General features: G+C 67.2%; 84 protein-coding genes and 1 pseudogene (1 of these 85 running past the window's edge). 56 read left to right on the top strand and 29 right to left on the bottom strand.

Annotated elements, in window-relative coordinates:
• Positions 1-275: 275 nt before the first annotated feature.
• From ABIC25_RS18150 to ABIC25_RS18180, 7 genes are all read right to left on the bottom strand, one after another.
• Positions 276-782, bottom strand: a complete 507-nt coding sequence (locus ABIC25_RS18150; RefSeq protein WP_239399669.1) for a hypothetical protein — start codon at positions 780-782, stop codon at positions 276-278.
• A 49-nt stretch (positions 783-831) separates the two neighbouring features.
• Complete coding sequence (locus ABIC25_RS18155) at positions 832-1,473, bottom strand: hypothetical protein (protein ID WP_239399667.1); 642 nt, start codon at positions 1,471-1,473, stop codon at positions 832-834.
• Entirely contained in the window at positions 1,473-2,108 is a 636-nt protein-coding gene (locus tag ABIC25_RS18160; protein WP_239399665.1) for a hypothetical protein, read from the bottom strand. The genes ABIC25_RS18155 and ABIC25_RS18160 overlap by 1 nt, the downstream gene beginning before the upstream one ends.
• 47 nt (positions 2,109-2,155) lie before the next feature.
• Positions 2,156-2,626, bottom strand: coding sequence for a hypothetical protein (locus ABIC25_RS18165; RefSeq protein ID WP_502916473.1), 471 nt, complete (start codon positions 2,624-2,626; stop codon positions 2,156-2,158).
• Positions 2,627-2,685: 59 nt separating this feature from the next.
• Positions 2,686-3,195, bottom strand: a complete 510-nt coding sequence (locus tag ABIC25_RS18170; protein WP_354562576.1) for a hypothetical protein — start codon at positions 3,193-3,195, stop codon at positions 2,686-2,688.
• A 56-nt stretch (positions 3,196-3,251) separates the two neighbouring features.
• Positions 3,252-3,755 carry a hypothetical protein gene (locus ABIC25_RS18175; protein WP_239399659.1) on the bottom strand — a complete coding sequence of 168 codons (504 nt, stop codon included), beginning with the start codon at positions 3,753-3,755 and terminating at the stop codon, positions 3,252-3,254.
• A gap of 495 nt (positions 3,756-4,250) precedes the next feature.
• The gene (locus ABIC25_RS18180; RefSeq protein ID WP_239399657.1) at positions 4,251-5,156 is read right to left on the bottom strand and encodes an MBL fold metallo-hydrolase; all 906 of its coding nucleotides are present in this window, start codon (positions 5,154-5,156) and stop codon (positions 4,251-4,253) included.
• Between the two features lie 1,219 nt (positions 5,157-6,375).
• On the opposite strand from ABIC25_RS18180, the gene ABIC25_RS18185 reads away from it, so the two are divergent.
• The 5 genes from ABIC25_RS18185 (at position 6,376) to ABIC25_RS18205 (ending at position 12,004) form a co-directional block, all read left to right on the top strand.
• Entirely contained in the window at positions 6,376-7,335 is a 960-nt protein-coding gene (locus ABIC25_RS18185) for an AraC family transcriptional regulator (protein ID WP_239399655.1), read from the top strand.
• Between the two features lie 107 nt (positions 7,336-7,442).
• Entirely contained in the window at positions 7,443-8,360 is a 918-nt protein-coding gene (locus tag ABIC25_RS18190) for an alpha/beta hydrolase (protein ID WP_239399653.1), read from the top strand.
• Positions 8,357-10,369 carry an acetoacetate--CoA ligase gene (locus ABIC25_RS18195; protein WP_354562578.1) on the top strand — a complete coding sequence of 671 codons (2,013 nt, stop codon included), beginning with the start codon at positions 8,357-8,359 and terminating at the stop codon, positions 10,367-10,369. The genes ABIC25_RS18190 and ABIC25_RS18195 overlap by 4 nt, the downstream gene beginning before the upstream one ends.
• Positions 10,370-10,437: 68 nt before the next feature.
• Positions 10,438-10,884: a tautomerase family protein gene (locus ABIC25_RS18200; RefSeq protein WP_239399649.1), complete on the top strand. Its 447-nt coding sequence runs from the start codon at positions 10,438-10,440 to the stop codon at positions 10,882-10,884.
• 352 nt (positions 10,885-11,236) lie between these two features.
• Complete coding sequence (locus ABIC25_RS18205) at positions 11,237-12,004, top strand: SDR family NAD(P)-dependent oxidoreductase (RefSeq protein WP_239399648.1); 768 nt, start codon at positions 11,237-11,239, stop codon at positions 12,002-12,004.
• 228 nt (positions 12,005-12,232) lie between these two features.
• Here ABIC25_RS18205 and ABIC25_RS24960 read toward each other — a convergent pair.
• From ABIC25_RS24960 to ABIC25_RS18230, 5 genes and pseudogenes are all read right to left on the bottom strand, one after another.
• Positions 12,233-13,140: pseudogene (locus ABIC25_RS24960) on the bottom strand (IS30 family transposase); the annotation flags it as partial.
• A 59-nt stretch (positions 13,141-13,199) separates the two neighbouring features.
• Positions 13,200-13,577 carry a hydroxyphenylacetyl-CoA thioesterase PaaI gene (gene paaI, locus ABIC25_RS18215; protein WP_239399645.1) on the bottom strand — a complete coding sequence of 126 codons (378 nt, stop codon included), beginning with the start codon at positions 13,575-13,577 and terminating at the stop codon, positions 13,200-13,202.
• A 47-nt stretch (positions 13,578-13,624) separates the two neighbouring features.
• Positions 13,625-13,939: an EthD family reductase gene (locus ABIC25_RS18220; RefSeq protein ID WP_239399643.1), complete on the bottom strand. Its 315-nt coding sequence runs from the start codon at positions 13,937-13,939 to the stop codon at positions 13,625-13,627.
• Positions 13,936-15,972: a phenylacetic acid degradation bifunctional protein PaaZ gene (paaZ, locus tag ABIC25_RS18225; protein ID WP_239399641.1), complete on the bottom strand. Its 2,037-nt coding sequence runs from the start codon at positions 15,970-15,972 to the stop codon at positions 13,936-13,938. The genes ABIC25_RS18220 and paaZ overlap by 4 nt, the downstream gene beginning before the upstream one ends.
• 93 nt (positions 15,973-16,065) lie before the next feature.
• Positions 16,066-16,677, bottom strand: a complete 612-nt coding sequence (locus tag ABIC25_RS18230) for a TetR/AcrR family transcriptional regulator (RefSeq protein ID WP_239399782.1) — start codon at positions 16,675-16,677, stop codon at positions 16,066-16,068.
• 114 nt (positions 16,678-16,791) lie between these two features.
• Between ABIC25_RS18230 and ABIC25_RS18235 the strand changes: the two genes are divergently transcribed.
• The 10 genes from ABIC25_RS18235 to paaK all read left to right on the top strand — a co-directional run bounded on the left by ABIC25_RS18235 (position 16,792) and on the right by paaK (position 25,729).
• Complete coding sequence (locus ABIC25_RS18235; RefSeq protein ID WP_239399639.1) at positions 16,792-18,027, top strand: thiolase family protein; 1,236 nt, start codon at positions 16,792-16,794, stop codon at positions 18,025-18,027.
• Positions 18,024-18,749, top strand: a complete 726-nt coding sequence (locus ABIC25_RS18240) for an enoyl-CoA hydratase/isomerase family protein (RefSeq protein ID WP_239399637.1) — start codon at positions 18,024-18,026, stop codon at positions 18,747-18,749. Before ABIC25_RS18235 ends, ABIC25_RS18240 begins: the two co-directional genes overlap by 4 nt.
• Positions 18,746-19,609 (top strand): 3-hydroxyacyl-CoA dehydrogenase family protein, encoded by an 864-nt coding sequence (locus ABIC25_RS18245; protein ID WP_239399635.1) that lies wholly within the window; start codon positions 18,746-18,748, stop codon positions 19,607-19,609. The genes ABIC25_RS18240 and ABIC25_RS18245 overlap by 4 nt, the downstream gene beginning before the upstream one ends.
• Positions 19,606-20,382: an enoyl-CoA hydratase/isomerase family protein gene (locus tag ABIC25_RS18250; protein WP_239399633.1), complete on the top strand. Its 777-nt coding sequence runs from the start codon at positions 19,606-19,608 to the stop codon at positions 20,380-20,382. Before ABIC25_RS18245 ends, ABIC25_RS18250 begins: the two co-directional genes overlap by 4 nt.
• Positions 20,383-20,458: 76 nt before the next feature.
• A complete protein-coding gene (gene paaA / locus ABIC25_RS18255; RefSeq protein ID WP_354562583.1) occupies positions 20,459-21,439 on the top strand; it encodes a 1,2-phenylacetyl-CoA epoxidase subunit PaaA in 981 nt (326 codons plus the stop codon).
• Entirely contained in the window at positions 21,436-21,798 is a 363-nt protein-coding gene (gene paaB, locus ABIC25_RS18260) for a 1,2-phenylacetyl-CoA epoxidase subunit PaaB (protein ID WP_239399629.1), read from the top strand. The genes paaA and paaB overlap by 4 nt, the downstream gene beginning before the upstream one ends.
• 7 nt (positions 21,799-21,805) lie before the next feature.
• Positions 21,806-22,723 carry a 1,2-phenylacetyl-CoA epoxidase subunit PaaC gene (paaC, locus tag ABIC25_RS18265; RefSeq protein ID WP_239399627.1) on the top strand — a complete coding sequence of 306 codons (918 nt, stop codon included), beginning with the start codon at positions 21,806-21,808 and terminating at the stop codon, positions 22,721-22,723.
• Between the two features lie 26 nt (positions 22,724-22,749).
• Entirely contained in the window at positions 22,750-23,262 is a 513-nt protein-coding gene (paaD, locus tag ABIC25_RS18270; protein ID WP_239399780.1) for a 1,2-phenylacetyl-CoA epoxidase subunit PaaD, read from the top strand.
• Positions 23,263-23,266: 4 nt separating this feature from the next.
• Entirely contained in the window at positions 23,267-24,370 is a 1,104-nt protein-coding gene (paaE, locus tag ABIC25_RS18275; RefSeq protein ID WP_239399625.1) for a 1,2-phenylacetyl-CoA epoxidase subunit PaaE, read from the top strand.
• Positions 24,371-24,388: 18 nt separating this feature from the next.
• A complete protein-coding gene (gene paaK / locus ABIC25_RS18280; protein WP_354562586.1) occupies positions 24,389-25,729 on the top strand; it encodes a phenylacetate--CoA ligase PaaK in 1,341 nt (446 codons plus the stop codon).
• Positions 25,730-25,909: 180 nt separating this feature from the next.
• Here the strand turns inward: paaK and ABIC25_RS18285 are convergent, their stop codons facing one another.
• The gene (locus tag ABIC25_RS18285; protein ID WP_354562587.1) at positions 25,910-26,359 is read right to left on the bottom strand and encodes a winged helix-turn-helix transcriptional regulator; all 450 of its coding nucleotides are present in this window, start codon (positions 26,357-26,359) and stop codon (positions 25,910-25,912) included.
• 187 nt (positions 26,360-26,546) lie between these two features.
• Between ABIC25_RS18285 and ABIC25_RS18290 the strand changes: the two genes are divergently transcribed.
• Together ABIC25_RS18290 and ABIC25_RS18295 are read left to right on the top strand one after the other, a co-directional pair.
• Complete coding sequence (locus ABIC25_RS18290; RefSeq protein ID WP_239399621.1) at positions 26,547-27,494, top strand: ABC transporter permease; 948 nt, start codon at positions 26,547-26,549, stop codon at positions 27,492-27,494.
• The gene (locus ABIC25_RS18295; RefSeq protein ID WP_239399619.1) at positions 27,491-28,288 is read left to right on the top strand and encodes an SDR family NAD(P)-dependent oxidoreductase; all 798 of its coding nucleotides are present in this window, start codon (positions 27,491-27,493) and stop codon (positions 28,286-28,288) included. Before ABIC25_RS18290 ends, ABIC25_RS18295 begins: the two co-directional genes overlap by 4 nt.
• Before the next feature lie 130 nt (positions 28,289-28,418).
• Here ABIC25_RS18295 and ABIC25_RS18300 read toward each other — a convergent pair whose 3' ends face one another.
• A complete protein-coding gene (locus tag ABIC25_RS18300; protein ID WP_239399617.1) occupies positions 28,419-29,357 on the bottom strand; it encodes an oxygenase MpaB family protein in 939 nt (312 codons plus the stop codon).
• Between the two features lie 83 nt (positions 29,358-29,440).
• Here ABIC25_RS18300 and ABIC25_RS18305 point away from each other — a divergent pair, with 83 nt between their 5' ends.
• From ABIC25_RS18305 to ABIC25_RS18350, 10 genes are all read left to right on the top strand, one after another.
• Complete coding sequence (locus ABIC25_RS18305; RefSeq protein WP_239399615.1) at positions 29,441-30,424, top strand: o-succinylbenzoate synthase; 984 nt, start codon at positions 29,441-29,443, stop codon at positions 30,422-30,424.
• Between the two features lie 123 nt (positions 30,425-30,547).
• Positions 30,548-30,784, top strand: coding sequence for a hypothetical protein (locus tag ABIC25_RS18310; RefSeq protein WP_239399613.1), 237 nt, complete (start codon positions 30,548-30,550; stop codon positions 30,782-30,784).
• A complete protein-coding gene (locus ABIC25_RS18315; RefSeq protein ID WP_004020585.1) occupies positions 30,781-31,413 on the top strand; it encodes a TetR/AcrR family transcriptional regulator in 633 nt (210 codons plus the stop codon). The genes ABIC25_RS18310 and ABIC25_RS18315 overlap by 4 nt, the downstream gene beginning before the upstream one ends.
• 79 nt (positions 31,414-31,492) lie before the next feature.
• Entirely contained in the window at positions 31,493-32,422 is a 930-nt protein-coding gene (locus ABIC25_RS18320) for an SDR family oxidoreductase (RefSeq protein ID WP_239399611.1), read from the top strand.
• On the top strand, positions 32,419-33,042 hold the full coding sequence (locus ABIC25_RS18325) for an Rv1363c family protein (protein WP_239399609.1): 624 nt from the start codon (positions 32,419-32,421) through the stop codon (positions 33,040-33,042). The genes ABIC25_RS18320 and ABIC25_RS18325 overlap by 4 nt, the downstream gene beginning before the upstream one ends.
• Positions 33,039-33,575, top strand: a complete 537-nt coding sequence (locus ABIC25_RS18330; protein ID WP_239399607.1) for a hypothetical protein — start codon at positions 33,039-33,041, stop codon at positions 33,573-33,575. The genes ABIC25_RS18325 and ABIC25_RS18330 overlap by 4 nt, the downstream gene beginning before the upstream one ends.
• A gap of 31 nt (positions 33,576-33,606) precedes the next feature.
• Positions 33,607-34,245: a hypothetical protein gene (locus tag ABIC25_RS18335; protein WP_354562591.1), complete on the top strand. Its 639-nt coding sequence runs from the start codon at positions 33,607-33,609 to the stop codon at positions 34,243-34,245.
• Entirely contained in the window at positions 34,242-34,820 is a 579-nt protein-coding gene (locus ABIC25_RS18340; RefSeq protein WP_354562592.1) for a hypothetical protein, read from the top strand. The genes ABIC25_RS18335 and ABIC25_RS18340 overlap by 4 nt, the downstream gene beginning before the upstream one ends.
• 82 nt (positions 34,821-34,902) lie before the next feature.
• A complete protein-coding gene (locus ABIC25_RS18345) occupies positions 34,903-36,096 on the top strand; it encodes an NAD(P)/FAD-dependent oxidoreductase (protein WP_354562594.1) in 1,194 nt (397 codons plus the stop codon).
• A 6-nt stretch (positions 36,097-36,102) separates the two neighbouring features.
• A complete protein-coding gene (locus tag ABIC25_RS18350) occupies positions 36,103-36,837 on the top strand; it encodes a DNA alkylation repair protein (protein ID WP_354562595.1) in 735 nt (244 codons plus the stop codon).
• Here ABIC25_RS18350 and ABIC25_RS18355 read toward each other — a convergent pair.
• The 3 genes from ABIC25_RS18355 to mftR all read right to left on the bottom strand — a co-directional run bounded on the left by ABIC25_RS18355 (position 36,834) and on the right by mftR (position 39,082).
• Positions 36,834-37,223, bottom strand: a complete 390-nt coding sequence (locus ABIC25_RS18355; protein WP_354562597.1) for a DoxX family protein — start codon at positions 37,221-37,223, stop codon at positions 36,834-36,836. The two genes, ABIC25_RS18350 and ABIC25_RS18355, sit on opposite strands and share 4 nt — an antisense overlap.
• Before the next feature lie 52 nt (positions 37,224-37,275).
• The gene (locus ABIC25_RS18360) at positions 37,276-38,334 is read right to left on the bottom strand and encodes a 2Fe-2S iron-sulfur cluster-binding protein (protein ID WP_354562598.1); all 1,059 of its coding nucleotides are present in this window, start codon (positions 38,332-38,334) and stop codon (positions 37,276-37,278) included.
• A gap of 130 nt (positions 38,335-38,464) precedes the next feature.
• The gene (mftR, locus tag ABIC25_RS18365) at positions 38,465-39,082 is read right to left on the bottom strand and encodes a mycofactocin system transcriptional regulator MftR (protein ID WP_004020575.1); all 618 of its coding nucleotides are present in this window, start codon (positions 39,080-39,082) and stop codon (positions 38,465-38,467) included.
• A 160-nt stretch (positions 39,083-39,242) separates the two neighbouring features.
• Here mftR and mftA point away from each other — a divergent pair, with 160 nt between their 5' ends.
• The 5 genes from mftA to ABIC25_RS18390 all read left to right on the top strand — a co-directional run bounded on the left by mftA (position 39,243) and on the right by ABIC25_RS18390 (position 43,334).
• Entirely contained in the window at positions 39,243-39,350 is a 108-nt protein-coding gene (gene mftA, locus ABIC25_RS18370; protein WP_033204074.1) for a mycofactocin precursor MftA, read from the top strand.
• Complete coding sequence (mftB, locus tag ABIC25_RS18375) at positions 39,350-39,703, top strand: mycofactocin biosynthesis chaperone MftB (RefSeq protein WP_064569451.1); 354 nt, start codon at positions 39,350-39,352, stop codon at positions 39,701-39,703. Before mftA ends, mftB begins: the two co-directional genes overlap by 1 nt.
• Positions 39,704-39,842: 139 nt before the next feature.
• Complete coding sequence (gene mftC / locus ABIC25_RS18380) at positions 39,843-41,138, top strand: mycofactocin radical SAM maturase (protein ID WP_064569450.1); 1,296 nt, start codon at positions 39,843-39,845, stop codon at positions 41,136-41,138.
• 108 nt (positions 41,139-41,246) lie between these two features.
• A complete protein-coding gene (gene mftD, locus ABIC25_RS18385; protein ID WP_064569449.1) occupies positions 41,247-42,446 on the top strand; it encodes a pre-mycofactocin synthase MftD in 1,200 nt (399 codons plus the stop codon).
• A 75-nt stretch (positions 42,447-42,521) separates the two neighbouring features.
• Positions 42,522-43,334, top strand: a complete 813-nt coding sequence (locus ABIC25_RS18390) for a mycofactocin-coupled SDR family oxidoreductase (protein WP_004020571.1) — start codon at positions 42,522-42,524, stop codon at positions 43,332-43,334.
• Between the two features lie 254 nt (positions 43,335-43,588).
• Here ABIC25_RS18390 and ABIC25_RS18395 read toward each other — a convergent pair whose 3' ends face one another.
• Entirely contained in the window at positions 43,589-44,701 is a 1,113-nt protein-coding gene (locus ABIC25_RS18395) for a CaiB/BaiF CoA transferase family protein (RefSeq protein WP_354562600.1), read from the bottom strand.
• Positions 44,702-44,897: 196 nt separating this feature from the next.
• On the opposite strand from ABIC25_RS18395, the gene mftE reads away from it, so the two are divergent.
• The 5 genes from mftE to ABIC25_RS18420 are packed head-to-tail and all read left to right on the top strand — an operon-like array spanning position 44,898 to position 49,595.
• Complete coding sequence (gene mftE / locus ABIC25_RS18400; RefSeq protein ID WP_354562725.1) at positions 44,898-45,593, top strand: mycofactocin biosynthesis peptidyl-dipeptidase MftE; 696 nt, start codon at positions 44,898-44,900, stop codon at positions 45,591-45,593.
• Positions 45,590-47,134, top strand: coding sequence for a mycofactocin biosynthesis glycosyltransferase MftF (gene mftF / locus ABIC25_RS18405; protein ID WP_064569446.1), 1,545 nt, complete (start codon positions 45,590-45,592; stop codon positions 47,132-47,134). Before mftE ends, mftF begins: the two co-directional genes overlap by 4 nt.
• Positions 47,131-48,465, top strand: a complete 1,335-nt coding sequence (mftG, locus tag ABIC25_RS18410; RefSeq protein ID WP_354562602.1) for a mycofactocin system GMC family oxidoreductase MftG — start codon at positions 47,131-47,133, stop codon at positions 48,463-48,465. Before mftF ends, mftG begins: the two co-directional genes overlap by 4 nt.
• 55 nt (positions 48,466-48,520) lie before the next feature.
• A complete protein-coding gene (locus ABIC25_RS18415) occupies positions 48,521-48,952 on the top strand; it encodes a PPOX class F420-dependent oxidoreductase (protein WP_239399595.1) in 432 nt (143 codons plus the stop codon).
• Positions 48,939-49,595 carry a hypothetical protein gene (locus ABIC25_RS18420; protein ID WP_354562604.1) on the top strand — a complete coding sequence of 219 codons (657 nt, stop codon included), beginning with the start codon at positions 48,939-48,941 and terminating at the stop codon, positions 49,593-49,595. Before ABIC25_RS18415 ends, ABIC25_RS18420 begins: the two co-directional genes overlap by 14 nt.
• A 16-nt stretch (positions 49,596-49,611) precedes the next feature.
• Here ABIC25_RS18420 and ABIC25_RS18425 read toward each other — a convergent pair whose 3' ends face one another.
• The 9 genes from ABIC25_RS18425 to ABIC25_RS18465 form a co-directional block, all read right to left on the bottom strand.
• A complete protein-coding gene (locus tag ABIC25_RS18425; RefSeq protein ID WP_248643389.1) occupies positions 49,612-50,370 on the bottom strand; it encodes a MerR family transcriptional regulator in 759 nt (252 codons plus the stop codon).
• Positions 50,371-50,374: 4 nt separating this feature from the next.
• Positions 50,375-51,868, bottom strand: a complete 1,494-nt coding sequence (locus ABIC25_RS18430; protein ID WP_239399591.1) for a flavin-containing monooxygenase — start codon at positions 51,866-51,868, stop codon at positions 50,375-50,377.
• A gap of 10 nt (positions 51,869-51,878) precedes the next feature.
• The gene (locus ABIC25_RS18435; RefSeq protein ID WP_101822396.1) at positions 51,879-52,802 is read right to left on the bottom strand and encodes a reductase; all 924 of its coding nucleotides are present in this window, start codon (positions 52,800-52,802) and stop codon (positions 51,879-51,881) included.
• A gap of 40 nt (positions 52,803-52,842) precedes the next feature.
• Entirely contained in the window at positions 52,843-53,703 is an 861-nt protein-coding gene (locus ABIC25_RS18440; RefSeq protein ID WP_354562606.1) for an SDR family NAD(P)-dependent oxidoreductase, read from the bottom strand.
• On the bottom strand, positions 53,700-54,683 hold the full coding sequence (locus ABIC25_RS18445) for an alpha/beta hydrolase (protein WP_354562608.1): 984 nt from the start codon (positions 54,681-54,683) through the stop codon (positions 53,700-53,702). Before ABIC25_RS18445 ends, ABIC25_RS18440 begins: the two co-directional genes overlap by 4 nt.
• Before the next feature lie 109 nt (positions 54,684-54,792).
• Complete coding sequence (locus ABIC25_RS18450; protein ID WP_064569443.1) at positions 54,793-56,397, bottom strand: NCS1 family nucleobase:cation symporter-1; 1,605 nt, start codon at positions 56,395-56,397, stop codon at positions 54,793-54,795.
• Positions 56,398-56,512: 115 nt separating this feature from the next.
• Positions 56,513-58,408 carry an alpha/beta hydrolase family protein gene (locus tag ABIC25_RS18455; RefSeq protein ID WP_354562727.1) on the bottom strand — a complete coding sequence of 632 codons (1,896 nt, stop codon included), beginning with the start codon at positions 58,406-58,408 and terminating at the stop codon, positions 56,513-56,515.
• Entirely contained in the window at positions 58,405-60,204 is a 1,800-nt protein-coding gene (locus ABIC25_RS18460; protein ID WP_354562610.1) for an N-acetylglutaminylglutamine amidotransferase, read from the bottom strand. The genes ABIC25_RS18455 and ABIC25_RS18460 overlap by 4 nt, the downstream gene beginning before the upstream one ends.
• 121 nt (positions 60,205-60,325) lie before the next feature.
• Positions 60,326-60,802, bottom strand: coding sequence for a hotdog fold domain-containing protein (locus tag ABIC25_RS18465; RefSeq protein WP_004020556.1), 477 nt, complete (start codon positions 60,800-60,802; stop codon positions 60,326-60,328).
• Between the two features lie 405 nt (positions 60,803-61,207).
• Between ABIC25_RS18465 and rpsJ the strand changes: the two genes are divergently transcribed.
• The 13 genes from rpsJ to ABIC25_RS18530 all read left to right on the top strand — a co-directional run bounded on the left by rpsJ (position 61,208) and on the right by ABIC25_RS18530 (position 69,080).
• Positions 61,208-61,513 carry a 30S ribosomal protein S10 gene (gene rpsJ / locus ABIC25_RS18470; protein ID WP_003938093.1) on the top strand — a complete coding sequence of 102 codons (306 nt, stop codon included), beginning with the start codon at positions 61,208-61,210 and terminating at the stop codon, positions 61,511-61,513.
• Between the two features lie 19 nt (positions 61,514-61,532).
• Positions 61,533-62,189: a 50S ribosomal protein L3 gene (rplC, locus tag ABIC25_RS18475; RefSeq protein WP_004020555.1), complete on the top strand. Its 657-nt coding sequence runs from the start codon at positions 61,533-61,535 to the stop codon at positions 62,187-62,189.
• Positions 62,189-62,890, top strand: coding sequence for a 50S ribosomal protein L4 (gene rplD, locus ABIC25_RS18480; RefSeq protein ID WP_101822404.1), 702 nt, complete (start codon positions 62,189-62,191; stop codon positions 62,888-62,890). The genes rplC and rplD overlap by 1 nt, the downstream gene beginning before the upstream one ends.
• Before the next feature lies 1 nt (position 62,891).
• Positions 62,892-63,197, top strand: a complete 306-nt coding sequence (gene rplW, locus ABIC25_RS18485) for a 50S ribosomal protein L23 (RefSeq protein WP_004020553.1) — start codon at positions 62,892-62,894, stop codon at positions 63,195-63,197.
• A gap of 30 nt (positions 63,198-63,227) precedes the next feature.
• Complete coding sequence (rplB, locus tag ABIC25_RS18490) at positions 63,228-64,064, top strand: 50S ribosomal protein L2 (RefSeq protein WP_004020552.1); 837 nt, start codon at positions 63,228-63,230, stop codon at positions 64,062-64,064.
• A 17-nt stretch (positions 64,065-64,081) separates the two neighbouring features.
• Positions 64,082-64,363, top strand: a complete 282-nt coding sequence (rpsS, locus tag ABIC25_RS18495) for a 30S ribosomal protein S19 (protein ID WP_004020551.1) — start codon at positions 64,082-64,084, stop codon at positions 64,361-64,363.
• On the top strand, positions 64,363-64,773 hold the full coding sequence (gene rplV / locus ABIC25_RS18500) for a 50S ribosomal protein L22 (RefSeq protein WP_004020550.1): 411 nt from the start codon (positions 64,363-64,365) through the stop codon (positions 64,771-64,773). The genes rpsS and rplV overlap by 1 nt, the downstream gene beginning before the upstream one ends.
• Before the next feature lie 2 nt (positions 64,774-64,775).
• Positions 64,776-65,582 carry a 30S ribosomal protein S3 gene (gene rpsC / locus ABIC25_RS18505; protein ID WP_004020549.1) on the top strand — a complete coding sequence of 269 codons (807 nt, stop codon included), beginning with the start codon at positions 64,776-64,778 and terminating at the stop codon, positions 65,580-65,582.
• Between the two features lie 3 nt (positions 65,583-65,585).
• On the top strand, positions 65,586-66,002 hold the full coding sequence (gene rplP / locus ABIC25_RS18510) for a 50S ribosomal protein L16 (RefSeq protein ID WP_004020548.1): 417 nt from the start codon (positions 65,586-65,588) through the stop codon (positions 66,000-66,002).
• A complete protein-coding gene (rpmC, locus tag ABIC25_RS18515) occupies positions 66,002-66,235 on the top strand; it encodes a 50S ribosomal protein L29 (protein ID WP_004020547.1) in 234 nt (77 codons plus the stop codon). Before rplP ends, rpmC begins: the two co-directional genes overlap by 1 nt.
• Positions 66,232-66,522: a 30S ribosomal protein S17 gene (rpsQ, locus tag ABIC25_RS18520; protein WP_004020546.1), complete on the top strand. Its 291-nt coding sequence runs from the start codon at positions 66,232-66,234 to the stop codon at positions 66,520-66,522. The genes rpmC and rpsQ overlap by 4 nt, the downstream gene beginning before the upstream one ends.
• A 168-nt stretch (positions 66,523-66,690) precedes the next feature.
• The gene (locus ABIC25_RS18525; RefSeq protein ID WP_354562612.1) at positions 66,691-67,980 is read left to right on the top strand and encodes a sensor histidine kinase; all 1,290 of its coding nucleotides are present in this window, start codon (positions 66,691-66,693) and stop codon (positions 67,978-67,980) included.
• On the top strand, positions 67,977-69,080 hold the full coding sequence (locus tag ABIC25_RS18530; RefSeq protein ID WP_354562614.1) for a DUF8320 family protein: 1,104 nt from the start codon (positions 67,977-67,979) through the stop codon (positions 69,078-69,080). The genes ABIC25_RS18525 and ABIC25_RS18530 overlap by 4 nt, the downstream gene beginning before the upstream one ends.
• A 2-nt stretch (positions 69,081-69,082) precedes the next feature.
• Here the strand turns inward: ABIC25_RS18530 and ABIC25_RS18535 are convergent, their stop codons facing one another.
• Both ABIC25_RS18535 and ABIC25_RS18540 read right to left on the bottom strand, forming a co-directional pair.
• Complete coding sequence (locus ABIC25_RS18535) at positions 69,083-69,460, bottom strand: GNAT family N-acetyltransferase (RefSeq protein ID WP_354562616.1); 378 nt, start codon at positions 69,458-69,460, stop codon at positions 69,083-69,085.
• Positions 69,457-69,954 carry a phosphoribosyltransferase gene (locus ABIC25_RS18540; RefSeq protein WP_354562618.1) on the bottom strand — a complete coding sequence of 166 codons (498 nt, stop codon included), beginning with the start codon at positions 69,952-69,954 and terminating at the stop codon, positions 69,457-69,459. The genes ABIC25_RS18535 and ABIC25_RS18540 overlap by 4 nt, the downstream gene beginning before the upstream one ends.
• 427 nt (positions 69,955-70,381) lie before the next feature.
• Here ABIC25_RS18540 and ABIC25_RS18545 point away from each other — a divergent pair, with 427 nt between their 5' ends.
• The 6 genes from ABIC25_RS18545 to ABIC25_RS18570 form a co-directional block, all read left to right on the top strand.
• Positions 70,382-71,260: a glycosyltransferase family 2 protein gene (locus tag ABIC25_RS18545; RefSeq protein ID WP_354562619.1), complete on the top strand. Its 879-nt coding sequence runs from the start codon at positions 70,382-70,384 to the stop codon at positions 71,258-71,260.
• 227 nt (positions 71,261-71,487) lie between these two features.
• Positions 71,488-72,936 carry an ATP-binding cassette domain-containing protein gene (locus ABIC25_RS18550; RefSeq protein WP_354562621.1) on the top strand — a complete coding sequence of 483 codons (1,449 nt, stop codon included), beginning with the start codon at positions 71,488-71,490 and terminating at the stop codon, positions 72,934-72,936.
• Position 72,937: 1 nt separating this feature from the next.
• Positions 72,938-73,768, top strand: coding sequence for an ABC transporter permease (locus tag ABIC25_RS18555; protein WP_269553747.1), 831 nt, complete (start codon positions 72,938-72,940; stop codon positions 73,766-73,768).
• On the top strand, positions 73,768-74,637 hold the full coding sequence (locus tag ABIC25_RS18560) for an ABC transporter permease (protein ID WP_354562623.1): 870 nt from the start codon (positions 73,768-73,770) through the stop codon (positions 74,635-74,637). Before ABIC25_RS18555 ends, ABIC25_RS18560 begins: the two co-directional genes overlap by 1 nt.
• A gap of 372 nt (positions 74,638-75,009) precedes the next feature.
• Positions 75,010-83,145, top strand: a complete 8,136-nt coding sequence (locus ABIC25_RS18565; RefSeq protein WP_354562625.1) for a non-ribosomal peptide synthetase — start codon at positions 75,010-75,012, stop codon at positions 83,143-83,145.
• A gap of 58 nt (positions 83,146-83,203) precedes the next feature.
• On the top strand, positions 83,204-115,343 hold the 5' portion of the coding sequence (locus ABIC25_RS18570; RefSeq protein WP_354562626.1) for a non-ribosomal peptide synthase/polyketide synthase. The gene runs 8,027 nt beyond the window's last position; 32,140 of the gene's 40,167 nt are visible here — the first part of the coding sequence; its start codon is at positions 83,204-83,206; its stop codon lies beyond the right edge, outside the window.

Here is a 115,343-nt window from a genome sequence, read left to right on the forward strand (position 1 = left end):
CCCGGTCCTTGAGTTCCTCACTGTACTTGCGTGGTGCTGCCATGCTCTCCATCCTTCACAGGTTCGAGAGCCTCCGACAGACCCGGGGCGGTTCACACTGTGGCAATCACATGACGGTCAGCTTTCCGTTTCGGACCGGCGGGTGTAGTCGACGTACCACCTGCAGACGGTCGGACGGTTGAACTTCGAGCCGTGGCAGGACGTCGTGTTGATCGGTCAGGCGGCATGTGGGAGAGATCCGCATGGCAGCCGGTGAGCGCCTACCGACGACGGTCCTAGCGCGGTCCGGGGATTCTGGGCGTAACCGGAGGTCCTATTGTTGGGAGCAGAAGTGCAATCCGCAGTTTGGTGTCAATGGTGTGAGACAGCGCGCGGGTGTTGTCCAGCTCGGCTGCGATCTCGGTTGCTCGTGTATTGATGCCTTCGAGCCGGTCGGAGATGGACGCTACGGAGGTGCTGGCGCGGAAAGCGTTGTCGACAGCTGAGTTTCCACTGGAGATCACGCCTTCCAAGGACGTGTTGGCACCGGTGAGGGCGTCGCCTAATTGCTGCAGTTTGGTACCCAGTTCAGACAGCGATGTGTTGGCCTGGGAGAGTGAAGCCACGATGCCGGTGATCTCTGGCATGCCCGCTCGGGTCGCGGTGTTTGCCGGATCGAGTTGGTCGGCCCCGGCTAGTGCCTCATCGGTGGTCCCGTTGACTGTCTCCGCTTGGGCAACACCGTCTTTGAATGTTTCGCTGGTGATGGAGAGGTCTCTGCTGAGGATGAGCAGTCCGACCATCGCGGCGACAGTTATCGCCGCTGTGATGGCCCATGAAACTCTGTACATGTCAGTATGCTCCGCTGGGGTTGTGCGCGGGTCGTTTGGGGCCGTTGACCGCCGGCCCAAGCACAGCAAGTAGTGGTCCGAGTGCAGCGACCCGAGCGGCTTCTTCTTCAATCGACTTCAGTGTTGCCGAGATGGTGGAGGCGCGTGGTCCTAACGTCTTCAAAGTCGTTTGTACGCGTGCCATTCCGGTATCGACGTTGTCGAGTTGGGTTCCGACTCGTTCAAGTGCTGTGGTCATGTTCCCCACCGTGGTGGAGGCTTGTGTGGAGTTTCCGACGACGGAGGTGATTATGTCGGGTAGTGGTCGGGCGGTGCCTGCTACATCGGTGGTGTAAATGTTGACCGATTTCGCGCTGTCGGGCAGTTTGGCGGCGAGATCGGTGAGTTCAGTGAGGCTGTCGGCCAGCGGCCCGATGTCTTGGATTGTGATGGCGAGAGTGCCGTGCTTGGGTGCCATTTCGGCCGTGAGCTGATCGAGCTCGTCGGCAGAGACGATCAGCTCATTGCTCAGTGATGAAGGGCGTCCGAGGGGATCGCTGAGATCAGGCCATCGCGGGATGAATCCGTTGATCAGACACAGCACGAGTGCTGGTATCAGTCCGAGGATGGCGACGATGCCGATCCAGTTCCGGGTGCTCGTCATCACTTTTCTCCTGGCGCGGGGATTAAGTCGTCTTGGGCTGGGATGGGTGCCAGTTTGACGGTGGTGCGTGTGAGTTCGGCGTTGAGCTGGCGGACCAGGCGTAGAGCTTCGTTGAGCTTCGTTGAAATTTGGTCGACGGTGGTGTCCGCGGTCACCGCGATCTGGTTGATCGCACCGGCTGCGGTTTGCAAGGAGCCGGTAACTGCACGTAGCTGCTGGGCGATCTGGGAATCTGTCTGTCCGGCGGCGAGCAGGGCCTGCGCGTCGGGTAGGAGGTCAGTGAGTTGCTGCACGTCGCGGGCGGCGGCCGCGTTCAGGTCATCGAGAACGGCACGAAGATCCTCAAGCCGCTGCCGGGCGCCGGCGGTGGCAGAGAAGTCTGCACGGTCCTCGAAATGCTGATTGGTGGTGCGAAAGTCAGTGACGATGGACTTGGCGGTGTATTGGACCAATAACCCTTTGTGGATCGCCATGAGCACGAGTAGCAACAACAGTGCAGCCAAGACAGCCGCCACTTTGCCCGCCCACTCGGTCGCGACGGCGAAGCGAGTTGAAGTCGGAAACTCGTCGTCTGGGAGGTCGGTGCGGACTTGCTCGCCCCACGGGCGGCCGTGACCGACTCTGATTGTGGACAACGGAGACCTTTCGAAGTGCGATGAGGTGGGACGGATGGGATGCGAGATCATCCAGGGAGCGGCAGCATCTGGTTGATGGTCTGAGCTGAGGACACCGAACTCTCAAGATCTGTGACCAGACCTGACACGAGATCAAGCAGCTGGGTGCTCTGATTGCCGAACGCCTTGGCTGAAATCTTGAGCGCCTCGACTTTGGTCTGCACCTCGATGAGGATGATCCTGATTGCGTTGAGCTGATCGTTGGTCAGTTGGGCGCCGGCCGTGTTCGACGTCAGGAGGCGGGCCACGGGTTTGATGGCTTCGCCCAGGCGCGCCAGCACCGGGCCCAGCCCTGCGGTGGCGTCGAGCGCACTCTGGGCGTCAGCGGTGAGAGACGTGAGGCTCTGCAACTGCTGGGTGAGTTCGTCATTCACTGTGACTATCTGTTCGGAGCGGTGAATGCTCTCCAGGTTGGCCTGGTGCTGCTTGTCCAGACGCGTATTGAGATTGACGATGACGAAGCACAGTACTGCCAGCATGATTACTGCTATAAATGCCAGGACCATCCGCATGGGTCCGCCCCGCCTACCGAAGAACGTCATGGGGCTCCTCCTCGACCGGACAAGTCGTCGGCTGCAGCATCGGCCGACATACGGGTGTCGTGGATCTTCGCTGCTGTTTCTCGGGTGTCATCGAGGATCGCAGCGAGTCGAGACCGGTTGTGGCCCAGGCTGTCTGAGGTGCCGTCGAGGGTCACCGATAGTGAGTCGATACGTCCGGTAAGACTGTCGAGTTCACCGATGAGCATGCTCAAGCTGACGTTAGCGCGTGAGAGGGTGACTCTGATGTCGTCGCTAATCTGATCCGAGAGCAAGGTCAGCTCGTCGTGTACGCGAGCGTCTGTGTCTATGACGTTCGCGATGGCTCGTTTCATCTGGGAGAGGGAGTCGAATGCCCGGATCGTGACCCTCTCGTGGGCGATGATCGTGTCGAGGGCTGGGTTGTAGTTGTCGGCGGACACGATGGTTTGATCCAGTCGGTATGGTGTGGCCACCAGGTCGTAGATCCGAGGGGCCAGGTACACAGCCGCGAAGATCGCCACTGTCACGATCAGGACGACTTGAAGAATCTTTTGTCGCGAAGCTGACGATGTGGGAACGCTCATCATGCGCTGACCGCGGAATTCGGCCTGGTGACGTGCGGTACGGCCTCGTCTGCCGGAGGTGACAGGATCGTGAGGAACCGGACGACGACCAGGGGATGAAGCGCCGCGTCGCGAAGACGCACACGTCGACCGGCCAAGGATCGCAGCATGGCCGTTCCGGCGCGTCCGAGTAGCAGTGTCGCGGGCACGCTGAATCGCCGGACTTTGATTGGGGCCAGCTCGCCGAGTGCACATTCCAGCACTACGACCGGGCGCCCGGCAATTCCGTTGTACACGGTGGCGCCGGCGTCGCGAAAAGCGATCGTAGCGCTGTCGTTGTGCTTTGGATCGAACAGCGCAACAGGTCGGGTGAAACCGTGGCCTAGGCGGCCACGGCCAGCGTCTGAGCAGTTGTGTGCAAGGAGGGCAGCGACCTTGTTCGCGGTGATGCGGGTGTCGTTCCCGTCGTATAGCTCAATGGGGTACCCGACGTCTTTGGTACAACCAGTTTCGTGGAGATCCACAATACTCCTCTTCGAACGCGATCAATGATCTGGACTGTGCTTCGGCGACTTGAAACGTTTTAGAGGGTGTGGTTCCGCTCACCGAGCCGGAGCTGTGTGCAGGGTCGGCGTTGTCGGTTCGGAGCCCGCCGCTCACATCGGTGACGCCAGCAACGTGAGGTCGAAGTCCACATCGACCCTTGACTTGGCGGAACATACTCGGCAGTACCCTCACCAGTCAGAACAGCGGATACCTCCTCGCCGAGGATCGAGACCCGTCTCGTAGGGCGGTCGACCACCGGCAACCGGAACTGCCCCGAATCGAACGTGTCACCGTTGCGTCTCGAGGCCGGGTCGATCGCTTACGGAGGTGAGGCCCTCTGCCCACCGCCCTGAGCTCGTCTGACGGCGGGCAGAGGTCTCTCGAGACCGACAGTCGGCCCTCGCCATAGACCAGAACACGCTCTGAATGCGTCGTCCCTCAGGTCCTTGGTGGTCTCGGCAGCGATGAGTTGGCTATGACTGCGGCGCCGTGCGGATCGTCGAGTTACCGTCCCGGTGCGCTATGGCGTTCATGGCAGAGAACTGCAGAGTCCACATGTTCCCGTAGTTCGGGTACTTCGCCGACATGATCGACACAAGGTCATCTACATCCTTGGCCGACTCGTAGGCGGATGTGAAGTCCCGGATGTAAGCGCGGGTCTGAGCGATCATGGTGTCTACCGCGTAGTCGTCACCGTCGGGCCGCCTGTGCCCGGCGACAATCATGCGCGGGCGGAGGTTCTCGACGACATCGACGGTCTTCAGCCAGTCTTGCCATTCCTCAGGCGTCGACAGGCCGAGCATCTGGTGGATCTCGTTGTAGATAGAATCGCCGGCAACGACCAGATCGATGTCGGGTACGTGAACGATGCTCGTAGGGTGGATGTCAGCCTGCTTCACCTCGATGATGTGTACGGGCGAGCCGTCCACATAGATAGTGTCGCCTTCCAGTACATCCGGAATCGGGCCCGAGGCTACGCAGGTGTCGCCGAAGAGCATGCGCCACTGGTCGGTTTGAAACTCCATGGTCCGCTTCATGGACTCCACCACGTGCGGCAAAGCCACGCATTTCGCGCCTGGGAACCGTTCCAGGAGCGGCCCGAAACCCAGATAGTGATCAGCATGGTCATGAGTGATGTAGATCGTCGTTAGCTTCTTACCCGTCCGCTCGATCAGGTCGCCGAGGTCCCGAACATCCTCCTTGAGGTACAGCGCGTCGATCAGAACCACTTCGGTGGCTCCACTGATCAGCGTCGCTGTGGTCGGCGAAAACTTGCCGGAGGGGACGCCTGGATAGTCCTCGACCGGGATATCCGGCCACCGTCCGGTGAAGACAGTGGCCCGGATCGGAACGGTGGTCGAGCGAGCGTCGGTTGTCATGTGAACCTCCAGGTGCTGTGAGTGGTCAGTCACGGCTTGCTGTAACGGCCGTCACTACACACGACTCTGGACCTCGTAAAACTCCAGCTCTAGAACCAGCGTGCCTGGCGATGGAACGAGCAGGTCACTGAGGAACCCTGTGCCCCCGCGCGAGACGCACGGAGCCGTGTCGTGGGTTGCGAGGGTTTGCGGTGCGCGGGGAGGCGTCTCAACGACGTTGCCGCACGTCCTCGTAGGTATCCCTTGCAAGGTCGAACGAGATCGGGTGCAACTGATCCTTCGGGGATCGGGAGCGGCTGTCCTAGGTGGATGGATGTTGTTGCAAGTCGTTCATCTCGGCCTCGTGATGTCCATCTGATAACCGACCAATCGGACTGTTTCAAATCTTTGGCTACTCGTGCGTCGAGCACATACCGGGGCGCAAGGTAGATCAATAGGGTTCTCGATGAAACAAGAGGGCTGTGCCCCAGAAGGCCTATCGGTGCAGTTCTGGCGGTTCGTAAGGGGGATAACAACGCTCGTCGGAGTTGATGCTGCCGAAAAAACCGTGGTCAGGCAGACACCATCACGCGCCGTTAATTACCGACCAAATGTACGGCGCGTTGGGGTACCATGATCCTATGGTGGGGATCTACGTCCTAGGCCGACGATGCGGAGCCGAAGGCCGGGGGCGTCTTCTGGTCGGCGTGGTGGCCGGTGGTGCAACTGCGGTACCCGGCCGGAACCACTACCGACGCATCGCGACGAGTTCATGGGCCTTGCGGGGATCAATGAGCGGGCAAGTGATCGTCCGATGAGCCCGCGCCCAGGGTGCGTCTGGTGTCCTCGCGTCTCCACGGACGTTGGGCGTCACGACAGTGTCCGCCTTGAGGGCGTGGCGCCCTCAGCGTCGAAGCACTCCTGGCGAACATTCGCATATCGGATGGTTCAAACCCCGGTCCTGGGACCGACGTACTGGAGACATCGTCGGCCAGCAGAGGACGCGTCTTCCGGGGAGGAGGTTCTGACACCGCGATGCGGTGCGACTAGGCCCACTGCTGGCGTTCCGGCTGTACCCCCGACCCGTCTGCCGTTCTCGACTCGGTGGACACCGAGCGACAGATCGCCGCCCCAGGCACTGCGTTCGGAAGCGCCGAACTCGACCGTACCTATTTCTATGGCGGTGTCGTCCGACGACACCACTATGTAGTCTCAAACAAGACAGCAGCGGAGCGGCCTCGTGACACACACCCAAACGATCTCCAACTCACTTCCCGGGTTCTCGCCGGAAGAGGGTGATTTTCTGTGGCGACGCGCATTGCAGGAACGACTGGCCGATCTAGATCTGAGTGGCTGTCACGACCATCGCGGCCACGGATCGTTCGTGGGCCGCGACGTCGGCGACGTACTGATCACGGACTGGACGTCGGGCACCTCGCTGGAGGGCACCCGCCGAAGCGCGGTTGTCGGTAGGGAGGCGGAGTCCCTCCTTGTCCTTACTGCGACCGCCGGCACGCAGTTCGTCGAGACACCTGATGACACTGCGCTGTTGCGACCAGGCTCGCTACTTCTGATGAGTTCTCGAACCCCCGTCAGGATCGTTGTTCCCGAGAAGACCCGCAAGCGCACCGTCCGTGTGCCGTCGGCTGCGTTTGCGGGGTATGACACAGGACGCGGGATTCCGAACTTCCTGTCTATTGACATCGCCGCCAACCCTCTGGCGCAGCTGACAGCCGAGTTTCTCGATGGGATCGGTTCTCGACTGCGCCAGATGACCCCCGCCGACGTCGAGAGTTCCCGCAACGCTCTCCTGGTGTTGCTGGCAGGAATGATCCGCTCCGGACATGCACCAGATGCCGGCGAGACGGACTTCCTCCCGTTCTTACGCGGGTCGCTCGAAGACTGGATAGTGGCCCATCTCGGTGACGGCCCCATCCGGGTGGGCGACGTTGCGCTCGCGCACAGTGTTGCGCCTCGAACGGTCCACCGGGCCTTCGCCACAACGGGTGACACTATGGGTTCGGTCGTCCGTGCTCACCGCCTGGCAGCGGCGCGCAATGATCTGGTGCACACCGACTCCTCGATCGCCACCATCGCGCACCGCTGGGGCTTCTGTGATGCCAGCCATCTTGGCCGGGAGTTCCGACGTGAATTCTCCATGTCGCCGGGCGACTATCGAGCGGCGCACGGCATCGTCTGAGACCGTGGCGCGCCGGTTCCACCGCCAGGCGTTCCAGTTCTACGAGAGCTGCCTCACAACTTCTAGGTTTGTGTAAGTCGCACAACACAACAGGAAGTGAAGTGGAGATGACTCGCGAAGACATCGAATTCCAGGGCGAGGGTGACGTTACCCTCCGGGGCTGGTTCTACCACGCAGAGGGAACAGAGTCGCCCGCACCCGCGGTCGTCCTGACCCACGGTGTCACAGCCGTCAAGGAAATGCACCTCGACGATTACGCCCAACTTTTCTCTGACGCCGGTTTGAATGTCCTGGCGTACGACCACCGTAATTTCGGCGACAGTGATGGCCAGCCGCGACAAGAAGCTGACCCAGTGTTGCAATATCGCGACATCCGCAATGCCATAACGTATCTCGCGAACAGGGCTGAGGTCGACGAAACACGGATTGGGCTGTGGGGGAGTAGCTTCGCCGGTGGCCACGCACTGATGGTCGCCGCGATCGACAAAAGGGTGAAGGCGGTCGTCGCGCAGGTCCCCTTCATCTCGGGATCGGGTACGTTGAACCGGTTTATCCGACCGGACTTCGTCCCGCCGACACGAGAGATGTTCGCCGGCGACCGGCTGCACCGGTTCAACGGCGGAGAACCCAATATGCTCGCGGTCGTAACTCCGGACCCCACGGCCCAGGCCCTCATGGCCTCGTCTGATGCTTACGAGTGGTTCACCACCACCGCAGCCGATCGCGCCCCGAATTGGAAGAACGAAGTCACGGCGCGGAGCCTGGAACTCGCAACCGAATACGAGCCCGGCCACTACATCAGCCAGATCTCGCCTACTCCGCTGTTGATGATCGTTGCTACCGAGGACGGCGTCGCTCCCCACCAGTTCGCACTTGAGGCCTACGAACGCGCACGAGAGCCAAAAGAGCTGGTCTTCAGCCCAGGCGGCCATTTCGACGCGTACACCGGACCGGAGTTCGATAAATGCGCTGGAGCAGCCCGAGATCACTTTCTGAAATTCCTCGGCCCAACTGATCAGCGATGAACGAGTTCGCTGACCGTCCGGAACCGGCCATCAGCACACGCGTCCGCGGCCCCGTGATGCGGGCCGCGCTCGGTGGAGCCGAGTTTGCGGCGACCGGACTCGGCAAATACGTCAGCTGGCTGGCCGACAGAGGTCAACACTTCGAGTCCTATGACGATCTCTGGAAGTGGTCGGTCGATGACCTCGAGGGTTTCTGGGCGTCGCTGTGGGACTACTTCGAGGTGCCCGGCGCCTCGGGAAACCTTGTGCTTTCCAGCCGGAAGATGCCGGGTGCCAACTGGTTTCCCACCGCTCGGTTGAACTACGCCGAGTGTGTACTCGGAACCATCGAGGACCCGGACCGCATAGCGATAATTGGGCGTTCACAAACTCGCGAGCCGGTGCAGCTGACCTTCGGTGAGCTCCGTGAACAGGTGCGGCGAGCTCGATCGGCCTTCAAGGCTCGTGGGGTGGGCCGCGGCGACTTCGTGGTCGGGTATCTCCCGAATATCCCAGAAGCCGTGATTTCCATGCTTGCCGCCGCATCGCTGGGCGCTGCCTGGGCCTGCTGTCCTCCGGAGTTTGGATCGCGCAGCGTCATCGATCGTCTTGCGCAACTGCAGCCCAAGCTTCTCATCGCGGTCGCTGGATACACCTATGGCGCGAAGGAAGTCGACAGGACGGCCGAACTGCGGACGATCCGAGAGTCTCTGCCAACCCTTCGGAATGTGATCGGGGTGACCTACGGCATTCACGAGGTGGCTGCGAGCGAGGATTGGACTGACCTCTTATCCACGCAGCCTCCGGAGGAACTACTGTCGTTCGAGCACGTCCCCTTCGAGCATCCGTTGTGGACTTTGTTTTCCTCGGGTACTACCGGGTTGCCGAAGGCAGTGGTGCACAGTCACGGCGGAATCACCCTTGAGCACCTGAAACTGCACGCTTTTCATTTCGACACCCGCGCAGGCGACCGGGCCATGTCGATGACCACGACCGGTTGGACTGTCTGGAACGCACTGGTCAGTGCACTGATGATGGGCGCCGGGATCGTACTGACAGACGGCAACCCGCTCTATCCCGGGGTCGACGAACCGTGGCGAACCGTGGCCGAGGACGGCGTCACCCTCTTCGGTACGAGCCCGGGCTTCCTTGGGGCGTGTCGTGAGAAGGGCATGCGCCCAGGGGACGAGTTCGATCTCGCTGCGCTTCGGACACTCTCTGTGACCGGCGCTGTCTTGCCTGCAGAGCTTTACGACTGGCTCTATGAAGTGCTGCCTGCGCAGATCTACGTGAATTCTCAAAGCGGGGGTACAGATATCTGCTCGAACTTCGTCGCAGGGAATCCATGGCTCCCCGTGTACCGAGGTGAGATATCAGGTCCGACGCTGGGCGCCGATGTCGCCGCTTTCGATGACGACGGAAAAGAAATCTTCGACCAGGTCGGTGAGCTGGTGATCCGTTCACCTATGCCATCGATGCCAGTGGCGTTCTGGAACGACAAGGGTATGACCCGCTACCGCGCGGCATACTTCGACATCTATCCCGGAATCTGGCGGCACGGAGACTGGATCACCATGAGTGATCGACGCAGCGTTGTCATCCAAGGGCGATCTGACGCCACGTTGAACCGGGGCGGCGTCCGGCTCGGAACGGCGGAATTCTACAACCTCATCGAGAACCTGCCCGACATTGAGGACAGCCTCGTCGTGCACCTCGAGGACAATACGGGCGGTCCGGGGAAGCTGATGCTCTTCGTGAAGCTCGTATCCGGTGACGAGATGGGCGTCGAGACCGCAGATGCGCTCAAGAAGCTGATCCGCAAAGAATTGTCGCCCAGGCATGTGCCGGACCTCGTCGCAGCGGTCCCCGCTGTACCTCGAACATTGACCGGCAAGAAGCTCGAGACACCGATCAAGAGAATCCTCGCCGGCGCCGAGCCGGCCGATGTTGTTTCTCCGGGAGCGGTCACAGACTACGAAGCCATCGCGGCTTTCAGCCGGGCAGCTTCGAGACCTGGCCAGATCCAGTAGAGATTTATTCGCACGTATCAGCATTACCAGAACAATAAATACCCGCACAGAACAACAGGAGGATAGTCATGCCGTACTGGGAGATCTTCACCCCCAAGGGTGCCTACACGGACCAAGACAAAGAGCAGTTCTCATCCGCGATCACCGACGTCTACGTGCAATTCGTGAGCTTGCCAAGGTTTTATGTCGTCATCCGGTTCCAGGAACTGGCCGACAACGAGATGTACGTAGGCGGAAAGGCCACAACCAATTTCGTGCGGTTCGTGGTCGATCACATCGCTCGCAACATGGACGATGATGTTCGTCCCGCGGCCATGCAGGCCTTCGAGGATGCACTAGCGCCATTCGTGAAAGACAGAGGCTTCGACTGGGAAATTCACTTCGACGACACCCCGGTGACTCAGTGGCATACCCAGGGTCTGATCCCTCCGCCCGCGGACTCCGACATCGAAAGGCTGTGGGCCAAGGAAAACCGGCCCATCCCATACGATCTCGAGACCCTAGCTCCCCTCTGATCACCACATCGTCATCCGGCTCGATCGACCTACCACGACGTTCCGCACAACCTTCCCCAGTCTCGCCCAGACCTGGGAAAGGTTGTGCGGAACCTCGCGGAGGCACCCGCGTCCGCCGTTCGTCCCCGGACGACCGAAAGGTGAGCCAGTAACGCCTGCGGACACCGGACTGCGGTTCCCGAATCGCGAAATTGGCTACGACAGAACGCTCTTGCGACAGAACGCAGTCGGGCGTCACTCCAGCAGCGAATTTGAGGCGATCTCCTCAGCCTCGGTGGGCGCCACCCAACGTGCCAGTCGGGAACAGCAGCTTCAGCAATGCCGCTACTCACCATCTGAAAAAGGAAGTTTCATGAGTCATCTCGCAGGCAAGACCGCGATCGTCACTGGAGGCGCGAAAGGGATCGGCTTCGCGATCGCCCGCAAGCTCAGCGAGGCCGGCGCCAACGTCGTCCTGTCCGACATTGATGAGGCAGCCGCCAAGGCCGCTGCCGAACAACTGAACAACGCCACCGCCGTGGCCTGTGACGTTCGCGACGAAGACCAGGTCAAGTCGCTCATCGAAACAGCGGTGGCGACCTATGGCGGTCTACATATCATGATTCCCAATGCGGGAATCATGACCGTTGCCCCGTTGACCGGGCAAGATCTGGCGACCTGGCGCGCAGCGATGTCGATCAATCTTGATGGGGTCTTTCTCTCGATCCGTTATGCGGCACCGGCCATCACTGCCAGTGGTGGCGGCAGTATCGTCAACATCGGATCGGTGACGGCTCTTGCCAGCCCACCCCTAGGAGGGGCTTACTCGGCGGCCAAAGCCGCCGTGGTGAGCCTCACGAAGACCGCGGCGATGGAACTCCGCGACCAGAACGTTCGGGTCAATGTCGTTCTCCCCGGGTTCGTCGAGACCGCTCTGGTCAGCACCAACGCCGAACGCTTCGAGAGTGCCCTAGGGCTCCCTGAGGGGAGCTTCGACGGGGCTGTAAGTCAAAAGCAGGGCCGCTACGGTACGGCCGACGAGGTCGCCGAGGCAGTGATGTTCTTCGTCTCGGACAAGGCATCGTTCTGCAACGGTTCCGGCCTTGTCCTCGACGGTGGCCTCCACGCCAGCCTCTTCTAGAAGCCGCATCCCGCGCAGAACACTGAGGTGTTGGCACTACGTCAGCGCGGTGGTCACCGTTGAGCGGTGATCACCGCGCTGACTGCTATTCAGATGGAAATTTCGGCGTCATCGGCATTATCGCACCTGGCTGCGCCCGGCTGCTGATGAAATGCAAACGAGCCGCGGTCCGAAACCAAGGCAGCTCGTTGAGGTCCGATCAGCACCGACCAATCTGCAATCCAGGTGTAGTTCGTCGAGTTTGTAGGCGGGGCTGCGCCCGCCGTGTCGTTTACGGGGCCGGGCGTTGAGTTCAGCGGCGACGTCGGCCAGAATGCCCGGCCCGTGGAACGACAGGTCGGGCCTTTGGGGAGTATTGGGGCAGCAGTCCGTTGGTGTTCTGGTTGCCTCGCTGCCAGGGGATTGTGCGGATCGGCGAAATAGATGGGCAACTCGGTCGCTGCGGTGCGTTACCGGTCCCCATGATCAGGTCACCTTCCCAATGGCCGGGCACCGCCCGATCATCAGCCTCGGCCCGCCGCTCACTGATAGACACCATGTTCTTGAAACGCTCGCGGTCAGAGGTACTGCGTCCCTGCGGTTTACGACGGACACGTCCGGTACGCAAAGCGGTCTGGACTTCCTTCTTCAGTCCGCGGCGGGCCTGGACGTGGAGCGCCTGATGGATCGTTTCGTGGGACACCTGCATCTCCGCGTCGTCGGGAAATCCACCGACAACGATCCCGAGATCTGTGCCGGACTATGAGTCGATCGGCGACTTCAGTGTGAAGACGGGTCCCGGGCACCAATTTGCGTTACTTAGGACGGCGACGAGCTGCCTCGGCCCGGTTCTGCGCCACCAACGCCCGGTACCGGCTGGCCCGATCGATCGGTACTCCCCGGGCCAACTCCCGGCTGATCGTCGAGCGTGCCCGGCCCATCAACCGAGCGATCTGCGCCGGATGGTAGTGGGCGGTGACGAGATCCTCGATGCGGCACCGACCCTTCCAGGACAATCGGTCTACACCGTGGTCGACGACTGCCTCTAACTGCGGGTTGCTCGTGACAGGACGCACCCCACCAGCCTGCTTGAACCACTCCTGACCAGCCCACCTCGACACGCCCGCCGCCCTGGCCGCGGCACACAGTCTCAACAGTCAAGCTGCTGCGGTGACCGCGAACCTGCCCTATGCCTGTCGCGAACGTCGGCTGATGTTCACAGGCTTGGAATACGTACGGTCCGACTGTCTCCACGGAACTCCGCGATCACATGATCGCCGACGCTGACCGCCACATCGTAGAGGCCGTTGCGGCCGTAGCGCGATCGTTCCGTCGCGGTAGCAACCAGTACGTCGCCGAGCCGGGTAGGACGCAAGTACCGGATGTCAGCGCGGGCCGCGACCGCGGAGTCCTCGTAGCTGTTGCACGCCAAGGCGAAGGTTGTGTCGGCGATCAGGAAGACGTAACCGCCGTGGGTGATCCCATGACCGTTGACCATCAGTTCGGTGACGGTCATCGTGGTGCGTGCGAAACCGTCTCCGAGTTCGACCATCTCGATACGGAGGGCCTTCGACGCGGCGTCGGAATCGAACATTCTCCTCGCGACCATATGACTGCGCTGTGTGACCGACTGCTCAGGATTCATGGGCCGACGACCTCTTCATCGGTGATGAACATCGTTGCGCCACCGGAGGCGAAGTTCTTCACATCGCGGCCGGTGGCTCTCATCTCGGGTGAGACCAATGCCGTCCTCAGCGCGTCTCGGTCAGGGAAGTACAACCCGGCGACCGAGTAGTACGGCGGCTCTGAGTCATCGAGCGAGCTGACTTTGCCGTAGACGTAGGCCTGCAGCCCAGGCACTTTTCTAGCCATCGGGATGTGCGCGTTGGTGTAGTGGTCATCAAAAGCCGCTGGGTCAGAGGGTGTTCCGTAACAGACCGAGACTCTGATGGTCATTCCTGCTCTCCTTTGGCAACGAGCGTGAGCACGTCATAGGTGGCCACCGGGTCGCGATTCTGGTTGGTGACGACGGCGTCCCATCGGACCTCGCCGTAGTCGGTGCTGTGGCGGGGTGTGATCTGTTTAGCTGTCAAAGTCACGGTCAGACTGTCCTCGGGCTTGACCGGCGTGAGGAAGCGCAGATTGTCGACGCCGAAGTTCGCCAGCACGGGGCCGGGGGGTGGGTCGACGAATAGGCCGGCGGCTAGTGAGACCACAAGGTAGCCGTGGGCGACGATGCCTCCGAAGATCGGATTGGCTGATGCAGCCTGCACGTCGGTGTGGGCGTAGAAGGTGTCGCCGGTGAAGTCGGCGAAGTGATCGATGTCGGCGCGGGTCACCGTCCGAGGCCCTGCGATGACGGTGTCGCCCAGACGCAATTCGTTCAAATTCTTCCGGAATGGATGTGTCCCTTCGTTTCGGGACGTTCCGGTGACCCATTTGTTCCCGACTGCGGTCAGGATCTCGGGCGTGCCTTGTACGGCGGTACGCTGCATGTGATGGAGGACACCGCGTATTCCGCCCAGTTCTTCGCCGCCACCTGCTCGTCCCGGACCCCCGTGGACCAGCACCGGGAGCGGAGAACCGTGGCCGGTGGATTCCTTGGCGTCGTCACTGTTCAGTATCAGAACGCGACCGTGGTAGGGGGCCAGTCCGAGGACGATCTCGCGGGCGGTCGCTGTGTCTTTGGTGATGACGGAAGCGACTAGGCTGCCCTGGCCGCGTGCAGCGAGGTCGATGGCGTCAGCGGTGTCGTCGTAGCCGATGACCGTGCAGACGGGGCCAAAGGCTTCGATCTCGTGCGGCTCGATGGCGTTCCTGTCGTCTGCTCGCAGCAGGATCGGGGAGAGGAATGCGCCCTTGGCTGGGTCGGCGTCGACAAGGTCGACGTGATGAGGGTCCCCGAAGACTACGTTCGTCGACTTCATCAGTGCGCGCACCGATTTGAGTACTTCGTTGCGTTGCTCGACGCTCGCGAGTGCCCCCATCTGTACGTTTTCGGACGTCGGGTTTCCGATGGTGATCTTAGTCAGTCGTGCGCTCGTGGCTTCGATGACCGCGTCGATGCGGCTGTTGGGCACGATGGCCCGGCGAATCGCGGTGCATTTTTGTCCCGCTTTCACAGTCATCTCGGTGACCAGCTGTTTGATGAACAGATCGAACTCGAGATCGTGAGGTGCGACATCGGGGCCAAGGATGGAGGCGTTGAGCGAATCGGCCTCTGCCGTGAAATGCACGCCGCTTTTGACCACGCGTGGGTGTGCGCGTAGCAGAGCGGCGGTGTCTGCGGACCCGGTGAAGGCCACCGAATCCTGACCACCGAGGTGGTCGAGTAGGTCTAGCGCGCTGCCGGAGATCAGTTGGACTGACCCCTGAGGTAGCAGCCCGGTCTCGATGATGCGGCGGAACACCAACTCCGTGAGGTAGGCGGTTTGACTGGCGGGTTTGATGATCGACGGGACACCTGCGATAAACGCGGGTGCAAGCTTCTCTAGGAAGCCCCATACCGGAAAATTGAAAGCGTTGATCTGCACCGCGACACCGTGCCGAGGCGTATAGATGTGCTGGCCGAGGAAGGTGCCCGCCTTGCCCAGCTTTTCCGAAGCCCCATCGAGATACACGGTGTCGTTGGGGAGTTCACGCCGCGCCTTGCTTGCGTAGCTCAAGACGGTCCCGATACCGCCGTCGATGTCTACTGCGGAATCCCTGGCTGTCGCGCCGGTAGACGCCGACAATTCGTAGAATTCGCGCTTACCTTCCATCAACGTTAGGCCCAGCTGCTTGAGCAGCGCTGCGCGCTCATGGAACGTTAGCTCGCGTAGTGCCGGACCGCCGACTCGGCGAGCGTGGTCGACCATGCCGGCAACGTTGAGGCCCGCCGACGAAATACGGGCCACCTCGCTTCCGTCAACGGCACTCAGCAAAGGGGTGCCCGCGTCGTGCGCGGCGAACCACGCGCCCTGCGCATAGCTCTCGAGTAGTCTGCTCACTTCAACTCCATCTCACCGTACGTTCGGTCGGTAATTACCATCGCTGCGCACAGTGGATGTTGTCAAGGCGGGGCCCTCTCCCAGAGGTACGCGTCAGGTGCGGCGTAGCCCGTCGAAGGTTAGCGCCACAACGGCGTCGGCAATGTCGGTCGAGGACCCACTGCTTCGGGGTCGGTACCACTCGATCAGGGAGTTCACCGTCCCGAATAACAATCGCGCCAGTACGTGTGGGTCTATCCCGATGCGAAGGTCCCCCTCGTCGGCGGCGGCGACAGCGAGTCCGGAGACGAAATCGTCGAATTCACGCCGGCGGGCAAGCGCACGCCGTTCGACGGCGCTGTTGCCTCGAAGGCGGAGCAGAAGCGTGACATAAGGCAGTTCGGCGACGAGGATTTCGACACTGCGGCGGACCAGGTACTCCAGACGCTCGATCGAAGCCCCTTCGGTTGCTCCGGACTCGGTGGTCACTGCGAAGAGCGCGTTGAGTGCGCGGTTGAGGGCGAGTTCGAGCAGCTCCTCTTTTCCCGCGACGTGGTGATAGATCGAGGATTTGCTGATTCCGAGGCGTTCGGCGAGTGCATCCATGCTGGTTCCGTCGTAACCCTTGTCGTTGAACACTTTGACGGCTACGGCAAGGAGCGAATCGAGGTCGTACCCGGGCCGGCCGGGGCGGCCGGACCGTCGAGGGGAGCGTGCGCTGGTCATGCCAATCATCTTGACATCTATCCGACCCCATGCCACTAGGTGCAGGTCTCCATCGGTTCTTGATTACCGACCGAAGAGTTGGTTACTGTTGGCGTATCGAGACAAGGAGTGAAGGTGACTGACGTCTTTTTGGTGGACGGGGCGCGAACCGCCCAGGCCCGCTACGGTGGTGCACTTTCCGGGGTGCGACCGGATGACCTGGCTGCACTTGTGGTGCGGGAGGCAATCCGGCGAGCTGACGTTCCCGATGACCAGGTGGACGAGGTGATCCTCGGCGCGGCCAACCAGGCGGGCGAGGATAATCGCAATGTTGCCCGGATGGCAGTGCTGCTTGCGGGGCTGCCCGATTCCGTCCCTGGTTATACCGTGAATCGCCTGTGTGCCAGTGGACTTACTGCGTTGGCGACGGCTGCGAGCACCATCCGTGCGGGTGAGGCCGACATCATCGTCGCCGGCGGTGTCGAGTCGATGACTCGGGCGCCCTGGGTCACCGCCAAGCCGACGAAGGCATGGGCCAAACCGGGCGAATCATACGACACGGCGCTCGGCTGGCGTTTCACCAACGCTGCGTTCGTCGATCGTGACGAGCGCTCACCCGAAGGGCCGACACCAGGTCATGGTCGGATCACACTCGCGATGGGGGAAACGGCCGAAGAGGTCGCGGCTGTCGAGGGGATCTCCCGTGCGGAAAGTGATGCCTTCTCGCTTCGGAGTCAACAGCGCGCTGCAGCAGCCATCGACGCAGGACGGTTCGCCCGGGAAATCGTGCCGGTACAGATACCCACAGGACGTGGACGTACGCAGAAGTTCGACATCGATGAGACCCCGCGGCGGGACACGACACTCGAGAAGTTGGGCACGCTACCGACGATCTTCCGCGCCGGAGGCATCGTCACGGCCGGATCATCGTCGCCGCTGACCGACGGCGCCGCGGCGCTGGTGGTCGCGAGCGAAGCGGCCGTCCGTGAGCACGGCCTCCGAGTTCGGGCGCGGATCGTCGGATCTGCGAGCGCGGGCGTGGCCCCGAACGTAATGGGTCTCGGTCCTGTGCCCGCGACTCTAAAGGTGCTCGCCCGTGCCGGGTGGTCGGTCGAAGACCTTGGTGCGATCGAACTCAACGAGGCCTTTGCCGCGCAATCGCTCGGTGTCATTCGGCGGCTGGAGCTCGACGAGAACATCGTCAACGTCGATGGCGGTGCGATCGCCTTGGGGCACCCGCTGGGGGCATCCGGCGCGCGGATTGTGCTTACGTTGCTGGGTCGGATGGAACGCGAAGGCGCCCGGCGAGGCCTGGCGACTCTGTGCGTCGGTGTAGGACAGGGTGTCTCGATGTTGATCGAGGCGCCGTGACCACCATCGACGTTGACGAGCGTGATGACCGTTTAGTCATAACGCTGAACCGCCCCGCGCAGCGAAACGCCATCAACGCTGCGATGATCGCCGATCTGCACGACGTCTGCGGGCTCGCCGAGCGGAGTCCGAAGCCGGTCATCCTGGTCGGCAAGGGGGACCACTTCGCCGGCGGAGCCGACATCGCGGAGCTCCGAGACCGGAGGCGCGCCGAGGCGCTGGCCGGGATCAACCGGAATCTTTTCGATCGATTCGCGCGACTGCCCCAGCCGACCGTGGCCGCGGTCAGCGGTTACGCGCTCGGCGGTGGAGCGGAACTCACCTACGCGTGTGACATCCGGATCGCCACCCCGACAGCGGTTTTCGGCAACCCCGAGCCGGGTCTGGGAATCCTCGCCGCCGCCGGCGCGAGCTACCGGTTGCCGGAGCTGATAGGTGTTTCGATCGCCAAGCAGGTATTGCTCGGAGGCCGTACACTCGACGCTTCTGCTGCCTTGCAGGCAGGGCTCCTGATGGAGATCGTCGACGATCACCTCGATGCGGCGCATCGGCTTGTTGATCGAATCGTGCGGCAGTCCCCGCTGGCCCTGCGTCTGACCAAGACCATCGTCGATGCGCCGGGCGCGCACCCGTGGGCCGACGACATCGCCCAGGCGGTGCTGTTCGAGACCGAGGACAAACAGGACCGGATGACCGCGTTCCTGGAAAGGGCGAAGCGATGACCGGAGTACCAGCTCGCGTTGGAGTGATCGGTGGCGGGCGAATGGGCGCTGGCATCGCCCAGGTGTTCGCGACACTCGGATCAGAGGTGGCCATCGCCGAGGCCTCCGACCAGATCGCCGCCCTCGATCGGGTCACCACGGGTCTGCGGCGTGCGCACGAGCGCGGCAAGCTCGACGGCCAGGAAGTGGGCGCGGTGGCCGAGAAGGTGACCACCGTCGGCGACCCTCTCGAATTACCGTCGGCGCTGGATCTCGTGGTGGAGGCCGTCCCGGAGATCCCGTCGCTGAAGGTCGACGTGCTGGCGGCGGTCGAGAAGGCCGTCGGTCCGTCAACGGTTATTGCCAGCAATACGAGTTCGATCTCCATCGCTGAACTCGGTGCTGCTCTGCATGATTCGAGCCGCTTCATCGGCATGCACTTTTTCAACCCGGTGCCGGCATCGGTCCTGGTCGAGATCATCCGCACCTCCACGACATCGACGACGGTCGTAGAAACCGTCCGCGCCTGGGTGAAACTCCTCGGCAAGTCCGAGGTCCTGGTCAACGACTCGCCGGGTTTCGCAACCAGCCGCCTCGGCGTGTGCCTCGGGCTGGAAGCGATCCGAATGCTGGAGGAAGGGGTCGCCGACGCCGAATCGATCGACCGCGCCATGGAACTCGGCTACCGCCATCCGATGGGACCGCTACGTTCTACCGATCTTGTTGGACTCGACGTGCGCCTGGCGATCGCCGAACACCTCGCCCGGACCCTGGGGCCGCGTTTCGATCCGCCACCGTTGCTGCGAGACAAAGTTGCCCGTGGCCACCTGGGTCGTAAGACCGGCCGCGGGTTCCACGAATGGGAAGGATCTACGTCATGACCGTCACTCTCGACATCTCCGAAGGCCTGGCCACGATCACGTTGGCGAGGCCGTCTGCGCACAACGCCCTCGACGAGGCGACGAAGGTCGCCTTCGTCGACGCGGTCCGCGGCGCCACCGTGCCCGAGGTCCGCGCGGTGCTGCTCACGGCTGAGGGAAAGAACTTCTGCGTAGGGCAGGATCTCGGCGACCACGTTGAGGCTCTGAACGCCGACGCCGCAACGGCGATGAACACCGTCGGGGAGCACTACAACCCACTGATCCGCGCTCTGGCCGCGATCGAGGTGCCTATCGTCGCTGCGATTTCCGGCGCGTGCGTGGGCGCGGGCTGGGGGATCGCACTCACCGCCGACATCCGGATCGCGGGAGAGAGGACCTCGTTCGCGACTGCTTTCAGTGGCATCGGCCTGGCCGCCGACTCTGGACTCAGTCAGTCCCTTGTCGCCAATCTCGGCCCGGGGCGGGCCGGCGCTCTGCTTCTGCTCGGCGACAAGGTCTCCGCTGCCCAGGCCCTTGACTGGGGTCTGGTGCATCGCGTGGTGGCCGACGACGAGGTTCGCGACGTCGCCTCGGGTATTGCCTGGAAGCTCGCTGCGGGCCCGACGCTCGCGTACCGGCAGATCAAAGACCTCGTCTCGGCCTCGGCGGCGGGTCTCGACGCCGCCCTCGACCGCGAATTCCACGCGCAGGTCGCGTTGGGCGAAACTGCCGATCACAAAGCTGCCGTGGACGCATTCCTCGCCAAGCAGAAGCCGGTGTTCACCGGCCTGTGAGCCGCCGCCCTTGTGTCCATGAGCATTATCACGCATACTATTACCAACCGATCATTCGGTAATGAGAGTAGGATGAATGACCACGTCACAGCCCATTGACGTCGACGCGGCGCAGCTCGAGGACTACTTCGAGAAGACGATCGCGGACGACACGAGGATTGAGCCCCGCGACTGGATGCCGGACGGCTACCGCAAGACGCTGATCCGTCAGGTCGCTCAACATGCCCATTCTGAGATCATCGGGATGCAGCCGGAAGGAAACTGGTTGACCCGGGCCCCGTCCCTTCGGCGCAAGGCCATTCTCATGGCCAAGGTCCAGGACGAGGCGGGCCACGGCCTGTACCTGTACTCGGCGGCGGAGACCCTGGGTGCCGATCGCGCCGATCTCACGACCAAACTGATCGAGGGAAAACAGAAGTACTCGTCGATCTTCAACTACCCGACGCTCACGTACGCAGACGTCGGCACGATCGGCTGGCTCGTCGACGGGGCGGCTATCTGCAACCAGGTGCCGTTGTGCCGCAGCTCGTTCGGTCCCTACGCCCGGGCGATGATCCGGGTCTGCAAGGAGGAGTCGTTCCATCAGCGGCAGGGCTACGAGCTGCTGACGACGATGATGCGGGGCACCGACGAGCAGCGCGACATGGTGCAGGAGTCGGTGAACCGTTGGTGGTGGCCGGCGTTGATGATGTTCGGGCCACCGGATGACCAATCACCCAACACCGCCCAGTCGATGGACTGGAAGATCAAGCGGCACACCAACGACGAACTCCGTCAGCGTTTCGTGGACATGAGCATGCCGCAGGCGGAAGCGCTGGGCGTGACCTTCCCGGATCCCGACCTGGCATGGAATGACGAGCGCGGCTCGTACGACTTCGGCGAGCCGGACTGGAGCGAGTTCATGGAGGTGGTCAAGGGCAACGGCGCCTCGAATGCGGAGCGGATCGCCAACCGGCGCGCCGCACATGAGAACGGCGCGTGGGTACGCGAGGCGGCGATGGCTTTCGCGGCACGCGGAGCCGAGCGCGAAGCGCAAGGCCAGAAGGGGTCACGATGAGCGAGTTCACTGCCGAGGGCGGTCATGGTGCGGTGCCAACCGAGAACGTGCCCGTGGAGCCGAAAGCGGAGCAGGTGAAAGCTGACTGGCCGTTGTACGAGGTGTTCCTGCGCGGGAAGCGCGGGCTCAACCACGTCCATGTCGGATCGCTACACGCCGCCGATGACGAGATGGCGCTGCGGCATGCCCGCGACGTGTACACGCGACGCAATGAGGGCGTCAGCATCTGGGTGGTGGCTTCCATCGACATCATCGCATCGAGCCCGGCCGAGAGGGACCCGTACTTCGCGCCGAGTGGCGACAAGGTCTACCGCCACCCGACGTTCTACGAGATCCCCGACAACGTTCCCCATATGTGAGGCACCGATGACCGATCACGATAACGCCTACGAAGGGCTGGTCGACGAGGATTCTCACGGGCAGTGGGCCTTCGGCACCAGCTTCGACGATCCGCTGGCCGGCGTCGACACCACCGTTCCCGATGACGTCGACCTTCGTGTACTCGCGGGCTACTGTCTGATGCTGGGTGACGATGCATTGCTCAGCGGACAACGACTGGCCGAGTGGAGTACTCGTGCCCCAGAGCTGGAAGAGGAAGTCGCTCTCGCGAATGTGGGCCTCGACCTCCTCGGTCAGGCTCGACTGTTGCTGGCTCGCGCCGCGGCGGCTGACGCCGAGGTGGTCCCCCGGATCTCGGACACCTCACCGGTACCGGCTGAGGATGCCCTGGCCTTCTTCCGCGACGAACAGCAGTTCCGCAACATCCGGCTCGTCGAACTCGACAACGGCGACTTCGCCGTGTCGATCGTGCGACTCCTGGTTTTCGCCACCTTCCGACTTGCGGTCTTCGATCGCCTGCGGACCTCGCGCGACCCGGTCCTGGCGGCAGTGGCCGGAAAGGGTGTCAAAGAACTGACCTACCACCGCGACTACGCGGCGCGCTGGGTCGTTACGTTCGGATGCGGCACCGACGAGTCCCGTCGCCGGCTGCACGATGCCCTGACGCGGGTCTGGCCCTACGTCGACGAGCTTTTCGTGCCGACCGACGAGGAGATAGCGCTCGCCGCGGTCTCGGTTGCGGTCGACCCTCGGTCCGTGCGCGACGAGTTCGACGACGTTGTCGCCCAGGTTCTGCACGCTGCCGAGGTGGAGCTCCCGGAGGTCGGTTCGGTGGGCACTGTCGGCGGGCGCGGTGGGCGCCGCGGGATACACACCGAGACCATGGGGCTGCTGCTCGCGGAAATGCAGAGCGTTGCTCGTGCCCATCCCGAGGGGGTGTGGTGATGTCGACGGAGACCCTGATCCACGACATGGCCGTATCGGGCACGCCGGACGAGGTTCGGGCGCTCGTTGCCGGGGTCACCGACCCGGAGATGCCGATGCTCACGCTCGACGACCTCGGTGTACTGCGCGACGTCGAGGTGACCGCTTCCGGTGCGGTGACGGTGACCATCACCCCCACCTACTCCGGGTGCCCCGCCATCGCGACGATGCGCAATGACATCGAATATGTGCTGGCGCGCCGCGGGTTTCGTTCGGTGACCGTGCGGACTAGCCTGGACCCGGCATGGTCGACCGACTGGATCTCCGCGGTGGGACTGCGCAAGCTCGCCGAGAGCGGGTACTCGACACCGCGGCGTGTACCGACGGCGACGAGCGGGCCGATCCCGCTCACCCTGACCCCCAGGCCACGTGTGATCGCCTGCCCGCAGTGCGGTTCCGAGGAGACACAGCTGGTCTCGGAGTTCGGCGCCACTCTCTGCAAGGCTCACTACCGGTGCCTGAGCTGTGTGGAACCCTTCGATCACGTGAAGGAGATCTGACCCCGTGACCACAGCAGTCGACCCCCCGGCCGACGTCGCGCGCGCCGCGCGCAACCGGCCGTTCCACACCCTCACCGTCGCCGATGTCGAGCGTTTGTGCGACGACGCCGTCGCCGTCCGTTTCGATGTACCCGCAGATTTGCTGTCCGAGTACGACTTCCGTCCCGGCCAGTCGTTGACGCTGAGTCGCGTCGTGGACGGCGTCGAGCATCGTCGGTCATACTCGATCTGCGCACCGGTCGGTTCGGCTCCACGCGTCGGGGTGCGCGAGGTGACCGACGGACTGTTCTCCTCGTGGCTGGTCCACGACGTCCGGGCCGGTGATCGCATCGACGTGCAGGGCCCCACGGGCACCTTCGTCGCCGATCCGGCGATGGGGGGCCGGCACGTGTTGATCGCCGCCGGCTCAGGCATCACGCCGATGCTCTCGATCGCGGCCTCGGTGCTGCAGAACCCGGACGCCGACGTCGTTCTGCTCTACGGTAATCGACGGTCTCGTTCGGTGATGTTCGCCGACGAGATCGCCGATCTGAAGGATGAGTACGGTGCCCGTTTCGAAGTGATCCATGTCCTGTCCCGGGAACCGCGCGACGTCGAACTGTTCACCGGTCGTCTCGACAGCGAGCGGCTGCACGCCCTCTTCGCAGATGTGGTGTCCACTGCCGACGTCGACCACTTCTGGCTTTGCGGCCCATTCGGCATGGTCACCGACGCGCAGAAGGTGCTCGCCGATAGAGGGGTTTCTGCGGAGCGCATCCACCACGAACTGTTCTACGTCGAAGAGGTCCCGCCGCCGCAGGAGCGTCACCGTGAGCCTGGTGTGACGGGCCCGAGCAGTGACGTGACCATCGTCCTTGACGGCCGCACCGTGTCTGGTCGACTGTCCCGTGACCAGTCGATTCTCGATGCGGGCGAACAATTGCGATCTGACCTGCCGTTTGCCTGCAAGGGCGGCGTGTGCGGTACTTGTCGCGCCAAAGTGACCCGCGGCGAAGTCGATATGCGTCGTAATTACGCTCTCGAGAGTTCGGAGGTCGAGGATGGTTTTGTCCTGACCTGTCAGACCTTCCCTGTCGACGACAGTGTGACTGTCGACTTCGACGCGTAACAGAAGGCCGGAGTCACGATGACTAGCTTCGCATCTCACCCTGCGGCGGACGGCCGAGACGAGGGTACCGAGTACGCGTCTCGCGACGAGCTCGAAGCCCTGCAGCTTCAACGACTCAGATGGTCCTTGAACCATGCCTATGACAATGTGCCCCACTACCGGCGGGCATTCGACGACCGGGGCGTGCATCCCGGGGATTTGCATTCTATCGGGGACCTCGGGCTCTTCCCGTTCACCGTGAAAGCTGATCTGCGCGAGAACTATCCGTTCGGGATGCTGGCTGTACCGCCGGACGAGGTGTCCCGTATCCACGCCTCGTCAGGGACGACCGGTCGACCGACTGTCGTCGGGTACACGACGAGCGACTTGAACAACTGGGCTGAGTTGGTTGCCCGAAGCCTTCGGGCGGCAGGTGTCGGCCCGTCGGACAAAGTACATGTGGCGTATGGGTATGGCTTGTTCACCGGCGGGTTGGGAGCACACTACGGCGCTGAACGCCTTGGTTGCACCGTGATCCCGATGTCGGGTGGGATGACTGATCGGCAGATCCAACTCATCGAGGACTTCCAGCCAGATGCGATCATGGTCACCCCGTCCTACATGCTGACGATTGTCGACGCCATGCTGGCCAAAGGTATCGACCCCTCATCGACTTCGCTGAGGGCTGGTATTTTCGGTGCCGAACCGTGGACCGAGCAGATGCGCGGCGAACTCGAGGCGCAGCTCGACATTGATGCGGTTGACATCTACGGGCTGTCGGAAGTGATGGGACCCGGCGTCGCGATGGAGTGCGTAGAGACCAAAGACGGCCTGCACATTTGGGAGGACCACTTCTACCCGGAGATCATCGATCCGGTAACCGGCGAGGTGCTACCCGATGGAGAGGAGGGCGAGCTGGTCTTCACGTCCCTGTCTAAAGCGGCGATGCCCATCATTCGCTATCGGACACACGATCTCAGTCGGTTGTTGCCGGGGACGGCACGACCCTCGATGCGTCGCATGCAGAAGGTCACGGGGCGAACCGACGACATGTTTATTCTGCGCGGAGTCAATCTATTTCCGACACAGATCGAGGAGCTCATCTTGACAGTGCCGGCTCTGGCGCCGCAATTCCAGTGTGTACTTGAACGACCCGCGCGCCTGGATCAACTCATAGTTCGTGTCGAGCCCCGTCACGACGTGCCGTCTGAGCAGCGGGGAGTGGCGGCCGTCGAATTGCAGACACTGATCAAGAACCGCGTTGGGGTCACCGCCACCGTCGACGTGGTCGAGCCGGGCGTGCTGTCCCGCTCAACGGGCAAAGCCAAGAGGCTGCTGGACAATCGGCCGAGTGAACGCGCTGCTGAATACGGGAGTTGAGAATCGGCCGGTTCAGTTGCTGCTGACCACCGGGTTCGACGTCTGCGAGCTCCTCGAGCGCCACGACATCTGGATGGGTCATCAGCCCGGGCCGATCAAGCTATGCGAAGTCGCCACCATGGGCGCCAGAATGTCTTGTCCTCGACATCGACCATGAAGAGCGCAGCTGGTCCAGGGGGTCTAACCGTCCTCGCCCACATGGGACGCGACAGAAAGCTCGACGAGTTCATCGGATCCGACTGGTTCGCGACAGTGTTCGCACACTATGAGGGCCTCGAAACTGGCCCCGCATGGTGTGTGAACGAACGATCGACGGGCTGTGTCCGGGAGGCTGTAGGTGTCTCCCCAACGTTTGAGGACGAGCAGGATACGTGCGAGGTCCCGTCCCTTGTCAGTCAGGAAGTAGCCTTCGCGTACGGAGTCCTCTCGGTAGGGGCGGCGCACCACGATTCCGTCTTCGGTCAGTTTGCGGAGCCGAGTGGTCAACACGTCGCGCGGGGCGCCGGTGTGAGTGACTATGTCGGTGAAGCGTATTGCCCCAAACGCCAAGGTTCGCACGACGTGCAGCGACCACCGGTCGGAGATCGCGTCGAGTGCGACCGACAACGAATCATAAGGTTGGACTTTCAAACTAAACCTCTGTACCTTGAGTAGGAATTTCCTACTAAATCTACCCCCGGGAGGTGGCGTGGACGAACAGGTCGCAGTTCCGGCCTTCGGTCACACCCCGCGTCACGCAGCTCCATCGACGCAATCCGATGAGTGTGACCGTTCTGGACCACGTCCTCCGCTCCGTGCATGGCTGCAACCGTTACTCGTGTCCTCCTTGATCGCGATCGCGTTCATCGGAATGTATGTCGGACTCCAACGTGATCCGGCCCCCCATGGCATTCCGATCGCGGTTGTCGGAAGCGAGCTGGGGACCTCGTTGCAGCGGGCGCTGGGAGATGTTGTCGGCGTCCGAGAGGTCTCCGATGTCGCGGAAGGCCGAGAGCTCGTCGACGGTCGAGACGTTGTCGCCGTCGTGTCCCAGGTTCCCGACCACCGGGCGTCGCCGCGCGTGCCGCTGACTTTAGAAGTCGCCGGCGCCAACGGGCCGTCGACGGTCGGTGCGCTGGAACGGATGATCAGGGGCTATGCGCGTTCCACCGGTACTCAGGTGGCGGTCGAAGACCGAGTCCCTTTGGTGCGGTATGACAGTCGGGGCACCGTCGGTTTCTACGTGGCCTTCGGCGTGACGTTGGCTTCGTTCGTGTTGGCCCAGATGCTGATGGCGATGACCGCGCAACTTCACCTACGGCACCGGTTGATCGCCGTCATCGGGTTCGCCGCCTTGGTCGGCGTGCTCGCGTCGGTCTTGGCGGGTCCGGTTATGGGTGCATTGCCAGGTGATTTCACCGGGATGGCAGTCACTTTGGCGTTGCTTTCGGCTGCGACCGCACTGGCTACGAAAGCGCTCGGCGCCTGGCTTGGTGCGGTAGGCATACCGATCGCGACAATCCTGTTGATCACCATCGGCAACTCCACCAGTGGTGCCACAGTTGGTGTTGACCTCCTGCCGGGGTACGCCCGGGTGTTGTCAGAACTCCTACCGCCCGGCGCGGCTATCCGTTCGATCACCGACGTCAGCTACTTCGACGGAGCCCACCAATGGTCCGGATGGCTAGTGCTTATCGCCTGGATCGTCGTCGCGGCGGCGCTCACGACGTTGAGGGCTCGGAGACCGACGACTAGCACGACGAGAGAAAGGGCGATCAAATCATGACTAGTACGGACTACCGTGGGCAGAACTTCATTGTGACCGGTGCGAGCTCGGGGCTTGGGGAGGAATTCGCTCGCAGACTCGCCGAGCGAGGCTCCGATCTTGTCCTCGTCGCGAGGCGTGGTGACCGGTTGGCCGCACTGGCCGACGAACTCACGCGCCAACACGGGGTCCGAGTGACCACCCTCGTCCGAGACCTTGGTAGTCCGGAAGCTGGACGGACTTTGCGGGAAGAACTCCAAAACCGGGGCATCAGCGTGACCGGTCTCGTGAACAACGCAGGCTTCGGGTCGCGGAGTGTCTTCGCACGTGAAGATCCTGCGCGACTCCAGTCGATGATCGCTCTGAATGTCAGTGCGTTGGTGGACCTGACCCATGCGTTCGTGGAGCCGCTCACGAGAAACAACGGCACGATCATCAACGTCGCCAGCATTCTCGGGTATCAACCGACCCCGTACCTGGCGGTCTACGGAGCGACCAAGTCATTCGTGCTCAGCTTCACCGAATCGCTCTGGGAGGAGACCCGCACGTCCGGCTTGCGTGTTCTGGCAATCTGCCCGGGCGCGGTTGCCACCGAGTTCTACGATGTCGCAGGTAGTCGCTCAGCGGATTTCGGAACAAAGCGTGCGACGCCTCGAAGAGTGGTCGACGTAGCACTGGGAACACTTGATCGGTCTTCGCCGCCTCCCTCGGTGATCAGCAACGGCCGGCCTCTGTCGATCGTCACCAAGTTCATGCCACGGCGGGCCGTGGTACGCCTGATGGGCGCGCTGCAACGACGTGCCGGGGCGGTCTAGGCCCTGAGCGCAAGACCGAGCATCTGGCAGGCCATTTCCTGTTGGGGACACCCCAGATCTGCCATCGCACAATCGCCGTGGCGGCGGGTGGTCTGGCCGCGGCTGTGGTAGTCATTTCGTCGCGCCCCGGCTATCGTGCGGGCTTGTTGTGCAGCGGCCTCGGGTCGATCCCGACCTTGCGCCAGGCGTCGTAGGCCCATGGGACATAGAGATACTTGAGCGGCAGCCGGTTGATCAGCGGATTGGCGGCCCGCATGAGGGCGGCGAAACGCTGGAAGTTCTTCTCGCGCCGATCATTCCACTCGAGGTCGCAGACGTCGCGCATCTGCTGGGGGAGAGTGCCGACGACCACCGTGCGGATGAATGCGTTCAGCGGAGCCGAGACGACCTTCCAGACCGGCGCGGGGATCTTCTTGGGCCGGGGGAGTCCCTGCCGGATGTATCCCGTCGCATAGACGATGGTCTTGTGCGGGACGAACCGATCGAGCATGTCGTCCCAGTACTCGACGAATTCGTCGTAGGTCTGCGGCTGGCCGCGGTCGCTCACGCCGTAGAGCTGGTACCAGACCTTGCTCTCTTCGAAGATCTGGACCTTCTCGGCGTAGCTCAGGCGTCGGATGAAGGTGTCGGTGATGAAGAGGACCTGGTCGACGAAGGTCGCGTGGGCCCAGTAGAAGAGTTCCGGGTTGAGCGCGTGGTAGCGCGACCCGTCGCTGATCGTGCCCTTGATGTCCTTGTGGAAGTCGCGCACCGTGCGACCCCACTTCTCCGGCTCGGTGCTGTAGACGGTGCGCATGACGGGCGGGCCGGTGCGCTTGGCCCGGCCGAGGAAGTCGCTGAAGATGACCGAATGGTCCAGGACGGCCTGGCCGAGTTGTTCGATGCAGTTCTCGGTGCCGGCCAGACGCTGGAAACCGAGCAGGCCGCGGTTGTCGCCGTAGAACTTCCACACGAGCGAGTCGGCACCGAGGCGCGGAGAGGCGATCTCGCCCGCGGTGTCCGGAGTGTCATCGACGATCATCGGTTCCGCCTCGCGGATACCGGCATCGAATCCCTGGTTGACTGACATGGCGGCGAGACTATCGCACTTGGAACAAACTTGGAAGGTTGTTTCAACGAAGCAGGTGATCCGCGTTCGGAGAGAGAGGTCGGATGATGCGCGACGAGCAGGACTGGGATCTTCCGGATGTCGAGGACGTCCTCGCATCCGCTGTGGCGGTCCGACTCCCGATGCGCACCAGGTTCCGCGGGCTCACCTCACGCGAGACGATGGTCTTCGCCGGTCCGGCGGGGTGGGGTGAATTCGGGCCGTTCCTCGAATACGACGATCCGGAGGCGGCGTCATGGCTCCGGGCCGGTCTCGAGGCGGCGTGGGTCGGGCCTCCCGTGGCCGTTCGCGACAGGGTTCCGGTGAACGCGACGGTGCCCGCGATCCCGGCCGAGGAGGTCGCGGCGCTGCTCGAGCGCTACCCCGGTGCGGGCACCGCGAAGGTCAAGGTCGCCGAAGCCGGGCAGACGCTCGACGACGACGTCGCGCGGGTGGCGGCCACGCGTGCGGTGATCGGCCGGGTGCGCGTCGACGCGAACGGGGGGTGGACAGTGGACGAGGCCATCGCCGCCCTGCGGGCCATTGGTGACGTCGAGTACGCCGAACAGCCATGTCGCACAGTCGAGGAACTCGCCGCGGTCCGTCGGGCGGTCGGGGTGCCGATCGCGGCCGACGAGTCCATCCGTAAGGCGGACGATCCGTATCGGGTGGTGGCCGCCGACGCCGCGGATGTCGCCGTGGTCAAGGTGGCGCCGCTCGGCGGCATGCGGGCAACGCTCGCGCTCGCCGAGAACATCGGGCTCGAGATCGTGGTCTCGAGCGCGCTCGACAGCGCGATCGGGATGGCTGCGGGGATCGCCGCCGCCGCCGCGCTGCCCCGCCTGGAACTCGCGTGCGGACTGGGTACGGGGACGCTGCTCGCCGCGGACGTCGCGACGTCGTTCCAGATGGTCGACGGCGGCGTCGACGTCCGATGGTTCGACGCCGACGCCCCGATCGACACCGGCGGACTCTCGCTGGGACCCGACGGTCAGCACCGGTGGCGGGAACGTCTGCGGCGATGTCATCGCCTCCTCGCCGGTCGGTGACGGTGCCCGGGCGCACCTCGCGGTAGAAACGGTTTTTTCGATCTGTCTCAACATGGTCTAGTATGCGATGTGGGTCACATCATCGGGGTGACTCACTCACGGTCTGAGCGGGAGGGGATGGGCATGAGTTCGGTTCTGGCGGCTGCGCCCGCAGGCATCGGGCTGTCCGAGGCTCCCTTCTCGTACGGCGTCGCGATGCCGGAGACCGAGGACGGTGCTCTCGTCGGCCGCATCTGCCGCAGCGGAGGGTTGTATTTTGACCTGATGGAGATCACGACGATCATGCATCCCACGCCGGGCGGTGGCCGGCTGTCGGAACCCGCGGAGACCGAGCTCCCTGTCACCTCGCGGCGGCGATGACCGTGGCAGATACCGGGACGAAGACCGACAGCAGGACCCGGACGTCGACGCGTAAGGTCCGGAACACCGCGAGCCCGGCCGACCAGGAGGCGGCGATCCTCGCCGCCGCCGGGGCCGAGTTCGCCGAGGTCGGCGTCCGACGCGCCAACATCGACGAGGTCGCCGCGCGTGCGGGGGTGAGCCGCAGCACCTTGTACCGGCGCTTCCCCAACAAGGACGCGCTGCTCTACGCGGTGGCGAACGACGCCTACGAGACCGGCATGCAGAAGCTCGAGGCCTCGGTGAAGGGGCTCGGTCCCAAGGCCGCACTGGTCGAGGCGTTCGCGGTCGGCGCCGAATGGGTCAATTCCGACCCGTTGCTGAGCCGGATCGTCCTCACCGACTCCGAGATCAAGAGCGTCACCGCCAAGATGACGTCGTTGTTCATCGACATGGTCACCGACCGGGTGGCCGCGACGCTCCGCGACGAAGGTGCACAGATGCCCGTCGAGGACCTGTTGGAGGCCGTGGAGATCCATGTGCGCCTGGTGATCTCGCTGCTCGAGACGCCGCCGTCGGACCCCGCGCGCAACGAACCGCAACGCGTCCGGGACTTCGCCGCGAAGTTCCTCGCACCGATGATCTGGTGACACCCTGCCGGAGATGAACGGCTCGCTCCGCTCCGCTCCGCGCTGACCGATTCCGTTCACTTCCACCTAAGGAGATCCAATGAGTCTGCGCGACAGGCTGTCCCGCACACCCGACCACGCGGCCATCCGCGCCGCGTTGCGGGACAAGGTCGTGGTCATCACCGGTGGCGCGCGGGGCATCGGATTCGAGACCGCCACCCAGCTGTTCGACGCGGGGGCGAAGGTCGCCATCGGCGACGTGGACTCCGAAGCCGTGGGGAAGGCCGCCGCCGACCTCGGCATCGAGGGCATCGAGGTGGACGTCACCAAGCGCGAGTCCTTCGACGCGTTCCTGACCGAGGTCGAGGCTCGACTGGGGCCGATCGACGTACTCGTGAACAACGCCGGGATCATGCCGGTCGGTCCGTTCCTGTCCTACGACGACACGATCATCCGCCAGACCTACGAGATCGACGTCCTGGGTGTGATCATCGGATGCCAGGAGGCGGCCCGCCGGATGGCGCCGCGCCGGACCGGTCACATCGTGAACATCGCCTCGACCGCCGGACGCATACCGACTCCCGGCCTCACGATCTACAACGGTGCCAAGGCAGCCGTCATCGAATTCTCCGAGGCGCTCGGCGCCGAACTCGAGCCGCAGGGCGTCACGATCAGCGCAGTGCTGCCGACATTCACGCGGACCGCACTGATCTCGGGTCTGCAGACCAACAAATTCATCCAGACCGTCGAGCCCGGTGAGGTCGCCTCGATCGTCGTGCAGACGATCGCGCGGCCGGTCACCCGCGTCTACGCGCCGCGGTCGATGCGGTGGGCCGAGTCGAGTCCGCTCTTCCCGCAGGCGATGAAGCGGCTGTCGCGCAAGCTGACCAAGCTGGACTCGATCTTCCTCAGTCCCGACCAGCAGGCCCGCGCCGCATACTCCAGCCGAATCCGCGGCGAAAAGGTCGAGACGAGGGCGGCGGGCGAGCGCCTGACATCGCCCCAGGAGAGCACGCCCCTGTCGTCGTGAAGGCGGGGGGTACGAGCGGGCGGGCGGCCGCCCCGTCCGGGTCGCATGAGCTGGATGCCGATCGAGCGGCCAGACGCGAGCTGCGCGACGCGCTGGACGAGCTGCACCGGATCGAGGTCGACGCCGGTCTACGGCGCCGACTTCCCCGGCGTCGGTGGGTGGTCGCCGGCCTCGTGCTCGTCGTTGCGCTCGGGCTGGCCGGTGTCGCGGTCACCGCGTGGACGCGGGACCGCGCGCACTACTCCGATGCCGAACTCCAGTCGGCCGCAGCCGAACGCGTCGAGGTGCTGATCGCGCCGGACAGCCGCGACGACCGGCGCGCCCAGCGGATCCTCGCCGGTGCCACCGGGGCCTTCTACGACGAATTCGCTCAATCGGCGGACAGCTACACCGAATTCGTCCGCGCCAACGGCACTGTCGCGAAGTCTTCGGTCGACGGCACCGGGATCTCCGTCCGCGACGGCGATTCCGCCACGGTCCTCGTGGCCGCCACCGTGGTCTTCGCCGGCCAGAACGCTCCGGGCGCGGCCGACGACCAGGCGCGCCGATTCCGGTTGCGTGTCCTCGTCACGCCGGCCGACGGAAGTCTGAAACTCGGGGCGGTGCAGTATCTTCCATGAGTTCGCTGACGAAGTACGGAGCCGCCGGATCGGGCCGGGGGCAGACGACACAGCCGGTCACCGCACGAGCCGCCGCGGTCCGCATCGCGATCGCATCGGTCGTACTGGTGACCGCCCTCGTCGTCGTGCTCGCGCTGTGGGAATCGCAGCGGGCCGGCGCCGAGGTCGCGCACAGCCGGGATCAGCTGCGAACACAGGCCGGCGCGATCGTCTCGGACGTCTTCTCCGTCGACGCGGGCAGATGGCAGCAGGACCGGGCCCGCGCGCGGGCTCTGGTCGCGGACGACTTCACCGACAGCTACGGCGCTCAGCTCGATCGGCCGCCGCCCGAGGGGACGTCGTCGGTCACGTGGCGCCCTGAGATCGTCAGCGTCGTCGCAGCCGACGGCGAGGAGGGGGAGGCGTTGGTGCGGGTGTCGGTGACCGTACGCCCCGACGCCGGGCCGGCGACGACGGTGCGCCGCTCGGTCCTCGCCCGGTTCGTCCGCATGGACGACGCCTGGCTTCTCGCGGCGGCGGATGTGATCGGATGACTGCGCCCGCGGGCCGGAGGCGGTGGCGGCGATGAACGAGACCGGTTCGGCAAGAGTCGAACTCGCTCGCGAGCGGGTCGACACGGCGGTGCGCCGCGCGCGCACCGCCCGGATCGCCGCGGCCCCGGCGCTACGGTCGCGTGCCTCACGACGGACGCGTCTGCTGCGCCGGGCCCTCATCGCAGTGGCGGTCGCCGTGCTGCTGCTCGTCGCGGTGGCCGGAGTGTTGAGCTGGCAGATCCGCGAACAGCATGCGGCGGCGGCCCTGGCGGATGACGTGCTCGCATCCGCACGCGGAGCCGTCACCGCCATGCTCACCGCCGACCCGACCGACCCCGAGGGATATGTGGCCGCCGTCGCCGCGGTGAGCACCGGCTCGCAGCGGGAGCGGATCGACGCCGCCCGCGACGCCCTGGCGGCGGAGGCGGGTGGGCAGGCGGTTCCGAGTGTCGGGCAGATTGTTTCGGCGGGACTCGTCACCGACCCGACGTCCGACGAGATCGGCAGCAGTGTCGACGTCCTGGTCGTCGCCGACGCGACGAACCCGGCGCTCCTCGGGGAGCCGGGCGACGGTTCGGAGATCGACACCACCGGTGAGCGGATCACGGCCCTGGTCACGATGACCAGCACCGAAGACGGCTGGAAGATCGCCCAGGCGAGGCGTCCGTGACCACCACCGAAGGCCGGGAAGCACTACCGGCACGGCCGACCCGCCGCCAGCGCGCTCGTCTGCGACTCGTCGTCGCCGCGACGGTGCTGCTGCTCGTGATCGCGGTGATCGCCGGCGCGGCCACGTTGCGTCCGGACTCCGACCCGACCGACGATCAGCGCGCCGAGATCCTCACGGCTGCGGCGGCGGCCGTGGGTGCGGTGCTGACCTATTCGCCCGATGACCCTGCCGACCGGCGTCGCGCGACCGACGCGTTGCTCACCGACCCGCTCCGCCTGGACTACCGCAACCGCGGGGCCGATGTCGTGGTGCCGGGTGTCCGTGCGTCCGCGCTGTCGGTCCGGGGCGAGGTCGTCGGTGCCGGTCTGCACGAGGCTGATTCGGACCGGGCGCGGGTGCTGGTGTTCGTCAACGAGGTGGTCGGACGGAGCGCGGGCGAAGAATCTACAGACGTTAGGCAGCCCGCCGACGGAAAACCTGCGGCGACCCCTACCGCGCGGTGGGCACTTATGCGTAAGGTCGACGGGAATTGGCTGCTGTCCGACCTGCAACCGGTCGGCGATGTGACCCGTTGAGGCACCCGTGCCCCGGGGCGGTCCGCGCGACCGCCGGGCTCTGACCGGTGTCCGCGGGAGAGACGACAAGAGGGGACGAGAGATGAGTGGATCGAGCGCGGGCGTGGTCGTCGTCGGTGCCGGGCTTGGGGGTATCCGGGTCGCGGAGAACCTGCGGAACAACGGGTTCGCGGACCCGATCACGCTCGTCGGGGCGGAGGATCACCCGCCGTACGATCGTCCGCCCCTGTCGAAGTCGGTGTTGCTGGGCAAGGACGACCGCGTCGACCTCAAGCCCGCGGAGTTCTACGACGAGGCCGGCATCACGTTGCGGCTCGGTGACGCGGTGAGCGCGGTGTCGCCGGCGGAGCAGACGATCACGCTGGCCTCGGGCGCCACCGTCGCCTACGACACCCTGGTCCTGGCGACGGGCCTCGATCCGCGGCCGTTCCCGGGTCTGCCCGAGAAGGTCGGTGGTGTGCACGTGCTGCGCACCTACGACGACGCGGTGGCGCTGCGCGGTGAGATCGATTCCGCGAGCACCGCGGTCGTCATCGGCGCCGGTTTCATCGGATGCGAGGTGGCGGCGGGTCTTGTGACGCGCGGGCTGTCCGTCAGTCTCGTCGAGCCGGCTGCGACGCCCCTGGCGGTGGCGCTGGGGGAGCAGATCGGCGCGCTGGTCTCACGGCTGCATGTGGCCAACGGCATCGATCTGCGGACCGGTGTCGGTGTCGCGAGCATCGTGGTGTCGGACGGTCGGGTCGAGGCGGTCGAACTCACCGACGGCACGACGTTGCCCGCCGAGATCGTCGTGGTCGGTATCGGTTCGACTCCGGTGACCGGTTTTCTGGACGGTTCGGGAATCGATCTCGCCCCGCGTGAGGTCGGGGGTGGGATCGCCTGCGATGCCACCGGGCATACCAGTGTCGCGAATGTGTATGCGCTCGGTGATGTGGCGAACTGGCTCGACGGGGAGGGGCGGCCCACACGCGTCGAGCATTGGAACCACACCGTGGAGCAGGCGTCGGTGGTGGCCCACCAGATCACCGGTGGCGACGCGGTGACGGCGTCGGTGGCCTACTTCTGGAGCGACCAGTTCGACGTCAAGATCCAGGTGCTCGGTGCTCCGCGCGCCGATGACGAGGTCCATCTCGTCGACGATGACGGAAAGAAGTTCGTCGCGTATTACAGCCGGGGCGGTGTGCTCACCGGTGTGGTGGGCGCAGGCAAGGTGGGTGCGGTGATGAAGACCCGGCCCAAGCTCCAGACCCCCACCCCCGTGGCCGATCTGCTGTAGCGACACATGTCGGACGCGCCGACCGCAGCGCAGGTGCGTGATGCGGCAGCCGAGGTGGCCGATCCGGAGCTCGCGCTCGGGCAGGCCGCGTTCTTCCAGGCGCGGCCCGGGGGATACGGAGAGGGCGACAAATTTCTCGGAATCCGTGTCCCCGTGCAACGGAAGCTGGCGAAGGGGTTCCGTGGCATCGGCCCGGACCAGGTCGTCGAATTACTCGATTCGCCGGTGCACGAGCACCGGCTGATCGCCCTGTTCATCCTCCGCCAGGAGTTCGACACCGAACTGCGCGGCGGTGGCGACGGGCGTGGCTGGGTTGACCTCTATCTCGACGCCGTGCGCCGGGGCCGGGTGAACAACTGGGATCTCGTCGACTCCTCCGCCGATCCGGTGCTCGGCGAATACTGCCGCCGCACCGGCGAACTCGACCTCATTCTGCGACACGCGCGGGATGATGACCTGTGGCGGCGCCGGGTGGGGATCATCGCGACCTTCGCGCCCATCAAGCGCGGTGACGCGACGGCACTGCTGGCGGTGGCACCGCTGGTCCGCGACGACCGCCGTGATCTGATCCAGAAGGCGTTCGGCTGGATGCTGCGCGAGGTCGGCAAACGTGTCGACACGACCGTGCTGCTCGGCTACCTCGACGACAATGCCGCCCGGATGGGCCGTACCGCACTGTCGTATGCGCTCGAGCACCGGACTCCGGACGAACGCGCACACTACCGTGCGCTCCGGCCTTAGCCCTCGCGCGCGACCTTCGCCGCGGCCCAGATCATCGGGAGCTGAAAAGGCAACCGGGCGAGAGCGACGATCTTGTAGGGCAGCGGCTTGTTCCACCAGAGCCGGACCATGTTGATGTTGGCCGGGTACACGGCGAGGAACAACAGGACGGACAGCGCGCCCGCGGCTCGTCGGGTCTTCGGAGCGAGAAGCGCTGCGCCCAAGCCGATCTCGGCGACGCCGGACGCGTAGGTCAGGGTCCGGGGATCGCCGGGGATCTCTTCGGGGATGATCTCGTCGAACGGTTTCGGCGCCACGAAGTGCAGCACGCCGATGCTGATGAGCATGGCTGCGAGACCACGTGCGAGCTGGGTGGGATCGAGCCGGGAACCGCGGATGGTGCTCACGTCGTCGTACTCCTTCGGTAGAACTGCGACTGCACGGACTCGACCCACTCTGTCAGAATTCGATCTTCAGGGTGTCCGATGTGGGGTGCGCCTGACAGCCGAGGATGTAGCCGTCCTCGATGTCCTCGGGATCGAGCGCGCCGGCATTGTCCATGTCGACGCTGCCCTCGGTGAGAGTGCACGCACACGAACCGCATTCACCTTCCTGGCAGGAATACGGCGCATCGAGTCCGGCGGCGAGCATGATGTCGACGAGAGTCCGTGAGCGCGGCCAGGTCAGGGTATGGGTCTCACCGTCGAGTTCGACCTCGACGGTGGCCGCGCCGGCCTGTTCCTCCTCACTCACCTCGTCGAGTTCGACGTCGGCGAACGGGTCCCCGGACAGGGAGTTGTAGACCTCGGTGTGGACGTTGTGGTGCGGGAAGTTCGCGTCCGCGAGGCCTTTGTGGACGGCATCCATGAACGGGCCGGGCCCGCACATGTAGGCGACGTGCGACGTCGCGTAGGGCGCGAAGGCCGTTGCCAGAGCGGTCGCACTCGGCAGTCCATGGAGAGACTCGAGCCAATGGACGAGGGTGAGCCGGTCGGGGTGGGCGGCCAACAGGTCGCGGAGCTCGGCGGCGAAGATCACGTCGGCGACATCGCGGTTGGCGTAGAAGAAGACGATCGGTGCGTCGCCCTTCTCGAGGGCCGCCTTCAGGATCGACATCACCGGTGTGACACCGCTGCCCGCCGCGATGAGCAGCAGCGGGATGTCATAGGACTTCGGGGTGAACACGCCCGATGGCGGCAGCACCTCGACATGGGTGCCGGGAGAGAGGTTGTCGCACACCCAGTTGGATCCGTAGCCGTCGGCGGTGCGTTTCACGGTCACCTTCGGCCGCGGGTCGGTGAACGGCGACGACGCGAGCGAGTAGCAGCGCGCGACCGAGCCGGTCTGCTCGCTCGGAATCCGTAGCGTGAGGAACTGTCCCGGTTTGTAATCGGTGAACGGCTTCGGCGAGGCCTCGGGTACCTCGAAGGCGATGGACTTGGCCTCGGCCGTCTCGTCGATCACCTCGGACACCGTGAGGATCACGCTGCGTGAACCGTGAGGGGTCAGGTCAGACATGTGAGCAGTCTCCGCCGTCGAGGACCGGCAACCGGCCCAAATTAGAACACGTTCTACTTCAGCCTAGCGTAACGACCGGGGTTCCCACGAGGGGCTTCCCGTCGATCCCGCGCAGCCGTTGCCAGCGTAGTCACGCCAGGGCTGCCACACCGTCGGCCACCGTCCGCGCGCCGGACTCGATGAGACCCTCCAGGTCGGCCTCGGGGTCGTCGAGCCATTTCTCGTAGGCCGCGAGCGCGGCGCCGAGGCACAGCCAGCCGATGGTCTGCGGCAGGTGATCGCCGACTCCGACGCCCAGCCGGGCGGCGCAGAACTCGGCGATCACCTGCCGCCAGTCGGCGTAGACGATCATCGAATGTGCCTGCAGTGCAGGTACGCCGAGGAGTAGTGACATGCGCCGCCGGTGATTGTCGAGTTCCTCGGCCGGTACGCGGTTGAACGACACGAGGGCGTCGACGAGGGCTTCGGCCATCGGTGTCTCATCCGGGATGCCGGCCAGTAGTGTCCGCAATTCGTCGAGATGGTCGTCGAACTCGCCCCAGGGGATCTCGTTCTTCGACGAGTAATAGCGGAACAACGTGCGACGGGCGATGCCCGCCGCCTCGGCGATGTCGTCGACGCTGGTGTCCTCGAAGCCCCGGTTGGTGAAGAGGTGGATCGCGAGTGCGCTGATCTGCGCACGTGACGTGATGGGGCGTCGGCCCGGGGGCGTGCGTGCGGGCTGATCGTTGTGCGGCGTCGTCGTCATCTCCGACCTCACCTTATGGGACCCGTGGGATAAGGGATCACGGAACCGGTCGACCTGGCCGTTCGGACAGTTGTCGCCTGCCCTCTGGATTTATGCACTGAGTGCCACTATAGTTTGTCGTGATCCGCATCACTACCCGATCAACCAGGAGGTATGGATCATGGCAGATCAGTCCGCTGCAGCAGCTCACAGCACGAACGACACGGAGCTTCTCGCCGAGTCGCTCGTCGAAGAGGTCTCGATCGACGGGATGTGCGGGGTCTACTGATGTCAGCCCCGACATCGAATCCGATCTCCGGCGACCGTTCCGCGGTCGCCGGGGTCCGGTTCGACTCCCCAGCCGAGGCGCCCGGTTTCGACACCCTCGAGCCGTGGCAGCTCAACCCGAAGGTCGCGTTGCGCCCGGAGCCGTTCGGCGCGCTGTTGTACCACTTCGGTACGCGCAAGCTGTCGTTCCTCAAGAACCTCACCGTTGTCGGCATCGTGAAGTCGTTGGCCGATCACGACTCCGCGGAGGCCGCGCTCCTCGCCGCCGGGGTGACGCCGGCCCAGCGTCCGCTGTACCTGCAGGCGCTGACCGCGCTCGCCGACAGCGGCATGATCGTGCCGCGCGCCGCCTGACCCGCCGACCCCGCACGGCGATGCCGGCCGGTACAGCCCCCGGTTCGATCCACATCGTCGCCGTCGTCGCCCGCCTCTGATCGCCCGGGCCCGGCGCCCCAGCCCGAAACTGCCAGCCCCGAATGCAAGGACCTCAACGATGACGACCATCGAGATGCCACCCACCGCAGCCGAACTCGCGGATTCCCTCCGTGCGCCGATGCCGCCCGCCGGCGACGTGCCCAAGGTCGGCCGACTCGTCGACCAGTTCGAGAAGGGTCTCGACGCCCCCATCTGTCTGACGTGGGAGCTGACCTACGCGTGCAATCTCGCGTGTGTGCACTGCTTGTCGTCGTCGGGCAAGCGGGATCCCCGCGAGCTGTCCACCGAACAGTGCAAGGCCATCATCGACGAGCTGCAGCGCATGCAGGTCTTCTACGTCAACATCGGTGGTGGCGAGCCGACGGTGCGTCCGGATTTCTGGGAGCTCGTCGACTACGCGACCAGCCACCAGGTGGGGGTCAAGTTCTCCACCAACGGTCTTCGCATCGACAAGAAGGTCGCGGCCCGCCTGGCGGCGTCGGACTATGTCGACGTCCAGATCTCGCTCGACGGTGCGACTGCGGAGGTCAACGACGCGGTCCGCGGTCCCGGCTCCTTCGACATGGCGGTCCGGGCGCTGGAGAACCTGGCCGAGGCGGGTTTCGCCGACGCGAAGATCAGTGTCGTCATGACCCGGCAGAACGTCAGCCAGCTCGATGAGTTCAAGGCGCTCGCCGACCGCTACAACGCCACCCTGCGCATCACACGGCTGCGTCCCTCGGGCCGTGGCGCCGATGTGTGGGACGACCTGCATCCGTTGCCGCAGCAGCAGCGTGAACTCTACGATTGGCTTGTCGCGCACGGTGATCGGGTGCTCACTGGCGATTCGTTCTTCCACCTGTCGGCATTCGGTTCGGATTCCGGTGGCGGCCTGCCCGGTCTCAATCTCTGTGGTGCGGGGCGCGTGGTCTGCCTGATCGACCCCGTCGGCGATGTCTACGCCTGCCCGTTCGCCATCCACGAGAACTTCCTCGCCGGCAACATCCTCTCCGACGGCGGTTTCCAGGAGATCTGGCAGCGGTCGGATCTGTTCACCGAGCTGCGCGAGCCGCAGAACGCGGGAGCGTGCACCAAGTGTGCGCACTTCGATGCGTGCCGCGGCGGCTGCATGGCGGCGAAGTTCTTCACCGGACTTCCGCTGGCCGGACCCGACCCGGAGTGTGTGCAGGGGTACGGCGAAGAACTCCTCGCCGGCGAGCGGATGAAACCGACTGCGAACAAGGATCATTCGCGGGGCACCCCGCTGACCCTGATGACCCGGCGTCCCGACGGCGACCTGACCCCGGTCGCGTCGCGCCCCACCAAATCCTGTGATGAGAACCCGCTCGCCGGGTTCACCCCCGCCGCGCGGTAGATCCACCCGCGGTACGTTCCGGGTGCACCGGGTCCCGGCGGGACCCGGAGCGCCCGGCCTCATGAGTGCCCGGCCGGCGCTCATGGACGATGAATGAGTAGGAAGAACATGGCTGCCAACCCCTGGGCGAGAAACCCCTGGTTCGAGACCGTCACCGAAGCACAGCGCCGGGCCAAGAAACGTCTGCCGAAGTCGGTGTACTCCTCGCTGGTCGCCGGCACCCAGGCCGGTGTGACCGTCGACGACAACGTGCGCGCGTTCTCCGAACTCGGCTGGGCGCCGCATGTCGTCGGTGCACAGTCCGACCGCGAGATGACGACAACGGTGATGGGCCAGGAGATCTCGTTCCCGGTGATGATCTCGCCCACCGGGGTGCAGGCCGTCGACCCCGACGGCGAGGTCGCGGTGGCGCGAGCCGCCGCGGCGCGCGGTACCGCCATGGGCCTGTCGAGCTTCGCCTCGCACGCGGTGGAAGAGGTCACCGAGGTCAACGACAAGGTGTTCTTCCAGATCTACTGGCTCGGCAGCCGGGATGACATCCTGGCCCGCGCGGAGCGCGCGAAGGCGGCCGGCGCCAAGGGCCTGATCGTCACCACCGACTGGGTGTTCAACGTGGGCCGCGACTGGGGCAGCCCCGAGATCCCGGAGAAGGTCGATTTCAAGGCCCTCCTGCGTCTGGGGCCGGAGATCGCGGTCAAGCCGCGCTATGCACTCGACTGGGTCAAGGGCGGCAAGATCAACATCCCCGACCTGACCGCGCCCAACCTCACCCCGCAGGGTGTCACCGGTCCCACGTTCTTCGGGGCCTACGGGTCGTGGATGAACACGCCCCCGCCCACATGGGAAGACCTGCAGTGGCTTCGGGAGCAGTGGGGCGGACCGTTCATGGTCAAGGGCATCACCCGCCTCGACGACGCCAAGCGGGCCGTGGACATCGGCGCAACGGCGCTGTCGGTGTCCAACCACGGCGGTAACAACCTCGACGGCACTCCCGCGACGATCCGTCTCCTCCCGGACATCGCGGCTGCGGTCGGCGACGACATCGAGGTCCTCCTCGACGGCGGTATCCGTCGCGGCAGCGATGTCGCCAAAGCACTCGCGCTCGGTGCCCGCGCGGTCATGATCGGCCGCGCGTACCTCTGGGGTCTGGCCGCCAACGGCCAGGCCGGCGTGGAGAACGTCCTCGACCTCATGCGCATGGGACTCGACGGCGTGCTCATGGGCCTCGGACACAAGAGCGTCCACGAACTCTCGGCCGCCGACCTCGTCATCCCCGACGGCTTCACCCGGTCGTTCGGCGACGCCTGATCCGTCCCCGTGGCGGTGAGAATCTGCCGGTGAGAACCCTGGGGAAGCAGAACTAGAACGTGTTACAGTTCTGCCATGGGACAGTTCGACGGCAAGGTCGTCTACATCACCGGCATCGCCCGTGGTCAAGGTCGCAATCATGCGATCCGGTTCGCCCGCGAGGGGGCCGCGATCGTCGGCTTGGACATCGCGGGACCGATCATCGACCACGCGACCTACCCCGCGGCGACCGCCGACGACCTCGCCGAGACGATCCGTCTCGTCGAGGGCGTCGGCGGGAAGATCCTTGCGCGGCAGGGTGACACGCGTGATCTGGCTCTCCAGCAGCAACTCGTGGCCGACGCCGTCGAGCAGTTCGGCCGGCTCGACCACGTGGTCGCCAATGCCGGCGTGCTGACCTGGGGCAAGGTCTGGGAGCTCAGCGAGGATCAGTTCACCGACGTCATCGACATCAACCTCGTCGGTGCGTGGAAGACGTTGAAGGCCACCATCCCGGCGATGCTCGAGGCGGGCAACGGGGGATCGATCACCGTGATCAGTTCGGTCGCGGGGCTGAAGGCGATGCCGCTGCAGGCGTCGTACTCGGCGTCGAAGTACGGGCTGGTCGGACTGACGCAGACGACCGCCAAGGAGCTCGGGCATCACCGAATCCGGGTGAACAGCGTGCACCCCTACGCGGTCGACACCCCGATGGGCGTGGCCGACACCGAAGCCCACCGGATCTTCGGAATCCCGTGGGTCAATCCACATTTCACGTCGATCCTCGACTACCACCCCGTCGCTGCGCTCGATGAGATCTCCGACGCGGTGCTCTACCTTGCCTCCGACAGCGCCAAGGGCATCACCGCGGCCGAGTTCCAGATCGACATGGGGCATTCGAAGGTCTGAGGCGCGAGCGAAGCGAGCCACATTCTGCTCCCTGAGGCGTGAGCGAAGCGAGCCACATTCTGCTCCCTGAGGCGTGAGCGAAGCGAGCCACGAAGGGCGACGTGAGTTGTCGCCCTTCGTGGCTCGTCGCTTTCGCTCCTCGCACCTCAGGGGGCGGGGGTGGGTCGCTTTCGCTCCTCGCACCTCAGGGGGCGGGGGTGGGTCGCTTTCGCTCCCCGCGTTCGGTCCTCGCGCCTCGGGGAGCGGGTCGTTCGTCAGTCGGCCCAGAGGGTCGACGGATCGGTCGCCTCGGTGGTCGGGCCGGCCGGGGTCTCCGGCTTGGTGCGGGAGAAGCGCGGAGCGACCTGGGCCTGGGTCACGCCGTCGATGTCGACGAGGTTGGCGCGCGCGGCCATGTGGGCGTCGGCGGGTGCCTCGGCGAAGGTCAGGACCGGCGAGGTGCAGGCGTCGGTGCCCTCGAAGACCGCGGCCCATTCGTCCCGGGTGCGGGTCTTGAAGGTGTCGGTGAAGACCTCTTTCAGCTTGCCCCACTGGGAGATGTCGTTCTGGTCCGGCAGATCGGCATCGGCGAGTTCGAGGCCCTTGAGCAGTTCGGCGTAGAACTGGGGCTCGATCGCGCCGACCGCCATGTACTTGCCGTCGGAGGTCTCGTAGACCTCGTAGTACGGGGCGCCGGTGTCGAGCATGTTGACACCGCGGGTGTCGCTCCACAGGCCGGTGCCGCGGAAGGCCCACATCATCTGTCCGAGAACGGAAGCGCCGTCGACCATGGCGGCATCGACCACCTGTCCCCGCCCGGAGATCCCGCGCTCGAGCAGCGCCGCGAGCACGCCGACGACGAGGAACATCGACCCGCCGCCGAAGTCGCCGGCCAGGTTGAGCGGCGGCACCGGGCGATCATCCTTGCGTCCGATGGCGTGCAGCATGCCGGTGAGCGAGATGTAGTTGATGTCGTGCCCGGCCAGGTTGGCGCGCGGCCCGTCCTGGCCCCAGCCGGTCATACGTCCGTAGACCAGTCCCGGGTTCACCTTCTCCAGATCATCGGGTCCGAGTCCGAGCCGCTCCATCACGCCGGGGCGGAAACCCTCGAGGATCACGTCGGCCTTGGCGACGAGGCCGAGGATGGTCTCGCGGTCGTTCTCGTCCTTGAGGTTCGCCTCGACGACGCGCCGGCCGCGGAGGAGGGCGTCGGCGTTGCGGCCCGGCGTGGGCAGTGAGCCGGGCCGCTGGACCCGCACGACATCGGCGCCGAGATCGGCCAGGAGCATGGCGGCATGCGGACCGGGTCCGATGCCGGCGAATTCGATGACCCGGATCGAACTCAGTGGGCCGGGCTTGCCGCTGTCGCGTGGTGTGGCACTGCTCATGGGTGTCGTCCTCCCGATCGTTGTACTGCGCACTGTGTCAGGTGTCACTGGATGCACCAAGCATTCCACAACCGATCGAACGCTCGTCAGGGTGGTCCGCAGCGTGATCTGGGCGCGTTTTTCGCTTCGTTTTTCGGGCGAGACCGACACACTCGCAAGCACCATCGCTAGCATTGGTCGAATGACAGGGCCATCGATGTTGGGGCAGTGCAACTGGCCAGACCTCGACGGGCAGGTGATCACCCTGCTGGTGCCCCTCGGCTCGGTCGAACAACACGGTCCGCACCTCCCGCTCGACACCGATACGCGCATCGCGGCGGCGATCGCCGAGCGCGTGTGCGGACGACCGGAGGCTTCCGGACTCCTGCGGGCCCCGGACCTCAACTACGGCGCCAGCGGTGAACACGAGGGCTTCGCCGGCACCATCTCGATCGGGCACGAGGCGCTGCGCGGCCTGCTCGTCGAATACGGCCGCAGTGCATGCCGGTGGGCGGCGCGTGTGGTGTTCGTCAACGGGCACGGCGGAAACACCAGGACGCTGATCGAGGCGGTGACCCGACTGCGCTACGAGGGCCGGGACGTCGCCTGGTTCCCGTGCGCGTTCGACGGGGCCGATGCGCACGCCGGGTTCACCGAAACATCTGTGCTGCTGCATGTTTCGCCGTCGGTCGTCGATCCCTCGCGCGCAGTCGCGGGCAATCGGGAGCCGGTGGGCGCGCTGCTCGGTGCGATGCGGTCGGGCGGTGTCGCCGCGGTGAGTCCCAACGGCGTCCTCGGCGATCCGGACGGCGCGAACCCCGACGACGGAGCGAGCATGGTCGGCGACGTCACCGATCGGCTGTGCGCCGCGCTCGACTCGTGGCAGGTCGACGATCTGGGGCGCCTGGGATGACCGCCCTCGACGACTCGGCTCCACGTCGCTGTGCCGAGAACCAGGATGGGAGCGCGGAGGGCGCCGCAGCTCGTGGCGACTCCGACTCCGACTCCGCGGATCGTGAGGGCGAGCCGGCGGCGGACGCATCGACGGGAACGCACACCGGTCTGCCGGACGGGTTCCAGGTGCAGATCGACCTGCGATGCGCGAAGGCCGGCGACTTCCGCTACCTCGTCGGCGGATCGCCGACGCGCCTGCTGCGCATGTCCGACACCGCGCTCGGGATGACGTCCGAGGACGGACGAATCGAGGTGTGCGACAACGTGACCCGTCGTCTTGCGCGCGCACTGCTGGACGCGGGGATCGCCAATCCGCGGCCGATGTTCGGCCCGCAACCGGAAGATGTCACGGTGGTCGTCCCGGTGCGCGACAACCAGGACGGTGTCGACCGCCTCCTCGAGGCCCTCGCCGGGTTGGCCGTCATCGTCGTCGACGACGGCTCCGCGACACCGATCGAGGCGGATCGCCCGACCGCCCGGGTCCTGCGCTTCGACGACAATCGCGGCCCGTCGGCGGCGCGCAACGCGGGAGCCGCGGCGGCGACGACCGATTTCGTCGCCTTCCTCGACTCCGACGTCGTGCCCGACCCGGACTGGCTCACGATCTTGCTCACGCACTTCTCCGATCCGACCGTGGGACTCGTCGCGCCGCGGATCGTCGGGCTGCGATCCGACGACGACGCCATGACGACATCGCTGGCCGAGCGCTACGAGAACGGCTGGTCGTCACTGGACATGGGTCCCGAGGAGTCCGCGGTGGCGCCGTCCACCCGGACGCCGTACGTGCCCAGTGCCGCGATGGTCGTGCGGCGCAGTGCATTCTGCGGATTCGATGAGTCCCTGCGGGTGGCCGAGGACGTCGACGCATGCTGGCGGATGCACGCGGAGGGATGGCGGATCCGCTACGACCCGGTCGCACGCGTCGCCCACGAACACCGCACGGACCTGCGGTCGGTGCTCTCGCGCCGCTGCTTCTACGGCACCGGCGCGGCACACCTGGCCTCCCGCCACGGCGACCGTGCGGCACCGATGAAGATGTCGGTGCCGATGGCGGCCGCGGTGGTCGCGCTGCTGTCGCGGACCCGTTTCGGTGCTGCGCTGGCGATGATCATCCTCACCCACCTCGCGGTGCGGATGCGCCGCCGGCTCGGTGACCTGCCCTCGGCGCCCCTGGTGTCCGCGCAGATGACCGGGCGGGCCGCCGGGTTCGGGTTGCTGCAGGCCGCCGATGCGATCTGCCGCCACTATTGGCCGGTGGCGTTGCTGCTCGCGCTGGTGTCGAAGCGGTTCCGCACCCTCGCCGTGCAGGTGGCGATCGTCGAGGGGGTGGTGTCCTGGGTTCGGGACCTGCTCGCCGATCCGACCAGCCCACCCACGCTCGGACCGTTGCGCTACATCCTCATGCACCGCCTCGACGATCTGGCCTACGGTGCCGGGTTGTGGCAGGGAGTCATCGCCCATCGAGACCCGGAAGCATTGCGCCCGGTCATCTCTCGATGACGGCGGCCGATCGGTCGCTCACCGCAGACGTTGTCATCGTCGGTGCCGGCAGTGCCGGGTGTGTGCTCGCGGAGAGGCTCTCGCGAGAGCCGGAGCGCACGGTCGTACTGCTCGAGCGGGGGCCCGCGGGGTTGCCCACGCCGGCCGACCTGGACCTTCGGCGACTGCCGATCGACGACGCTGCGCCGCACGCCGTCCGGCACGCCACCGATCTGGGGGTGTACGCGGCCCGCGGTTCGGCACTCGGCGGCTCGTCGGCGGTGAACGGCGGGTACTTCCTGAGGTGGCATCGAGACGACTTCGGGTCGTGGCCGGCCGGGTGGGAGCCCGACGCCATCGCCGACGCCTATGACGAACTGGACGCGCCTGCGGGCACCATGGGTGTCGAACCCGTGACCGACGACGAACTCGGCGACGCCGGACGCGCTTTCGAACGCTACTGGTCGGAACGCGCGCCGGTGCGCCCGATCGCGCAGCGGTGGCCGGTGGTCGGGCTCAACCGCGTGTTGACCAACCGGAGCGGAGTCGCGCGCCGATCCGCAGCCGACGCCTACCTCGTCCCTGCGCTCTCGCGTCCCAACCTCAGGGTGCTGACCGGGCGGGTGGTCGACCGCCTCGACACGGTTCGGGGTCCGACGGTCACGGGCGTGCGTGCGGGGTCGCTGAGCGTGAGGGCCGGGGAGGTGATCCTCGCCGCGGGCACGCTCGGGACCGCGGGAATCCTGCTCCGGTCGGAACTCCCGGGCGTGACCGGCCGGACGCCTGCGCGGTCGCTGATCGCCGGTGAGCATCGAGGCCTCGCGGTGTCGTACTCGAGGCGGTCACCGGCCGATGCCGGCATGGTGCTGCCGACTGTGCTGCACACCGAGAACGGACTCGAGATTCGTTGTTATCGAGACGATTTCGCTTCCCATATTCACGGTCTGCCCGCTAGCGGGCCGATTGTCGAGGTGACCGCGATGCGGCACTCGCCGGTGCGGCTCGTCGCGGACCACTCACGTGTACGGATGGAGTTCGTCGAGCCCGACCCGGACACCGCAACCTCGCTGCGCACGGCCGCCGCGGGGGTCGTGGAGATGCTGCGGTCGCCGGAGTTCGCCGACGTCGTCGTTCCGGGTAGCGTCCGGATCGCCGATCGCGCCGGGTTCTCCCAGCATGCGTGGGGGACCGTGCCGATGGGAATCCGGACCGATTGGCTCGGCGGCGTATCCGGGACCCGCGGCCTGCGGATCGTCGACGGGTCCATTCTGCCCGGTAGCGGCCGCAGCGGTCCGCACGCGACCATCATGATGATGGCGAGCCGCATCGGCACGGTACTCGCACAACGGTGAGTCGGACCACCCCCGAACGCTCGCGGTCCGGTCCGGGTCTCTCTACTCTGTGAGCATGTCTGCGTCCTCGCTGTCCGATCCGGCCGTCCGCGATTTCCTCACCGGCGGCACGAAAACCGGTCATCTCGGATATCTCGCCGCCGACGGACGACCCCTCGTCGTTCCGGTGTGGTTCGTGCTCGACGGTGATCGGATTGCCTTCAACACCGGCGCCACCACCGCCAAAGGTCGTGCGCTGCTTCGCGATCCACGGGTCGTGATGTCGGTTGACCTGCCCGAACCGCCCTTCGGGTTCGTGCAGGTGCAGGGCAGCGCCCGCATCACCGAGGACCTCGACGAGGTACGTCGCATCGCCTCGCTGTGCGGGGCCCGGTACATGGGCGCCGACCGCGCCGAGGAATTCGGGGCCCGCAACGGGGTGCCCGGCGAGCTGGCGATCTGGATCGAGCCAATTAAGGTCATCGCGAGCCTCGATGTCACCGCATGAGCGGCGGAATGCGCTCCTGACGCCGACGCTGCGCAAGCAGTGCTGGGGGTTCATGATCGGGTCGGCGCTGTTCGCGCTGGGTTCGGCCCCCGGGCTGGCGCATCTGGTGGGTGCCGGGTTCGCCAACGGCTGCTATTTCGTCGGCGCATGGTTCTTCACCGGTGCCGGTGTCATCCAGCTGATTCGCAGCGGAACCGTGACCGAGCTGCGGTCCTCGGCGCCCGGTTCGGTGATCCGAGCCGAATGGTTGAGCGCCGCAACGCAATCGGTGGGTACGATCCTCTTCAACGTGTCGACCACGGGGGCGCTTGTGGCACACACGATCTGGGGCGACCGTCACCTCGTCTGGACCCCTGACGCCGGCGGTTCGATCGCCTTCCTGATCAGCGGTGCGGTTGCCTTCGCCGGGTACGCCCGCGCCACCGGCCGCCGGTGGGATCTCCGTGATCGTGACTGGTGGTCGGTGCTGGTCAACTGGATCGGATGTGTCGCATTCGGGGTGTCCGCGGTCGGGGCGTTCGTGACCAAGGGTGGCGTCACCGCCGACGCCGTGGCCGCCACGTCCGGCACCTTCGTCGGTGCGATCTGCTTCTTCCTCGCGTCGCTCGTCGTACTTCCGGGGCGGCACACCGTGTCCCGCTGAGGTGCGGGGCCGGAACTCAGTCCGGCTGCGGTGCGTCGGCGTCCGTGCGTTCGTCGACGGCGCTCTGGTGGGCCGAGAGTTCCCGGTCCAGCGCCGTGTCGAGGGCGCGGTCGAGTGCGGCGTGCGCGTTCTCGGTCCCGACCCGGCGCATCATCCCCAACAGGTTCACCGCCCAGGCGACGTCGTCGTCGTTCTCCGGCAGCCAGCCCGGGCCCTTGCGCCGGTCCACCTCGTCGTGCGCGGCAGCGAGCAGGATCTCGGCGGCTTCGTTGATCTTCGCGGTGAACCGCTCGTGGACGTCGGCCAGCGCGGAGATCTGCACGCCCCGTCGTACGAGCTTGGCCAGGTTCCCGATGATGCGCTGATCGACGGCCTCGTACACCCCGTCGCGCCCGGTCTCGGCGATCACCCCGGCCTGCACGAGTGCCGCTACCTGGGCCTCGTCCAGCAGACCGAACCGGTCGTCGAGTTCGGAGCGAGTGATCTCCGGACGCGATGTACTCGACCAGTGCTCGTCGAGGATTTCGTTGAGCTCCAACGCATCCCCGATCCGAGCGCCCGGATTCGTCATGAACGTGGCGATGTGCTTGAGCGTGAAGCCGCTGCCGAGCAGTTTGTTGATCGCCCGGAGATTGCGGAGGTGCTTCTCGGTGTAGATCGCGACGCGCCCACGGCGGAGCGGCTGGGGGAGCAGCCCCCGTTCCTGGTAGCCGCGGATGTTCCGGGTCGTCGTTCCGGACACGCGCGCCAGGTCGTCGATCCGGTACTCGGTCATCCCCTCACTGTAACGCTGCGGCGGTCGGAGTCCGAGTCCCCTGGTGGACGAGAATCCGGTAATCACGCAGCTCGACGCGGCGGAGCTGGCCGACGTACTGGGTCGCGAATCCGGGGTACATCGTCGCGTTGAACCCGTCCTCGGTCAGGTACCAGCTCTGACAGCCCGAGTTCCACGTGGTCGAGGTCAGCCGGCGCTGGATGTCCCGGTTGTACCGCTCCTGCGCCTCGGCGCGTACGTCGAGCGCCTTCCACCCGTTGTCCAGAAGCCGGCCGACGGCGTCGGTGATGTAGTCGATCTGTGCCTCCATGTAGACCAGGGCGGAGCTGTGGCCGGGACCGGAGTTGGGTCCGAAGGTGAAGAACAGGTTGGGATAGCCGGACACCGCGACGCTGCGGTAGGCGAACGCGCCCCGCCCCCACTCCGACGCCAGATCCCGACCGTCTAGGCCGGTGATCGGGATCGGCGTCCCGTTCTTGGACACGTCGAATCCGGTCGCGAAGACGATGCAATCGAACTGGTGCTCAACACCTTCGACGGTGCGGATGCCGCGTTCGGCGATACGGGCGATCGGCCAGGTGACGAGTGTGCAGTTCGGTCGTTGCAGGGCGGGGTAGTAGTCGCTGGTCATGAGCAGGCGCTTGCAGCCCGCGGCGAAGTCGGGGGTGAGTTGCCTGCGGAGCCACGGGTCGTCGACTTGAGACCGCAGGTGCAACTTGCTCACCGCCTCGACGACGCGGGTCAGGGGAGTATTCCAGACGACGCCCAGAGCCACCGTCTCGTGACCCCAGAACCAGAGCGATCGTGCGAGGCGCTGCGCTCCCGGCACCGATCGATACAGCCGTTTGGTGGCCTCTCGGGTCCGGACATCGGCGCGGGGCAGCACCCAGCCGGGAGTGCGCTGGAAGACCTTCACCGACGCGGCCTGCTCCACCAGTTCCGGCACGATCTGCACCGCGCTGGCCCCGGTGCCCACGACGGCGACCTTCTTGCCCACGAAATCATAGTCGTGATCCCAACGCGCGCTGTGGATCTTGTGTCCCGCATAGTCCTCGATCCCGGGTATGTCGGGGAATGAGGCGTTCGCGAGCGGACCGGAGGCGAGGACGACCGCGCGCGCCCGTACCGGTTCGTGACCCTCGTCGAAGGTGATGGTCCACAGGCCGTCGTGGGCGCTGTACTCCAGCCCCGACACCGTGTGACCGAACCGGACGTGGGGCTCGATCCCGTGGTTCTCCACCATCGTGTCGATGTAGGAGAGGATCTCCTCGCTGCGCGAGTACGTGTGCGACCAGTCCGGGTTGGGAGCGAAGCTGTAGGAGTACAGACGCGATGGGATGTCGCAGGCCGCGCCCGGATAGGTGTTGTCCCGCCACGTTCCACCGACCCGCGCGTCCCGCTCGAAGATCGTGAAGTCCTCGATCCCGCGCTCCTTGAGCCGGATCGCCGTGCCGATGCCGGCAAAACCGGCACCGATGATCGCCACCGAGATGTGCATCGTCACGTCCTCAGGCCGTCGGTTCGTAGGTGAGTTCTTGCGACCACGTCGGTGTCCGGTGGACGAGCCCGAACGGGATCCGCCCGGTGAGTTTCACCATCGAGTCGGCGAACAGGTGGTAAGGCACGTTGCCCCGGTTGACCACCGCCGCACCGTGATACGAGACGACGCGGAACATCGGCAGCCGCCGGACGTACTCGCTGCGGTCGCCGACGGCGCGATACCGTTTCATCGCACTGTAGAGACGTTCCTCGTCGACGCCCATCGCGACGATGTTGTCGCGCATCTTGTTGAGCAGGGGGACATAGCTCAGCGCACCGATGAGGAAGGTGGGTTTCACCCAGCCGCCGACGAAATCGATCGTCCGCTTGCGCAGCCCCGCGTGGCCGAGGAGTTCCATGACCTCGAAATCGACGGCCAGATGCCGGGATTCGTCGGCGTTGATCCGCTTGAAGACCTCCTGGGCCACCGGGTCCTCGACCTCGTCGGTGATGAACTTGATGAGGGCCCCGTCGAGTGCGACCTCCAGCATCGGGATCACGGTGCCCAGGAACGACAGGGACATGTCGTCGGAGTGCTTGTCCAGCCAGTTGATCACCAACTGCACGTTGACGTTCGGAGACGGGATCTCGTCACCGTCGAGCATTCCCCAGCGTCGCATCAAGGCCAGTTCGGCATTGGCATGCTTCTGTTCCTCGGCGTGAAAGTGCTCGTAGATGCTCTTGAGCGTGGGGGTCGGGGCCTTCTTCGCCATCGCGGCGAAGCCCCGTGCCCCCACGTTCTCGATCCACATCAGGTCGCTGAGAAACGGTTTGAGCTTGGCGTGCAGGTCGGCGTCGATCAGCTCGGCACCGGGGGCGTCCCAGTCGATGTCGGCCAGTGCCCACTGGCGGTCCTTGATCTTCTGGAGCATGTTGTCGAGGTCGATGGCCATGACGGTCCTTTCGGGTCAGGTCGGGTGGATGGCGCCGGGGTCAGGACGATGGGAGGAGCCGGTTGAGCAGTCCCAGGCCCCGGACGTAGGAGGCCGGGAAGTGTCGCTTGAGGTGCCAGATCACCCGGGCGTCGACCTGGGGCACGACGTAGAGGCGACCGAGATCGTGCGCGTCGAGCGTCGCCGAGGCGACGCCGTCTGGTGAGATACCCGTCCAGCGCATCAGGTTCGCGGCGAGAGTGCGTGCCTCGGAGGTGATCCGACCGTCCTGGGCGACGTTGGTCTTCACGAACGTCGGGCACAGGACCGTCACGCCGACCCCCGAGTGCGCCATTTCGGCTGCGAGTGTCTCGCTCAGCGAGACGACGGCCGCCTTCGACACGTTGTACGGCGCCATGACCGGGGCCGCGGCGAATCCGGCCGCCGAGGCGACGTTGATGATGCCTCCCCGGCCGACTTCCCGGAGCATCGGCGCGAAGAGTTCGCAACCGTGGACGACGCCCCAGAGGTTGATCCCCAGGGCCCACGACCAGTCGTCGAACCCGATGTCGCCGACCGGGCGGCCGCCGATCCCGACCCCGGCGTTGTTGATGACGAGATCGGGAGGACCATCGAAGGTCTCGACGGCGAACGCGGCGAGGGACTCGACTGCCGTTCGGTCGGCCACGTCGCAGGTGAAGGGATGTGCGGGGCGGCCGGTCCGGCCTTCGATCAGTGACACGGTCGCCACGGCTCGCTCGGGATCGATGTCGGCGCAGATCACCTCGCCGCCGCGTCGTGCGAGTTCCAGGGCGAAGGCCCGACCGATTCCGCTGCCCGCGCCGGTGACGATCGCGCGTGAGCCGATCGACACGGGGTCACGCAGGAGTCGCCGTCGGAGGCTGTCCACGACCGGGATCATGACACCTCCGACACGGTGTGCAGTCGGTCGACATCGGCGAGGAAGTCGGCGACCCGGTGGAGCGCGGCGTCGGCTTCGGGGCCCAATCGGGGAAGGGCCTGGAAGACGTGCATCATGCCCGGCCACACCTCCAGCCGGCTGTCGCCGCCGTGCGTCCGGAGTCGCTCGTGGAGGTGACGGGCGTCCGCGCTGAGCATCTCCGCCCCGCCGGTCTGGATGAGGAACGGTGGCAACTGCCCGGCGGGGGTGAACTCGAGCTCGAGGCGGGGATGGTCCGCCGGGACGTCTCGCGTGTAGAGGGCGACGAGTCGCGCCGCCGCGGCGGCGGTGATCGCCGGGTCGCGCCGGATGCGTTCCTGCTGACGGGCCAGCCCGAAGGTGAGGTCGATCAGCGGTGAGAACAGGACGATCGACGAGGGCTGGGCGCTGCCGGCCCGCGCCCGTTGCAGGACGAGGTCACAGGCGAGATGCCCGCCGGCCGAATCCCCGCCCAGTACGATGCGCGACGCCGGATAGCCCTGACGCACAAGCCACTCGAACCCGGCGGCGACGTCGTCGGCCGCGCACGGGAAGCGGTTCTCGGGGGCCAGCCGGTACTCCACTACGAAGACGGGCAGGCCGCTTGCCGCGGACAACCGGGCGGCCAGCCCGCGGTGGGTGCGCGCCGAACAGATCGCGTACGCGCTGCCGTGGATGTAGTAGATCGCCGCGTCGGAGGGTTCGACCCCGGGGCCGAGTACCCATTCGCCGCGCACGTCGTCCTCCTGCACGGCCCGCACCGTGGTGCCGGCGGGTGCGGGACCGAGCAGTCGCATCACCGTGGCGATGAGGCCGCGTGAGAGCCGGATTCCGGTGGGATTCAGCGGGATCAGTCCCGTGAAGGCACCGAAACCCCAGCGGGTGAGGTGGGCGGTGACCGTCGAACGGGCGGTCGCGCGGGTCGGCAGCGGTGTCGGCGACCGGAGTGGGTCTGTGTGCATCACCTCACACCATCAGCAACTGTGCCATTTGTCAATGGCATGGTTGCGGGCGGAACAGCGACAGGGCCGCGCGATCCGTCGCGCGGCCCTGTCGATGGTCATGTCGCCGCTAGGGAGCGGGCAGTGGTGCCTCGGAATTCGCGGTGATCTCGATGTCCCCGGTCGTCCGCGCGCCGGTCGAGGTCCCGTAGATGAGGTGGGCCGGCACGAAGCGCATGCCGAGCCAGTACAGGATCATTCCGGCTCCGGCCCCCATGAACCAGGTGAAGCTCGCCTGATAGACGGTGCCGAAGATGACGACGCAGATCGGCAGGGTTGATGCGATGACGGTGGCGCCCACGGCAATCGGGTTCCACCCGTTGCGGTACCAGTAGGTGCCCGCCGGCTTCATCGTGAACAGGTCGTCGACGACGATCTTCTGCTTCTTGACGAGGTAGAAGTCGGCGATCAGGATGCCGAACAGTGGACCGATCACCGCACCGAGGGTGTCCATCGTGTAGTGGATCGCCGTCGGGTTGTTGAAGAGATTCCACGGCGTGATGAGCACCGAGCCCACCGCTGCGATCATGCCCCCGGTGCGCCAACTGATCTTGGTGGGCGCCACATTCGAGAAGTCGAAGGCGGGCGAGACGAAGTTCGCGACGATGTTGATGCCGATCGTGGCGATCGCGAACGTCAACACGCCCAACACGGCCGCGGTGGTGTTGTCGATGCGGTCGACGATGTGCACCGGATCGGTGATGATGTTGCCGTCCTCGTCGGTGCCGATGACCGTGACCGCCGCGGAGACCGTGCACACCACCAGAAGCGAGAAGAAGAGGAAGTTGACCGGGAGTCCCCAGAAATTGCCCTTCTTGACCTCACCGAAGGAGCGGCCGTAGCGCGAGAAGTCGCCGAAGTTGAGCATCGGCCCGGAGAAGTAGGAGACCACCAGCGCGAACGCGCTGATCATCATCGTGATCGACGACCATCCGGAGAGCCCGTCGCCGACGGACAGGTCGAGGCTCACGTTGTCCCACCCGGCCTCGACGACGAGGTAGGCGGCCAGCGCGATCATCACGACATACACTGCGGGACCGCAGAAGTCGATGAACTTGCGGATCGTCTCCATCCCGTTCCAGAACACGAGCGCCTGTAGCACCCACATCAGGATGAAGCCCGCCCAGCCGAGCGCGGACAACCCGAGGAAACCGTGTTGGTCGACGTCGCCCCACGGTTCCAGTCCGGGCCAGAACTTCAACGCGAGAAGACCGAAGGCGACCGACGCCAGGTAGGTCTGGATTCCGTACCAGACCACCGCGATGACACCGCGGATGATCGCCGGGATGTTGGCGCCCTTGACGCCGAACGAGACACGCGTGGTGACCGGGTAGGGGACGCCGGCGAGCTGGGACGGTTTGGCCACGAGGTTGCACAGGATGTTGACCGCGACGATACCCACCACGAGCGCGACGAGCACCTGCCAGGCCGCGATCCCGAGCGCGAACAGGCTGCCCGCGAACACGTACCCGCCGACGCTGTGCACATCGGACATCCAGAAGGCGAAGATGTTGTACCACGTCCACTTCTGTTCCTTCAGCGGCGCGAGGTCGGTATTGGTGAGTCGGTCGTCGTAGGTCGCCTTGATGACGCTCTCGCCCGCCGCCCCGGAATGCGACTGTGCCGCAGGACCCGTCGGGTCGGGGTGGGGGTTCCCGGATGTTGGTGTGGACATTGTGCTCCCGTTGTCGGTCTCGGCGACAGCGCTCGTCTGTCGGCGAACGGCGTTGATGGGAGAAATGTAAGAACGGTTTGTTACCCCACGATGAACGCGTGGAAATATCCCTGCCTCAGGGCCGCACGTTCCGGGACGGGAAACGCGCGAGCCAGTCGGCGACGGCCCCGGTGAGCCGATGCTGGTTGGCGCGCTTGACGATCTCGTGTCCCTCGTCGTCGAACATCAACATCTCGGCGACCGCCCCCCGGGCCTGTAGTTCGGCGACCATCTGCTGGGATTCGCTCACCGGCACATTGGTGTCGTGCGCCCCGTGGACGACGAGCAACGGTGCCCGGACGTCGTCGATGCGGTGGATGGGGGAGAGGTCGGCGAGCAGCTCTCGGTCGGACTCCGGGTGGCCGTACTTCGTGTAGGCGGCCACCGCGATCCACGGTTCGGTGTTGCGGAAGAACGACTCGAGATCACTCATGCCGCAGATCGCGATGCCCGCCGCGAACACCTCGGGATGAAAGGTCAGGCAGGCCAATGTGAGATAGCCACCGTAGGAACGTCCCGAGCAGTACACCGCGTCGGGGTCGGCGATGCCCTGTCGGCAGAGGAACTCGGCGCAGTCGGCGGCGTCGTCGATGCCGGCATACCGCCCGTACCGATCGTCGGCGTGGGCGAACAGGCGTCCATAGCCCGAGGATCCGCGCACGTTGGGAGCGAACACCGTGATCCCGGCGTCGACGAGCGGGCCGAACAGGAACTGGTAGTCCGGTCGCGTCTGCCCCTCCGGGCCGCCGTGGAAGTACAGCAGTGTGGGTCCGGGCTTCTTCGAGGCGCGGAACAGGAAGCCCGACAGGGGCATTCCGTCGCGTGCCGAGAACTCCAGCAGCTCCGGACGCAGCTGATCCGACGGCCCCTCGCCAGTCACCACGTCGTCACGCACCGGGTACACCGCGCGGTTCGCGACGTCGACGAGATGCACGAGGGGGGAGTGCTGCGGACTCGAGACCGTGACCGCGACCACCGAACCCGCGGCACTGATCGACAGGTCGGAGGCGACCTCACCCGGGAGTTCGATCGGTGGGTGCAGCGTCTGATCGGGCAGTGTCATGATCTGCAATTCACTGCGGCCCTTGACGTTCCACAGCAGCGCAACGGTCGACTGATCATGGCTGACGGCGAACTCATCGAGTCCGATGTCGACCCGCTGGGCCATCACCCGGAACCGGACGCCGAACCTGCTCACCTCGACGCCGAGGAGGCGCGGGAACTTGGCGTCGAAGTCACTGCGTACCAGCGCCTGGACGCTGTCGAGATCCCGGACGGGTTCGTGCGGGGCGGGCACGAACACCGTCGAGGAGTGATCGAATCCCTGGTCGAGCACGTATCCCTGATCGGTGACCGCACCGGGGTCCTGCGGCAGGAGTGGAGTCATCGTGATGTCGTCGTCGGCCGCTTCGGCATGGCGTCGGAGAAGGAGCATGTCGTGGTAACCGCGGGGTCCGACGCGGACGAGCGTCGCGCCCTTCCAGGAGTCGATCAGGACACCGCCGACGCGTTGGTCGAGGGTCTGGGTCGTCCCCGTGCCGGGGTGGACCCGCAGGGCGTATGAGGTGCCGTCGTGGTCGATGGCCGTGATCAGGACCCAGTCGGTGTCCCAGCCGACGAGACCGACGGTGCCGAACGACCGGCCGTCCGGGCGGGTGGCCGCGATCCGGTGGGCGGTGTCGTCGTCGGGTTCGGTGGTCACCACCCAGACCTGGTGGTGTTCACCGCCGCTCGGCGCGATCTCCACGGCCAACCACCGGCCGTCGGAGGAATGGACCACTTTGCGCACCGGACCGGTGGACAGCAACTCGACCCACCTCAGCTCGCCGACGCCGTCGCGCGACAGCGAACGCTGGGCGGCCCGCGGGTACCCGGTGCCGTCGTCGACGATGTAGGCGAACGCGCTCCCGTCCGGGGAGAGGGAGGCGCCGTAGGTCTTCCAGCCACGGTCGTCGAAGCGCAGAGCGGTCACCGTCGTGCGTTCGCTTCCATGGTCTGCAGCCACATCTCGAGGAGCGCGACCTGCCACAGCTCGTTGCCGTCGAGCCTGGTGCGGATTCCGTTGGGATCGGCGAAGAGCCGATCGAGTGCCTCGGGCCGGTACAGCCCGCGGTCGCGGGCGGCCTTGGACCGCAACGTGTCCGAGACGAGGTCGAGGACGCCGCCGGTGAGGTGGCGGATGCCGGGGACCGGGAAGTAGCCCTTCGTGCGGTCGATGACGGCCGAGGGCAGAAGCGCCCGGCTCGCCTCCTTGAGCACACCCTTGCCCCCGTGCGCGAGCTTGAGATCGGGGGGACACGTGGCGGCCAGTTCGACGAACTCGTGGTCGAGGAACGGGACCCGGGCCTCCAGACCCCAGGCCATCGTCATCGTGTCGACGCGCTTGACCGGGTCGTCGACGAGCATGACCGTGGTGTCGAGGCGCAACGCGGCGTCGACGGAGGTGTGGGCGCCGGGCGCGGAGTGGTGGGCCGAGACGAACTCGAAGCTGGGGTCGTATCCCGCCTCGGTGAGGTAATCGTCGGCGAGGATGCCGCGGATGTCGACGTCGTCGCGGTCGAAGAACACGTCGGCATAGGCCCGCGTCGTCTTGTCGCGGGTCACGTCGAGCAGCGGGGGATACCAGCTGTATCCACCGAGGATCTCGTCGGCTCCCTGGCCGGACTGGACCACCTTGATGGACTTGCTCACCTCCTGCGACAGGAGGTAGAAGGCGACGCAGTCGTGGCTGACCATGGGTTCGCCCATCGCCGCGACGGTGTCGGGGATGGCGGGCAGCAGGCGGTCGGTGCCGATGTGGATCTTGTGGTGATCGGTGCCGAAGGTGTCTGCGATCAGATCCGAGTAGGCGTATTCGTCACCGGATTCTCCTGCCGCGGAATCGAATCCGATGCTGAAGGTCGCGAGGTCGGTCTGGCCCTGCTCGGCGAGCAGCGCGACGACCAGGGAGGAGTCGACGCCGCCGGACAGCAACACGCCGACCGGGACGTCGGCGACCATGCGCCGGCGTACCGACGTCCGTAGCGAGTCGAGTAGTTCGTGCTGCCAGCGCTTCTCGTCCCAGTCCCGGCGGTCGGGGTGTGGCTCGAAGGCCGGCTCCCAATACCTGCGTTCGGTGCGACGGCCGTCGGGCTGGATCGTGATGACGGTGGCCGGCGGGACCTTGCGGATGCCGTTGTAGATCGTGTGCGGCGCCGGGACGACGGCGTGGAAGCTGAAGTAGTGGTGCAGCGCCACCCGGTCGATCGAGGTGTCGACCTCGCCGGCGCGGAGCAGTGCCTGCACCGACGAGGCGAACCGGAGCCGGCCGGGGGTGTCGGCGAGATAGAGCGGCTTGATGCCGAGCCGGTCGCGGCCCAGGGTGACCACGCCGGTGTCGGTGTCGACGATCGCGAACGCGAACATGCCCATGAAGTGGTCGACGCAGTCGGGACCCCAGGCGTGGAAGGCCTTGAGGATGACCTCGCTGTCGGCGTGGGAGAAGAAGGTGTATCCCTTGCCCTCCAGCTCGGCGCGCAGCTCGTGGTGGTTGTAGATGCACCCGTTGAACACCAGCGCGAGACCCAGCGCCGGGTCGACCATCGGCTGGCTCCCGCGCTCGGACAGGTCGATGATCTTCAGGCGGCGGTGGCCCAGTGCGACAGAACCTTTCGCGAAGACGCCGGAACCGTCGGGACCTCGCCGGGTCATCTCGCAGGTCATGGCGTCGACGGCCGAGACATCCGGCGCCGTGCCGTCGAACCGGATCTCGCCGCAGATTCCACACATGGGTCGCTGGTCCTCCTCGTCGCTGCCGCACTCCGGTGCCGCCGGTGCGCTGGCGCACCGGGCGGAGGCATCCTCCCACCCTAGGAGCAGCCGGTCGGGCCGGCACCCCGGGTGGGGACGACTACGTCGGGGTCACCCAGGTGGTGATGTCGCAGTGCACGACCTCGACCCCCTTGGTGTCGACGATGCTCACCGACACGGTGACGTCGGTCCCGGCGGTGATGGCGCCGAAGTCCACGGGTTCGGCCAGACGGGCCTCCGCGGTCAATCGCGTCGTCGCCTTGGTCAGGTAGCTCGTCTGCATCGCCTTGGGGATCCAGCGGTGGGACGTGGGCGTGGTGGCCTCCATCAGCATCCCCATCGCGGCCTCGGCCAGGTTGCACGCCGCGATCGCGTGGAAGGTGCCGATGTGGTTGTGGACGCCGAACCAGTTGGGTGCGGTGACCTTGCAGTAACCGGGCTCCATCTCCTGCACGAGCGGCAGGACGGTGCCGAAGTAGGGCACCCTCGCGACCATTCCGAGGGAGAACAGGACGTTGCCGAGCGGGTTCGCGGGCAGCTTCTTACGCAGGGCGAAGGTGGGATTCGTGGAACTCATGGCGGTATCTTACTCATGAGTCAGTTCGGCATGCCCCGCCGACGTCCGACGTGGATTTGATCGTGCTCCCGACCTGATGCATACTGTTCGGGTTGCCTTGACCGGCGGACGCAGGTTGTGCCATGTGCCAGATCTGCGGTCGCGGACAGGTGAATGACTCCCAGGCCCGGTCTACGGGGACTGGGCGTGTAACGCGTGCCCCGATATCGGTTCACGGTCCCGACACGCCCGACCGCGGGTGCCGGAGCAAACCGGCTCGTACCAGGTACGAGCCAACGTACAACGACAGATGAACAGCGTCGATTGCCGTATCTCACACGGTGGTCATGTGCTCAGCCGGCGAGAGGTCGGTTCCGATCACGCGGTGTTTGTCTGTCGAGAACAACTGACGGAAGAGGACACAGCGTGGCGGGACAAAAGATCCGCATCAGGCTCAAGGCCTACGACCACGAGGCGATCGACGCTTCGGCGCGCAAGATCGTGGAGACCGTGACCCGTACCGGGGCACGCGTCGTCGGCCCGGTGCCATTGCCCACCGAGAAGAACGTGTACTGCGTCATCCGTTCGCCGCACAAGTACAAGGACAGCCGCGAACACTTCGAGATGCGTACCCACAAGCGACTCATCGACATCCTCGACCCGACACCGAAGACGGTCGACGCGCTCATGCGCATCGACCTCCCGGCCAGCGTCGACGTCAACATCCAGTAGGACGGGGGCGAGATACATCATGAGCAATCAGAGTTCGACCAAGGGCATCCTGGGCACCAAGCTCGGCATGACCCAGGTCTTCGACGAGAACAACCGCGTCGTCCCGGTCACTGTCATCCAGGCCGGCCCGAACGTGATCACCCAGCTCCGCAGCGCGGACCGGGACGGCTACACCGCCGTCCAGCTCGCCTACGGCGCGATCGATCCCCGCAAGGTGACCAAGCCGGTCGCCGGCCAGTACAGCAAGGCCGGGGTCACCCCGCGCCGGCACCTGGCCGAGATCCGCGTCAACGACATCAGCGAGTTCGAGGTCGGTCAGGAACTGACCGCCGAGATCTTCGCCGACGGCGCGCTGGTCGACGTCACGGGTACCTCCAAGGGCAAGGGCTTCGCCGGCGTCATGAAGCGCCACGGCTTCGCCGGTCTGGGCGCCAGCCACGGTGCCCACCGCGTGCACCGCGCACCGGGCTCGATCGGTGGCTGCGCCACCCCGGGTCGCGTGTTCAAGGGCATGCGCATGGCAGGCCGCATGGGTAACGACAAGGTGACCACGCAGAACCTCACCGTCCACAAGGTGGATGCCGAGGCCGGTCTGCTGCTGATCAAGGGAGCGATCCCGGGTCGCAAGGGCGGCATCGTGATGGTTCGCGACGCAGTGAAGGGTGGTGCCCAGTAATGAGCAACACAGCGAGCACCGAGACCGCGACTAGGTTGACGCTGGACGTCAAGACCGCCGAGGGCAAGACCAACGGAACCGTTGATCTGCCCGCCGCGCTCTTCGACGCACCGGCCAACATCGCGCTGATGCACCAGGTCGTCGTGGCCCAGCAGGCCGCGGCTCGCCAGGGCACGCACTCCACCAAGACCCGCGGCGAGGTCCGCGGCGGTGGCGCCAAGCCGTACCGCCAGAAGGGCACCGGCCGTGCGCGTCAGGGCTCGAACCGCGCCCCGCAGTTCGCCGGCGGTGGCACCGTCCACGGCCCGCAGCCGCGTGACTACAGCCAGCGCACCCCCAAGAAGATGAAGGCGGCCGCACTGCGCGGCGCGCTGAGCGACCGCGCTCGCAACGAGCGCATCCACGTGATCACCGAACTGGTCTCCGGGCAGAAGCCCTCGACCAAGTCGGCACGTCAGTTCCTGGAGAGCCTCTCCGATCGCCGCAAATTCCTGGTCGTCCTCGGCCGCGAAGACCTCACGGCGTGGCTGAGCGTGGCGAACCTGCAGAACGTGCTGCCGATCGCGCCGGATCAGCTCAACACCTACGACGTCCTGGACTCGGACGAGGTGGTGTTCAGCGTCGAGACGCTCAATGCCTTCATCGAGCAGAACACGGCGGATGCCAAGGCTGCCGTCGAGAAGACAGCAGAGGAGGCCTGACATGGCGACCGTTGCCGACCCGCGCGACATCATCCTGGCGCCCGTGATCTCGGAGAAGTCCTACGGGCTCATGGAGGACAACGTGTACACCTTCCTGGTGCACCCGGAGTCCAACAAGACCGAGATCAAGATCGCGATCGAGAAGATCTTCGGTGTCAACGTTGCCAGCGTCAACACCGCGAACCGACAGGGCAAGCGCAAGCGGACCCGCTCCGGCTACGGCCAGCGCAAGTCCACCAAGCGCGCCATCGTGTCGCTGACCGCAGACAGCAAGCCCATCGAGATCTTCGGGGGCTCGGTCAGCTGACCGGGGCGCCCAGAGAAGGACTAGAGACTCATGGCTATTCGTAAGTACAAGCCGACGACCCCGGGTCGTCGTGGGGCCAGCGGCTCCGACTTCGCCGAGGTCACCCGTGACCACCCGGAGAAGTCGCTGGTGCGTCCGCTGCACGGGCGTGGTGGCCGAAACGCTCACGGCCGCATCACCACTCGTCACAAGGGTGGCGGCCACAAGCGTGCCTACCGTCTGATCGACTTCCGTCGTAACGACAAGGACGGCATCAACGCCAAAGTCGCTCACATCGAGTACGACCCGAACCGCACCGCGCGGATCGCGTTGCTGCACTACGTCGATGGCGAGAAGCGCTACATCATCGCGCCCAAGGGCCTGAAGCAGGGCGACGTCGTCGAGAGCGGTTCGACCGCCGACATCAAGCCCGGCAACAACCTGCCGCTGCGCAACATCCCGACCGGTACCCAGGTGCACGCGGTGGAGCTGCGTCCGGGCGGCGGCGCGAAGATGGCCCGCAGCGCGGGATCGTCGATCCAGCTGCTGGGCAAGGAAGGCACCTACGCCACCCTGCGTATGCCCTCCGGCGAGATCCGTCGCGTCGACGTGCGCTGCCGCGCCACCGTCGGCGAGGTGGGCAACGCCGAGCAGAGCAACATCAACTGGGGCAAGGCCGGCCGTATGCGCTGGAAGGGCAAGCGCCCGACCGTCCGCGGTGTCGTGATGAACCCCGTCGACCACCCGCACGGCGGTGGTGAGGGCAAGACCTCCGGTGGTCGCCACCCGGTCAGCCCGTGGGGCAAGCCCGAGGGCCGCACCCGCAAGAACAAGGCCAGCGACAAGCTGATCGTCCGTCGCCGTCGTACCGGCAAGAACAAGCGATAACAGGAGGAGGTAAGAGAATGCCACGCAGCCTCAAGAAGGGCCCGTTCGTCGACGACCACCTCCTGAAGAAGGTGGATGTCCAGAACGAGAAGGGCACCAAGCAGGTCATCAAGACCTGGTCCCGTCGTTCGACCATCATTCCCGACTTCATCGGTCACACCTTTGCCGTCCACGACGGACGCAAGCACGTGCCGGTGTTCATCTCGGATTCGATGGTCGGGCACAAGCTGGGCGAGTTCGCCCCCACCCGTACCTTCAAGGGTCACATCAAGGATGACCGGAAAGCGAAGCGCCGGTAATGACTACGCAGACCGATAATCCGACAGCAAAGGCGACCGCCAAGTTCGTGCGCGTCACGCCGATGAAGGCTCGTCGTGTCCTGGACCTGGTTCGCGGCAAGAACGTGGACGAGGCCCTCGACATCCTGCGGTTCGCGCCGCAGTCGGCGTCCGAGCCCGTGTACAAGGTCCTGGCAAGCGCCGTCGCCAACGCGGAGAACAACCTGGATCTGGATCGCCGGACCCTGGTCGTCGCCACCGCATTCGCCGACGAGGGGCCGACCCTCAAGCGCTTCCAGCCGCGCGCACAGGGTCGTGCGTTCCGTATCCGCAAGCGCACCAGCCACATCACCGTGGTCGTGGAGAGCTTGCCGGAGAAGGCAGCCGGCGGCCGTGGCCGTTCGCGTCAGCCGAAGAAGAAGGGAGCCTAGTAGTGGGCCAGAAAATCAACCCGCACGGCTTCCGTCTGGGCATCACCACCGACTGGAAGTCGCGGTGGTACGCCGACAAGCAGTACGCGGACTACGTCAAAGAGGATGTCGCCATCCGCAAGCTCCTCTCCACGGGGCTCGAGCGGGCCGGCATCGCGAAGGTGGAGATCGAGCGCACCCGTGACCGGGTCCGCGTCGACATCCACACCGCGCGTCCGGGCATCGTCATCGGTCGCCGCGGCGCCGAGGCCGATCGCATCCGCGGCGACCTGGAGAAGCTGACCGGCAAGCAGGTCCAGCTGAACATCCTCGAGGTCAAGAACGCCGAGTCCGAGGCCCAGCTGGTGGCCCAGGGCGTCGCCGAGCAGCTGAGCAACCGCGTGGCGTTCCGCCGCGCGATGCGCAAGGCGATCCAGTCGGCGATGCGTCAGCCGAACGTGAAGGGCATCCGGGTCCAGTGCTCGGGTCGTCTGGGCGGCGCAGAGATGAGCCGCAGTGAGTTCTACCGCGAAGGTCGCGTGCCGCTGCACACGCTGCGTGCCGACATCGACTACGGACTCTACGAAGCCAAGACCACCTTCGGCCGGATCGGCGTGAAGGTGTGGATCTACAAGGGCGACATCGTCGGTGGACGTCGTGAGCTGGCCGCGGCCGCTCCGGCAGCCGAGGATCGCCGTCCGCGCCGGCCCAGCCGGCCCCGGCGTAGCGGTGCCTCGGGCACCACTGCGACGAGCACCGACGCCGCTCGCGCGGCCGAGGCCGCTCCCGCCGAGGCCACTGCTGGTGCGGCTGAGAAGCAGGAGGGCTAGGCCATGTTGATCCCACGTCGGGTCAAGCACCGCAAGCAGCACCACCCCAGCCTCAAGGGGCAGGCCAAGGGCGGCACCAAGGTGACGTTCGGCGATTACGGCATCCAGGCTCTGGAAGGCGCGTACATCACCAACCGTCAGATCGAGTCCGCTCGTATCGCGATCAACCGGCACATCAAGCGTGGCGGCAAGGTCTGGATCAACATCTTCCCGGACCGCCCGCTCACCAAGAAGCCGGCCGAAACCCGCATGGGTTCGGGTAAGGGTTCGCCCGAGTGGTGGGTCGCCCCGGTCAAGCCGGGTCGCGTGCTGTTCGAGATGACCTACCCGAACGAGGAGATCGCTCGCGAGGCCCTGCGTCGCGCGCAGCACAAGCTCCCCATCAAGACCAGGATCGTGACCAGAGAGGAGCAGTTCTGATGGCACTCGGAGTTGCTGCGAACGAGCTTCGTGAGCTCAACGACGCTGATCTGGTCGATCGCCTGAAAGAGTCGAAGGAAGAACTGTTCAACCTTCGGTTCCAGATGGCCACCGGCCAGCTCGACAACAACCGTCGCCTGCGGACCGTGCGTCGCGAGATCGCGCGTATCTACACCGTGATGCGCGAGCGGGAGCTGGGCCTGGCGTCCGGACCGGATGGTGATGACGCATGAGTGAGGACCAGAAGGTGACCGAAACCCAGACCGAGGAGCGCGCACGTCGCAAGGAGCGCATCGGCTACGTGGTCAGCGACAAGATGCAGAAGACCATCGTGGTCGAGCTGGAAGATCGTAAGAGCCACAAGCTCTACGGCAAGATCATTCGGACCACGAGCAAGGTCAAGGCCCACGACGAGAACGGCGATGCTGGCGTCGGCGACCGTGTGCGGATCATGGAGACCCGCCCGCTGTCGGCGACCAAGCACTGGCGCCTCGTCGAGGTGCTGGAGAAGGCCAAGTAGGCCCTCGCCCAACGAGATCTACCGCCACCGGCCCGTTCCCTGTAGGGAGCGGGCCGGTGGCGTGTTCTGTCCCCTGAGGAGCTCCGGAGCTTGCGGAGGAGCGTCACGAAGGGTTGGTCTTAACAGGGGATTGACCGGTCGAGCCGGACGGTGTGAGGCTGAGATGCGATGCCCAGCACCGATCTCGCCGGCGGCGACACCTCTGCACGACCCGCGTGGGTGCGCCGTGCGTTCGAATCGGATTCGGCGGAGCCGGATCTGGACCGCGTCCGCCGGGTGGGCGCACGCTTCCTGGGCCTGGGTTTCATCGGTTACCCCGTGGTCTCGGCGGCGTCGATCCTCGCCTCGGCGCCGCTGACCGACGCCTGGTGGCCACCGCTGAGCATCCTGCTGTCGGTCGGCCCCGGAATCCTGTTGATCGCGGCGACCTTTCGACCTGGCACGGCATGGCTCACCCCGCTCGCCCTGACGACCTGGGCCGGGTACATCCTCGGCCTGGGTCTGTGGTTCGTGGCCTGGAACGGGACGACCCTGACGAATCCCGACGACTCGGCGCAGTGGATGGTCGCCTTCTGCGGTATGCCGAGCATGGTGCTGATGCTCGTACGCCCGCGTCTCGCGGTGGCGGGTCTGCTCGTGTCGTCGACCCTCGCGCACATCTCCCAGCAGCTCGGCCGGTTCGGTGAGGTGACTTCCGATGCGCCCGTGGAGATCCTGTGGTCGCTGGTGTTCACCGGTGTCTTCCTCGCGGTCGTGCTGGTCGCGACCCGAACCGGCCGTGAGCTCGACGAGACGCGTGAGGAGACCTACCGCACCGCGGCCAACGTGGCCGCGGCGTCGGCCCGCGAGGTGGAGAAAGAGCGGTTCGACGCCATCGTGCACGATCGGGTCATCGCCTCACTCCTGGCCGTCCGGCCGGGGCGTCCCGATGAGCGGCTCGCCGCCCAGGCCGCGTCTGCCCTCGAAGAACTCGCCCGGGTGCCGGGACCCGGAGATGCGGACACCGTTCCGGATGTCGAGGTGGTCCGTCGCATCAGATCGGCCGCCGCCGACATCTCCGAACGATTCGACGTGGAGGTCGTGGGTGGCCAGAACACTGATGACCAGGACCCCGGTGACCAGGACGGCGTGGGCGATCCGCGTGCCGAGCCGGCCTCGTATCCCGTCGAGGTCCTCGACGCGGTCGTCGAGGCGATGTCGGAGTCGTTGCGGAACGTGTTGCGCCACGCCGGGGACGATGCCGAATGCGCCGTCATCGTGCAGTTGGCACCCGACGCCCTGAGCATGGCGGTCGTGGACGACGGCGTCGGGTTCGATCCGGAGTCGGTGGCGGTCGGTCGGCTGGGAATCGCGGTGAGCATCCGCGGTCGTCTGGCGAGACTGCCCGGCGGCCACGCGCGGGTGCACAGTCGCGCAGGGCGGGGGACCACGGTCCAGATCCGATGGGAGCGGCCGTGAGACGAGAGTGTTCTCGCGGCGTCGACGACGCCGAACGCGGCGCGGTCGTCAATGCGTTCGGTATCGGGTCGCGGCCCCTGTGGCTGATGATGGGCGCGTTCGCATGTGGCTACTTCGCCGTGACGCTCTATGCGGACTCGTCCTTCACCGGGTGGTGGCAGTGGACCGGGGTGTTCACCGGTTTCGTGTTGTTCGTCGTGGCCGGGATGACGATCCTCGATTCGCCCGGGGATCCGCTGCCCGGGTCGACGACCTTCGTCATCGCCGCGATGACCGTCTCGGCCGTGGCCGTGACGCTGTTCTCGTTGCCGTCGCCGCCGTCGCATGTGATGCAGACAGGGCCGCCGATGGGGGCATCGGTGATCATCCTGGCCTTCGTCGCGGTGCGCGGTCGTCCCCTGGCGGCGTGGCTCGCGAGCGGTTGCATCAGCGTCATCGCGGTCGTGTGGGGCGCCGCCTCGACCGCAGGAGCGGTCTGGGGACTGTCGATCACCCTGCCGGGATACGCGATCATGATCATGGGGTCGCTGTTCTCCGTCATGCTGCGCCCGATGGCCCGCAACATCTACGAACTGCGCGAGGCCAACGAGCGCCAGGTCGCGCTCGACGCCGCCGCCGCGGCGGCCACCGAGGTGCGGGACCGACGTCTCGCCGCTCTCGACGAACGTGCACGCCCCGTCCTCACACGCATGGCGCGCCGGGAGACCTTCACCGCCGACGAGGTGGTCATGGCCCGACTGCTCGAGGCGCAGTTGCGCGACGGCATCCGTGCCTCCGGGCTCGACCTCCCGGTGGTCCGGGACGCGGCGTGGCGCGCGCGTCAGCGGGGTGTGCGCGTCGTTCTGCTCGACGACGGCGGGTTGGCCGCGCTCGACGACGCGCCGGCGGCCAGGGTGCGCGAACGGCTGGCGAACGCGGTCGCCGAACTGTTGGACGACGTCGGTGACGGGCGCGTGACGGTACGCATCCAACCGCCGGGACGCGACGTGCTGGCGTCGGTCGGAGTGGACTCCGACCGACGGACCGACCGCATCGAGTTCGATCGACGGGTCGGCCTCATCGGTGCCACCGAGCACGGGACGCCGGCGTCGGGCCGGTGAGGTCAGGCGCCGTCGTCGCGTAACCACTCGAGGACGGCCGGCGTCACCGGAGCGGTCGCGTCGGCATATTCCGGGTGCTTCTTCAGGAACGAGGCCACCAGCGGGCACACGCCCACGATCGTGAGTTTGCGTGCGCGGGCGTCGTCGAGGGCTTCGCGCACCAGGATCGTCGCCAGACCGCGTCCGCCGAACGCCGGGTCGACCTCGGTGTGGAAGAACACCCGCGCGGTCGTCGGAGCGTCGGTCCCGGAGACCCGGTCACGGTATTCCGCGAAGCCGGCCAGTGCCTCACCAGCGGGCGCGTCGACGTGGATGTCGTAGCGGCGTTCGGCGGGGTTGTCGCGCACCGTGGTCTCGGCGCCGGTCTTGTCGGCGGTCATCGCCGCACCGCCACGATCGGGCCGTGCACCGACCAGGGGAAGTCGATCCACTTGTCGGTGGTCCGCCAGCTGTAGTCGGGGATCGTGATGGTGTGCGGCTTCTTGTAGAGCACGGCGTTGCGGACCTCGGCGACCCGTCCCTGCTCCTGGCAGAAATCGTTGACCAGTTTGAGGGTCTTGCCGGTGTCGGCCACGTCGTCGACGACGAGCACCCGCTGGTCGGTCAGACCGCTCGACTCCAGGAGCGAGGGCAGCATCACCGGTTCGGACAGCGTCTCGCCGACGCCGGTGTAGAACTCGACGTTCAACGAGATCATCAGCTTGCAGTCCAGGGCGTAGGCGAGGGCGCCGGCCGGGATCAGGCCGCCGCGGGCGATGCCGAGGATGATGTCCGGGACGAACGCGTCGGCGGCCACCTGCTCGGCGAGTTCACGGCAGGCGACGCCGTTGAGCTCCCAGGTGAGCACCTCGCGCTCAGGAGATGGAGTGGTCATGGGGACACTCTTCCAGAGCGGCCGCGCCGCCGGGAGCCGAGTGGCACCCGGCCGGGCTCCCGCACTGAGGGTCATGATGTGAACGGTGGGATCGCTCGCGCATCGAGGCGGCTGGTGGAAATCCGGTGAATGTCCGATATTCCCTTTTCGTCGATCAAAAACAATTCTCGAAAACATATGAGCGGACGTAGACGATCGTCGATTTCTCGGTATTATTGCGGCCAATGAATGCTGTTTCGCGCGAATTGATCGCCTCTCCCGATTTGCAATCGTTGATCTGCAGGTTTCTTAGTAAGCGTAATCATCGAAGGTGTGTTCTTTCGTCGAGAGAATCGTATTCGCAACAGTCGAGAAAACAATCCGGTGAATACCGACCGGGTGTGCGAACGTCGATCATCGGTGGTCTGCGATCTGTGGTGAGGGTGTCGTGAGTTCGCTTTCGGTGATCGTCCCGGCGTACAACGAGGCCGACACGATCGGACGATGCCTGGACCATCTGATCAACCAGAGCAGACACGTCGACGAGATCATCGTCGTCGACAACTCGTCGACGGACGCGACCGCGGCCATCGTCGACGAGTTCGCGGCACACCACGACAACGTCCGGCGCATCGTGGAGCCCCGGCCCGGTGTCATCCCGGCTCGCAACTGCGGCTTCGATTCCGCCACGTCGGACATCATCGCGAAGACCGATGCGGACTCGTTCGTGCAGGAGGACTGGGCCGAGCGGATCGTGACGTTCTTCGATTCCGCGAGAGGACAGACCTACGACGGCCTGACGGGTCTGGTGCTCACCTGGGACGGTCCGTCGCGCGCACTACAGCATCGTCTCGTGACCCTGACGCTGGGCAAACTGGCCGACGGGGGGAAGATCGGGGGCCTGAGTGGTCCCAATTACGCGATCCGTCAGTCCGCGTGGAAGCAGGTGCGGGATTCGCTGAGGTCCGACCCGGACATCTGGGAGGAGCTCGATCTGAGTCTGGCCATGACCGATTCGGGCCTGGAAATCTACTACGACCCGCTCGTCCAGGTCGACACGTCGTGCAGACAGTTGCGCCACTCACCGTGGCAGAACCGGTCCTACATCGCCGGGGGTGTCCGCACGGCCGCGCGGCGCGGTGACGACGCGGCGGTGAAGGTGCTCAGGGTGGACCGGCCGTTCCGATTTCTCGGATTCACTGTGATGTGGCTGCTGTTTCGGCCCTGGGATGACGAGAAGCACAACTGGCGCCCCCACCGACTGCTCATGCCGCTCGAACGGCGTCGCACCCTCGTCACCTGTGAACGCCGCGCCGTCGCACGGTGACCTCGCTCAGGTGTGCGGCGGGTCACGAAGGCCCGCGTAACCTTTCCGCCCGGCCCGACGACAAATTCGTGAATGACGGACCGGGTCAAATTCGTCCGAAACGGCGAATCGTGCGTAAGTTTGTTGTCGTGGATGCCTAGCTTCAGATGGTCGTGCCCCGCCCTGCGGAGTCTCGGCCGACGAGCGGGCTGTCCGCGATGTCCTGTCGTCGACGCGTAGAGGAAGACATGTCCGAGGCCAGTGGTCAGCGACCCTCTGTCGCGTCCTACGAGCCGCGTCATCAACGGCACGACCCGCCCCTTCCGCCACTGCCCGAGGACCCGTTCGTACTGCCGGACCCGGTAGCGGAGCAACTTCGGCGCTGGCGTGCCGAACGGGCGAGTCCCTCGGCGACGACCGCGGACGACGCGGATTCGGACGTCACCTCACCCAACGGCCATACCGCCGGCCCGGCCGCCCAAGCCCCCTATGACGCCGCACCTCCTGATGACGAGCCCCTCGTCGACGAGCGCCCTGCGGATGGAGCGCGTGGCGTCGGCGATGAGTGGGCCGACCAGGAGGACCCCGCATCCCCGGATCACAACGGCCACGTCGTCGAGACGGCGCCGTTCGATGCACAGGCGCGGACGGTCCCGCAGTGGCATCGGCCCCCGGCCGATGTGTCCGGATCGCCGACAGTCGCCATTCGGTCGCCGGAGCCGCCCCCGCCGGCACCCGCGGCCCCATCAGGGCTCGCGATCGAGGCCAGGAACCTGCACAAGAAGTTCAAGGACATGGTCGCCGTCGAGGACGTGAGTTTCACCGTCCCGGCCGGCAGCATCGTCGCATTGCTCGGACCCAACGGGGCGGGCAAGACCACGACGGTCAACATGCTGTGCACCCTGTTGAAGCCCGACGGCGGCACCGCCACCGTGAACGGTCACGATGTCGCGCACGACGCGGCGTCGGTCCGGAAGTCCATCATGCTGACCGGACAGTTCGCCGCCCTCGACGAGGCCCTCACCGGCCGCGAGAACCTGGTTCTGTTCGGTCGTCTCCTCGGCCTCGACAAGACGGCTGCCCGCGCCCGCGCCGACGAACTGCTCGACGCCTTCTCGCTGACCGATGTCGGCGGCAAGCGGGTCCGCGAGTATTCCGGCGGTATGCGCCGACGGATCGACATCGCCTGTGGACTGGTCACCGCGCCGCGGATCGTCTTTCTCGACGAGCCCACGACCGGGCTCGATCCGCGCAGCCGCCTCGAGGTGTGGTCGCTCGTGGAGAAGCTCCGCGACTCCGGTGTCACCATCCTGCTGACCACCCAGTACCTCGAAGAGGCCGACGTCCTGTCCGACAACATCGTCGTCATCGACAAGGGGCGTGTCATCGCCGAGGGAACTTCCGACGAGCTGAAGGCGTCGACCGGTGCGGCCTGCTGCGAGGTCACACCCGCCGATCCCGCGGACCGTGCCCGGCTCCGCGACACCCTGGCCGATCTCATCGCCGGTCACGTCCAGGGTGAGGACGACCATTTCGTCGCCGTGCCCGCGCCAGACGGTCCCGAGACCCTCGTCGAGGTCATTCGGAGAACGGCAGCAGCCGACATCCCGCTGTCCGACGTCGCGATGCGGCGGCCATCGCTCGACGAGGTCTTCCTGGCGTTGACCGATCCGCGACGCGACCGGAGTTCGACCTGACATGACGACTTCTGACGTACTGCGATCGGGGGCGACGTCGTCGGGATCGGTCACGACCGTGTTGACCGAGCCGCGCGTGCGGCCCGTCCAGCAGTGGTGGGCGCTGTCCGGCCGCGGGATCTCGAAGGTGTTCCGGGGCGGCGAGGTGATCTTCGCGTTCGTGTCCCCGGCCTTCCTGGCGATCTGCTTCTACCTGCCGCTGCGCAGCATCGTCGAGGTCACCCCCGGGATCAACTACGGACAGTTCCTGATGCCGATCATCGTGCTGCAGTCGGTGAACTTCGCCGCGTCCTCGGCGGCGATGCGTGCGGCCTTCGACGGCGAGCAGGGGATCAACACCCGGTTCCGGGTGATGCCCATGTCGCCGGTGATCCCGATGCTGGCACGGACCGCGACCAATGGTGTCCTGCTGGTGATCTCGCTCGTCTGTGCGGCGGTGGCCTGCTTGATCATCGAGTGGCGTCCGGGCGGGGGGCTGTGGGGCACCGTCGGGCTCTTCGGTCTGGCGTTCTTGATCGGCGCCCTGTTCTCGTGGGCCGCCGACGGCCTGGGACTCGTGGCCGGCAGTCCGGAGGCCACCAGCCAGGCGCTGGCGCTCCCGACGCTGATCCTGGGCATGATGTCCACGGGATTCGTTCCGCTGCAGCAGTTCCCGGAGTGGATTCAGCCGTTCGTCCGGAATCAACCCATCTCGCAGTTCGCCGACTCGATGCGCGCCCTCGACGCCGGGACCGCCACGTGGCAACAGTTGCAGCCGTCGTTGTGGTGGTGCGCCGGCCTGGCCGCGACGGCGCTGCTCCTGCTCGCGGTCAGTACGCGGAAGGCACGCTGATGAGCACCGCGGACCTGGCCTCGACGACCGCCGGGGAACCGAACACCCAGCGGCATTTCTTGACGACCGCGGCCACCGACGTGCCGCGGGAGTCGTCGTTCCGGGCGTGGTGGCGCCAGAGTCTCCCGCTTGCCGGCCGGCAGATCGTGGTGTTCGTCCGCGACGTCCCGACACTGATGCAGGCGCTGCTCTTCCCGGCGCTGAGCATGATCATGTTCAAGGTCGTGCTCGGCGACGCCATCGGGTCGGCGACCGGCCAGAACAGCGCCTACGGCACGGTTCCGCTGGTGATCCTCGTCGGGGCGATGTTCGGTTCGATCGCCTCGGCGACCCGGTTGAACGGGGAACGGGCCACGGGTCTGCTCGCCAGGTTGTACGTCCTGCCGATTCATCGGGCGGCCGACCTCACCTCGCGGGTGATGTCCGAGCTGGTCCGCATCCTCGTGACGACGCTCATCCTGCTCGCCGCCGGTCACCTGATCGGTTTCCGGTTCACCCAGGGGTTCGGTTCGGCGATCGGGCTGGTGTTGGTGGCCCTGGCGTATGGCGCCGCCTTCGCCACCCTGACCCTGGCGCTCGCGGTCAGCGCCCGACCGGGTGCGCCGATCGTGCCGTACCTCGGACTGGCGTCGAGTCTGCTGATGTTCTTCAACTCCGGTTTCTCGCCGATCAGTGCTTATCCCACCTGGCTGCAACCGGTCGTCGCGAATCAACCGATGACACCGGCCATCGAAGCGATGCGGGCACTGGCCGTGGGTGGTCCTCTCGCCGAGAACCTGGTGAAAGTCGCGGTTTGGACCGTGGTGATTCTGGTCATTTCCATTTATCCAGCTCTTCGCGGCTATCGAAAAGCCGCAAGGGACCGATGATCGCGAACCGATCCAGTGGCGTCCGGGTAACGAATGACACTCGGTATGGCTTCAGCCCCGCCGACGGGGATTGCCCCACCATCGGCCTAGCACTCATTCACGCTGGTCAGTGGCCTATGGGCCGAGTGCGACGCCCGTCGGGTGCGGTCGTCTCGCCGAGCTCGGACACGCCGCGGCGGGTAACAAGGAAGGTGGCGTCGGCGATGGCATTCTCAGAGGCTGGCCCCGCATCCCGGTTTCATGAGACCCCCTCGCGTGAAATAGCATGGAGATTCTGTGTCGGCGTCCGATGTGGAGGGTCTGAACGATTACCAACGGCAGTGTCGTGAGGTCTAATCGACTGCAGGACTAGCGAGGGAGAGTTCAGAGGACGTGGCAATCGCCGATTACCGTGCGGGTACGCCGGGTGACGTGGACGAGACCATCGAGGTCCTCCCGCTCACCGCGGCGCAGCGCGGCATGTGGTTCGCCGAATCGCTGTCGTCCGAATACTCGGTCAACATCGCCCAGTACGTGGACATCCGCCACGCGCCGGGCGGACTGGACATCGACCTCTTCGCCCGGTGTTGTGAAGAGGTCGGCAAACTCGTCGAGTCGCCGTTCGTCCGTCTCACCGAGATCGACGGCATCCCCATGCAGTACGTCGATGTGGACTTCGACCAGACCGTCGACATCCTCGACTTCCGTTCCGAGGCCGACCCGGTCGCCGCGGCGATGGCCTGGATGCAGGCCGAGTACCGCCAGCCGGTGGATCTCCTGACCGACCAGTTCATCATCGTCTCGATCCTGTTGATCTCCGACGACCGTACGTTCTGGTACAACCGCGCCCACCACATCATCATCGACGGCTACGCCGCGTTGTCGATCATCCGGCGCACGGTCGACCGCTACAACGCTCTCCGCCGAGGGGACGAGCCGCGCGACAAGCCGCCGGCCACCATGGCCGACATCGTCGCCTATGAGGAGGCGTATCAGGGCAGCACTCGGCGGGAAACCGACCGAGCGCACTGGCTCGACCGCGTCGCGGACCTGCCGGAGCGGGTGACGCTGTCGAAGGTCGGCACCACCGGTTCGCTGTCGTTCGACAATGTCGTGGCCGGTGCGGCTCTGGACCCGGACCGGCAACGCCGGTACGAGGCCCTCGCCGGTGAGCTGAACAGTTCGCTGGCCGTCCTGATGACCTCGGCGTTCGGCGCGTTCCTGGCGCGCATGAGCAATCACGACGACATCGTCCTCAGCCTCCCGGTCACCGGCCGGGCCACCGCCAAGATCAAGATCTCCGGTGGCATGGTGTCCAACATCCTGCCGATCCGGTTGCGTGAGGTGGCCTCGAAGTCGGTGCGGGAGCTGATCCAGACCGCGCAGCTCGAACTGACCGGCGCACTGCGGCACCAGCGCTACCGGTCCGACGACATCCGGCGTGACGCCGGTCTCGACCAGAGTTCGGTCTCGTTCGGACCCACCATCAACATGGTGTTCTTCGATGAGCAGGTCGCCATCGACGGCACCGAGATGGAGTACCGGATCCTGACCTCGGGCATCCTCGAGGACCTGCTGATCAACCTGTACCAGTCGAGCCCCGGCGCACCGCTCGTCGTGGACCTGCACGGCAACCCGCACCTGTACACACCGGCCGAACTCGACGCACTGCACCAGCGATTCCTGACGTTCCTGGACCGGTTCCTGTCGGTGGAGGCACTCGACATCCCCGTCGCCGACGTCGGCCTGCTCGTGGACACGGATCGCCGGCTGCTCGAGGCACTTCCACAGCCGCAACCGCGGGAGAACACGCCGACTCTCGTCGAGATGTTCGACGAGGTCGCGACCGCCCATCGCCACCGGGGCGCGGTCTCCGACGCCGACGGCACGACCCTCAGTTACGCCGAACTCGCGAGCCGCTCGGACGCGATGGCACGATCGTTGCACGCTCGCGGTATCGGAGCAGGCGACCTGGTCGGCGTCGCAACGGCGCGCGACACGAGTCTCGTCGTCGTGATGCTCGCCGTGCTGAAGGCGGGGGCGGGATACCTGCCACTCGACACCGGCAATCCGGAAGAACGCCTGCGCTACATCGTCGACGACGCCGCCCCGGCGTGTGTGATCGTCTCCGACGGCGATCGGCCCGGGTGGGCGGGGGAGTGCGAGGTCGTCGAGGCCGGACAGCTGCTCGACGAGGCGGGGACTCCTGAAGTCGCCGCGCTCCCGGTGCCGCGGGGCCCTGCGACACCTGAGGCTACGGCCTACGTCATCTACACCTCCGGGTCGACGGGGGCGCCCAAGGGTGTCGAGATCGTGCATCGGAACGTCGCCACGTTGCTCGACGCGGCGTCCGCCGACTTCGAGTTCACGCCCGAGGACGTGTGGTCGGTCTTCCACTCCTACGCCTTCGACTTCTCCGTGTGGGAGATCTTCGGCCCGCTGCTGACCGGCGGTCGTGCGGTCATCGTGGACCGGATGGTCGCCCGCGCGCCCGCCGAGTTCCTGCAGTTGCTCGCCGACGAGCAGATCACCGTGGCGTCCCTGACGCCTTCGGCGTTCAGCATCGTGGCCGACGTCCGGCGCCGGACCGGAACGCCGTTGGCGTTGCGCTACATCGTCTTCGGTGGCGAGGAGTTGCGCTTCGACGAGGTGCACAACTGGTACGAGGCGTTCGGTGACGAGATCGAACTCGTCAACATGTACGGCATCACCGAGACGACGGTCCACGTGACCTACCGTCCGCTCGATCCCGATCTGGTGCGCGGTGAGAGTGCGAGCCTCATCGGCCGTCCGTTGAACTCGCTCGGCCTGCGGGTCCTCGACAATCGCCTGCGTCCGGTGCCCGAGGGTGCGGTCGGCGAGATCTACGTCGTCGGTGGACAACTCGCGCGCGGATACCGCAACCGCCGCGGCCTCACGGCGACCCGATTCGTCGCCGACCTGCACGGTACCGGCGAGCGGATGTACCGGTCCGGCGATCTCGGCCGGCGGATCGGTACCGACGTCCAGTATCTGGGGCGCGCCGACACCCAGGTGCAGTTGCGGGGATTCCGGGTGGAATTGGGCGAGGTCGAGACGGCGCTGCGCGCGGTCGACGGCGTCGCCGCGGCCGCTGCGGTCGTCACCGACGCGGCATCGGCCGGCGGGGCGAAACTGGTGGGATACGCGGTCGCCGAAATCGGCTGCGAGCTCGACGAATCCGAGGTCCGCGAGCAGGTCCGCGCCCATGTGCCGGGATATATGGTGCCCGACATCGTCATGCTGATCGACGAGCTGCCCCTCACCGCGAACGGCAAGCTGAACCGGCAGGCGCTGCCCGCGCCGGTGTTCGCGCGTGACGAACGGGTCGCCTACGTCGCGCCGTCGACCCCGCGGGAGCGCGAAGTGGTCGCCATCGTCGAAGAGCTGCTCGACATCGAGCCGATCGGGCTGCAGGACAACATCTTCGCGCTCGGCGCGGACTCGCTCACCGCGGCCCGACTGGCGTCGCGCCTGCGTACCGTCGTCGGGCTCGACATCAAGCTGGCCAACGTCTTCGAGAGCCAGAGCCTCGGCGACATCATCCGGGTCGCGACACCGGTGACCGACGACGCCGCCGCGCGCCGGCCGGAGCTCGTGCCGCAGGCGCGTCCGGACCGGATTCCGTTGGCGTTCAGCCAACGTCGTCTCTGGTTCATCAACCGTCTGGACCCGACCTCGCCGGCCTACAACATCCCGGGGGCGGTGCGGCTCGGCGCCGACGTCGACGCCACCGCGCTGGCCGCGGCGATCGACGACGTCATCGCGCGGCACGAGCCGTTGCGGACGACGTTCCCCGACGAGGACGGGGAGACCTACCAGTTCATCCATTCGGCGCAGGCGGCGGCCGCGGCCCGGTTGTTCGACGTGGTCGATGTGGCACCCGCGGACACCGAACGCAGGCTCGCCGACTTCGCGGTGACCGGTTTCGACCTGAATTACGAATATCCGGTCCGCGCACGACTTTTCCGCTCCGTGGCGCCCGACGGAACGCTCGATCACGTCCTGATCGTCGTCATGCACCACATCGTGGGCGACGGCGCTTCGCTGGGACCGTTGATCACCGACGTCCTGACGGCCTACGCCGCGCGGCTCGCTCACGAGCAGCCCGCATGGCGCCCGCTGCCGGTGCAGTACGCCGACTACGCGTTGTGGCAGCGCGACGTCCTGGGGGAGGCCGCCGACGACACCTCGCTCATGTCGGCGCAGCTCGATTTCTGGCGCGCCGAACTGGCGGGGATGCCCGAGCTCATCTCGCTGCCCACCGATCGGGCTCGGCCCATCAGGCCCTCCGGCGCAGGCGGTTACGTCGACACCCTCCTCGACGCCGACACCGTCGCCCGGTTGCACGCGGTGGCCGCTCAGCACGGGGTGACTGTCTTCGCGATCTTCCACGCTGCGCTCGCCGTGGTGTTGTCGCGTCTCAGCGGCAGCGACGACGTCGCCATCGGGACCGCGATCGCCGGGCGGGACGAGCCGGAACTCGCCGACCTGATCGGCATGTTCGTCAACACGCTGGTGCTGCGCACCCGGGTGCACCCCGACACCGATCTCAACAGTCTGCTGCGCGAGGCCAATCACACTCGCGCGCAGGCCCTCAGCAATGCCGATGTGCCGTTCGAGCAGGTCGTCGACGCGGTGGGTGCGCGTCGCTCCACCTCGCATTCGCCGCTCTTCCAGGTCGAGCTGGTGATGCAGCACGATCAGGTCGAGCGGCTGTTCGAGGACGAGGCCGGCATCAGCCTCATCGACGCGCGGGCACCGTTCGCCAAGTACGACCTCTCGCTCAGTGTCGTCGAGTTCTCCGACGCCGGCGACCACGCCGGTCAGATCTCGGTGGCGTTCGGCTATGCGCGTGATCTGTTCGACGAGAGCACGATCGAACGATTCGCGCGCTACCTCCACGATGTGTTGGGGACGATCGCGGGCTCGCTCGGGCGTGACGATGCCGGACAAGCGCTGCGCGTCGATGATCTCTTCGCGTTCCCCGAGGCCGAGGTGGACACGGTCCGGGGCTGGTCCCGCGGCGCCGCACGGGAACTGTCCGCGCCGGATCTGTCGGCTGCGCTGCTGACCGGATATCGGCGGGATCCCGCCGCGGTGGCGTTGGTCTTCGCGGGCCGCGAGGTCACTTACGGCGAATTCGCGTCTCGTGCAACTGCTCTCGCGCGACAGCTGATCGACGACGGTGTGGGTCCGGATGTCGCGGTGGCCGTGTGCGTCCCGCGCTCGGTGGAACTACTCGTCGCGGTGCACGCCATCGTGCTGGCAGGTGGTCAGTACGTTCCGCTCGACACCGAGGCGCCGGTCGATCGCGCCGACTACATGCTCGAGACCGCCGGTACCCGGCGCGTACTCGTCGGACCAGGGCCCCGCCCCGCCGTGGTCGACGACCTCGCCGACCGCGTCACGGTCACCGTGGTCGACGCCGCGGCCGAGGTCGATCCGGGCGCGGCACCGCTCGCCTCGACCGAGCGTCGCGGGCCGCTCGGTCCGGAGAACGCCGCGTACACGATCTTCACGTCCGGGTCGACCGGACGCCCCAAGGGTGTCGTCGTGTCGCATCGCGCGATCGTCAACCGCCTTGACTGGATGCAGGAGAACTACACGCTCACCCAGCGCGACGTGGTGCTGCAGAAGACGCCGGTGACCTTCGATGTATCGGTGTGGGAATTGTTCTGGCCCTTCATCTCCGGGTCCCGACTGGTGGTCGCCGAGCCCGGCGGACACGGTGATCCGTCGTACCTCGTGGACCTCATACAGAACGCGGACGTGACCACACTGCACTTCGTGCCGTCCATGCTGTCGACCTTCCTCGACGTCGTCGGTGCAGACCGGCTGGCCGAACTGAGCTCGTTGCGTCAGGTGTTCACCTCGGGGGAGGCCCTGACCGCTTCGACCGCGAGTGGCCTGCGCACCGCGCTGCCCGCCGTCGGGTTGCACAACCTGTACGGGCCCACCGAGGCCGCGGTCGACGTCACCGAACACAACGTCCGCGGTTCGGAGACCGTCGTGCCGATCGGGCGGCCGGTGCCCAACACGACGATCCACGTCCTCGACCACCGGCTGCGTCCGCTCCCGGTCGGCGTGCCCGGTGAGATCTATCTCGGTGGCATCCAACTGGCGCGCGGATACGTCTCGCAGGGCCGGCTCACCGCCGAACGCTTCGTGGCCGACCCGTACGGCCCGGCCGGGTCGCGGCTCTACCGCACCGGCGATCTCGGGAAGTGGAGCCCAGCCGGAGAGATCGAGTATCTGGGCCGCAACGACTTCCAGGTCAAGCTCCGGGGTCAGCGCCTCGAGCTCGGCGAGATCGAGTCGGCGCTGATGTCGGTGCCGGGCATCGTCCACACGGCGGTCACGGTCGCCGACCTGGCCGCCGGACAGAGCCTGGTGGCCTACTACTCGCCCGACTCCGTCAGCCCGGCCGAGGCCCAGTCGCATCTGACCGGAACGGTGCCGGAGTTCATGGTGCCGACGATCTGGATGCCGCTGTCGGGCATGCCGCTCAACTCGGCGGGCAAGGTCGATCGAAAAGCGTTGCCCGCGCCCGTGATCGAGACCGCCGAACTCGTGGCGGCGAGCACCGAGACCGAGCGGGTCATCGCCCGGGTGTTCGCCGATGTCCTCGGGGTGGACCAGATCAGTGTGGCCGAGTCGTTCTTCGACCTCGGCGGGAACTCGTTGAGCGCGACCAAGGTCGCCGCCCGGTTGTCGGCCGACCTCGAGGTCGACATCCCCGTCGCCGCGGTGTTCGACGCGCCGTCGGTGCGCGCGATGGCGACGTTCGCCAGCGACCACGGAACTCCCTCGCGCCGGCCACGTCTGGCGGCTCGCACGCACGGGGACCGCGCGCCGCTGTCGGCCGTACAACGCGGCATGTGGTTGATCAACCGGGCCGATCCGGCGTCGCCGGCCTACAACGTCGCGATGGCGCTGCGACTGTCGGGACAGTTGGACACCGACGCCATCGGCGGCGCCATCGAGGACCTCATCGACCGCCACGAGTCGATGCGGACGCGTTATCCGCTGGTCGACAGCGAGCCGATCCAGCTCGTGCTCGACCGGGACGCGGCACTCGAGTTGCTCGAGCGCAGCGTCGTCGACGTCGACGGCGACCCCGTGCCGGTGATCGCGGAGTTCACCGGCCGTGGCTTCGACGTCACGATCGCCCCGCCGCTGCGGATGATGTTGCTGCGGCTCACCGAGACCGAGCACATCCTGGTCTTCGTCGTCCACCACATCACCGCGGACGGCGCCTCGATGCTGCCACTGGCCACCGATGTCATGACCGCCTACTCGGCGAGGGTGGCCGGCCGCCGGCCGGAGTGGCAGCCGCTCGCGGTCCAGTATCTGGACTACACGCTGTGGCAGCAGGAGGCGCTCGCCGTCCCCGGGCCCGACGGGACGACCGAGGCGGACCGACAGCTCGCCTATTGGGCCGACCGGCTCCACAACGCGCCGGCCCGGCTGGAGTTGCCGACCGACCGTCCCCGCCCGCGGACGCCGTCCTTCGTCGGCGAGGAGGTGCGCTTCGACATCGACGGCGGCCTGGTGCACAAGCTCGAGGCGGTCGCTCGCCAGCACAACGCGACACTGTTCATGGTGATGCAGACCGCACTGGTGGTGCTCCTGAGCCGGCTCACCACCCAGCGCGACATCGTGATCGGCACCCCGTTCGCCGGGCGGGGTCAGCCCGAACTCGACGGCGTGGTCGGCATGTTCGTCAACACTCTGGCCCTGCGGTCGCGGCTCCAGGACGAGGAGAAGTTCGCCGAGCTCCTACAGCGGGTTCGCGACGAGGACCTGGCGGACATGGCGAACGCCGAGATCCCGTTCGATACGATCGTGTCATCTGTTCTCTCCTCTCCGCCCACCAGTTACAACCCGATCTATCAGGTGATGTTCGCCTACCAGAACTTCACCATCCCCTCGCTCGACATGGACTCGATGACGATCGCACCGGTATCCGAGCAGTTGACCCCAGCCAAGGTGGATCTCCAGCTCACGTTATTCCCGAACGACTTCGGTGCACCGGCAGCAAAGGACGCTGATTCAATGACGGGCCAGTTGATCTACGCCGCCGACATCTTCACCAAGAACACCGTCGAGAGCTATGCGCAGCGGTACCTGCGAGTACTCGAGGAGGTGTCGGAGAACCCGCAGGTGCTGGTGGGCGACATCGACATCGTCACCGCGGCCGAACAGGCGGCGGCCGGTGACATCGCCGACGCCGAACGCGCCGTCTCGCTCCCGGATCTGGTGGCCCGTGCCACCGCCGCAGAGCCGGATGCGGTGGCGGCCGCACATCAGGATGCCCAGGTAACGTTCGCGGTGCTGTCGTCGATCAGTGATGCGATGGCTGCCGCACTCCCTGACCCGGACTCGGCCCTCACCACCGCGCTGATGAGCTTGTTGCCCGGCCTCGCGGTGTCGGGGCCCGACGCACTCGGTGACGTACTGGGCGAGCTCCGCACCAACGCCCTCCGGGTTCTGGATGGCGCGCCGTGACCGGAGGCGGGTCCCGCGGGAACGAAGCAGTGCAGTCGACCAAAGGAATGACTCAGACGTGACCGATGTCGATTCAACGGCCTCCAACATCTCTCTCACCTGGGGCTCGCGGCCTTCGACATTGCACCTGATCGCCTTCTCGGCCGGCGTCGCACCCTCCGAGACCGCCTACGAGGCGGCGTCCGGTCCGGTCACCTTCGGAGAGCTGTACGCACGGGTCTTGGCAACGGCCCAGATCTTCATCGCCCAGGGGCTCGACCCCGAGGCGGCCGTCGGCGCCGGGGTCACCCAGACCGAGGCCGCCGCCGGCCGCGCACCCGCGGAGATCGCCGACGCCACCCGGCGCGCGATCGCGCTGATCCGCGAGCGTGCGCTCGGACTGATCGGCAGCACCGATCTCGGGTCACTGCCCGGACTCTTCCGCTCCGCCGTCGCCCGCCACGCCGACCATCCCGCGGTCAGCGACGCGACCGGGGCCGCGCTGTCCTACCGCGAGCTCGACGAGCAGTCCGACGCGCTGGCCGGCGGACTCCGCGCGGCCGGTGCCGGACCGGGCCGCCTCGTCGGCGTCGCGCTCCCGCGCCGTGCCGAGCTGATCGTGGCCCTGCTCGCCGTCCTCAAGACCGGGGCGGCATACCTGCCGCTCGACCGCTCACAGCCGGTCGCACGCGCTCAGTCGATCATCGACGACGCCGCGCCGCTGCTGGTGCTCGCCGACGCAGACCTGGCCACGGCGTGGGACGTCATCGACGTGCGATTCGCCGCGCCCGTGGATCTGACGGCCGGGGCTCCTCAGGGAGCAGAGGAGGCCCTCGACGAGCGGCTGCCGGCCTACCTGATCTACACCTCGGGTTCGACGGGCCGGCCGAAGGGCGTCGTCGTCTCGCATCACGAGGTCGTCGCGCTGATGAAGGCCGCGGCGGAGGAGTTCTCGTTCGGCCCGGACGACGTGTGGACGCTGTTCCACTCCTACGCGTTCGACTTCTCGGTCTGGGAGATCTGGGGACCGCTGGTCACCGGCGGACGAGTCGTCGTGGTCGACCAGGACACCACGCGCGATCCGGATGCCTTCGTCGAGCTGCTCGAGACCGAGCGGGTCACGGTGCTGAGCCAGACGCCGTCGGCCTTCTACCAGCTCATCACCGCCCAGCGACACAAGCAGGCCTCGTTTGCGCTGCGCTACATCGTGTTCGGCGGTGAGGCGCTGAGTTTCGAACAGGTCCGGCGGTGGTTCGACGACAACCCGGCCGACGGTGCGCAGCTGGTCAACATGTACGGCATCACCGAGACCACGGTGCACGTCAGCTATCGCGCGCTGGACCGCGACGCGGTGTCGGCGGGTGACGCGTCGTTCATCGGGCGGCCGTTGTCGTCGCTGGACATCCACATCCTCGACTCGCGGCTGCGGCCGGTGCCCGAGGGGGTTATCGGCGAGATGTACGTCACCGGAACGCAACTCGCGCAGGGTTATCTACGGCGGGCCGGTCTCAGCGCCACGCGTTTCGTCGCGAACCCGTTCGCGCCCGACGGTTCCGGCGACCGCATGTACCGGACCGGCGATCTGGCGCGTCGCGTCGGTGGGGACATCGAGTACCTCGGGCGCTCGGACGCCCAGGTCCAGCTCCGGGGATTCCGCATCGAGTACGGCGAGATCGAGGCCGCACTCGTCGGTCTCGACGGGATCGCGGCGGCTGCGGCGAACGTCGTCGATCTGCCCGACCGGGGCGAGATCCTCGCCGCCTACGTGGTTCCCGAACAGGGCGCCGACGTCGACGAACAGGTCGTGCGCCGTCGAGTCGCGGCCACGGTGCCGGAGTACATGGTCCCCGACGTCGTCATGACGGTCGAGCGGCTGCCGCTGACCCAGAACGGCAAACTCGATCGCGGCGCACTGCCGCGGCCGGTGCTGGCCTCGACGACCGAGTTCGTCGCGCCCGACAACGACACCGAGGCGGCCCTGCGGGACATCTTCGCGGAGGTACTGGGTCTCGAGGACATCAGCGTCGTCGAGTCGGTGTTCGACGTCGGTGGCAACTCGCTGCTGGCCGCCCGCATCGTCGGCCGCGCCGCAGAGACTCTCGGTGTGGACCTCACCGTCCGTGACCTCTTCGACGCCGCGACGGTTCGCGACCTCGCACTGGCCGCGGCGTCGAAGCGGCCGGGGCTGCCTCCGATCGAGCCCGTCGCCGACCGGCCGGACCGCATCCCACTGTCGCTCGCACAGCAGCGCATGTGGTTCATCAACCGGTTCGACCCGGCCTCGCCCGCCCACAACATCCCGATGGTCCTGCGGCTGTCGGGCGACGTGGACGCCGACGCGCTGCGTGCGGCGTTGCTCGACGTCATGACGCGCCACGAGGTCCTGCGGACCACCTATCCCGAAGCCGACGGCGACGCCTATCAGCTCGTCCACGAGCCGGCGGCGGCCGCCGCGATGCTCGACTGGCGTGAGGTGCCCGAATCGCAGCTTCCCGAGGTATTGCTCGGCGGCTTCGATCTCGTCGCCGAACTTCCGGTGCGCGTTGGCTTCTCCCGGATCTCGGACACCGAGACGATCCTCGGGATGGTCGTGCACCACATCTCGTGCGACGGCGAATCCCTGGCGCCGCTGGTGACCGACCTGATCACCGCCTACACCGCACGGGTGGCCGGGAACGCGCCCGACTTCCGGCCGCTGCCGGTCCAGATGGCCGACGTCGCCCTGTGGCAGCGCCGGGTGTTCGGCGCCGCCACCGACGACTCCTCGCTCATCGGGGCCCAGCTCCAGTACTGGGCGCGGCAACTCGACGGCGCGCCCGACGTGCTGGAGTTGCCCACCGACCGCCCACGTCCGGCCGTGGCCTCACAGCGCGGTGCACGCGTCGAATTCAGTGTGCCGCAGGAGGTCTCGGACCGCGTTGCGCGTCTGGCCCGCGATCGCGGGCTGACCCCGTTCATGGTCGCGCATGCGGCGCTCGCGGTGTTGCTGTCGCGCCTGTCCGCGACCGAGGACATCACCGTCGGAACGCCGATCGCCGGTCGTGGCCAGTCGATCCTCGACCCGATGGTCGGGATGTTCGTCAACACGCTGGTCCTCCGGACCGGCGTCGACTCCTCGGCCGGCTTCGGCCAACTGCTCGACGACGTCCGCCGCACCGATCTCGAGGCCTTCGCGAACGCGGACATCCCCTTCGAGGCGGTCGTCGAACGGGTGAACCCGCTGCGCACCGAGGCCTACGCGCCCCTCGCGCAGGTGTGGCTCGCCTTCGACCAGTCGGCCATCGCCGACCTGGCCTCGCAGACGCTGACGATCGGCGAGGCCGGCGGCCTGGCCGTGACCCCGGCCGAACCGGACGAGCTCTCCGCGCGCGTCGACCTGACCGTCGGCATCGCCGACAACGGCGACAACTGGCAGGGCTCGGTGCTCTATGCGACCGACCTGTACGACCCCGAATCGGTGCGCCTCTTCGCCGATCGGTTCGTCCGCCTTCTCGACGCCCTGACCGCGGACCCGGGTGCGCCTGTCGGCGACGCCGAGTTGATGACCTCGGCCGAGCACGAGGCGATCGAACGATGGGTCGGTGCGGCTGACACCGACGCCGGCCCCGGGCAGGTCGTCACGGTCGCGGATGCGCTGGCGGACTCGTTCGCCCGCAACGCTTCTCGCCCCGCCGTTCGCGTGGGCGGGCGCACCTACGACCACGCCGAGTACGGTGCGCTGGTCCATGCGTTCGCACGACGACTACTCGAGCATGGTGTCGCGCCGGATGTGGCGGTCGCGGTTGCCGTTCCGCGGTCGGTCGAGATGCTCGTCGCGATCCACGGGATCGTGCTCGCCGGCGGAGCCTACGTGCCGATCGACCCGGAGGCGCCGGCCGAGGTCGTCCGCCGGCAACTGGCGTTGTCCGGTGCGTCGACGGTGGTCGTCGCCGGCGCACTTCCGAGCTGGGCCGAGGCCGCGTCCGCCGTTCCGGAAACCTTCGTCACCGTCGATCTCGACGCGCTCGCGACCGCTGCGTCGGATCCCGTCACCCCCGCGGATCGTCCGGTGGCGCTGCGCGCCGGGCACCCGGTGTACACACTGTTCACCTCGGGCTCGACCGGACAGCCCAAGGGCGTGACGGTCACCCATCGGGGCCTGCACGACATGCTGTCCTGGTTCGGGGCCTACACCGGTGACCCGGCGGACGAACGGGTGCTGGTGAAGACCCCGTACACCTTCGACGCCTCGGTCTGGGAGCTGTTCTGGCCGTTCGTCGCGGGCGCCACCGCTGTGGTCGCAGCACCCGACGGCCACCGTGATCCGGCGCATCTCGCCCGGATCATCGCCGACGAGCGGGTCACCTCGGTGCAGTTCGTGCCGTCATTGCTCGCGGTGTTCCTCGACGAGAGCTTCGATCCCGCCACCGGTCTGTCCTCGGTGCGCCAGATCTTCACCGGCGGTGAGTCACTCACCCCCGCGGTGACGCAGCAGACGCTCGCGGCCGCCCCGCACGCGGTGGTCGTCAACCAGTACGGGCCGACCGAGATGACGGTGGACGCGACGATCCGGCCCCTGGTCGAACCGGTCGAGGTCGTCACCATCGGTCGCCCGGCACCTGGCGTGACGGCCCGGGTCCTCGACACCCGCCTCCGCCCGGTGCCGCCCGGCGTCCCCGGTGAGCTGTACCTGGGTGGCGCGCAGATGGCCCGCGGGTATGCCGGCGCGCCGGCGCTGACCGCCCAGGCGTTCATCGCCGACCCGTCCGGCCCAGCGGGCTCGCGGTTGTACCGGACCGGCGACCTCGCACGCTGGCGCGCCGACGGTGAACTCGAGTATCTCGGCCGCGCCGACTTCCAGGTCAAGATCCACGGACAGCGCATCGAACTCGGCGAGACCGAGGCAGTCCTGTCTGCTGCACCGGGTGTGGTCGCCGCCGCTGCCGCGGTCACCACGACGTCCGCGGGCGATGCGCTCGTCGCCTACCTGACGGGCCATCCGGGCGACACCGTGGACGTCGACACGGTCCGCGCCTTCGCCGCGGAACGGTTGCTCACCCACCTGCGCCCGACGCTGTGGGTCGTCCTCGACGAGATGCCTCGTAACGCCTCCGGCAAGGTCGACCGGCGCGCGCTGCCGGCGCCCACCGTGTCCCGGTCCGAGATCGTCGAGCCGGCGACGCCGGCCGAGCAGGCCCTGGCAGCTGTGGTCGCCGAAGTCCTCGGAGTCGAGCGGATGTCGGTCGTCGACTCCTTCTTCGATCTCGGCGGCAACTCCCTGGCCGCGATGCGGGTCGCGGCCCGCGCCGGTGCGGCGCTCGGCGTCGAGGTCAGCGTCCGCGACCTCTTCGACGCACCGAGCGTGCGTGAGCTCGCGCAGCGCGTCGCCGACCGCGTACCCGGCCTCCCGCCGGTCACCGCGGTGCGCCCGCGCCCGGATGAGATCCCGCTGTCCTATGCGCAGCAACGCATCTGGTTCATCAACCAGTTCGACACCAGCTCGGCGGCCTACAACATCCCGATCGCCCTGCGCCTGCGCGGCAAGCTCGACCTCGCCGCGCTGCGTGCCGCGATGGTCGACGTCGTCGAGCGTCAGGAAGTGCTCCGCACGGTGTTCCCGTCGATCGACGGTGCACCGCAACAGGTCATCGGGGATGCCACCGGTGTGGGCGCCGAACTCGACTGGGATGTCGTCGACGAGGAATCGGATCTGTTCGCGGCCGCCGGCGCGGGTTTCGACGTCACGGTGCAGCGGCCGATCCGCATCCGCGTGCATCGCGTCGACGATCTCGAACACATCGTTCTCATCGTGATCCACCACATCGCCGGCGACGGCGAATCGATGCGGCCTCTGGTCACCGATGTGGTGACCGCCTATGTGGCGCGCTCGCAGGGCCGTTCGCCGGACTTCGCCGATCTGGAGGTGCAGTTCGCCGACGTCGCGCTCTGGCAACGTCGTGAGCTCGGCTCGATCGACGACCCGGATTCGCGTGTCTCGGCGCAGGTCGACTACTGGCGCACCGCGCTGGCCGGGCTTCCCGAGGTGCTCGAACTTCCCGCCGACCGTCCGCGTCCGAAGGTCGCGTCGATGGCCGGTGCCGAAGTCGGATTCGAGATCGACTCGGCGACAGCAGATCTCGTCCGAAATCTCGCCGCCGAGCGTGGCGTCACCGAGTTCATGGTCATCCATGCGGCACTGGCGGTGCTGCTGTCGCGACTCTCGGCCACCGACGACATCGCCATCGGCACCCCGATCGCCGGACGCGGCGACGCCGCCCTGGATCCGCTGGTCGGCATGTTCGTCAACACCCTCGTGCTGCGTACCGTCGTCGACCCCGCGAAGCGGTTCGCCGACCTCCTCGACGCCGTGCGGGTCACCGACCTCGACGCCTTCGCCCACGCCGATGCGCCCTTCGAGGCCGTCGTGGACGCACTCGCGCCGTCGCGCTCGGAGGCCTTCGCGCCGCTGACGCAGATCCTGCTGACCGTCGACCCCACGCCCGCCGACCCGTCGTCGCTCGTCGCCGACATCGACGATCTCGCGGTGGAAGTCGTGGAGACCGAAGAGAACTCGGCGAAGGTGGACCTGACTGTCGGACTCCGCGGCGGTCGCGGCGGGTCCTGGATCGGCCGCGTCAACTACGCCACGGACCTGTTCGACGAGGCGACGGTCGCGCGGATGATGGATCGATTCGCGCGGTTGCTGCACGAGCTGGTCACCGACGCGGCCGTGCCGGTGGGTGACGCCGACCTGTTCGACACCGACGAGCGCGAGCTGCTGACCCCCGTGGGCCGTCAGCCCGCGACGCCGGCCGTGCCGCTGGCCGAGCTGTTCGCCGCCGCGGTCCGGCGCGGCGGAGCGGATCGGACCGCGGTCGTCGACCCCGACCGGTCATTGACGTACGGCGAGCTCGATGCCGCGTCGAACCGGCTGGCTCGGTACCTGCTGGATCGGGGCATCGGCCGCGGCACCCTGGTCGCGCTGCTCATCCCACGGTCGGTGGAACTGATGGTCGCGATCTGGGCGGTGGCCAAAACCGGGGCCGGGTACGTACCGATCGACCCGGATTACCCGGCGGATCGTGTGTCGCACATGATCACCGATTCCGGGGCGCGGCTCGGGCTCACGCTCGGCGACGTGGCCGGGCCCGGAATGCTCGGCGGCGAGTGGCTGGGACTGGACTCGCCGGAGCTCATCGAAGCCGTTGCGGCAAGTAGTGATTCGCCTGTGACCGGCGCCGACCGGCCGAGCGCGGTCGGGGCCGACGACACGGCCTACGTGATCTACACGTCCGGATCGACCGGTACGCCCAAGGGCGTCGAGGTCACCGCGGGCGGCCTGCGCAACTTCGGCGTCGAGGCCGCGGAGAGATCCGGCATCACCCCGGACTCTCGCGTCCTGGGTTTCGCCTCGCCCAGTTTCGACGCCTTCGTACTCGAGTACCTGCTCGCCTTCGCGGTGGGTGCCTCCGTCGTGTATCGGCACCGCGACGCGGTGGCCGATGCACCGCTCGCGGATTTCATGCGCGAGCACCGCGTGACCCACACGTTCCTCACCCCGACAGTGCTCGCCTCCCTCGATCCGGCCGACCTCCCGGATCTGCACACCGTCTACGCGGGCGGTGAGGCGGTCCCGGACACCTTGCGCGACCGCTGGGCACCGCTGGTGCGATTCCAGAACCTCTACGGACCCACCGAGACCACGATCGGTGTCGCGATCGGCCCGCCCATGCGGGTCGAGGAACCGGTCCTCGTCGGACCGCCGATCGGCGGCGTCGACCTGCTGGTGCTCGACTCCCGGCTCCGTCCCGTTCCGGTCGGGGTGGCGGGCGAACTGTACGTGAGCGGCCCGGCCCTGGCGCGCGGCTACCTCGAGCGGCGGGGTCTGACCGCGGAGCGCTTCGTCGCCAACCCCTTCGGCGCGCCGGGCGACCGGATCTATCGCACCGGGGACATCGTCCGCTGGGCCCGTGACCGCGACGGGTCGCTCTCGGTGGACTATGTCGGTCGTAGCGACGACCAGATCAAGCTTCGCGGTCTGCGTATCGAACTCGGCGAGATCGAGAGTGCGCTCGGCGACCACCCCGCGGTGGCTTCCGCGGTCGTCATCGGCGTCGACTCCGACGGTGGGCTCGCTGCGAGTGGGCAGTCGGTCGTCGCGGCGCTCGCCGCCTACGTGGTGTTGCACGACGCAGTCGACATCGCCACGCTGCGCGAGCACCTCGCCGACCGGTTGCCGTTGTTCATGGTGCCGGCCGGGATCGTCGTGCTCGACGCACTGCCGCTGACCCCGGTGGGCAAGCTCGATCGTCGGGCACTCCCCGCGCCGACCATCGAGGTCGACTCCGATCACGTCGACGCCGAGACGCCGGTCGAGCAGCAGCTCGCCACGATCATCGCCGGACTCCTGGGTCTCGAACGCGTCAGCGTCACCGACTCCTTCTTCGCCCTCGGCGGCGATTCCATCATGTCCATCCAGGTCGCTTCGGCCGCGCGGGCCGCCGGGATCGACGTGTCGCCTCGAGACATCTTCGAGCACAAGACCGTTCGTGCGATCGCCCGCGCCGTCGGCGCCCGCGGCGAGCGGGTGCCTGCCCTCGAGGAACCGGCCGGTGGCGGGATCGGCCCGATGGCCGTGCCGCCGGTGGTCTCCTGGATCCTCGGCCAGACCGACGAGGTCACCGACTTCGCCGACTTCTCCCAGTCGATGGTGCTGACCGCTCCGGCCGGACTCACCGTCGAGATCGCGCAGGAGCTCCTCGCGCAGGTCGTCGCCGTTCATCCGATGCTCGCCGCGGCCGTCGAATCGGGGCCGGATGGTGAGTGGCGCATGCGCACCGGTGTCGCGCCACTGGAGCCCGGTGCGGTCACCGCGCTCGCTTCTCCCGCGCTCGTCGGCGACCCCGGCTTCTCCGACACCGTCGTCGCGGCCTTCGAGGACGCCTCCCGGCGCCTCGACCCGACCACCGGGCAGCTCGTCGCGGCCGTTCTGGTCACCGACCCAGCCGCCGCCGCACGGCTCGTCGTCGTGATCCATCACCTGGGCGTCGACGCCGTCTCGTGGCGGGTCATCATCGAGGACCTGCTGACCGCGTGGGCGCAGCATCAAGGCAGTCAGGCGTATTCGTTGCGACCGGAGGTCACCTCGGCGCGCGCCTTCACCGCCGCGCTCGATGCCCAGCGGGCCGGGCGATCCGACGAGTTGCGCTACTGGCTCGAACGGTCGCCGGAACGGGTCACCGACCTCGGGGCGGAGGTCGACCGCGCCCGTGACCGCATGTCGACCACCGAGACCGTGGTCCACACGGTCGGCTCGTCGGTGACCGAGGCGCTGCTGACCTCGGTGCCGACCGCCTTCCGCGGCAACGTCAACGACGCTCTCGTGGCTGCTCTGGCGCGCGCCGTCCGGTCGTGGCAGCAGGCCCGGGGCATCGCCGACGACCGGCCGGTGACCATCCTGCTCGAGGGGCACGGCCGATACGAGGAAGCCCTGCTACGCGGAACCGATCCGCGGACCGTGGATCTGTCCCGGACCGTCGGGTGGTTCACGACCATCGCGCCGATGGCCGTCGACGTGCGCGGCGACGCTGTCCACACGGTTAAGCTCGCCAAGGAGGAGCGGGTCGGCCAGCCCGACAACGGGATCGGTTACGGACTCCTCCGCTACGGCGACACCGAGCTGTCCCGGCGACCGTTGCCGAGCATCGGCTTCAACTACCTCGGCAACGTCACGGGAACCGGGGCCGGCGGCGAGAACGCCTCGGCCGTCGGCGAGGCGGGCATGCCGTTCCTGCCCGACCCCGCCGCACCGCGCCTGCCCGGCACGGTCACCGGCGCGATGGTCGTGCCGAACCTGCTCAGCATCAACGCGGGAACCGCGATCGGCGACAGCGGTCGCGAGTTCGTCGCGGGATTCACGTTCCCGCGCGGCGCGATCGACACCGAGGCGGTCGACGACCTCGCGCGGCGCTGGGACGTCGAGCTCGCGACCATCGTCGACGAGATCGCCCGCGTCGGCGATCCGGGACTCTCCCCGTCGGATGTCCTCGGTGCGCGCGTCACCCAGGACGATCTCGATCACCTGGCCCGGCGGTATCCGGGCGCCGACGTGTGGCCGCTGTCGCCGTTGCAGCGCGGCCTGCAGTTCCAGGCCGAACTCGCCGCGGCGGGCCGCGAGGCCGGAGCGGTCGACGTCTACACCGCGCAGGCGGTTCTCACACTCAAGGGCGAGGTCGACGCCGCCCGTCTCGCCGAGGCCGTGCGCGAGGTCTTCGCCCGCCATCGGGTACTGCGCTCCAGTTTCGTCCGGGTGCCCAGCGGCGAGGTCGTCGCGGTGGTTCCGGAGACGGTCGAGATCCCTTGGCGGACAGTCGATGCCGACAACGGCGACGATGCGATCGCCGCGGTCGCGCAGGTCGAACGCGCGACGCCGTTCGACCTCGAGTCCGGCCCGCTCATGCGGTTCGTCCTCGTCCGCAGTGGCACGCGCTCGACGCTGGTCGTCACCAGCCACCACATCCTGATCGACGGCTGGTCGAGCCCGCTGATCATGGCCGACCTGTTCGCGCTGTACGCCACCGGTCAGACCTACACCGGCACCGTCGCCGCCGAGTCCGGGGCTCGGGGAGACTACTTCGACTACCTGCGGTACATCGCCGCCTCCGACACCGAAGCGGGACTGGCGGCTTGGCGGTCGGTGCTGTCCGCCGTCGACGAGCCGACCCTCGTCGGCTCCGGCCGCGAGGCGACCTCTGATCAGCTTCCGCGCGATCACAGCGTGCTGCTCCCGGCCGAGATCACCTCCGCCGTCGACGACCTCACGCGCGCACGGGGAGTCACCGTCTCGACGGTGATGCAGTTCGCCTGGGCGGTGCTGCTCTCGCGCATCACCGGTCAGCGCACGGTCGTCTTCGGCGAGACCGTCTCCGGACGTCCGGCCGACCTGGACGGCGTCGAGACGATGGTCGGCCTCTTCATCAACACCCTGCCCGCGGTCGCGGACGTCGACCCGGGCGCCCGCGCCGCCGACGTCCTCGACGCGCTGCAGGCCTCGAAGGTCGCGGTGCTCGACCACCAGCACCTCGGACTGCCCGAGCTGACCGCACTCGTCGGTCGCGGACAGCTGTTCGACACCCTCGCGGTGCACGAGTCCTACCCGGTCGACGCCCAGTCGCTGAAGCAGGGAGCCGACGCCGGTGGCATCGGGATCGAGGACCTCGACGCCACCGACTCGACCCACTACCCGCTCAACCTGGTGACCGGCGTGGTCGGCGACCAGATCGAGCTGAAACTGAAGTATCTGCCCGCCGCCTTCGACGAGCGACAGGTGCAGGTGTACTCGGATGCGTTGATCCGCATCCTGACGACCCTCGTCGCCGACCCGGCCACCGAGGTCGGGGCCATCTCCCTGCTCGACGACGCCGAATACCGCAGCGGGCTCACGCCGCCGGTCACCCGGACCCGCAACACCGATGTCCCGCTCGCCGAGTTGTTCACGGGTGCAGCGCGCGCCCATGCCGATCGTCCGGCGGTCACCGACACCACGTCCACACTCGACTACCGCGAGCTCGACGAACGTTCCGCCGCGGTCGCCGCGGCCCTGCGCGCGCGGGGAGTGTCCACCGGCGATCTCGTCGCCGTGGCAACCTCCCGCGGCGTCGACCTCGTTTCCTCGATCCTGGGTGTGTTGCGTTCCGGCGCCGGCTATCTGCCGCTGGACACCACCAACCCCGTCGACCGGCTGGGTTTCATCGTCTCCGATGCCGCGCCGAGCGCGGTGATCATCGACGACACGACCGCGGACTTCGAACTGTGGTCCCGGTTGGGCACCACACCGGTGGTGCCGGTCGCGCAACTGGTCGTCGAGGGTGCCGCTGCGAGTCCGGAACCGGTTACGGTCCATCCTGATTCGCGTGCCTACGTGATCTACACGTCGGGCTCCACGGGCCGGCCCAAGGGCGTCGAGGTCACCCACCGCGATGTCGTCACCCTGATGGACACCGCCGCAGATGATTTCGACGTCGACGAGACGGACGTGTGGACGATGTTCCACTCGTACGCGTTCGACTTCTCGGTCTGGGAACTCTGGGGGCCGCTGCTGTCCGGAGGCCGTCTCGTCCTGGTCGACCGGGACCTGGCACGGGCTCCGGAGGAGTTCCTCGATCTGCTGTCGCGCGAACGGGTCACCGTGCTGAGCCAGACGCCCTCGGCGTTCTACCAGCTCGCCGAGGCCCGCCGGCGCCGTGGGACCGCACTGGCGTTGCGTTACATCGTCTTCGGTGGCGAGGCGCTCAGCTTCGAGCAGGTCCGGCGCTGGTTCGACGATCATCCGGGCGAGACCACGTCGCTGGTCAACATGTACGGCATCACCGAGACGACCGTGCACGTCAGCTTCCGTCCGCTCGACCCGTCGTCGGTGGCCGCCGATGACGCGAGCTTCATCGGTCGTCCGCTGTCGTCGCTGGCCATCCATGTGCTCGACGACCGCCTGCGTCCGGTCCCGGAGGGCATCGTCGGCGAGATGTACGTCACCGGTGGACAACTGGCGCAGGGTTACCTCAAGCGCGCCGGCCTGTCCTCGACGCGGTTCGTGGCCTCGCCCTACGGCGAGCCCGGGTCCCGGATGTATCGCACCGGCGACCTGGCACGCCGCGTCGGCGATGACATCGAGTACCTCGGCCGGGGCGATGCGCAGGTGCAGTTGCGCGGCTACCGGATCGAGTTCGGTGAGATCGAGGCGGCACTCCTCGCGGTCCCGGGTGTGAACGCGGCCGCGGCGCGTGTCGTCGACATCCCCGGTCGCGGTGAGCAACTCATCGGCTATCTCGTCCGCGACGCCGACGATGCGGTCGAGGCCGCCGAGGTCCGGCGCCTCGCCGGCCGCGCGGTGCCGTCGTACATGGTCCCGGACCAGATCGTCGACGTGGCGACGCTGCCGCTCACCGCGAACGGCAAACTCGACCGCGACGCCCTTCCGGTACCCGACTCGGCCACCGTGGTCGAGGAGTTCGTCGCGCCCACCGGCCCGCAGGAGACCGCGGTCGCGCAGGTCTTCGCCGAGGTGCTCGGAGTCGACGAGATCGGGGTCACGACAAGCTTCTTCGACCTCGGTGGTAATTCGCTGTCCGCGACCCGCCTCGCCTCGCGCGTCGCCGACGCACTCGGTACCGAGGTGTCGGTGCGAGACGTGTTCGAGGCGCCGTCCGTCCGCGACCTCGTCGAGGCAGTCGCCGGACGCGGCGCGAATCTGCCACCCGTGGTGGCCGTGTCGCCGCGCCCGGATCGGATCCCGCTGTCGTTCGCGCAGCGCCGGATCTGGTTCATCAACCGGTTCCAGCCCGAGTCGGTCGCCTACAACATCCCGGCGGTGCTGCGCCTCACGGGCCCGCTCGATCCCGACGCGCTGCGCGCCGCCATCGTCGACGCGGTGGAGCGGCACGAGGTGCTGCGCACGACCTTCCCCGACGACGCAGGCGAGCCGTATCAGCTGATCCACCCCGCCGAGGAGGTCGACCGACGACTCGACTGGGCGCTGGTGGACTCCGCCGACGAGCTCGAACTCGCCGCGGGAACCGGATTCGACGTCACTGCCCAGTGGCCCCTGCGGGCCCGACTCTGGCGCATCGACGACACCGAGGCGATCCTCGCGATCATCCTCCACCACATCGGCGCAGACGGTGAGTCGCTGGCGCCGCTGGTCTCCGACGTCGTTGCGGCCTACCAGGCGCGCAGTCGGGGGGCCGAGCCGGAGTTCGGTCCGCTGCAGGTGCAGTTCGCCGACTACGCGATCTGGCAGCACGAGGTCCTCGGTGACCCCGATGACCCGGAATCGATCATCGGTCGCCAGCTCGGATACTGGACGGCCCGGCTCGCCGGACTGCCGGAGGTCCTCGAACTCCCGGCGGATCGCCCGCGTCCGGCAGTGGCCTCCAACCGCGGCGCACACCACGGTCTGCAGATCCCCGCGGACGTCGCCGCGGCCGTCGACGCCCTGCGCGCCGAGCGGGGGATGACCTCCTTCATGGTGGTCCACGCCGCCCTCGCGGTCGTCCTCGCCCGGCTGTCGGCCACCGAGGACATCGCGGTCGCCACCCCGATCGCGGGACGCGGTCAGCGTGCCCTCGACCCGCTCGTCGGCATGTTCGTCAACACCTTGGTCCTCCGCTCCGAGGTACGGCCGGGCATGAGTTTCGACGAGCTGCTCGCCGCGGTCCGGGTCACCGACCTGGATGCGTTCGCGCACGCCGACGTGCCGTTCGAGGCCCTGGTGGAGCGAATCAATCCGGTTCGCTCAGAGGCATTCTCGCCGCTCGCCCAGGTGATGCTGTCGTTTGACCCGGCCATGTCGGCCGGTGCGGTCGTCGACGCGGTGACCGAGCTGGGGATCGCTCCGGTCGAGCGCGACTCGGTCGCCGCCCAGATGGACATGACGGTCACCGTGACCGCGACACCGGGCGCCGCGTGGGACGTCTCGCTGATCTACGCGACCGATCTGTTCGACGACCCGACGATCGCCGAATTCGGCGCGCGCTTCGTCGAGGTGCTGCGCCGACTCGTCACGTCTCCCGCCGCCCCGGTGGGTGACATCACCCTGCTCGACGATGCCGCGCAGGCACAGATCGAGGGCGCCGAGTCGGGCGCCGAGACCGCCGTTCCCGCTGTCACCCTGCCCGACGCCCTCGTCGCCCGGGTCGCGGAGAACCCGGACGCGCGAGCGCTGTCGTTCGGCGGCCGGTCGGTGCGGTACGGCGAGTTCGGTGCTCAGGTGTGGACCCTCGCCCGAACCCTGCTCGCCTCCGGCGTGCGGCCCGGAGACGCAGTCGCCGTGTGCCTTCCGCGTTCGATCGACATGATGGTGGCCATTCACGCGGTCGTCGCGGCGGGCGGTCACTACGTACCCGTCGATCCGACCGCGCCCCGCGATCGCGCGGCCTACATGATCGAGACCGCCGGTGTGCACCATGTCCTGGTCGCGGCCGGTGCCGTGCCGGAATCAGTTGGGGGACTGGGCGAAGCGGCCTCGATCGTCGTGGTCGACACGACCACCGAGGTCGATCTCGCGACCGCACCGGTCACCGACGACGAGCGCGGGCGGACGATCGGGCCGGACGACGCCGCGTACACCCTGTTCACGTCGGGGTCGACGGGTCGGCCGAAGGGTGTGACGGTGTCGCATGCGGCGATCGTGAACCGCCTGGAGTGGATGCGGGACTGGTATTCGATCAAGGACTCGGATGTCTTCGTGCAGAAGACACCGGTGACGTTCGATGTGTCGGTGTGGGAGTTGTTCCTGCCGTTCGCGGTGGGGGCGACGTTGGTGGTGGCCGAGCCGGAGCGGCATGGTGATCCGCGGTATCTGGCGGAGTTGATCACGGCCGAGCGGGTGTCGGTCATCCATTTCGTGCCGTCGATGTTGTCGGTGTTCCTGGATGTCCTGGGCGATCGGGTGGGTGAGTTGTCGTCGTTGCGGTTGACGTTCACCTCGGGTGAGGCGTTGACCGCGCCGGTGGCGCAGGCGTTGGTGGTGGCGTTGCCGGGCAACGAGGTCCACAATCTGTACGGCCCGACCGAGGCGGCGGTGGATGTGACCGCCCATCAGGTGCGGGCGGGGGAGACGTCGGTGCCTATCGGCGTCCCGGTGCCCAATACTGCTGTGCGAGTTCTGGATTCGCGCCTGCACCGGGTTCCGGGTGGCGTGCCCGGCGAACTGTACCTGTCGGGTGTCCAGCTGGCGCGGGGATACGCTTCGCGCCCCGATCTCACTGCGGATCGCTTCGTCGCCGATCCGTATGCCGCGCCGGGCGGCCGTATGTACCGGACCGGTGACCTCGTCCGCTGGAATGCGCTCGGACAGCTGGAGTACCTGGGCCGCACGGACTTCCAGGTGAAGCTCCGCGGCCAGCGACTCGAGCTCGGTGAGGTCGAGACGGTGCTGGCGTCCGTACCGGGAGTGGTCCACGCCGCCGCGACGGTGGCCGAGTCGCCTCGCTCGGGACAGCATCTGGTGGCCTACTTCGCTCCCGACACCGTGTCCACGGACGCGGTCAAGGCGGCCGTGGTCCGGGAACTACCGGAGTACATGCGTCCCACGGTGTGGATGCCGCTGCCCGACATCGCCCTCAACAGCTCGGGCAAGATCGACCGGAAATCGCTGCCGCAGCCGCACTTCGGCAGCGGCGAGACCGTCGCTCCCACCACCCCCGTCGAGGAGTCGGTGGCCGCTGTCTTCGCCGATGTCCTCGGTGTCGACCGGGTGGGCGTGACCGACAGCTTCTTCGACCTCGGCGGCAACTCGCTGTCGGCGATGCGCCTTGCCGCGCGCGTCGGCGACGTGCTCGGCACCGAGATCACGGTCCGGGACCTCTTCGATGCGCCGAACGTCCGCGACCTGATCGCGTCCGGGTCGCGGCACGCGGACGGACGCGCCCCGATCGTCGCGGTGTCGCCTCGCCCCGAGCGCATCCCGCTGTCGTTCGCACAGCAGCGCATGTGGTTCATCAACCAGTTCGATCCGAGCCTGCCCACCTACAACATCCCGGCTGTCGTCCGGATGTCGGGGCGGCTCGATGTCGAGGCACTGCGCGCGGCGATCGCCGATGTGGTGGTACGGCACGAGGTGCTGCGGACGACGTTCCCGCAGGACGCCGAGGGTCCGCACCAGGTGATCGCCGATGCCGACGAGGTGCCGGCGCATCTCGATTTCTCGCAGGTGCGTACCCAGGGCGACTTCGAGGCCGAGGTGTCCCGTGGCTTCGACGTGGCCGCCCAATGGCCGGTCCGCGCGTGCCTGTGGCAGATCGACGCCGACACCCACGTCCTGGGCCTCGTCACCCATCACATCGCCTCCGACGGCGAGTCGCTGCAGCCGCTGGTCGCCGACATGGTGACGGCCTACGTCGCGCGCAGCGCCGGGGAGACCCCGACGTTCGTCCCGCTCGAGGTGCAGTTCGCCGACTTCGCGATCTGGCAGCACGAGGAGCTCGGTTCAGCCGACGACCCCGAGTCCGTCCTCGGCCGGCAGCTCGCCCACTGGACCGGCCGCCTGGCCGGCCTTCCCGACGTGCTGGAGCTTCCGGCCGACCGCCCGCGCCCGGCGATCGCCACCGCCCGGGGCGGCCGCATCGGCTTCGAGATCCCGGCCGACGTCGCCGAGGCGGTGGCCGGCGCCGCTCGTGCGCACGGTGTCACCCCGTTCATGGTCGTGCACGCCGCCCTCGCGGTGCTCCTCTCGCGCCTCTCGGCCACCGACGACATCGCGATCGCCACGCCGGTCGCGGGGCGCGGATCGCGGGTGCTCGATCCGCTGGTCGGTATGTTCGTCAACACCCTGGTGCTGCGGTCGCGCGTGGTCCCCGGCATGACGGTCGACGAGTTGCTGGCCCAGGTCCGGGCCACCGATCTCGACGCCTTCACCAACGCCGACATCCCGTTCGAGACCCTCGTCGAACATCTGGATCCGATCCGCTCCGAGGCGTTCGCCCCGCTCGCCCAGGTCATGCTGACCATGGACCAGTCGCTGCTGTCCGGGGCCGCACTGTCGGTCGACGGCAGCGGTTCTGCCGAGGTGCCCGAACTCGCCGGACTGTCCATCACGCCGGTCGACCCGCCACAGGTCTCGGCGCAACTCGACCTGGCCGTCGCCGTTGCGGCCGATGTCCCCGGCCGCGCGTGGTCGGGCACGGTCATCTACGCGCAGGACCTGTTCGACCCCGAGACGGTGACCGAACTCGCGACCCGGCTGGTGTCGGTGCTGAGCGATCTCGCCGGCGCCGGCCGCCGATCCCGTGCGGTGGGCGACCTGGCACTGGTCTCCGCCGACGACCGCGCGCGCGTCGCCGAGTGGTCCGTGGGGCAGTCGGCGACCTTCGGCCGGCCGGTGATCGCCGAGGCGGTGGCCGACGGTGTCGCCGCACACGCGGCACAGATCGCGGTGCGGTTCGCCGACCGTGAGGTCACCTACCGTGAATTCGGTTCCCGCGTTGCCGATCTCGCGCGTGTACTGATCGGTTCCGGAGTGGGTCCGGACGTCGCCGTCGGTGTCTGCATCGACCGGTCGGTGGAGATGGTCGTCGCCGTGCACGCCGTCCTCGCCGCTGGTGGCCAGTACGTCCCCATCGATCCCGGAGCGCCCACCGACCGCGTCGAGTACATGGTCGACACCGCGCAGGCGCGGATCGTGCTGGTGGCCGCGGGAATACGGCCGCCCGCGATCGACGGCCTCGGCGACCGCGTGCAGGTCGTCGAGGTGGACACCACGACGCCGCCGACGGATGCCGCGCCGGTCTCCGATGCCGAGCGTCTGGCGCCGTTGCGCGGTGATCACGCCGCATACACGCTCTTCACCTCCGGCTCGACCGGCCGCCCCAAGGGCGTGACGGTGTCGCATGCCGCCGTGATGAACCGCCTCTGGTGGGGACTCGGGGAGTTCGCCTGGGCAGTCGGCGACCGCGTCGTGCAGAAGACGCCGTATACGTTCGACGTCTCGGTGCCGGAGTTGTTCGGCCCGCTTCTGACCGGCGCGACGATGGTCGTCGCCCGTCCGGGCGGACACACCGATCCGGAGTACCTGGCCGACCTGATCGTCGAGACCCGGGCCACCTCGGTGCACTTCGTGCCCTCGATGATGTCGATCTTCCTCGACCTCGTCCCGGATGCTCGGTTCGCCGAGTTCTCGTCGCTCCGTTGGGTGTTCGCGTCCGGCGAGGCGTTGCCCCCGGCCGTCGTCGCCCGGCTGCACGCCCTGCTGCCGCAGGTGCAGATCGTCAACCTCTTCGGTCCGACCGAGGCGGCGGTCGAGGTCGCCGTCGCGGACGTGACCTCGGCGCCCGCGCTGATCCCGATCGGCGTGCCGGTGGCGAACACGTCCACCTGGGTCCTCGACGCGCGGCTGCGGCCGGTGCCCGCCGGTGTCCCGGGTGAGCTCTATCTCGGTGGCGTACAGCTGGCGCGCGGGTACGCGGCGCGCCCGGACCTGTCCGCCGAGCGGTTCGTCGCCGACCCCTTCGGCGCGCCGGGCTCCCGGTTGTACCGCACCGGCGACCTGGTCCGGTGGCAGGCCGACGGTTCGCTGGAATACCTGGGCCGCACCGACTTCCAGGTGAAGTTGCGTGGCCAGCGGATCGAACTCGGCGAGATCGAGTCGGTGATCGCGGCCGTCGACGGCGTCGTGCACACCGCCGTGACGGTCGCCAAGGCCCCGACCGGCGCCGATCATCTGGTGGGTTACGTCGCACCGGAGGACGTAGACCTCGACTCGGTCAAGGCGGCCGTGGCGGCGGAGCTGCCGGAGTACATGCGACCCACGGTCTGGGTCACGGTGCCGTTCCTGGAACTCAACACCGCGGGCAAGATCGATCGGAAGGCGTTGCCCGAACCCGACTTCGGCGTGCACACCGAGGACTATGTGGCGCCGGCGAGCTCGACCGAGGAGACGCTGGCCGCGATCGTCGCGCACCTGATCGGTGTCGACCGCGTGTCGGTCACCGAGTCGTTCTTCGCTCTGGGCGGCGACTCGATCATGTCGATCCAGCTGGCCTCGGCGGCGCGTGCTGCCGGTCTGGACCTGTCCCCGCGCGAGATCTTCGAACTCCGCACGATCCGGGCGATGGCCGCGACGGCCGACAGCGGTGCGGCACGCCTCGAGATGCTCGAGGAGGCCGAGCCCGCCGGTGTCGGCCAGGTGACGGTGTCGCCGGTCGTCCACTGGATGATCGAGCACTCCCAGGAGCCGGCCGACTTCGCCGACTTCGTCCAGGCGGCCGTGCTGCTGGCGCCGGAGGAACTCGACGTCGCGCAGATGAGCGAACTGCTCGCCGCGGTCGTCGCCGCGCACCCGATGCTTACCGCGACGCTGACCGAGACCGAGGGCGGCTGGCGGTCGGTCGCGGGTAACGGCTTCGACGCGACCGAGGCCGTCATCGGGGTCACGAGCACCGCGGCGGTCGGCACCGCCGGGTTCGACGCCGATCTCCGCGCCGCATTCGCGACCGCCTCCGCAACCCTGGATCCGTCGACCGGCCGTCTCGCGCGTGCCGCGGTCGTCCGGGACACCGAGGGCGCCGGACGGGTGCTCGTCGTGATCCACCACCTCGGCGTCGACGCCGTCTCGTGGCCGGTCCTGATCGAGGACTTCGTCACCGGCTGGGCGCAGCTGTCCCGCGGTCGCGAGATCGATCTGCGAGCAGAGCAGACGAGTGCCCAGGCGTGGACGAACGCCGTTGCGGCGAAGACCGATTCGTGGTCGGAACAGATCGGTCACTGGCTCGATCGGCTCCCGGCCCGCCCCACCTCGCTGGGCGTCGAGCTGGACCGCAGCCGGGACCGCATGTCCACCGAGCGACTCGTCTCCGTCGAGATCGACGCCGACGTCACGGCGGCGGTGCTGACGTCGGTGCCCGAGGCATTCGGCGGCAACGTCAACGACGTGCTCCTGGGCGCGTTCGCACGCGCCGTCCGTTCGTGGCAAACCCATCGCGAGGTCGCCGACACCGCACCGGTCACGGTCCTCACGGAGGGGCACGGACGGTACGAAGAAGTGCTCGCCACCGGGCCGTCGCCGCGCCGCGCCGACCTGTCACGGTCGGTCGGTTGGTTCACCACCCTGGTACCGGTGTCCCTCGACCCGGGCGAAGATGTCGTCCACGCGATCAAGGCGGCCAAGGAGGAACGGCTGGCCCAGCCGGACAACGGCATCGGTTTCGGCTGGTTGCGTTACGGGCCCGGAGCCGACGCCGACCTCGCGTCGCGACCCCTGCCGTCGATCTCGTTCAACTACTTCGGTGCCGGCGGCGGGGCCTCCGTCACCCAGACCGACGCCCTGCCGTTCACCAACGCGCCCGACGCGCCAGTCCTCGGCTCGTCCGCGTCCGGCGCGATGGTGTCGCTGGCCGCGCTCGGTGTCACCGTCACCACGTCGCACGACGCGGACGGTAGGCGAAAGCTGGTGGCCGGGGCCAACTTCCCGGGCGCGCTTTTCACCGAGGACGAGATCGGCGCGCTGTTCGGACTGTGGGCGCACGAGCTCTCGGCGGTCGTCGACCTGGTCCGGGCGGGCACGTCCGTCGGACTGTCGCCGTCTGACGTGCCCGGCACCGAGCTCACCCAGCACGAACTCGACGCACTGGCGGCGTCCCACCCGGGCGCGGACATCTGGCCGCTGACGCCGCTGCAACGGGGACTGCACTTCCAGGCCGAGCTCGCGCAGGGTGGCATCTCCGAAGGTGCGGTCGACGTCTATGTGACGCAGGCGATCCTGACGCTGGGCGGTGATGTGGATGTGACGGCGCTCCAGCGCGCGGCGCAGGCGCTGTTCGCGCACCACCGCGTGCTGCGATCGGGATATGTGCGCACGGCGGGTGGGACCGTCGTCGCGGTCGTACCACCGTCGGTGGGAATCCCGTGGGACGTCGTGGACCGTCGTACGCCGGTCGCCGGTGCAGAACCCGAAGACCTCGACACGATCGTCGCGCAGCTCGCGGACGCCCAACGGGTCCGCCCGTTCGATCTCGCGTCGCCGCCGCTCGTCCGCTTCGTGGTGGTCCGCGGACCGGACACCACCCGGGTCATCGTCACCAACCACCACATCGTCCTCGATGGGTGGTCCGGTCCGCTGGTTCTCGCGGATCTGCTGGCCCTGTACGCAACCGGGCAGACATATACGGGACAGGTCGCCCGGACCACCCAGGATTTCGCCGACTATCTGCGCCGTATCAACGGGTCCGATGATGCAGCCGGTTTGGCTGCCTGGGCGCAGATCCTCGCCGACGTGGACGAACCGACGCTGGTCGCCCCGGGAGCAGAGGCGACCGCGGACACGCTTCCGCAGCGGCATGACGTGGTGGTCGATGCTCGCGTCGCCTCGGCGGTCGACGCGCTGGCGCGCGACCACGGCATCACCACGGCGACCGCGCTGCAGGTGGCATGGGCGATCCTGCTGTCGCGGCTGACGGGCAATCGTGTGGTCACGTTCGGCGAAACCGTCTCCGGGCGCCCATCGGATCTCGATGGAGTCGAGTCGATGGTCGGCCTGTTCATCAACACGCTGCCCGCGGTCGTCGACGTCGATCCGCAGTCCTCGGTCCTGGACATCCTCGCCGAGGTCCAGGCGAAGAAGGTGACGGTCCTCGATCACCAACACCTGGGGTTGTCCGACATCCTCTCGTCGGTCAGGTCACCGGTGGCGTTCGACACGCTGGCGGTGCATGAGTCGTACCCGGTCGACGTCGAATCGATCTCCGAGGTGGACACCGGCCAAGGCGTCAGCGTGCTCGATGTCGAGACCACCGACGCAACGCATTACCCCCTGAGCTTCGTGACCTCGCGGCGGGGGGACGAGATAGTTCTCGGTCTCTCCTATCTGCCCTCTGCCTTCGACGACGCCCAGATCCGGGTGTTCACCGAGGCGCTGGCGCAGATCCTGGCCGCGATGGCGCAGCATCCGGACACGTTGTCCGCCGACATCGCACTCGCGGACGCGTCGCTGCTCGACACGGTGCGTACCTGGTCGGTCGGACGGTCGGTCGCCGTTGCCGAACGGTCGCTGGCCGACGCCGTCGTGTCCCAGACGGCGGCATCGGCGGATGACGTCGCGATCGTGTTCGAGGACCGCAACGTCACCTACGGCGAGTTCGGTGCCCGGGTCTCGGCTCTGGCGCGGGACTTGATAGAGGCCGGAGTGGGCCCCGACGTGGCAGTGGGTGTCTGCATCGATCGTTCGGTCGAGATGGTGGTCGCCGTCCACGCCGTGGTCGCCGCCGGCGGTCAGTACGTCCCCATCGACACCGCGGCTCCGACGGACCGGGTCGCGTACATGATCGACACCGCAGGCGTGGGTCTCGTGCTCGTCGCCAGGGGGACGGCACCGGCCGGGATCTCGGGACCGGCGGATCGGGTGCGGGTGATCGGCGTGGACTGCTCCGCGGCCGTGGACTCCTCGACCCGACCGGTGTCCGACTCTGATCGGGTCCGACCGATTCGACCCGACGACGCCGCCTACACGCTGTTCACCTCCGGATCGACCGGCCGTCCCAAGGGAGTGACCGTCCCACACTCCGCGGTCATGAACTTCATGGCCTGGCGAGGTTCGTTGGTGCCGGAGGCGTCTGAGCAGATCACCCTTCTCAAGGCGCCCTACACGTTCGATGCCTCGGTCTGGGAGATGTTCTGGCCGTTGATGACGGGCGGTCGAGTGGTCGTCGCCGCGCCGGGCGGACACGCCGATCCCCGGTACCTGCGAGACATCATCGGTCGGCACGGTGTCACCGCGGTGCAGTTCGTTCCCTCGATGCTCGCGGTGTACCTGGAGTTGGCCGACGACGACGAGTCCGGCAGCACGTCCCTCCGGCACCTGTTCACCGGTGGCGAGGCACTGTCGGACTCCCTGGCCGCGAACCTGCACCGCACCTCCCCGGACGTGCGCCTGCTCAATCAGTACGGTCCGACCGAGACCACCGTGGATCTCACCACGACGCACGTCGTGCCGGCCGAGTCCGTCACCATGGGTCGTCCGGGCTGGAACACCACGACCTGGGTCCTCGACTCCCGTTTGCGGCCGGTACCGGCCGGAATCGCGGGTGAGCTGTACCTGGGCGGCGCGCAGGTCGCCCGCGGGTATGCGGGACAGCCCGGTCTGACGGCTGAACGGTTCATCGCAGATCCCTTCGCCGACAACGGTGCGCGGCTCTACCGCACCGGCGACCTCGTGCGTTGGAGCACCTCAGGCGAACTCGAGTACCTCGGGCGCACCGACTTCCAGGTCAAGCTGCGCGGGCAGCGGATCGAGCTCGGCGAGATCGAATCCGTTCTGATGTCGGTACCCGGCGTGGTGCACGCGGCGGCGACAGTCGTCGACGACCAGCTGATCGGTTACGTGGCACCCGCATCCGTCGATCTGGATGCGGTCAAGGACGTCGTCGCCGGTGCTCTTCCGGAGTACATGCGTCCCAGCGTCTGGATGCCGTTGGACGCCATGCCGCTGAACACCGCGGGTAAGGTCGCCCGTCGCGAGCTCCCCGCGCCGGAGATCCGCTTCGACGATTTCGTGGCGCCGGAGAACGCAGCCGAGCGCCGTGTCGCCGACATCGTGGCCGAGGTCCTCGGCGTCGACGAAGTCGGTGTCACAGCGTCCTTCTTCGAGATGGGCGGCAACTCCCTGTCGGCGACTCGTGTCATCGCGAGGGTCGGCGACGCCCTGGGCGTCGAGGTGTCGGTGCGTGACCTCTTCGAGTCGCCAACCGTACGGGCGCTCGTCGCCCGGCTGTCAGGTCGTGGCGCCGGCGTGGCCCCGGTGGTCGCCGTCTCCCCGAGACCCGAACTGATTCCGCTGTCGTTCGCGCAACAGCGCATCTGGTTCCTGAACCGTTTCGAGCCGGGGTCGGCAACGCACAACCTCCCAGCCGTGCTGCGTCTGTCGGGTGATCTCGACGCCGATGTCCTGCACAGCGCGCTGGTCGACGTCGTCCGCCGGCACGAGGTGCTGCGAACGACGTTCCCCGATCAGGCCGGCGTGCCGTATCAGCTCATCCATCCCGAGGCATCGGTCGCCGATGGGCTCGACTGGGGTATCGCCGGTTCCCAGGACGAGCTCGTCGCAGCCGTGATCGCCGGCTTCGATGTCACGACCCAATGGCCCATCCGTGTCCGCCTCTGGCGCGCCGCCGACGGGGAGCATGTGCTCGCCATCGTGTTGCACCACATCGGCGCCGACGGTGAGTCGATGGCGCCGTTCGTCTCCGATCTCGTCGCCGCGTACGGCGCCCGCGTCGTCGGCGAGGCTCCCGGTTTCGAGCCGCTCGCGGTGCAGTTCGCCGATTTCGCGATCTGGCAACACACTGTGCTCGGCTCGGCAGACGACCCGGAATCGGTTGTCGGACGTCAATTGGCGTACTGGACTGCACAGTTGGCCGGTCTGCCGGATGTGCTCGAGCTGCCGGCGGATCGGCCGCGTCCGGCGGTCGCGTCGGGCCGGGGTGATCGGTACGACGTGGGAATCCCGGCTGAGATCGGTGCGCGTATCGCAGAGGTGGCACGCGGGGCCGATGTGACGCCGTTCATGGTGGTGCACACGGCGCTCGCAGTGTTGTTGGCGCGGTTGTCGGCCACCGACGACATCGCGATCGCCACCCCGATCGCCGGTCGTGGGCAGGCGGTGCTCGATCCGCTCGTCGGCATGTTCGTGAACACCTTGGTCCTGCGCACCGCGGTCGACGGTGACCAGCCGTTCGACCGCCTGCTCGCGCGGGTCCGCGACACCGATCTCAACGCTTTCGCGCATGCCGACGTCCCGTTCGAGACCCTGGTCGATCGGCTCAATCCGGTTCGCTCCGAGGCGTTCTCACCCTTGGCGCAGGTGACCTTCTCGTTCGATCCGGCGGCCTCGGCCGCCGAGGCGCTCGGGGACGCCGGCGGTCTGACGGTCACACCGTACGGCGAGGTCGCGGTCACCGCGCAGACCGACCTGTGGATCACGGTGACGTCCGGGACGGCCGGCCAGGACTGGGGGTTGTCGATCATCTACGCGACCGATCTCTTCGAGGAAGCGACCGTCGTCGAGTTCGCCGACCGCTTCACCCGCTTGCTCGCTGCGTTGACCGCGGCGCCGGGAACCGCAGTGGGCGACGCGCCCTTCGTCGCGCCGGCGACGGTGGCCGAGATCGAGACCGCCGAATGGGGCGACCCCGTGGAGTTGCCGGCCGTGCAGACGGTCAGTGACGCCGTGGCCGCTCAGGCCCGACGCACACCCGACGCGACCGCGCTCGTCTTCGGTGAGCGTGAGGTGTCCTACGCGGAGTTCTCGGCCCGGGTCAACACGCTCGCCCGTGCTCTGGTCGCCGCCGGGGTCGGTCCCGATGTCGCGGTGGCGCTGTGTGTTCCGCGATCGGTCGAGATGATGGTGGCCATCCATGCCGTCGTCGCCGCTGGTGGTCAGTACGTGCCCGTCGACGTGGCTGCACCCGCGGACCGCGTTCGCTACATGTACGAGACCGCCGGTGCGCGAGTGCTGCTGGTCGCCGACGCGGACGGGGTACCCGGCGCGGTGAACGCCGCGCACGAGGCCGGCGTCCGTGTCATGACCGTCGACGCCTCGGCACTACTGGACGTCGACTCGGCGTCAGCCGCCCCGGTGTCCGACGAGGAGCGACTCGCGCCGCTGCGCCCGGACGATGCGGCATACACCCTCTTCACCTCCGGGTCGACCGGACGTCCGAAGGGTGTGACCCTGTCACACGCGGCCGTGCTCAACCGCCTGTGGTGGGGCCTTGACGCGCTGCCGATCGGCCCCGACGACGTCGTGATGCAGAAGACGCCGTACACCTTCGACTGCTCGGTGCCGGAACTGTTCGCGCCGTTGGCGATCGGTGCGCGTGTGGTCGTCCTCGCCGACGGTGGTCACCTCAATCCGCGGCAGGTGGCCGACGAGATCGCCCGCACCGGCACGACGATGGTGCACTTCGTGCCGTCCATGCTCTCGGTGTTCCTCGAGGTCGTCGACCGCGAACAGCTCGCCGCGCTCGACACCCTCCGGATCGTCTCGACCACGGGTGAGGCGTTGCCGCCTGCGGTCGCGGCACCGGTGCGCGAACTGTGGCCGGATGCCTGGTTCTTCAACCTCTACGGTCCGACCGAGGCCGCGGTGGAGATCACCTTCGAGCGCATCCATTCCGTCGCCGCCGACGACCCGACCGTGCCCATCGGTGTCCCGGTGTGGAATTCGTCGGCTGTGGTCCTCGATTCACGACTGCGTCGCGTACCGCCCGGCGTGCCCGGTGAGCTCTATCTCGGCGGGGTCCAACTCGCCCGCGGTTACGCCGCCCGCCCGGACCTCACTGCCGAGAGATTTGTCGCCGACCCCTACGGCGAGCCGGGTTCGCGTCTGTATCGCACCGGCGACCTGGTGCGCCGCCGTCCCGATGGCGTGCTGGAGTATCTCGGCCGCACCGACTTCCAGGTGAAGCTGCGCGGCCAGCGCATCGAACTCGGTGAGATCGAAGCGGTCATCGCGTCGGCGCCCGGCGTCGTGCACGCCGCGGCGACCGTGGCCACGGCACCCGGTGGCGGCGAACACCTCGTCGGTTACGTGGCGGGGGTCCCGGGCGAGCGCCTCGACATCGACGCGGTGAAGTCGGTTGTCGCCGAAGCGCTCCCGGAGTACATGCGGCCGAGCGTGTGGATGCCCGTCGAGGACATCGCGCTGAACACCGCAGGCAAGATCGACCGTCGCGCGCTGCCCGAGCCGGTGTTCTCCGCCGGTGAGTACGTCGAGCCCGCCGATGAGTCGGAGGCCGCGGTGGCGGCCGTGTTCGCCGACGTCCTCGGCCTCGACCGCGTGAGCGTCACCGACTCCTTCTTCGACCTGGGCGGCAACTCGCTGTCGGCGATGCGGCTGGCCGCGCGCGTCGGTGAGGTCACCGGCAGCGAGATCTCGGTCCGCGACCTGTTCGACGCGCCGAGCGTGCGGGAACTGGCCCGTGCCAGCGTCGATCTCGACGCAGCCCGGGCGCCCATCGTCGCGGTCAGTCCCCGTCCGGAACGCATCCCGCTGGCCTTTGCGCAGCAACGGATGTGGTTCGTCAACCAAGCCGACACCACGTCGCCGGCCTACAACATCCCGGTGGTGCTGCGTCTGTCCGGTTCCCTCGACGAAGACGCTCTGCACGCCGCCCTGATCGACGTGGTGTCGCGCCACGAGTCGCTGCGGACCACGTTCCCCTCCGTCGAGGGGATGCCGTATCAGAAGATCAACCGGGCATCGTCGGTCGCCGCGCGTCTGGACTGGGATGTGGTCTCCTCGCAGGAGGAGATCGAGGCCGCGGTGTCGGCCGGCTTCGACGTCTCGCGCGACTGGCCGATCCGCGCCCGGATTTGGGAGGTGGCGCCGGATGAGCACGTGTTCGCGGTCGTCACCCACCACATCGCCTCCGACGGTGAATCGATGATGCCCCTGGTGAGCGATGTCGTCACCGCTTATCTGGCCGAAACCGCCGATGCCGATCCGGATTTCGCGGATCTCGAGGTCCAGTTCGCCGACTTCGCGATCTGGCAGCACGACGTGCTCGGCTCGCCCGACGATCCGGAGTCAATTGTCGGTCGGCAGCTCGCCTACTGGGTCGAGCGGTTGGCCGGTCTGCCGGACGTGATCGACGTGCCCACCGACCGGCCCCGCCCGGCTCGTGCCAGCCAGCGCGGCGGACGCGTCTCCTTCACCGTCCCGGCCGAGGTCGGTGACCGGATCGAGCGCGTCGCACAGGACACCGGCGCCACGCCCTTCATGGTCGTGCACGCGGCGTTGGCCGCGCTGCTCTCGCGCCTGTCGGCGACCGACGACATCGCGATCGGCACCCCGGTCGCGGGTCGCGGTCAGCGCGTGCTCGATCCCCTGATCGGCATGTTCGTCAACACGCTCGTGCTGCGCACCAGCGTCGACCTCGACCGCGGCTTCGCCGATCTGCTCGAGGCCACCAGAGAGGCCGATCTCGGCGCGTTCGCGAACGCCGATGTGCCCTTCGAGATCGTCGTCGATGCCGCCGGTGCCCAACGGTCGGCGGCCTTCGCTCCGTTCACCCAGGTCTGGCTCACCTTCGACCAGTCCACCCTGCCGGAGCTCGCCGGCGCCGACCTGTCGGTGGGGGAGGTCGCCGGCCTCCAGGTGAGTCCGGTGGACACCGGTCAGACCCCGGCGCGCGTCGACCTGCTCGTCGGGATGACCCAGCCGGGCCGCGGCGAGGAGTGGGCGGGCACCATCACCTACGCCACGGACCTGTTCGACGAGTCGACCGCGGTCCGCCTGGGCGAGCAGCTCGTCGGACTGCTGACCGAGGCCGTCGACGATCCCCGGGTTCCGCTGCGGCAGATCACCCTCGGCGACACGATGTCGCTGGCCGAACTCGCCCGCGCCGCAGCGCAACCCGAGCCGGAGCGCCAGACGGTGTCGATCGCCGACTCCGACGCGGTCGTGACCGGGGGGCCGGGAACCGAGCCGGTTGTCCTGGGTGACCTGTTCGCCCGGGCCGCCGCGAAGTGGGGACCGCGCCAGGCCGTCGTCGACGCCGACAACGTCTGGCTGTCGTACGCGGACCTCGACGCGCGGTCGAACCGATTGGCGCGCTGGCTGATCGGTCAGGGCATCGGCCCGGAGAGGCTGGTCGCGCTGGCGATCGGCCGCTCCGCGCAGCTGCTCACCGCGATCTGGGCGGTGGCCAAGACCGGTGGTGGGTATGTGCCGATCGACCCGGACTATCCCGCCGAACGGGTGGCGAACATGGTCGAAGATTCGGGCGCGATCCTGGGCTTGGCCGTCCAGGCGTCGGGAACCCTGCCCGGGGAACGCTTCTCGTGGCTCCGTCTCGACGACACCACTCTGTCCGCCGAGATCGAGACACTGTCCGACGCGCCGATCACCGCAGCGGATCGTCGTGGCCCGGTACGGGTGGACAATGTCGCCTACGTGATCTACACCTCCGGCTCCACCGGGCGACCGAAGGGTGTCGCCGTGACCCATTCGGGTCTGGCGAACTTCGCCGCGGAGGAGATCCGGCGCTCGGGCGCCGACGAGTACTCGCGGGTGCTCGGCTTCGCCTCGCCCAGCTTCGACGCGTCGGTGCTCGAGTACCTGCTCGCGATCGTGTCCGGCGGCGTGTTGATCTACCGCCCCGCCGACGCGGTCGGCGGCCCGCCGCTGCAGGACCTGATGATGCGACAGGCGATCACCCACACGTTCCTGACGCCGACCGTGCTCGCGACCATCGAACCGCAGGCGGTCCCAGCCCTCCGGGTCGTCTATGCCGGTGGCGAGGCCGTGCCGCAGGCGCTCAAGGACAGCTGGGCTCCGTTCCGGCGGATCCAGAACCTGTACGGCCCCACCGAGACCACGATCGGCGTGACCATCAGTGCGCCGATGGCGGTGGGCGAGCCGGTCTCGCTCGGCGGCCCGCTCGCCGGCGTGGGCCTGATGGTGCTCGACGCGCAGTTGCGTCCGGTCCCCATCGGGGTCGCGGGTGAGCTGTATGTCAACGGCGGCGCGCTGTCGCGCGGATACCTCGACCGCCCTGGCCTGACCGCCGAGAAGTTCGTGGCCAACCCGCACGGGCACCCGGGTGACCGGATGTATCGCACCGGTGACATCGTGCGGTGGAAACAGGATTCCACCGGCGCCCCGGTCATCGAGTACTCCGGACGCAGCGACGACCAGGTGAAGCTGCGTGGGCTGCGCATCGAACTCGGTGAGATCGAGGCAGTTCTCGCCGAGCACCCGGCAGTCCGCTCGGCCGTGGTCGTCGGTGTCGGCGGGTCGGTCGCCACCGCGCTGGCCGCCTATGTGGTCGCCACGGACGCCGACGTCGATCCGGCCGAGCTGAGAGCATTTGTCGGCGAACGACTTCCGGCGCACATGGTGCCGGCATCGGTGGCGGTGCTCGACGAGCTCCCGCTCACCCCGGTCGGCAAGCTCGACAAGGCGGCGCTCCCCGAACCGGTGATCGAGGTCGGCGAGATCGTGGCACCGGAGACCGACGAGGAAGCCGCGGTCGCCGCGGTGTTCGCCGAGGTCCTGGGCATCGACCAGGTCAGCGTGACCGAGTCCTTCTTCGACCTCGGTGGCAACTCGCTGTCGGCGACGCGCGTCGCCGCCCGGGTGGGCGAGGTGCTCGGCGTCGAGACCTCGGTGCGCGACCTGTTCGAGGCGCCGACGGTGCGTGCGCTGGTGGGCGAGGTGTCCGGACACGCCGAGGCGCTGCCCCCGATCGTCGCGAACGCCGAACGGCCGGAACTCGTCCCGCTGTCGTTCGCACAGCAGCGGATGTGGTTCATCAACCAGTTCGATCCGTCGCTGCCGACCTACAACATCCCGGTGGTGTTGCAGGTGACCGGGCCTCTGGACACCGACGCACTGCACCAGGCGATGGCCGACGTCGTGGGGCGTCATGAGGTCTTGCGCACCACCTTCCCGTCCGTCGAGGGGGCGGCGTATCAGCTGATCCACCCGCGCGAGCAGATCGCCGAACGCCTCGACTGGGAGATCGTGGCGGATCAGCACGAACTCGAGAGCGCGATCGTCGCGGGCTTCGACGTGAGCGCCGACTGGCCGGTCCGTGCGCGGGTCTGGCCGGTCGAGCCGGGGCGATCCGTGGTCGCAGTGGTCGTCCATCACATCGCCGCCGACGGCGAGTCGATGAATCCGCTCCTGGCCGACGTGATGAACGCCTACGACGCGCGGGTCGCCGGGCGGGCACCCGACTTCGAACCGCTCGAGGTCCAGTTCGCCGACTTCGCGCTCTGGCAGCACGATGTCCTCGGCGACGGTTCCGACCCGGACTCGGTCATCGGCGCCCAGTTGTCATACTGGACAACCAAACTCGCTGATCTGCCCGAGGTGCTCACGCTGCCGTTCGATCGGCCGCGGCCGCTCGTCGCCTCGCAGCGGGGCGGCCGGGTCGGTGCGGCGATACCGGCCGAGATCGGTGACCGCGTACGCGATCTCGCCCGTGAGGCCGACGCGACTCCGTTCATCGTTGTGCATGCGGCGCTCGCGGTACTGCTGGCGCGTCTGTCGGCGGGGGAGGACGTGGCGATCGCGACGCCGGTGGCCGGCCGCGGCCAGCGTGTCCTCGACCCGCTGGTCGGTATGTTCGTCAACACCCTCGTCCTCCGCGCGCAGATCGCTCCGTCGATGACGTTCGCCGAACTCCTCGGGCAGGCGCGCGAGACCGATCTCGAGGCCTTCGCCAACGCCGATGTCGCCTTCGAGACGCTCGTCGAACGACTCAACCCCGTACGGTCGGAGGCGTTCGCCCCACTGGCGCAGGTCATGCTGACCTTCGGTCAGACGGCGATCCCCGAGATGGGAGCCGACACGTCCCCGGCCTCCGTCGCCGGCCTCGACATCGAACCGATGGTGCCAGCGGACCCGCCGGCGAAACTCGACCTGACCGTCGGTGTCACCGTCCCCGAGGGCGACGGCGACTGGCCGCTCGAGTTCGTGTTCGCCCGGGATCTGTTCGACGAGGACACCGTCGCCCAGCTGGCCCGCAGGTTCGTCGCGCTTCTCGACCAGCTGACGGCGCGGACCGAGGCGCCGGTGGCCGACGCCGCGCTCCTCGAGCCCGCCGAGGTCGAAGAGATATTGCGGCGATCGCGCGGTGCCGAGATCGCCGTCCCGGCGGAGTCGGTGGCCGATGCGCTCTGGTTTCGCGGCGCGCGGTCGCTCGACTCGATCGCGCTGACCTTCGCCGACCGTGAGCTGACCTATC

It is taken from the genome of Gordonia sp. PvP123 (genome assembly GCF_040547295.1).
Taxonomy (GTDB): Bacteria; Actinomycetota; Actinomycetes; order Mycobacteriales; family Mycobacteriaceae; genus Gordonia; species Gordonia terrae.

Coding starts and splice junctions, on each gene's coding strand:
- ABIC25_RS18150 (WP_239399669.1), bottom strand. CDS start 782: ATGGTCGGACTGCTCATCCTCAGCAGAGACCTCTCCATCACCAGCGAA.
- ABIC25_RS18155 (WP_239399667.1), bottom strand. CDS start 1,473: ATGACGAGCACCCGGAACTGGATCGGCATCGTCGCCATCCTCGGACTG.
- ABIC25_RS18165 (WP_502916473.1), bottom strand. CDS start 2,626: ATGCTGGCAGTACTGTGCTTCGTCATCGTCAATCTCAATACGCGTCTG.
- ABIC25_RS18180 (WP_239399657.1), bottom strand. CDS start 5,156: ATGACAACCGACGCTCGCTCGACCACCGTTCCGATCCGGGCCACTGTC.
- ABIC25_RS18190 (WP_239399653.1), top strand. CDS start 7,443: ATGACTCGCGAAGACATCGAATTCCAGGGCGAGGGTGACGTTACCCTC.
- ABIC25_RS18195 (WP_354562578.1), top strand. CDS start 8,357: ATGAACGAGTTCGCTGACCGTCCGGAACCGGCCATCAGCACACGCGTC.
- ABIC25_RS18200 (WP_239399649.1), top strand. CDS start 10,438: ATGCCGTACTGGGAGATCTTCACCCCCAAGGGTGCCTACACGGACCAA.
- ABIC25_RS18205 (WP_239399648.1), top strand. CDS start 11,237: ATGAGTCATCTCGCAGGCAAGACCGCGATCGTCACTGGAGGCGCGAAA.
- paaI (WP_239399645.1), bottom strand. CDS start 13,577: ATGTTCGATTCCGACGCCGCGTCGAAGGCCCTCCGTATCGAGATGGTC.
- ABIC25_RS18220 (WP_239399643.1), bottom strand. CDS start 13,939: ATGACCATCAGAGTCTCGGTCTGTTACGGAACACCCTCTGACCCAGCG.
- ABIC25_RS18230 (WP_239399782.1), bottom strand. CDS start 16,677: ATGACCAGCGCACGCTCCCCTCGACGGTCCGGCCGCCCCGGCCGGCCC.
- ABIC25_RS18245 (WP_239399635.1), top strand. CDS start 18,746: ATGACCGGAGTACCAGCTCGCGTTGGAGTGATCGGTGGCGGGCGAATG.
- ABIC25_RS18250 (WP_239399633.1), top strand. CDS start 19,606: ATGACCGTCACTCTCGACATCTCCGAAGGCCTGGCCACGATCACGTTG.
- paaA (WP_354562583.1), top strand. CDS start 20,459: ATGACCACGTCACAGCCCATTGACGTCGACGCGGCGCAGCTCGAGGAC.
- paaB (WP_239399629.1), top strand. CDS start 21,436: ATGAGCGAGTTCACTGCCGAGGGCGGTCATGGTGCGGTGCCAACCGAG.
- paaC (WP_239399627.1), top strand. CDS start 21,806: ATGACCGATCACGATAACGCCTACGAAGGGCTGGTCGACGAGGATTCT.
- paaD (WP_239399780.1), top strand. CDS start 22,750: ATGGCCGTATCGGGCACGCCGGACGAGGTTCGGGCGCTCGTTGCCGGG.
- paaK (WP_354562586.1), top strand. CDS start 24,389: ATGACTAGCTTCGCATCTCACCCTGCGGCGGACGGCCGAGACGAGGGT.
- ABIC25_RS18295 (WP_239399619.1), top strand. CDS start 27,491: ATGACTAGTACGGACTACCGTGGGCAGAACTTCATTGTGACCGGTGCG.
- ABIC25_RS18300 (WP_239399617.1), bottom strand. CDS start 29,357: ATGTCAGTCAACCAGGGATTCGATGCCGGTATCCGCGAGGCGGAACCG.
- ABIC25_RS18305 (WP_239399615.1), top strand. CDS start 29,441: ATGATGCGCGACGAGCAGGACTGGGATCTTCCGGATGTCGAGGACGTC.
- ABIC25_RS18310 (WP_239399613.1), top strand. CDS start 30,548: ATGAGTTCGGTTCTGGCGGCTGCGCCCGCAGGCATCGGGCTGTCCGAG.
- ABIC25_RS18315 (WP_004020585.1), top strand. CDS start 30,781: ATGACCGTGGCAGATACCGGGACGAAGACCGACAGCAGGACCCGGACG.
- ABIC25_RS18320 (WP_239399611.1), top strand. CDS start 31,493: ATGAGTCTGCGCGACAGGCTGTCCCGCACACCCGACCACGCGGCCATC.
- ABIC25_RS18330 (WP_239399607.1), top strand. CDS start 33,039: ATGAGTTCGCTGACGAAGTACGGAGCCGCCGGATCGGGCCGGGGGCAG.
- ABIC25_RS18335 (WP_354562591.1), top strand. CDS start 33,607: ATGAACGAGACCGGTTCGGCAAGAGTCGAACTCGCTCGCGAGCGGGTC.
- ABIC25_RS18345 (WP_354562594.1), top strand. CDS start 34,903: ATGAGTGGATCGAGCGCGGGCGTGGTCGTCGTCGGTGCCGGGCTTGGG.
- ABIC25_RS18350 (WP_354562595.1), top strand. CDS start 36,103: ATGTCGGACGCGCCGACCGCAGCGCAGGTGCGTGATGCGGCAGCCGAG.
- ABIC25_RS18360 (WP_354562598.1), bottom strand. CDS start 38,334: ATGTCTGACCTGACCCCTCACGGTTCACGCAGCGTGATCCTCACGGTG.
- mftR (WP_004020575.1), bottom strand. CDS start 39,082: ATGACGACGACGCCGCACAACGATCAGCCCGCACGCACGCCCCCGGGC.
- mftA (WP_033204074.1), top strand. CDS start 39,243: ATGGCAGATCAGTCCGCTGCAGCAGCTCACAGCACGAACGACACGGAG.
- mftB (WP_064569451.1), top strand. CDS start 39,350: ATGTCAGCCCCGACATCGAATCCGATCTCCGGCGACCGTTCCGCGGTC.
- mftC (WP_064569450.1), top strand. CDS start 39,843: ATGACGACCATCGAGATGCCACCCACCGCAGCCGAACTCGCGGATTCC.
- mftD (WP_064569449.1), top strand. CDS start 41,247: ATGGCTGCCAACCCCTGGGCGAGAAACCCCTGGTTCGAGACCGTCACC.
- ABIC25_RS18390 (WP_004020571.1), top strand. CDS start 42,522: ATGGGACAGTTCGACGGCAAGGTCGTCTACATCACCGGCATCGCCCGT.
- ABIC25_RS18395 (WP_354562600.1), bottom strand. CDS start 44,701: ATGAGCAGTGCCACACCACGCGACAGCGGCAAGCCCGGCCCACTGAGT.
- mftE (WP_354562725.1), top strand. CDS start 44,898: ATGTTGGGGCAGTGCAACTGGCCAGACCTCGACGGGCAGGTGATCACC.
- mftF (WP_064569446.1), top strand. CDS start 45,590: ATGACCGCCCTCGACGACTCGGCTCCACGTCGCTGTGCCGAGAACCAG.
- mftG (WP_354562602.1), top strand. CDS start 47,131: ATGACGGCGGCCGATCGGTCGCTCACCGCAGACGTTGTCATCGTCGGT.
- ABIC25_RS18415 (WP_239399595.1), top strand. CDS start 48,521: ATGTCTGCGTCCTCGCTGTCCGATCCGGCCGTCCGCGATTTCCTCACC.
- ABIC25_RS18420 (WP_354562604.1), top strand. CDS start 48,939: ATGTCACCGCATGAGCGGCGGAATGCGCTCCTGACGCCGACGCTGCGC.
- ABIC25_RS18425 (WP_248643389.1), bottom strand. CDS start 50,370: ATGACCGAGTACCGGATCGACGACCTGGCGCGCGTGTCCGGAACGACG.
- ABIC25_RS18430 (WP_239399591.1), bottom strand. CDS start 51,868: ATGCACATCTCGGTGGCGATCATCGGTGCCGGTTTTGCCGGCATCGGC.
- ABIC25_RS18435 (WP_101822396.1), bottom strand. CDS start 52,802: ATGGCCATCGACCTCGACAACATGCTCCAGAAGATCAAGGACCGCCAG.
- ABIC25_RS18440 (WP_354562606.1), bottom strand. CDS start 53,703: ATGATCCCGGTCGTGGACAGCCTCCGACGGCGACTCCTGCGTGACCCC.
- ABIC25_RS18445 (WP_354562608.1), bottom strand. CDS start 54,683: ATGCACACAGACCCACTCCGGTCGCCGACACCGCTGCCGACCCGCGCG.
- ABIC25_RS18450 (WP_064569443.1), bottom strand. CDS start 56,397: ATGTCCACACCAACATCCGGGAACCCCCACCCCGACCCGACGGGTCCT.
- ABIC25_RS18460 (WP_354562610.1), bottom strand. CDS start 60,204: ATGTGTGGAATCTGCGGCGAGATCCGGTTCGACGGCACGGCGCCGGAT.
- ABIC25_RS18465 (WP_004020556.1), bottom strand. CDS start 60,802: ATGAGTTCCACGAATCCCACCTTCGCCCTGCGTAAGAAGCTGCCCGCG.
- rplC (WP_004020555.1), top strand. CDS start 61,533: ATGAGCAATCAGAGTTCGACCAAGGGCATCCTGGGCACCAAGCTCGGC.
- rplD (WP_101822404.1), top strand. CDS start 62,189: ATGAGCAACACAGCGAGCACCGAGACCGCGACTAGGTTGACGCTGGAC.
- rplW (WP_004020553.1), top strand. CDS start 62,892: ATGGCGACCGTTGCCGACCCGCGCGACATCATCCTGGCGCCCGTGATC.
- rplB (WP_004020552.1), top strand. CDS start 63,228: ATGGCTATTCGTAAGTACAAGCCGACGACCCCGGGTCGTCGTGGGGCC.
- rpsS (WP_004020551.1), top strand. CDS start 64,082: ATGCCACGCAGCCTCAAGAAGGGCCCGTTCGTCGACGACCACCTCCTG.
- rplV (WP_004020550.1), top strand. CDS start 64,363: ATGACTACGCAGACCGATAATCCGACAGCAAAGGCGACCGCCAAGTTC.
- rplP (WP_004020548.1), top strand. CDS start 65,586: ATGTTGATCCCACGTCGGGTCAAGCACCGCAAGCAGCACCACCCCAGC.
- rpmC (WP_004020547.1), top strand. CDS start 66,002: ATGGCACTCGGAGTTGCTGCGAACGAGCTTCGTGAGCTCAACGACGCT.
- rpsQ (WP_004020546.1), top strand. CDS start 66,232: ATGAGTGAGGACCAGAAGGTGACCGAAACCCAGACCGAGGAGCGCGCA.
- ABIC25_RS18525 (WP_354562612.1), top strand. CDS start 66,691: ATGCCCAGCACCGATCTCGCCGGCGGCGACACCTCTGCACGACCCGCG.
- ABIC25_RS18535 (WP_354562616.1), bottom strand. CDS start 69,460: ATGACCGCCGACAAGACCGGCGCCGAGACCACGGTGCGCGACAACCCC.
- ABIC25_RS18540 (WP_354562618.1), bottom strand. CDS start 69,954: ATGACCACTCCATCTCCTGAGCGCGAGGTGCTCACCTGGGAGCTCAAC.
- ABIC25_RS18550 (WP_354562621.1), top strand. CDS start 71,488: ATGTCCGAGGCCAGTGGTCAGCGACCCTCTGTCGCGTCCTACGAGCCG.
- ABIC25_RS18555 (WP_269553747.1), top strand. CDS start 72,938: ATGACGACTTCTGACGTACTGCGATCGGGGGCGACGTCGTCGGGATCG.
- ABIC25_RS18560 (WP_354562623.1), top strand. CDS start 73,768: ATGAGCACCGCGGACCTGGCCTCGACGACCGCCGGGGAACCGAACACC.